Raw genomic sequence first — 115,343 nt, 5'->3', positions numbered from 1 at the left:
CTCGGTTGATAAGTGGTTTGGCCGGGGAAGAGAATATTCATTTTATGAACTGAAAGGCGCCCTGGAAACTCTGGCCGGGGGATGCCGTTGCGGAGAAATCGCGTTTGTCGGTTGTGATCAGAAACCGTTTATCAAAGGTCTGGCATTTAAGGTGAATATCGGAAGCGTGACAATAGGTCGGGCGGGTCAGATCGATCCTGAGATTGCCCGCGAATTCGATATTAAGCAACCTGTATTCGCGGCTGAGATTGATTTTGACGGATTATTGGGAAGCAGGCAGGATACGGCGGTATTCAAGCCGCTTCCTCGCTACCCGGCCGCCCCACGCGATATAGCCATAGTGGTCGATGAATCGGTCCGGGCCGGGGATATACTGGAGGAGATAAAAAAGGCCGGTGGAAAATTGCTGGAATCGGTTGAGATTTTCGATCTTTATCGCGGCAAACAGATCGGATCGGGTAAAAAGTCACTGGCCTTCGCCATGATCTTTCGATCCGCGGAAGGTAGTCTTGAAAATGCGGAAGTTGTTGATTTGCAGAGAAAAATAGCTGAACATTTAAAGCGTTGCTTTAAAGCAGAAGTCAGAGAAGGTTGATATGGATACGCTGGAAAAGCTGGAAGAAAAAATAAACAAGGCGGTTGCCCTGATTGATAAATTGAATCAGGAAAATGGTCATCTGATTGACGAAAACAAGCGTTTAAAGACACAGCTAACTGAAACGGAATCCCGAATTACCCGGATGGAAAAGGAAGAAAACGAGAAATCGGAAACGGTTAAACGGCGTTTGAGTAGTATTCTTGATCGTCTGGGAAACCTGGAACAATTATAAGTATTTTATATTTGACAAGAAGAGTTTGGATTTATAGGTTATTTTTTATAAATAGATTAACGTAATAATTTAAGTGATAAAAGAGGATAGTCCAAAATTATTTGAGGATAATAGTTCATAATAATATGCCTGGAATTTCTGACAAAGACAAGGTGGTTAGGGTAGCCATATTCGGCGAAGAATATTCGATTCGGGGTAATGCGAATGGGGATTATATGCTTCGTGTTGCCGACTGTGTCGATAAAAAAATGCGCGATATTGCGCTTCGATCCAAAAATAGGTCACCTCATAAGATTGCCGTATTGGCGGCGTTAAATTTGGCCGATGAACTTTTGGATCTTAAGGACAATTTAGAGGCGAATAACAGCATCACAGAAAATAAGGCAAGAAATCTTCTGGAATTACTCGACAGCAAACTCGAGGGTTCCGGGGATAAATGAATTATTGGCTTCAATCAATTCATATCCTCTTTTTTCATAGACATTATTTTTAATAGATGGTCCCGATAAAGAGTCGGGACAAGGAGGACAGATGGACAATGTCTTGGTGGTTGTCCTTTTAGCGGTCCTGGCGGCTATTGTTGGTTTTGGCCTGGCCTGGCTGATTTTGAGACGAATCGGCGATCGTAAAATCAGCGGGGCGGAAGAAGCGGCCAAAAAGATAATTGCCGAAGGCCAAAAAGAGGCTGAAATAAAGAAAAAAGAAGCCCTGCTTGAGGCAAAAGAAGAATGGTACAAAACAAAAACCAATTTCGAGCGCGAATATCAGAATAAAAGAAACGAAATTCAGAAGACCGAGAGGAGGCTGGCCGATAAGGAAACGGCTGTCGATCGCAAACTGGAAAGTTTACAGAAGCGGGAAAAAGAAATTGTCAACCGTGAAAAGACCCTGGCCGGCCGCGATAAAGGAATAACCCTCCGCGAGCAGGAGCTGGAAAAATTAGTGCACATCCAGAATGAAAAACTGGAACGCATCGCCCAGATGACATCCGACGAGGCCAAAGAAGAGCTGAAAGTCAATTTGATCAACGAGGCCAAAATCGAGGCGGCCGCCATGATGAAGGAAATAAGGGACAAGGCCGAGCAGAATGCCGAAAAGGAAGCGCGGGAAATTATTATATCGGCCATTTATCGTTGCGCCGCCGATCACACGGTGGAATCAACAGTATCGGTGGTAAATCTACCGAACGAGGAAATGAAAGGGCGTATTATCGGACGGGAAGGACGTAATATCCGATCATTCGAGACCGCTACCGGGATTGATGTGATTGTCGATGATACTCCCGAGGCGGTGATTCTTTCCGGCTATGATCCGATCCGCCGGGAAATCGCCCGGATGTCTCTGGAGAAATTGATCACCGACGGACGGATACATCCGACCCGAATCGAAGAAATCGTGGCCAAGACGGAAAAAGAGATGGAGATGATAGTTCGGGAAATAGGCGAACAGGCCTGTTTCGATCTGGGTATTCAGGGACTTCATCTGGATGTAATCAAGCTTCTTGGCAAATTGAACTACCGCAGTTCGTACGGACAGAATGTCTTGCAGCATTCCAAAGAAGTGGCCATTCTGGCGGGATTGATGGCCGCCGAGTTGGAGCTTGATCCGAATCTGGGCAAGCGAGCCGGGCTGTTGCATGATATCGGTAAGGCCATCGACCGGGAGACGGAAGGAACCCACACCGAGATCGGGGGGAATTTCCTGATCCGTTACAATGAACATCCAGCGGTAGTCAACGCGGTATTGTCGCATCACGGGGACATCCCCCAGGAGACGCCATATGCTATTTTAGTCCAGGCGGCCGATGCTATTTCGGGAGCCCGCCCGGGAGCGCGGCGGGAACCGCTGGAGGCGTATATCAAGCGTTTGGAGACCCTTGAAGAACTGGCGGATTCCTTCCGCGGAGTGGCCAAGGCATTTGCGATCCAGGCTGGCCGCGAAGTTCGGGTGATTGTCGAATGTGAGCTTATAGATGATCTGGCCACGCATATTCTGGCCGGTGATATCGCCCGCAAGATTGAACAGGAAATGGAATATCCGGGACAGATTAAGGTCTCGGTGATTCGTGAATCGAGAGCGACGGAATATGCCAAGTAGGAGTCATGAAGCCACAGATTAAGATTCTTTTTTTCGCCGATGCCTGCGGTCAGCCGGGGCGGTTTGTTTTATCGCAGATGTGCAAGCCGCTCAAGGAAAAGTACCAGGCGGATTATGTGATCGCCAATACTGAAAACGCCGCCGGGGGATTCGGTATCACACCGGAAATGGCCCGAAAAATGTTTACCTACGGGATTGACTGCCAGACCTCGGGAAACCATATCTGGGATCGTCTGGATATCCTCAAATATATCGATGAGCAGCCGCGACTTTTGCGGCCGTCGAATTTTCCTCCGGGATGTCCCGGAGCGGGTTACCTGATAGACGAAGTTGACGGAGTCAAAATCGGGGTATTGAATCTCCAGGGGCGGACATATATGAAGGATATCGACTGCCCGTTTCGGACGGCCGATCGCGATTTGCGGATTATCCGGGAGAGGGCCGATATTGTCATCGTCGATTTTCATGCCGAAGTTACCTCGGAGAAGCAGGCGCTGGCTTATTATCTCGACGGTCGGGTGTCAGCCATAATCGGGACCCACACCCATGTCCAGACGGCCGATGAATCGGTGTCGGAACGGGGAACGGCCTATATCACCGATGCCGGAATGACCGGGGCCTATGATTCGATTATCGGGATGGCCAAAGGGCCGTCGCTGGACCGGTTTTTAACCGGCATGCCGAAGCGTTTTACATGCGCCAAGAAGGATATTAAAATCAGCGGAGTGGTGGTAACGGTCAGCACCGAAGACGGCGGGGCGGAGGCAATCGAAAGATTTAGAATCGACTATGGCGGGGATATGGGACCCGAGGAGAAGGAATGAAGGACGTTATGGAGGCGACAATAATCGACGGCAAAAAGATATCCGGTGAGATCAAGGAAGAGCTTCAACGGAAAGTCGCAGAGCTTAAAAAGAAAGGCGTTACTCCGGGACTGGCGGCGGTGCTGGTGGGCGATGATCCGGCCTCCCAGAGTTATGTCCGCGGCAAAGCGAAGGCGTGTGAGAAAATCGGTATCTTTTCCGAAGTCATTCGCAAGCCGGCCGATATCACCCAGGAAGAATTGGAGAAAATTGTCCTGGAGTTGAACGGGCGGAAAGATATCGATGGAATTTTGGTGCAGTTGCCGCTTCCGGGACATCTTAAAGAAAAGGATGTGATTCTTCGTATTGATCCGGCCAAGGATGTCGATGGGTTGCATCCATTCAATTTCGGAATGCTTCTTCAGGGGCACCCGACCTTCCTGCCCTGCACCCCGTACGGAATCGTGGAATTGATGCGTCGCTATGATATCGATCCGGCCGGTAAGGAAGTAGTGGTACTGGGGCGGTCCAATATTGTCGGCAAACCGATCGGGGTGATACTCCTGCAGAAAGCCAGGACAGCCAATGCCACAGTAACTTTTTGCCATTCCCGGACCACTAATATAAGGGATGTCTGTCGTCGGGCGGATATTCTTATTGCCGCTATCGGGCAACCTCGTTTTGTTACAGCCGATATGGTCAAAGAAGGGGTGGTGATAATTGATGTCGGGATTAACCGTATCGAGGATCAATCAAATGATAAAGGATACCGGATTATCGGCGATGTCGATTACGAAGGTTGTCTGGAGAAGGCCTCGTTTATTACCCCTGTTCCCGGGGGAGTGGGGCTGATGACGATTGCCATGTTGCTGGCCAACACGGTTCAATCGGCCGAAAAACGTGTTAGATAAAAGAGCGGCAAAACCGCATTGACATGCACATATTGCGCATCATTATGCGCATTATTCTCTCTCAAAACTGATTTTTCACATCCTTCTTTCGGGCATTTCATTATTGAATTTAATGAATGAAATGTCAACCTGTTATTATGCTGACATCCAGTCGGATACTACAATTACATAAAGTATTTATTTAAGTATAAAGTTATTTGGAATCGGTCAATTTTTGTTTGTAGAAAGGTACTGTCTTTGCTTTTTCACGGGTGAATGACCGCTATAATTATGGCTAGCCAATTGAGAATATTGATTTTTGCCCCACTTTTTATCCTTCTCATCCTGTCATACGGTTATGCTCAGGAAATCGTATATGAGTTACCCGATTCATTGCAGGAATTGCAATCATGGGAAGGCAATGGAGAAACGGTAATCCTTGCGGCCGGAGTCGGTTGCCCGCCGGCCGGTCAGATAGTGGTAACGCCGTCATCGGGAATAGCCGGCAACTCTGATATCTACACTATCGATATAACTTTGCCCCAAACCGGAATTCCTTATAAGGGCGGATTGATGTTCACATTCCCGCCGAATTTCGATTTGTCGGGGATTGTAAGCATAAATATTGATGATAATCATGAAGGCGGGAATCTGGAGATATACAGGACTTTCATATTCGGCCGGTCGATCGCCTTTACCTTTAAGGCCGGACAATCGCCTCCTCCCGGAACGGTAATGACCTTTACGCTTAATTCGGTGGGGAATACCCCGGTGGCCAGGCAATACCGGCTTTATGGGATTATTTTTAATCGCTATCTGCAGATCGTCTCCGGGCCGACCGCCTCGCAATATTTCGATATAATTCCGGATGTCCCGGTTTCTTTATCGATAAGGCCGGATCAACCGCTGTGGTTGAAAGCCGGGCAGAGCCAGCTGTTCCGGGCCATTGCCCGGGATCGGCTGGGCAATGAGATTCGAAATATTGAATATGAATGGTCCCTGACGGCCGATTCGGATCCGATTGGATTGATATCCGGGGGGAACCTGTTTGTCACCAAAGTCGGGACCGGGCGGATTCAGGCGGAGTACATGGGATTGACGGCCCGATCAGGGCTAATAGCGGTCCGGCCGGGGGAAATCAATCATTTTGAAATTACCGAGTATCCTCCGTATGTTCCGTCGGGGCAGGTTTTCCCATCGCCGGTGGTGGTCGAAGTGTATGACGCCTTTGATAATCTGAAAACCGATTATGATGGTCCGGCCTATTTTACGGCCGTGGATCCCCTGGCGGTTTTTTACTATGATGCAGGTAATCCTTATTATTTCACTGTTGCCGATTCCGGTGTTCATTCCTTTGAAGGAAGTCTGTTTCAACTGGGGGCGGCCGGGTATCAGCGACTTACTGTAACGGATGGTTTCCGGACCGGTTCCACCGGGTATATCACGGTTTCGGGGGAAGTCGGGCCGATTGTCTCCTTTGAACTCGAATATTCATCAACAATTATGGCCGGGAAAACCGCTCTTATATCTATAACCGGGGCAGTCGATGAAAATGGGCAACCGGCGGAAGGCATAATTTCGCTGACCCTTTTGAATGATGGAATTTCACCGGGCGGTTTTGAACCGGTGATCAATGATATCTATGTTCAGCATGGGACCGGTTCAGCGGTTATTTATCTGTATCGGGCCGGTATTGCGGAACTGACGGCCGCAACGGAGCAATTCAGCCGGAATCTCAATATTGAGGTTTATCCCGGTGAGGCCGCGGAACTGGTCATGGAATTGGCCGAGTCGCAGTTTGTAGGTCAACCGCTTCTGGGTCCGGCAACTCTTACGGCTATGGATAAATTCGGAAATATCAAAACTGATTTCGATGCTTCACAGACGCCGGTCGAACTGAATACAGATCGGGGGACTCTCTCACCATCGATTCTCGATAATGTTTTCGATTTTACCGATGGGGTGGCTGATCTGGCGTCTGAATATATTATATTTGAGGGAGAAGCGGGAGAGGTCCGGCTGAGCGCGATAGCCGGAGAAGTGCTGTCGTATCCGATTAAAATTACTTTCAATAACATGGAATTCGATATGGCCGGGGAAGTTTCCGGCTATGCCTATATCGGTCGGGATTATATAATCAATCTGACGGTATTCAATAACGGGAACCTGACTCCCGAGGCAATGACAATCCGGGCTTATTTCAAATCCTGTCCCGTCCAGTGTCTGGCAATATATAAGCCGGATCAGATGCCCGAGCCGGGTAAATTTCTGACGTTTCAAACTGCCATTCCCACCGGGGAGCTTTTGCCCGCAGAAGAGGACTCGGTGGTAATCGGGATTGAATCGGAATATTTCGCTTATAGCGCCATAATAACCGCTGATTATATCGAATCATACCGGGTTGAACCGATCGCACCATCACGGCTCGAATTTGTTGCCGGATCCTTATCGTGCGATACACTTTTGACTCCATCGACTCTGGCGATGCTGGAGATGAGATTCAATTTAATCGGATCTGGTTTGCCGGAGGTCGCGTATATTTCGAATCTGCAACTTGATCTGGAAATCCCCCAATCTGACCCGATACCACTGGCGGCGGAAACCAAGTCGGTTGAAATTCTTGATAACGTCATGTCGGTCAGGTTCGAAAACGTGGACATCCCCGATTTAAAAGAATACGGTCTTTCGGATCCATTGTCTGCCGGGCTGATGCTGTCGGGTTATATTTATCCGGCTGTCGAACCGTTAATTTATTTTGAACAACTGGAGAATTTCGGTTCGGTTCGTGTCGAATATCGTTCCAATCCGGAATACGTTTCAAATACCCTGTCGCCTTTGACTCTGTTGTATGATACGGCTCAGTCTTTTGAATTCGATCTGGTTCTTGATGGTTCCGCCGATATTTTACTTGATCCGGTGTTATCCCGATTCGAATTGCAGCATCAGGGGGGGATTCTTTCGGCCTTCCCGGTCGATCCGACAAAATTGCATCCCGGTATCAACCGTATCCGAACCGGGGCGATATATATACCCGAAAGCCTGGTGGGTGAGGAACTTTATCCGGGAATGATCTTAAACGGTGCCGAGCTTTATTCCCGCCGGCTCGATACGATTCTATTCGGTGATGAAACGATAGTGGTTTCGGACCAGACGGTTGTTCCATCATGGCTGCAAATTATCTCCACCGACCTGAATACGTACAATCCTCCATTTGTCAATTACAATCAGCCGTTTTCGATTTCCGTCAGCGTGGAAAATCTGTCCGATGCCACGATTGATTCGATTTCGATCTATATCCAGTCCGAAAACGGATTGGTCACTTATGCCGAAAAGCATGGAATTTCCATTCCGTCCAGTTCCGTGGTGGGTAATTCATTCAATATAACCGCGCCGGATTATTCAACCCCGTTGTTGATTTATCGGTCGGTAATCGAGGCTTCGGGGGCGGTGATTCTTTCACCGCTGGATAATACGGTGGCGGTATCAGTGCAATCCCCGGCCGAAATAGACCTGCGCTATGCACTCAGGAATACCAGCGGGTCCTATGTCGATTACTATCAGACCTTTTCGGTCGAAGCCGAACTGCATAATCTGGGCGAAGCGGCGGCCGGTGACGGGGAAATAACGCTCTTGACCGGCGGCTATGATTTCGGCGTAACCGATTCGGTGAGCGAGGATGTGGAGACCGGCAGTACCCTGGTTTTCGAACTTACCGCCCCGGCCCAATCATTATCGACTGAATTCATTTTGAAAGTCAGCCGAATGCCGCTTGATCGCAATACCGGTCAGCCGGCCCTGGTGAATACCGATTCTATTTCTTTCCCGATTGTGGTCGAGCCCGGCGACGCGGAACTGGTTGTCGATGCCGTGGCGGGTGCGACGTCGCTGATTCGAGAAGGAACCACCGGTGAGTTGCTGGTGCTGAAACTGAAAAATGATACCGAAAACCAGTTGAATGTGGTCGAGTTGATTACTATCACCATAGAATTTACTGACAAGAACGGTCTTCATATTGCACCGGATGATATTCTCGTCCTGGCCGAATCCGGTTTTATGCAGGATGATGTGCTTCTTACATCGGCGGTTATAGACAGCGGACGGCTGGTATTGGCCTTCGATGATTATGTCCTTGATCCGGGAATATCGGATACCATCAGTCTGATGGCGAAGTTCCGGGAGAATATTCCGTTTGCAAGTTTCAAACTGTACATCGACCGGCGGGACATACGAGCCATCTTTGCCGCCGGGCCGAGGATTAATCAACTGGTTCCAATCCGCGGTGAAAGCGGTGACAGCTATTTGATCAGCGAAAGCTATGTGGTCGTCAAACCGGGGTTGGAGAACTCTCTGCTGATTCGCAATAATCCTTTCAATCCGCTGGAAGGTCCGGCTGAAATCGGATATATTCTTGATGCGGACAGCGAGGTTACCATGACCCTCTATACCCTGATAGGGGAAAAGGTCTATGAGATTTCTTACCCGGCCGGCAGTGAAGGGGGGCGGCAGGGGCAGAACCGGGTTTTCTGGGATGGTTACAATTCCGAGGGGCGGATGGTTTTGAACGGGGTGTACGTAGTGGTAATCAAACTGGCTGAATGTGATGAAACATACAGATTGAAGCTGGCGGTGATGAAATGACGGGCCGTTCGATAGCGATATTGATTCTAACCGGCCTGATAATTATCGGGTCGGGTCCGGCGCTGGGCGATGACGGCGGCCGGGAGTCGCAGTTTTCTATCGGATCGGGAGCCCGATCGGTAGGCATGGGCGGTGGGATGGTCGGTCTGGTCGATGATGCGACAGCTATTTTCTGGAATCAGGCGGTGCTGGCCACGCTGGAGGAGCAGGAATTCGGTTTCATGCACGCCACCCTTTTTGAAGGGTCGATGTTCGATGCCGCATCATTCGCCTACCCTCATCCCAGGCTGGGCGGTTTCGGGTTATCGTTTATGCGGCTTGGAACGGATGATATTGTCCGGCGGGTGGAATGGAGTGAAGAAGGCACTTTCGGGTACCATATTGTCCAGTTAATTCTGGGGTACGGACGGCGTCTGGAGGGCGGTTTTTATGTGGGCTCGGCCCTGAAAATAGTCAATCAGTCGCTGGACAATAATTCCAGCTACGGGGTCGGGCTGGATGTTTCCTTTTACCGGCCGTTGACAAGGAAAATTTCGGCCGGGATTATTTTCCAGGATATTATTCCTCCGCGGCTTCGGCTGAATGAAAAACTGGAGACTCAACCGCATACGATCATGTTCGGGATCGGGATAAAAGATATCAGGATATTCCGGAATCTATATCATAATTTCAACCTGGCTCTGGAAAAACCGGAGGAAAGATCGGTTAAACTTCATACCGGACTGGAAACGAATTACCGCGATGTGGTCGATTTCCGGATCGGTTATGATCGTGATAATATGGCCTTCGGACTGGGTTTGCACTATCATCGGGTGCGGTTCGATTATGCTTATCGCATTATGGACGGAATCACCGATTCTCATCGCTTCGGTTTTTCTTTCCGATTCGGAGTTTCGGTATCGGAGAAATTGAGACGTGAGACTGAGCTGGCGGATGCCCACGGCAGTTATTTGATTTTGAATGATCGTCAGGAGCAATTCAAATATTACAATTACCTGGCCGACCGCTTTTATAACAATGATGAATTCGATTCGGCCTATGTATATTACCATCGGGCCCTGGCCTACCGCGAAGACAGCCCGGAAGTCCTGGAGAAGATCGCGGCTATCGATGCCCATCGGCGCCAGTTGATTCAGGAGCAACAGGCCGAAATTTCAGACGAAGAATTGCAGAATATCCTGCTTGACAATTACTATCAGCAGGCCGCCGCCTTTTTCAACCAGGGACGCTATGTCGCCGCCCGGGCGATTATCGGGCTGGCGCAAAAGATGGAGCCTGAATCATCGCGGCTCAACGATTTTAAATTAATGCTGAATCGGGCGGTTGAAGAACGGCTGATTGAATTGCTCGACCGGGCCGATCGGGCCGAGAAAGAGGGACGTCTTTCGGATGCCATCACGGCTTACGACCTGATTCTGGAGCTGTCTCCGGATGATTTGACCATCAAGAAGCTTAAGGGTCGAGTCGGGACCAAAATAGATGTGGCCCGGATGATCAGCAAGGGCGTGGAATCATTCTATCTGGGACGGTTGTCATCGGCCGAAGGCCAGTTTAACGAAGTGATCCGGATTTCCCCGGATAACCTGGTGGCCCAGGAGTACTTGCGCAAGATAGTTTCGTTGCGGCAGCAGCCCAGTGTCCAGGAGGATCTGGAGAAAGATGAATCAGTCTGGAAAATATATTTGAACGCCCTGGAGTACTACCGCAACGGCGAATATGAAAGGGCCATCGAACTCTGGGAAGAGGTATTGAAATTCTATCCCGGCAATGAACAGACGCTGAATAATATTAAGCAGGCCCGGTTAAGGTTACAGTCAAAAGAATAAGTTTATTCGAGATACTTCGCCAATGGGGCTTTTTATATTGAACATCCGGCCCCGGCAAATGATATTCATTTTATGTTATCAAGGCCCGTCAGAGAGATCAACGCCGAATACGAGGCTGAGGAAAACTCGTTGCCGGCGATATTGAGTTTTGTGCGGGAAAGCTGTATCAATGGCGGCCTGTCGCGAAAGGATGTCGGAGCGGTGACCCTGGCGATCGAGGAAGGTGTTACCAATATAATCCGTCATGCCTATCTTTATGAAAAAGGGCGGGTCAGGATCCGCATTGTCGTTTTCAAGAAACGGATTATTTTTTCCCTGATGGATAACGGCCGGTCGTTTCATCCCGAAAGCGGCGGGAAACTGGATTTACAGAAGCTGGTCGAATCGGGCCGCAAAGGGGGGCTGGGTTTTTACATGATAAAAAAGATCATGGACTCAGTGGAATATCTTTCGACGCCCGGTTTCAACGAATTGCGGATGACCAAACTGATTTCCATGCAACCGGAGAAAGCCCGGTTGTTCATGGGACGGATGTTCACCCTGCGGGTCAAATTTTCGCTTTATACGTTTTTGGTCATGCTGGTGATCATCGGTTCGGCTTATTATATCATCGACTCCCGGACCACCGGCAATATTTACAGCCATCTGCATGATACGGTCGGTTCGCTATCGAAAACGATTGCCGACCAGGCCTCGGGTTATATTTTAAACCGCCGTTCGGACGTGGAGTTCGATGAACTGGTGGCCAGTTATCAGCGGGCGAACCGGGAATTCCAGATGGTTGTCCTGACCGACAACGGCGGCAGTATCCTGGCCGATTCCCGGGATATCCGCAATTTACACCGGTCATATGAACCTCCGCCGGGCGTAAATCCGGAAATTATCGGTCTGCCTCAGGCATTCGAGAGCAATGGGGACAGGTTTCACTATTTAGTCAACGATATTAAAAGCGGAAACAGGGTGATCGGCAAGGTTCATATTGCCTATACCGATCGCTGGGTGGCCGATCTGGTCAATAATGAGCGCCGGAAAATTATCGCTCTGACGATTATCGGGCTGGCTTTCGGCATCGGGGGAATTTATCTGCTGTCCAGTTATTTTGTAAGTCCCATCGTCCGGATCGTGCAACGGGTCAGGAAATTCAGTTCCGGGGATATCGAAACGGAGCTTCCGCTGGAGGGAGTCGAGGAATATTTCGAAATATCCAAGGCCTTGAACGAAATGATGAGTCGTTTAAGGCGCGATCGGGCCAATATTGTCGAACGGGAACGGGTGGCCAAGGAGATCGAGGTGGCGGGGCAGATTCAGAAGACATTGCTTCCGGAAAAATTACCCGAAATTCCCGGTCTGGCGCTGGATACCTTTTATCGGGCGGCTTCGCGAATCAGCGGTGACCTGTATGATGTTTTTAAAATCGATGAGGACAATTTTTGCCTGCTGGTAGCCGATGTCTCCGGCAAGGGTATTCCGGCCTCGTTGATTATGTCGGTCTTGAGAACGGTGATTCGGATTTATGCCAAAGGCAAAACTTCCTCGCATGATATCCTGGTGACGGTTGATAATTACATCAAAGGTGATATTCCGCCGGGGATCTTTATCACTATTTTTCTGGCCGTGTACAACGCCCGGACAAAGAAACTCAACTTTGTATCGGCCGGGCACAATCCTCTCATTTATCTCAATGGTAATAAACGGGAGGCCGGGTTTATCAATCCGCCCGGGGTTCCGCTGGGTTTGCCTCTTGAAGGCAGGAACGCTTTTTCGGAAAAACTCAAGCAACAGTTTATTCATCTCAATGCCGGCGACCGGCTGTTCATATATTCCGATGGGGTAACCGAGGCAATGAACCGGGCCAACGAAAAATATGGTCTTGAGAGACTTCTTAATATCTTCAAGGAACAGGTCCGGAACGGTTCCACCGCCGATCCCAAACAGATTTCGGAAATTATTCTGGCCGATCTGGACAACCATTGCGGTCTGGCGACCCAAGCCGATGATATCACCTTTATCACTGTTTCGGTTGAGGATGGGAAAAAGCCGAAGGATACCGCTCTCGAAACAAAAACCGTCGAATAGCATAAATAAAAAGATCCGGGGCTAAAAAGGGCTTGCCAGAAGGGCATTTATTGTTCATTTTTCCGTTAGTTCCGAATTTATAAGAACTAAGTTATGGAAAATATAAAAATATCTGTTTCCGAAAGCGGCCGCGACGAAAATATTTCAGTGATCCGGGTCGACGGTGTCATTGACACCTTGACCGCGACTCAACTGGAAGAGGTTCTGGACCGGCTTCTAAACCGTAATCGCTATAAAATAGTCCTCGATCTGGCAGGGGTGGACTATATTTCATCGGCGGGCTGGGGCATTTTTATTTCCCGGATCAAGGAAATCCGGGGCCATGAAGGGGATATCAAGCTGGCCAATATGGTGGCCAATGTCATGGAGATTTACGAATTACTGGAGTTCGACAATATCCTCGAAGCCTTCGATAATGCCAATTCCGCCAGGGCGGCTTTCGGAAATAGCAGCGGGCCTCAGGGCCCAAAAAAAAAAGCCCCATTAACCGGCGTCCGAACAACGATTGAGCAACTTCCGTCGTTTTCGCAGGCGGCTCCGACCGCCCGGACAGCCGAATTCCATGCCGAAAGCAGAGGGGGAAAATCTCTCACCAGGGCCGAGCAGATTGTTCTTGATTCGGTTCGAGAGGACCCCTTTTATACGATTTCGGAGTTGAAGCTGGTTTTGCAGGAATCACTGCTTGATTCCGGGATTGGCTGGTGGGGAGTTTTTAAAATTCTCTGGGGAAATAACCTGCTTTCGCGGCGGGCCAGATTTCGTTATGCCCGCCAGCATCGGAATCGTAATTAATATTTTAATTGACACAGACCTTTGTTTGGGGTAAGATGATTTCGAAACCGCCTATTTAAGTATATGATAGAGATAATCTTAATATTGGTTCTGGCTGTTTCGGTGGTAGCCCTTTCCGCGATTTTACTGCTGAAGGGCCGTCGAATCCCGGGCGGGGCCATTCTGGATGATGATACTGTCAATGATCTTATTGCTTCGATCAGAAGCAATGTGGCCAGCGGCCGAATTCAGGATGTGGCCGGCAGTGTTTCGGATATTCTGAGGAAACATCTTGGATGCACAAAAATAGTCTTTCTCAAGTATTACCGTTCCAACCTGGAACTTAATTATTTTGCCGGAATCGATAATATCGAGCGCAACAGCATGCGTCTGAGGTTTAAACAGGAACTTCATCAAAAACTCAAAGAGAGTGCCGGGATTAGGCCGCTGACCGAACTGGCCGAAATTCTCTCTCCGGAATATTTGGCGGGATTGAACAGATTCGGCCTGAGGTATTTTTTCCCGGTTTTTTTAAGAGATAAACTATACGGGTTATATTTAATAGCGACCGAGTTGTCGGTCAACAATGCATCTTTGAATTTACTGGCGGCCACGCTGGCTTTCAATCTTTCAGCGGCATATCATATCGGTCTCCAGGAACAAAAAATAAATCGTTATGCCGACCGGATTAAAAGCCTGACAAAATCACAAAATCGTCCCCAGCGCCAGGGCCCATCGGGTGAAATGTTGAAATTTCTAAGATTGCGTAATTGCCAGCAACTGGTTCCCGAGCTTTTCAAGGCGCTGAAAAGGGATGGCAATTTTTCCAAGCTGGGTTTTTATATAAGGACCGATTCGGGCGACGATCACTGGATGGCTATAAGCTGGAATATCCCCGAGGCGGCGGATAGCCGAATTAAGGAGCATTTTGACTGTCTGGTCGAGAGAATCGAACCCGATCGCTTGTTCCGACTTGATGATGTTTCCAGTCTGGAGCAAAATATGATGGAAGACCTCCGGCCGATCATAGACAGCGAGGTTAAATATCTCCTGGCAATACCATGGGCGGACCGCAAGAAGGCGCTTCTGGCCTGGAGCAGTGACGAAGAAACCGAGATAACCATCCAGACCATCGACCGATTTCGCCGGGAGGCAAAACCGCTGGTGGATAATATATCCCGATTCGAGAAGGCGGAGGAGATGTCGTATACCGACGGCCTGACGGGGATGTATAATTTTCGGTATTTTAAAAAGCGAATTCATGAAGAAATCCAGCGGGCCCGGCGGTATAAGAGGGAGTTGTCGCTGTTGCTTTTTGATCTGGATGATTTGAAACAGGTTAATGACAATTACGGCCATTTGGCCGGAGATTCTTTAATTATATCATTCGGGACAGCCCTGCGGGAAACGGTTCGCTCCAATGACGTAGCCTCACGATACGGAGGGGATGAGTTTTGCCTGATAATGCCGGAAACCGGTCATAAGGATACGGAACTATTCATGGAGCGTTTTCGGCGGCGAGTTTCATCGAGCAGTGCCATTATCGACCGAGTCAATACAAGCATGAGTTTTACGGTTTCGATCGGGGGGGCGGTTTTCCCGGAGGATGCCGATACTGCCGATGCGCTGATTCATGCCGCCGATATGGCGCTCCTCCAAGCCAAGGAAGAGGGCGGCAATCGGGCCCGGATGTATCGGCCGGAATTCGATCGGAAGGAAAATGCCGGTCAGTCGGATTCCTGAAAAGGAAATTGCGGCGGCAGGATTTATCATCTAAATGTATTGAAATACATGTCGATTTTATAAATGAGAATAACCATGGAAGGTCACGACCTCCGTCTCGGAAGGAGATTGATAAATATGAAGATTATATTCTGTTTATTGCGCCCTCTGGCAATCTTGTTGATATTGACGGCGGGCCTGTATGGCCAGTCGTATGTCATTGGTCCGGAAGATGTTCTGGAGATTCAATTCTGGCAGGATCCCCAGTTGGATGCCACTCCCAAGGTCAATCAGGAAGGGAAAATATCGCTGGATATTATCGGTGAAGTGGAGGCTTCCGGTCTGACGACTTCAGAATTGGAGCGGGAAATCGTGAGAAGGATGTCCCGCTATAATAAGGCCATTTCACAGGCGGTGGTTCGGATAAGCGCCTATGGCAGTCAGAAAGTATATATTTCCGGGCAGGTGTTAAATCCCGGTAAATACACTTATGAAAAAATCCCCGGTCTATGGGATTTGATTAACGAAGCCGGGGGGATATCGGAATATGGAGATTTGACCCGGGTCATGATTGTCCGGGGCGGCGATCAGGCCGGCCAGGTTGAAATCGTCAACGTTTCCGCCATGGTGGCGGCCGGACGGATTAATGAATTGCCGATAATCCGCGCGGGAGATACGATCGAAGTCCCCCGGACCCCGGCGGGTCTTCCGGCCCGAACCTTGAGCGACCGGCCCGAGTCAAGGAATATTTTTTATGTGACGGGAGCGGTGGAGAATCCCGGTCCGATGACTCTGGAAAACAATACTGATATCCTGGATGCTATTGCCCAGGTGGGTGGAGCGACCGGTGACGCGGATTTGAGTGAGGTCAGGGTGGTTTCCAAGGACGGGCAGTATACTCAGGTAACGATGGTCAATCTCAAAGAATATCATGAAACCGGGATATCGGGCCGGCTGATGATCCGGCCGGAGGACAACATAATAGTCCCGCGCCGATCGGGCGGTTTTCTGGGGATGAATTCTATTGGCAGTATTGTGACTTTATTGGGCGGGATTTCGGCGGCGCTCCTGATTTATGATCGCATTAGTTCAAACAACGATTAGTAATATATTGGTTAGGTCAAGGAAAACAGATTGACCGGGTGGGCCGGTTTAAAACCATTTAATAAGAACGAGAGTCGGATAATGGAATCGTACCGTCTTAACAGCCGGATTGTCGATGACAAGAAAGAGTATTTGATCCAGACGATGAATGATACCTCGGATGGGGTTATCAAGACAACCCTGTTTGTCAACGGTGAGATACTCGATGCCATGGTATTTCCTCATGCCGACGAGATCGGAGAAGAAGAAATACTCAATCTTGTCAAATGCGAACACGGCGAGAAAAAATCGGAGCTTGAGTATCTCCTGAAAAGTTATAAAGAGGTCCTCCGGAATGGTCGTCCGGAGATGATGTATCATCTTGGAACCGCCCTGTATTATAAACGGATGTATAGCGAGGCGAGGCATTTATTCCAGACCGCCCTGGAGCTCAAGCATGATTATCATGAATGTTTTTTCTTCCTTTCGCGGACGGAGCTGGCACTGGGACACGCCGAGGAAGCAGTTAAGGCCGGCAGTCGGGCGGTCGAGCTCCGGCAGAATTATGCCGATTACCGGAATGCCCTGGGCGAGGCGCTGCTCGAATCGAGTTCCTGCAAGCGGGCGGTTATCGAATTCGAGGAAGCCATTCGTAAGAATGTGTACTATGCCGATGCCTATTTCAACTTGGCCATGACCTATATTCAAAACGCGGTCAAAAAGGAAGATTATCATCTGGTTTCGGACCTGAAGACCAAATGCATGGATATGCTCAAGAAAGCCGTTTTGATTTATCCAGCCTATGAATCATCCGATTTCGACCGGGCCACGGCGGCTTTGAAGGCCGGGGATTTAAAAGGGGCGTATAATCTTTTAATGACGGTTCGGGAATCCAAGAAAGAAAAACAGCGCCTGGAACAGGCCGTCTATTTCCATCGTTTTCTGATTTATACCGATTGGCTTTCGGAAAATCATATCGCCGACCGGATTGCTTATCTGGAGCGGGAGATAAACAAGAATCCGGATTATGTCGATCTTTATTACGAGCTGGCGGTCTGTCATCTGCATCAGGCGCGGTTCCAGTGGCAAAAAGGTATCAATAATTTTCAAAAAGCTTTGGCGATTAATCCGGATTTGAAAAAAGCCAACCGGGCCTATGAAATGGCCCGCGATCATTCCTTGAAACTTAATGATGCCATTACCGGTATATCGGATAAAAATACAATTTTGGAGTAATCTTTGGCCAAGAAGAACCTGTCCATAATAGAGTTTTTTGATCTTGAATCCCCGGAAAGTACCGAGTTTCGCCGGGTTTTACACAGTCTCAACGGTACCCGGATAAAGGGCGAGAGGCGGGCCATTCTGGTGACCTCGGCCATGCTGTCGGAGGGGAAGTCCATCGTTTCGTCCTTTCTGGCGATGACCTCGGCGCGAGATAAAAAAAGGAAAACACTTCTTATCGATTTCGATCTGCGCCGCCCGATGGTACACAAGCTTTTTTCCGTGCCGCTGAATAAGGGTATTGCCGATATAGTCGTTGACGGTGTTCCGGCCCGAAATGTTATAAAGAAGACCTCCATCGAGACACTTGACCTGGTGACGGCCGGGCGGATTATAAGTAATCCTTCGGATTTCCTGACCGGGGCCGCGGTTCACAAGATTATCGAGGAAATGAAATTCTATTATGAGTTGATCCTGGTCGATTGTCCCCCGGTGTTACCGGTTATCGATCCGATGCTGCTCCTGGATGAAATGGACGGAGCCATCCTGGTGGTCAAGGCCGGTTCCACTCAGCGCGATATTGTCCTCAGGGCCCGCGATCTTCTGGCCTCCCAGAAAAATAAAATCATCGGCGTTATTGTCAACAACATAAACGAAACCCTTCCGTATCATTATAATTACAGCTACTATGGCTATCATTACCGGCCGGCCAAAAAATAGACGGCTCAAAGGCGGTGATAGCGGAGAATTTTCCGGCCGATGGTTAAGAATATTCTGACAGTTGATCTGGAAGACTGGTTTGTTGTTGAGAATCTTAAACAGAATCTCGATTACCGCCAATGGCAGGAGCTTCCTTCGCGGGTGGTCAAGAATACCAATCTTTTGCTGGAGATGTTCGATAATGCAGGAGTTCGGGCGACTTTCTTTGTCCTGGGGTGGATTGCCGAGCGGCATCCCCGGCTGATTTATGACATTGCCTCGCATGGTCATGAGATCGCTTGCCACAGCTATCATCATCGAAGAATCGACAGTTTTGACAAGGAGGAATTTCGCCGGGATACCGAGATGGCGGTAAAGACCATTCGTGAATCCTGCGGAGTTCATCCGGTGGGATACCGGGCTCCAAGCTGGTCGATCAACGCCCGGATTCCCTGGGCTTTTGAAATCCTGGAGGAAATGGGTTTTATATATGATTCGTCGATATACCCGATCAAACATGATATTTATGGGGAGCCCGGGGCGCCCAAGAAAATATTCAAGATGCAATTGGAAAACGGGCGATATCTTTATGAAATTCCGGCTTCGACCGTAAATATTTTGGGGAAGAGTTTTCCCGTGGGAGGGGGCGGATATTTGCGTCATTCCCCGTTCTGGTTCACAAGGAGGATGATATCCCGGCTGAATCGGGCCAATAGACCGGCGGTGATTTATATCCATCCCTGGGAGTTGGATGAGGATCCACCGCGGCTGAAGGGGCTTTCGTATTTCCAGAAGTTTCGGCAATACGGTTCCATAAAAACCCTTCGGCACAAGATGGAATTGTTGCTTCGGGCATTTGATTTTTGTTCGGCAAAGGATTATACTAAAAGTTTAATTCGCAAACCGATAGGATTTGAAAGATAATGAATAGAAGCAAAGTTGCCGTGATAAAAACCGGGAGTCAAACGGTTCTTCAGGATTACCGGACTCTGCTGGAGTTAATAGACTATAAATCAATTATTGATTTCAACCTTGATACCCTGTTGAAACTCAATCTGTCATGGACCAAATATTTCCCGGCCTGTTCCTCGCAACCGTGGCAGGTCGAAGGGGTTGTGAAAACCCTGATCGAGGATGGGTTTCCCAGGGAAAGGCTACTGCCGATCGAAAATAAAACGGTTGTGACCAATCCGGTTAAGGGGGCGCGGAATAATCTCTGGATGCCGGTCCTGGACCGGTATGACGTGGGATTCACGCCATTGCCAGAAGTGGAATGGGTTGTTCACCAGTTCCGGGAACCGTTATTGAAGCTGGATCAGATTTTCCCGGAAGGAATCGAAATTCCGAAGATGTATATCGGCAAGCAAATCATTCATTTGCCAACGGTGAAAACTCACGGTCATTCCACTACCACGGGGGCCATAAAGAACGCCTTTGGCGGGCTTTTAAAGGAAGTCCGGCACTACGCCCACAAGTATATTCATGAGGTGCTGGTGGATCTGGTGATCATGCAGAAGGAATTGCATCCCAATCTCCTGGCGGTTATGGATGGAACGGTGGCGGGCGACGGGGCCGGTCCCCGAACCATGATTCCGCATTCGAAAAATATCCTGCTGGCATCGTCGGATTCGGTGGCGATCGATGCTGTGGCGGCCCGGCTGATGGGTTTTGACCCGCTGAAAATCCCCTATTTGAGAATGTGCCATGAGCGGGGTCTGGGTGTCGCCGATCCTGGTGAAATTGAAATACTGGGTATTGATATTTCGGATATAAATTTCGGTTTTAGAACCAAGAAATCATTTGTCATCTGGGGCGATCAGATGCTTCGCATAGGCAGTTTACGATTTCTGGAGAAAATCGCGCTTCATTCCCCGCTGGTGGTCTGGGCTCCGGCGGCCTCCAATATATATCATGATTGGTTTTGGTATCCGATTGTGGGTAAGTCAATTATCAGGAAATTTTCAAAAACCGAATGGGGCCGATTGTTCGAGGAATATAAAAAGTACTGATTGGTCATCCGACGCTCGGACCCTTCTTTTTTTGTTTTAAGTCCATAAAATTTAATAAATTACAGCACTTTTTTTAATATTCTATTGACTAAATCGGGTATAATTCATTAATAATGTAACTAAGCCGACAGGAATTAATTCTTAATGGAGGAAGACTCATGAAAAGGCTATTGATATCGCTATTTTTGGTTATCTTCATATTCAATATCTGTGCGGCCCGGAAAAAAGACAAGGCGGGCGAAATCGAAAACGGCATTTTTTATGACAAGGATTACAATTATTCCCTGGTAATCCCGGAAGGGTGGAGCACCTCCGTCAAGAAGGGTGATAGTGATATCCGGTTGATTTTGACCAAGGACCAGTATGATATCCCGATTCATTTCCAGCATGCCCCGAATTATACGCAGGTCCCCAAGGTGACGGTTTATGCGGGACCGTCGATGATGAATTTGGATTGGTTTGTCGATTCGCTGTTGAGCGATGTTTACAAATCCGATCAAAAGAAAGACATTCTCAATGCCTGCGAGATACTGTACGGGAACTATATCAGTAAGAGACGTTCCAAAATTTCGCTGGGAAAGATCGACGGTTATCTCCTGGCCGGGGAACGGAAGTATACCATTCAGGTCCAACGGGCCGGTTACGAGTCGGATAAGGCCGATGTGGTGACCGAGTTTTTTGCCGGGGATATGTTCTTAACCGAGCATAACGGCCAGCTTATTATATTTCATTTCATTTGTGAACGTCTTTATTACAAAATGCTGGAAAAGGAATTTCTGGATTTACTGAACGGTTTCCAGTTCACGGATGTTGAACCGGCTGAAGAGGAATAGGTGATAAAAAGGAGGGGGCGGTCAGGGAATGAGCCTATATCTATTGACGGGACCGTTTATCTTTGTTATTTTCTTCGGGTTAAATCTATCATAGTATCTTCCAAGGAGGAAGTATGTGGGTGCTTAGGTCGATCCTGATACTTATAATAATTGCAGTTATCGTCGGATTTGCGCTGTACAACAGCGGTCCGGATCAATCCATCGATATCCACCTGATCTGGACACAGCGGTTCGATGTTCCGGTAATAACGGTGGTTTTCTGGGCCTTCATGCTGGGCGCTCTGGTCTCGTGGTTGCTTTTTATAAGTGTATATCTGAAGCAGTCCAACCAGATTCGGGAATCGAACAAGGCTATCAGGGGTTTGCAGACCGAGGTGACCGCGCTGAGAAACCGGCCCATCGAAGAGTCCAAAGATTTGCTGGATAATAAAGGCAACCTGCGGGAGTAAGGAATGGATACCATTATTATTGTATTTTTGCTGGCCGTCATCGCCTTGATCTTGGTCTATTTCTTTTACGATCGTTATCGCAAGGAAAAAAAAGGCAAACTGGATCCGAGTGTCTATATCGATGGATTGAAAGCGATGCTGGACGGACGTGAGGAACTGGCTTTCACCAAGTTCCGTGATGTCGTTTCGGCGGACAGTGAAAATATCGATGCTTATATCAGGATCGGCGATATTCTAAGAAAATACGGCAAACCGGAGAAAGCCCTGCAGGTTCATAAGGATTTAACTCTGAGGCATGGTTTGAGTACCGGGGATAAGCGGCGGGTTTTAAGATCTCTGGCCCAGGATTTTATCAACTTGAAGGATACCGAATCGGCTTCCACGGCCCTCCGGGAGATTATTACCCTTGATCATCATGATCGCTGGGCGAAGGAGAGATTACTGGATGTATACTGCCAGGCGGAGGATTGGACGGCCGCTTTTGAAACCAAGGAGTCTCTCCTCAAGCTGGAGGGGGCCAAGTCCCGGGCCGGGTTGGCCATATTTAAATTCTTCCAGGGTGAAAAATTGTATCAGGACAAGGAATATCATAAAGCCCGCGTTATTTTCAAAGAAGCCATTAACCTGAGTAACGCCTGCACCCCGGCCTATCTTTATATCGGGGATTCTTATGTAGCCGAAAATCGTCTTGAAGATGCCGTTCAAATCTGGCGGAAAATGATCAAGGCGATACCTGATGAGGCCCATCTTGTACTGGGCCGGCTTAAAAAGGCCCTTTTTGACCTTGGAGAATTCGGGGAAATATCAAATATATGCAATGAGATTCTGGAATCCTCACCCAAAAATCTTCAGGCCCAGTTGACTCTGGCGGATTATCACTATAAGAAAGGTGAATTCGACCTGGCTTTGGAATATTATAATGCGGCCATGGAGGAGAATCCCGATTCTTATATTCCCATTCTGGATCTTGCCAAGCTATACCTGGCCTCCGGTGATAAGAAAAAACTGGGAGCGCTGATCAGGAAGCTGGAGGAGCGGCGGGAAGTCAGCGAGCAGGAGTATCATTGCTCCCGGTGCGGCCAAAAAGTTACATCAAGGAAATGGCTTTGTCCTTCCTGTAAAGCTGTTGACAGTTTCGTGATGAAATGAAGTTTCGCCTTATTTTTATTTTAATTCTGGCCGGCGGCCTGTACTGGCCGGCGCGGGCGGATATATATGGTTTGATCCGTCAGGGAAAAATAGAAGAAGCCCGCCGCGAGATCGAAGCCTCATCGACGGTGGTCCGCCGTGACGGGTCATTACTGTTCTATCAGGCCCTGCTCGAGAAAAGCGGGGAGGAGTCCTTTAAGTTTCTTGAAGCGGCCTTCAAAGCGGAGCTGTCGCCCCAATACCTCGAAGAAGATATTTATCTGATGGCGCAGTATTACCTGGCCCGGAATGACTGGGGGAAGGTGGTTTCGATGGCCGATGCCTACTTGCAACACTGGGAATCGGGGAAATACCGCAACGAAGTTCTTCGTCTGGCCGGTCTGGCTCATGAGAAACTGGATGAGAACGAGCGGGCGGAATCGTACCGCACCAGGCTGATCAAAGAAAACCAGAACGGGCACTATGCCCTGCTGGGGGATATCGATCGGGCGCGGATTCTATACGGGGCACGCGATTACAGCCGGGCTCAAAAAATCTGCCGGCAGATACGCAATTCCGATAATGCCGAGGCGGCCGTTCCGGCGCTCTATATGTTGTCCCATTATGCCATTGAACAGAAACGGGTCGATGATGCCATTCTCTATTACAATATCCTGAAAGAGGGGTATCCGCATGCCATCGGTCTGGATGATTTGATCGACCGGTTCAGCCAGTTCGAGAGAACGACCGATGATCACCGCGCCGAGCGGATAACCGGGACGGTTTATTCGGTGCAGGTGGGTGTGTTTTCAATCGAGAAAAACGCCCGGGAAATGGCCGAGCGCATGAAGCAGTACGGGCAGAAGGTGGAGATAAAGGATAAAATAATCTCAGATAAGAAATACCATGTTGTCTATGTCGGGCGCTTCGTTTCCGCCGAGGAGGCGATGGCGTTCAAAACCCGCCTGGAACTATCCGAAAAAGAGGTGTTTCAGGTTATTGCAAGATGAATTCGGCTTCATCCTCAAAAAACAGCCTGACGCCACTGATGCGCCAGTATAATCTCATAAAATCCCGCTATCCCGACAAAATTCTGTTTTTCCGCATGGGTGATTTTTACGAGATGTTCGGCGATGATGCCGTGAAGGCGGCACCCATTTTGAATATTGCCCTGACCTCGCGAGGGCATGGCAACGGTGAAAGAATTCCGCTGGCCGGAGTTCCGCACCACAGCGCCGAAAAATACCTGGCCCGTCTGCTGGCGGCCGGGGAAAAAGTGGTGATTGTCGAGCAGACCGAGGATCCCCGTCAGGCCAAAGGGGTGGTCAAGCGGGAAGTGATTGAAGTCCTTACGCCCGGAACGGCTACGGTTGAAGGAGTTGTCGAGGAAACCGAGACGCTGTACCTGGCGGCCGTTACTGAAGATGCCGGGGATATGGCAGGGCTGGCTTATGTGGACCTGTTAAGCGGCCGGTTTTATCTGGAGGAGGACCGTCAGGACAGGATCCTGGAGAAAATCCGGATTCTGGCGCCCCGGGAGATACTCTATCCTCTGACCGGGCAGGAAAGCCTTCTGATTACGCGGTTGAAAAAAGATGGTTTGGTCCGCTTATCGGGCTACGATGAATGGAATTTTGATTATCAGAACGGCGTCAGGGAATTATGCGAATTTTTTTCAGTCGGGACGCTGGATGGTTTCGGATTGGGCAAAATGCGGGCCGGATTGGTATCGGCCGGGGCTATCCTCAGGTATCTTAAGGAAAACCATCGCACCCGCCTGGATCATATCACCCGGATTACGCCTTCATATTCCGATGAGTACATGGTTCTTGATTATAACACCATCCGCAATCTTGAACTGGTCAAAAACCTGTCCGAAAATACCGAAAACGATTCGCTTTTTCATGCCATCAATAGAACCGTCACCAGCGGCGGCGCCCGCCATCTGAAGCAGAACCTTCTGCATCCATACAAGACTCTCGAACCGATTCTGTACCGCCGGACGGGTGTAAAGGAACTCCACGAAAACCGGGATTTGTCGCTGGAATTGCCGGGTTATTTAAAGCGGCTGCCCGACCTGGAACGCCTGGCCGGGCGGCTGGGGATGCGCAAAATCAATCCCCGCCAGCTGGCTTCCATTCGGGACGGGCTGGTGGTCGGGAAAGAAATAATGGAGCGAGTGAGGGATTTAAAGGCCCCTATATTCAAAGATATGACCGGGAAATATCCCGATCTGGGCAGTTTGGTGAAAACCATCTCAGCCGCTCTGGTCGAGGAACCACCATTGACCGCCAACAAAGGCGGTTTGTTTCGCCGCGGCTATGCCGCCGAACTGGACGGGTTGAAGGATTCGATCCGGGAGGCCAAGAATTATATCGCTTCGCTACAAAGTACCGAGCGGGAGAGAACCGGAATACCGTCATTGAAAGTCGGTTTCAACAAGGTTTTCGGTTATTATCTCGAGGTTACCAAAACACATAGCGCCAGAGTTCCGGAAGATTATATCCGAAAACAGACCCTGGTCAACGCCGAGCGGTATGTAACCGAGGAACTCAAGAGCAAAGAAGAATTGATCCTGGCGGCCGAAGAGAAAATTTTCGCTTTCGAGGAACGTCTGTATGGCGAGTTGATTGACCGGGCGGCCGGGTCGCTGAAAGAGCTGGTTTTGGCGTCGGAATATCTTTCGGAGATTGATCTGATTGCGGCGCTGGCCAATCTGGCCGCGGAAAAAATGTATTGCTGTCCGGAGCTCGATGACGGCGGTGATCTGGAAATCACCGGCGGGCGACATCCGGTTATCGCCGATCTTCTTCCGCCGGGGAGTTTTATTGATAATGATCTGTCGCTGGCCTCGGACGGCAAGCGTATTATGATTTTGACCGGGCCGAATATGTCGGGCAAATCGACCTATCTGCGACAGACCGGGTTGATAGTTATTCTGGCCCAGATGGGTTCTTTCGTTCCGGCCGAATCAGCCCGGATCGGACTGGTGGACCGGGTTTTTACCCGGGTGGGAGCAATCGATAACCTGGCGCGAGGGCAATCGACTTTTCTGGTGGAGATGATCGAGACTTCGAATATTCTGCACAATGCCGGAGCCCGGTCGCTGATATTGCTGGATGAGGTTGGGCGCGGGACCTCGACTTTCGATGGTCTTTCGATTGCCTGGTCAGTGGTGGAATATATCAACGAGAATATCGGAGCGCGGACCATTTTCGCGACGCATTACCATGAACTGACCGGGATGGCCGAGTTGTACGAGAAAATTTTCAACTGTCAGGTGGCGGTCAAACGATGGGAGGATCAGATTATCTTCATGCATAAAATAATCCCCGGCGGGTGCGATGATTCGTATGGTATTGAAGTGGCGCGATTGGCCGGCGTACCCAAAAAGACGGTGACCCGTTCCCGGGAACTGCTTCGTTTACTGGAGTCGGGGAAATTTTCGCAATCGCAAATGGCCCGGGGAATACAGAAAACAGTGAATCAGCGGTCGCTTTTCGATACTGTTCCATCGGCGGTAGAAGAGGAAATGAAAAAAATTGACCTGGAACAAACGACACCGCTGGAAGCGTTACGTATTCTGAATCGCTTGAAAGAGATGACCGATGAGAAGTGATCGGGAACAAATGGATAAAAGATGGATCCGACCGCTACCGGAGAGGTTGATAAATAAAATCGCCGCCGGTGAAGTGATTGAACGCCCGGCGGCCGTTCTCAAAGAATTGGTCGAAAACTCCTTTGATGCTCTCGCCGAAATGGTCGAGGTTATTATTGAGAAGTCCGGAACCAAACTGATAACGGTAATTGATAACGGATGCGGTATCGATGCCGACCAGGTCGAAATCGCTTTTGCCCGTCATGCGACCAGTAAGATATCCAATTTCGATGATCTTGAAAGACTGGGCAGTTTCGGTTTTCGCGGCGAGGCCCTGCCGTCGATCGGTTCGGTATCAAAACTGCGCATGGTGACCCGGACCAGGGACAGCGAACTGGGGACGGAGATAATCATCGAGGGCGGGGTGATCCAGAGCCGGAAGCCGACAGCGGCTCCCTTCGGAACCAAAATCGAGGTGCATGACCTGTTTTTCAACACCCCGGCGAGGCGGAAGTTTTTAAAAACGGAAACGACCGAAGCCCGCTATTTAACACGTAATGCCGTTGCCCTGGCTTTATGTGAACCCAAAGTCAGTTTCAGTTATACTTTAAATGGCCGAAAAATCTTTCAACTGGATGAAACCTATGACCGGTTGGAAACGCGGGTTCGACATGTGCTCCTGGGATCGAACCGGGACAAGCTGGTGGATATCGGGAGCGAAACAGAGTTGATGGCAATTCGCGGTTTTCTAAGTTACCCGGATAACGTTCGGCAAAATCAGTACAGCCTTTATTTCTTCGTGAACAATCGCTATATCCGGTCGCAGACATTACTTCATGCCGTCACCGCTGGCTACAAAGAGCTTCTTCCGCGCGGTAATTATCCGATCGGGGCAGTATTTCTGGATGTCGATCCGGTCATGGTGGATGTCAATGTGCACCCGACCAAGGCCGAAGTGCGGCTGTCGGACGAGCGGCGGGTCCATGATTTGTTGTACCAGGCGGTCAAACGGGCGGTTTTTAAATCCACCGGTATCAATATGCCACGGGTCGAGGTGGGCGGGTTACCGGCGGACGGAACCATGACAGCTGTCGAAGCCATCCGGAAGGCACGGGCTTTTGTCCCGAATACGAGCGGGACCATTGATCGGTCAATGATGAGAGAGCTGTACGCTCACCGGGAGATTAGAACAGACATAGAGGAAAGGGCGGATGAAGCTCCTGATATTTCCGATAGAGAACTATCGGACCAAAGCGAAATCTCCGGCAAGGATGAGGATTTTGATTTCGGAGGAGTTCTTTATCTGGGGAGTCTTTCGAATCTGTATTTAATTTTCCGAGACGGGCCGAGGTTGTTAATCATGGATCAGCATACCGCCCATGAGCGCGTTTTATACGAAGAGAATTTGAGGTTCATGGGAGCCGGTAAGGCCGTTTCGCAGAATCTTCTGTTTCCCATCAATGTGGAGTTATCTCCGGACCGGGTAGCCCTTTACGAGGAAGCCCGAGAGATCCTCGAAGCCGCCGGTTTTACGGCGGAGCCGTTTGGAGCAGGAACGGTCTTGCTATCGGGGGTACCGATTTCGCTTTCACGCAAATCGCCCGAGATAGTATTCCATGCCATACTGGATGATGTCGATAACATGCAGAAAGAGGGGGCGGATCTAAAAAAAGCGGTGGCCCAATCCATGGCCTGCCGGGCGGCGGTGATGGCCGGGGATCGGCTGACGTCCGAGGAGGCGGTGGCTTTGTACAAGCAGTTGATGAAGTGCGATAATCGCCATTCCTGTCCGCATGGCCGACCCATTATACTGGAGATTGCCAAAGAAGAACTCGATGCCAAATTCGGTCGCAAATAGATGGATTTTGCCGATTCTGACCGGCCCCACCGGGGCGGGAAAGACCTCGGTGGTGGTGAAATTTCTGGAGAAACATCCCGAGATTCCGGTTATCTCGGCCGATTCAAGGCAGATTTACAAATTCCTGAATATCGGGACGGATAAGCCGTCGGCAGATATCCTCGGCCGGTATGATTTCCACTTGGTTGATTTTGTCGAGCCCGGCCATAGATACACAGCCTTCGATTTTGTGGAGGATGCCGAGAGAATTATAGAAGAGCAGTTGGCAGAAGGTCGGACTCCGATTATCTGCGGCGGTACGGGGTTGTATATCAAATCTCTTATTGAGGGTATCGTGGAGATACCCGAGGATGATTTTATCATCAGGGAGCGCCTGGAGAATGAAGCGGTGGAGAAAGGACCAAAGTATCTTTTTGAGGAACTGGAAAGAATCGATCCAATTGAGGCCCAAAAGACTCATCCGCATAACATCAAGAGGATAATCAGGGCGTTGGAAATCTTTCATATCACGGGCAAGTCGAAATCCGAGATAATTTCTATTGCGGCACAAAAAAAACGCCAATATGATTTTGAGGTAATTTGTCTGATGCCGGCCCGTGATAGACTGTATGATAAAATCAACAGACGGGTGGATACGATGATGGAGGCGGGTTTACCGAAAGAGGTTAAGAACCTGTATGAAACCGGTTTAAAGGAAGCCGTTGAGAAGGTAAATATTATCGGGTACAGTGAGTTATTCCGTTATTTCGATGGGGAAATACCACTGGAAACAGCGGTGAATCTAATCAAACAGAACACACGCAGGTTTGCCAAACGGCAGATAACCTGGTTTACGGGAATGGATAATATTAAACTGGTAACGTCATTATCAGAGACATACAGGCAATTGGAAGAAATATGGAAAGGCAGAAATTAAACACTTGACAGACATTTCCGGCATTTCTTATATATGCCAATAGGTTAGACGAATTGTCCTTCAGGTCGCAATAAAAAAGGTCGATAATAAATGTCGAGGATTGGTAACATCTATTTCGGGTGGAAGTGATGAAAAAATTGTTTTGGACAACGGGGTTTATCGGCGGGGTGGCTGTTTTTCTAATATCCTGTACAAATCCTGCTCTTAAAAACAGGGATGAAGAGCAGAAATCGAAACAGGATGTTTTTACCGTCCATCATTCGCAGGGAAGTGATTCCACGGGATTTGACGGCGAGATAACCCTCGATAAGGTGAACCAATCGGTTGAGTCCGATTTTGCCGAGGCGACCGATTCGTCAGAGGATATGTCGGTTGCCGTCGACGATTATATCTGGCGGGAATTGAGTATTGCCGGTGAATATTATAATATGGGCATCACGGCCAACCGGGAGACGGCCTGGGAAGAGGCCCAGTATTATTTTGAAAAGAGCCTGGAAATTCTGGGTAATCTCGATATCGACACCGAGGCCGATTCTCTGGAATTGACACCCGAGGCGGTCAAATACAACCGATTATTGTCCGACATTGTCACCAACTACCGGGTAACCCTGCTTTCCCTGGGGCATTTACCGGGCGACGTTTCGGCCGATGCCCTGATTGCACGATTCTCTGAAATCAACCATCTCAAAATCGACTCGACTGAGTTTAAACGGCTTGAGGAATATGCTCAGGAGCAGATCTCGTACAATGTGCCGGTAATCATGAACGAACGGGTCAAGAATTGCATATTGTACTATCAGACTGTAGCCCGTGATGCCGTTCTTCGCTATTTGACACGCTCAAGAGTTTATGAAACAATGATCGACAGCGTTTTCACCGAATACGGAATCCCCACCGACATGAAATATCTGGCCCTGGTCGAATCGGGATATAATCCTCATGCTTATTCCTGGGCGAGGGCCATGGGGTTGTGGCAGTTTATTGCCTCGACCGGGAGGCTGTATAATCTTAATCGGAGCTGGTGGTACGATGAGCGGAAAGATCCGGTTAAAGCCACAGCCGCGGCGGCCAGGTTTTTAAAGGACCTGTATGAACAATTCGGCAGCTGGGAATTGGCCATGGCGGCCTATAATGGCGGGCCGGGGCGGGTTAATCGTCAGATCAGGAAACAAAATACCAATGATTTCTGGAAACTGAACCTGCGAAAACAGACTATGGATTATGTGCCATTTTTTATGGCGGCGGCGATTATCAGTAAGAATCCGGCCAAGTTCGGTTTCGATGATTTTGAATATTTGCCCCAATGGGAATACGATATCGTGACTATTGAAAAATGCCTGGATTTAAAAACGGTCGCCAGAGCGGTCGGTTGTTCGATCGAGGATATTCAGGAATTGAATCCGGAATTACTTCGCCGGTTCACACCCCCGAATAAAGACAAATATGCATTGCGACTGCCAAAAGGCACCCGGGAGAAATTTCTGGCCGCCTATGATGATATGCCGGCCTCACAGGAGACCAGTTTTGTCCGGCATGAAATTCGGCGGGGGGAAACGGTATCGACCATTGCCAGAAAATACGGAGTATCGCAGTATGCCATTCTGGAAGCCAATAATCTCAGCCGTAAATCAAAAATTTATGCCGGGAAGAGCCTGATCGTTCCGGTTCCCAATGACCGCAATTATCAGCCTCAGATTACCCGGGAATACAGCGCCGATGATAATGTCTATATTGTTCGTTCCGGTGATACGGTTTGGGATATCGCCCGGGCTTTTGGTACCACTCCGGAAACTCTCCGCCGGCTGAATAATCTTGATCGCAGTGCCCGGATTTATGTCGGTCAGAAACTTCTTATCAGCAATCAGGGCGGTTCGGGGAGCGCAAGCTCGGCGGGTGGAGGATCAAAGACTCATCCCGATAGCGAGTATGTGGTTAAAAAGGGAGACACTCTCTGGGATATTGCCCGCCGTTACGGGACTTCTACCGAGGCCCTCCGCAGAATAAATAATCTGGGCAGTAAGGGCCGAATCTATCCCGGACAAAAACTGAGAATCCCCGGTTATTCTTCATCGAATGATCCCGGTTTCCGGATTTATACCGTTAAAAAGGGCGACACGCTTGGAGAAATAGCGGCACTTTTCAATACCACCGTATCCCGTCTCAAAGCCTGGAACGGGGTGTCGGATCCGCGTCGAATCCAGGTCGGCGACAAATTGAAAATTTACACCAATTAATAGAGGTAATGATGGCAAGAAAGAGAGATATAGTAATCGGTGTAATTATCGGTCTTTCCTTTCTTGTCGCCATTGTTTTTTTCGGTCTGATTTTTCTGGCCGCCATGTTTCCCGGCGATGATGTGACGCTGGCCGGATTCGGAGAAAAAGTGGCCGTTATTGATGTTTACGGGACCATTTATAATTCCGAGAATGTTGTCCGGCAATTGAAAAAATACGGGCGTGCGGGGAATATCGATGCGGTGGTACTGCATATCAATTCGCCCGGGGGCGGGGTGGCGCCATCCCAGGAAATATATAATGAAATTCTTCGGGTCCGGGATGAAGAGGGTAAAATCGTGGTGGTATCGATGGGTTCAATGGCCGCTTCGGGGGGCTATCTTATTGCCTGCGCCGCGGATAAAATCGTGGCCAATCCCGGAACCATGACCGGCTCGATCGGTGTTATCATAAGTTTTCCGACAGCCGGGAAGCTGTTCGAAAAAATCGGGATTGCCTATGAGACGGTTAAATCGGGGGAACTAAAAGATGTCGGGACGATGGATCGCCGCATGACCGAAAATGAGAGAAAAATGTTAACCTCAGTTATTATGGATACCTATGAGCAGTTTGTTGATATCGTCTGCGAAGGGCGGGGACTGGAGCGGGAAGAGGTTTATCGATTGGCCAATGGGTCAATTTTTACGGGCCGACAGGCCTATACCATGAATCTGGTGGATACGCTTGGAGGGTTTGAGGATGCGATCAGAATAGCGGCGGATATGGCGGGAATAAGCGGCGAGCCGGGAATTATTAAAGAGCGGGACCCGCAACCGTCAATCTGGGATCTGATGGGTTCTTTTATGGGTAAGGTTGAGAATCTGGCCGGCAGCGAGGTCGGCGGCCCGAGTGTCATGTATTTGTATTAAATTAATAAAAACTATTGACTTACGCTAAAACTTTTCTTAGTTTCCGGTTCAGATTCACGCAATAAAGTGTGGATTATTTTTAAGATAAAATTGACAGACTTTGACTGACAATGGAAATGAAGTAAATGTTTAATACAAACCAGCAAAATCTTGAGGGAGGATGAAAATGACCAAGGCAGATCTGGTGGAGAAAGTGGCCGAAAAGACCGGCTTGACCAGAACAGATGTTGCCGTTGTGGTTGACGCATTCTTGGACACGGTCAAGAAGTCAATGGAGGCTGGTAACAACATTGAGATCCGGGGTTTTGGAACGTTTAAAGTCAAAATCCGGAAAGAACGCAAAGCGCGTAATCCACGGACAGGAGATGTCGTTCCCGTTCCCGGCAGGAAGGTTCCGGTTTTTAAGCCCTCGAACGAATTCAAAAACATGATTACCAAATTGCCCATCTAGTATGGTCGTGCGATTTCTTATGGAGGATTAATGCCTAGCGGTAAAAAGAGAAAGCGTCAGAAAATCAAAACGCACAAACGGAAAAAACGCAGAAGAGCCGATCGCCACAAAAAGAAAAAGAGATAGCTGATTGTTGGGCGTATGCCCGGCGACTTATATGTTGGGAAAGCAGTTCTTCCTGATGGTGGAACTGTTTTCCTTGTTTTAATTTTCGCCATTGTTATCATTTTCCACCAACTTTCACCATTCATTATTATCATATTGGAAAACATCGACTTGGGGATATTTGGAATTTTTTTACCGGGACCTTGGTCAGGGGCATTATAATTGCTTTTTCTCAGAAAATGATGAGAAGGCGATTGCTATGGCAGGCCGTTATTATTTCCGGCCTTTTGATTATTACCGGCGCGGACACGATTTTTGCGGATATTCACGATATCCGTGTCAATACTGATAATACCACCACCGACCAGAATTTCCCCCGGGTCGCCTTTGGCGGCAATGGATGTTTTGTCGTGATCTGGAGTGATAAACGAAACGGTCAGAATGACATCTATTGCCAGATGTTTGATACGTCGGGAAACAGACCGGGCGGCAACATCATGGTCAATGATGATGGCTCCGGGGCGGTGCAATCGGAATCGGCGATCGAAAGTGACGGTTTCGGCCATTACCCGGCGGTCTGGAGAGATTATCGCAACGATACTTATCCTTTTTACCCCGATATCTATGCCTCCTGCCTCGATTCCCTTGAGGTCGGGACGAATTTCAATATAACCACCCAGATTCAAGACCTGACCTGTGAGGCTCCGGATGCCGGGGTATTTTCCAATGGATCTTTTGTGGTGGTCTGGGCGGATTACCGCAACAGCCAATGGGATATATACGGTCAACGGGTTTTGGCGGGCGGTTCTCTGGTCGGAGGCAATTTTAAAATCAACAGCGATGGCGGAACCAATCAGCAACATGCCCCCCGGGTGGCGGCTTTTTCCGATGGCGGATTTGTCGTGACCTGGTACGATAACCGAGGCGGTGACGATGATATTTACGCCCAGATATTCGATTCAAGCGCAACGATGGTCGGGAGTAATTTCAGGGTTAATGATGATGTCTCGAAAACGCGGCAGGCCTTTCCGGCCATCGCCGCCGACGGCAACAATCGTTTCTTTATTGCCTGGGTTGACTGGCGCAACGGATCCTATCCGATCAATCCGGATATTTACCTGAGGCGATTCAAAGCCGATGGAACGGCCTTTACGGCTTCAAGGAGACTAAATACGGGTGATCCGGGATTTACCCAGAAAGAGGTATCTCTCTGTTCCGACCGGATGGGAAATATCGGGGCGGTCTGGGCCGACTCCGCCTCGGGGCAATTCGATGTCATGGCCCAAATAATAGACTACAATGGCCAGATTTCGGGCGGTAATTTCGCCGTTCATGAATCCAGCAGTGGGCGCCAGCTTCAGCCCGATGTCGACAGTGATGGATATAAATTCTTTTTTGTCTGGGCCGACAATCGTTCCGGTAATTTCGATATCTATGCCACCATCGAGCAATACAATAACCCGACCCTGATACCCGATCCGGCGTGCCTGACCTTCACTATGGAAGAGGGCGGCAATCTGCCCTCAGGCCAGAGCGTAACCGTGTCCAATGCCGGTTTCGGAGAGCTTGAATGGACGGCCCGGCCCGAGGTCGACTGGCTGTCGGTCAGTCCCGACTCCGGATCGACGCCGGCGAGTTTCACCATTACGCCAACGGCCGACACCTTTTCGTACGGAACATACTATGGATATGTTCATTTAATCGATCTTGAGCACCATGATTCCTCGGAGGTTGTCTCGGTTACGCTGATTGTTACCGCGCCGCTTCTGGAGGCCGATCCCGATACGCTGGAATTTTCGGTACTGGCTGAACTGGGGAATCCTGAAAGACAGTATATCAGAGTGAATAATACGGGGACGGGAAATCTCGAATGGACAGTGGAAGAGAATATTGCCTGGTTCAGTACGGATATCAATTACGGTGAGCAGGGTGATTCGGTCGGAATCGACGTCGATATCGCCGGTTTGCCTCCGGGTGATTATTACGGTTCTCTGGCTCTCAGGTCCGATCAGGCGGCCAATTCCCCCGAGACCGCCTGGGTGCATCTTGACCTGGCCGGGAATATGGCCTGTATCGAGCCGGATCCGGATTCGATCGAGCGGCATGGAATTGCAGGAGATACCCTGACAGCGCAAATTATTATCCGCAATCCGGGCACGGGAAGCCTGGATTGGAATGCAACCTGTGAAGCCGGCTGGTTAGAACTGGATAAGACTTCCGGGTCTGATAATGACACAATCAATTTAACCATCATGACGGAGACAATGTCGACCGGGTATCATGAGGGGGCTTTGATAATTTACGACAGCGCTTCATTCAATCAGGCGGTATCGATTCCGGTTCTGCTGTATCTCTCATCCGGGGACAGCGTTCAATTTTACAATGCCAGTGCCGAACCGGGGGGGATCGGGGTGATGCCGCTGTATATTACCCTGATTAATGCCTCCTCAGGCGGTTATATTCCCTTCACTTACGATACCACCACAGCGGTCCTCGATTCGATAGTAATCAGAGAAAGTAATTTCCCTGATTTCGTGACCGGCTATAGGAATGTCGAGGCCGGCCGAGGTGAAATCGGATTCCGGGTGATTGATTCATTGATTGGCGATAGTCTTATACTTACCGGAGAATATTACCTGGCCGATCTTTTTTTCACGGCCGGAGAAGTCGATGTCTTCAATACGATTGACACCCTTTCCTCGGACAGTTCGGGGATGTATTTCTTGGCCGTGGACCTGACCAAACAGGTGGGGGTGGTTATCCCGGGTCAGTTAATAATCGGCGAACCAACTGCGGTCGATGATGAGCCGGAAACACTTTTGCCGGATCAATACCGCCTGGAACAAAACTACCCCAATCCTTTCAACTCCCAAACGATAATCGAGTTGACTCTGCCGCAGGCATCGTCGGTTTCGATTGTCATTTATAATATCCTGGGTCAGGAAGTTTGCCGCCTGTATAATGGCTTCATGTCATCGGGAACACACCGGTTGGTCTGGAATTCCATTCTTGATAATGGCTATCCGGCCCCGAGCGGACTGTATTTTTATCGGCTGGATACTTCCAATCGGAATTTGATAAAGAAGATGCTTTTACTGAAATAGCTTTTTATCCCTGTCAGGCACTCCTGACCGATTGCCAATCCAAAAAATTATCATCTTCGAAACATTTGCCGCTCTGATTCGTCAAATCAGGTAAGCAAAAGAGAAACTATATAATAATGGAGATGAGGCCATGAAAGCGTTATTTCCCGCAATGGTTTTAATTTTCGGTATACTGCTGATTGCACCCGACGCATCAGCCGACCAAAGCCAGTTGTACGGCAGGATTTATACGGTCGACAATGAGGTATTCGAGGGATTTATCCGCTGGGATAAAAACGAGGCGGCCTGGTTCGATATTATTGACGGCAATAAGGAACTGGATCGCGTCAATCGGCGGCATTATCGTGATCGTGATCGTGATCGCCGCCATAAGGAAATAAGTATTTTCGGTCTGACCATATACAGCGAGGGTGAAGGCTCCTCCTGGGGCTGGGGTAATGAGGCTCAATCGGGGATTATGATGGGGCATATCAAGACCCTGACACCGGTGGGTGATAATGAAGTCCTTCTGGAATTGAAATCGGGCGAGGAAATTGAACTGAGTGGGGGATCGGGCGATATCGGCAATGATAATCGGGAGATATTGATCGATGACCAAAAAGAGGGGATAATCGAAATTTACTGGGATGACATTGATCGGATCGAATTCATGCCAGCAGAGAAACGCAAATCGCCCTTTGGCCAGAGACTCTACGGGACGCTGACGACCCGCCGCGGAGAGGAATTTACCGGTTATGTCTGCTGGGATATGGATGAGGTGTTCAGCGATGATATTCTGGACGGAAATGAGGGGCGGCGCAAACGAAAAATCGAGTTCGGCAATATCGCCTCGATTGAACGCCGGTCATCGAATTCCGCCATAGTCACGCTGAAAAGCGGCAGTGATATGAAACTGGATGAATCCAATGATATCAACAGCGGTAATCGGGGAATAGTGATTTCGGATCTCGGGCTTGGTGCGGTTAAGATAGATTGGGATGATTTCGACCGTCTGGAATTCAAGGATGCCCCCGAAGGCCCGGAATACAAGCGCTTCGATGGCGGTCGAAAACTCCATGGCACGGTAATCACCGAGGACGGCGAAAAATACAGCGGGGATATCAAATGGGATGATGACGAAGAGTACACCTGGGAGCTTCTCAACGGCAACATTAAGGATATCGAACTGGAAATAGAATTCTCTAATATAAAATCGATTGAAAAGTCGTCCTCCCGGAGCAGTCTGGTTACGCTGAAGGATGGGCGGACGTATCGTCTCCGGGGCTCGAACGATGTGGACAATGACAATAAAGGAATAATTATTTCCGATCAGCGCGATGAGACAATCATTGACTGGGATGATTTTGATTCAGTGGAGTTTTCCGACTGAAAGACTGAAATAGGCGGATATTGAGCCTGAAAAAATATAAGAGAGCTTTCTTTGACCGGATTTAGAGGGGACTTTTACAAACCCGGGGATTTCAAAGAAGAACTCTCTTATTTTTTACCTGTAAAAATATATATGGATATGTTCGATTTTGTCAAGTTAAAGTGACCACCCGTAACTGATTTCCTATTAGCTTTCAATAATCGGGTTCGACATGGACCACCACCCCCAGGACTTCCAGATACTGTTCCCTGACAGCCATCTGGATTTGCGAGGCGATATTATGGCCCTCGTAAACCGTTATATTGCCATCGGTTTGTATGGCAACATCAATGTAAAAGCCGGATCCGACTCTTTTGCCTCGAAGCCAGACCACCTTGACGACACCCTTCTGGCGGCCGATAAAATCTTTTAATTCCGCCTCATATTCAATCCCTGGTGAGGCCACCATCAGGGTCTGAATATTGTCGCGAATTATTCTGGTCCCCTGCTTGAAAATAAAGAAAGCCACCCACAGCCCGGCAATCGGGTCCATGACGGGATAACCAGCCTGCGCCAGGATAATACCGGTCAGAGTACCCAGGGACACGATAACATCGGAACGGTGGTCATAGGCATTGGCGATCACGGCAGAGGATTTGTGTTTACGACCTATTTTTATCGTGTATCGGTAAAGAATCTCTTTGACAATAACCGTTCCAAGAGCGACCGCGGTGGCCAGGTACGCCGGTTTGACGGTTCGGTTGCCAAAAATGGCCTGAATCGATTCCAGGCCGATATAGGCGCCGGTGACAAAGAGAATCAGGGCCACAAAGACAGCGGCCAGGTTATCGGCATTGCCATGACCGAAAGGGTGATCCTGATCGGCCGGACGACCGGCTACCCTGATTCCCAGCCAGACAATAACATTGGCGACAATATCCAGAAGAGAATTAAGAGCATCGGCCACCAGTGCCTGGGAACGCCCGGCGATTCCGGCCACCAGTTTCAGGATAAATAAAATAACATTAACAACCAGTGACAACCTGGTACTGGCTATGGGTGTCTGCAAACGTTCCAGCAAAGTATTATCCGCCGAGAAAATGGTTTATTATCAGAATTAAAAAACCGGCCTATTGGGCCGGTTTGTCAACATAATATTTTAATTTCTCGCCGAATTTAGTATTTACCGGCGGCTTCTTCTTCATAGTGAGTCTTGAGTTCCTTAAGCTGGGTGAGATGTTCCTCGGCACCATCAACCATGGATTTGGCGCGGGAATTACTTTTGGCCACTTTCAGGAATTTCGACCAGTAATCGATAATCTGGTCGATTTTGGCCTTATCTTCCTGATAAACGGTTTCATAAGATATGGCCAGGTTATAATAGGCCTTATAGTTACCGGGATCGGCATCGACCGCCTTCTGGTACATCTGGTAGGCTTCTTTATTCTTGTCCTGGTCCTGATAAATCTGGCCAAGGCTATTGTATGCGTTGAAATAATCCTTCTTGAGGGCAATCGTTTTATTGAAAGCCTCGATTGCCTCGGGATATTTTTTCATTTTCTGATAGCCTTTTCCGATCAGGTAGAAGGCGAGGTAATCATCGGTAACCCGGCTGGTATAGACCTGCATATTCTCGATCAGGGCAGGCCAGTTGGACGGCTGGCTGTTGTAATACAGCAATCCCAAATCCTTGTAGATCTCATTATAATTCGGATTTTTCTGGATCACGGTTTTATAGGCCTGTTCGGCTTCGATATTTTTCTTCTGTTTGTAGTAGGTTCGACCCAGGTTAGCCCAGCCATCGGCATTATCAGGCGCAATTTCGGTTACCTTCTTGAACATCTTTTCCGCTTCACCGAGATTTTCACCGGCAAAATAGATCGATCCCAGGTTGATATAGGCATCGACGAAGTTAGGGTCTTCCTTGATGGCCTGATTGTATTCCATGACAGCCAGTGAATCATTGCCATCCTTGGAAAGCGTCAAGCCGGTGTTGAAATGTTCCTTGGCTTTTTCCGTATCAGCTCTGGCGATTGAAGTTGCGACCACCATGCCCAGCACAAGCATCAGGGCAATAAAGATGGACATTTTTCCGCGAAGTAGCTTAGAGATCATTAACACACTCCTTTCATTCTTATTATATTTTACAATCATATCACTCGAAAACACAAAAAAAATAGGCCCGGTTTTACAAGCCGGCGGCGATTTCGGGATATTTCAGGGCCAGAATTCTAGCCGCCAGATTGGCCGCGTTTTTGGCGCCTGCTTTTCCGATGCCCATGGTGGCCACCGGTACCCCGGAAGGCATCTGGGCGATCGAAAGAAGTGAATCCAAACCGTTTAAGGAGGCGGGCAAGGGCACCCCGATAACCGGTAATCCGGTCCGGGCCGCAACCACTCCCGGCAGAGCCGCCGCCATCCCGGCCATACAGATGACCGTTTCGAAACCATTGTCGGAAGCGCATCGAGCCAATTCATCGGTTCTCTCCGGCTGGCGATGGGCTGACGATATTTCTATAACGCTTTCAATTCCCAGTTCGTTCAGCCTTTTTCGGCACTCTTCGGCGTATTCGGAGTCCGAGGTCGATCCGATCATAATCAAGACTTTGGGCATAATACTAAATCCTCGATATTTTAACCGGAATATTGGCGCGGGAACCAATATCGGTCCGGTAATACATCCCGTCAAACTTAATCGCGTTTATGACATCATAGGCTTTCGCCAGTGACGACTTCAAATCCGTATCTACCGAAGTGACCCCGATCACCCGCCCTCCGGCGGTAAACCAGTTTTTGCCGTTACGCCGGGTTCCGGCATGAAAAAGCTGGCAATTTCGATCGCTGTAATTCCTTAAACCGAAAATCCGTTTGCCGGTTTCAGCTTTTTGCGGGTAGCCTTTGGAGGCCAGAACAACACATGAGGCGGCGCCTTCTTCCCATTTGAGATCATCAATTGAATTGAGATGGCCTTCGATAACGGCGATCATGATATCGGCCAGATCCGATTTCAAAAGCGGCAGAACCGCCTGGGTTTCCGGGTCGCCGAAGCGGCAGTTGAATTCGACCACCTTGGGGCCATTGTCGGTCAACATCAATCCGGCATAAAGGACACCCTTGTAGAGCCGCCCTTCCTTGGCCATTCCCAGGACAGCGCGGTCAATGATATGGTCCCTGATCAGGGCCATGGTGGCTTCGTCGACAAAAGTCGCCGGGCAATAGGCCCCCATACCACCGGTGTTGGGGCCGGTATCGCCCTCGCCGATCGGTTTATGATCCTGCGAAGGGAGCATCATCTTGATATTGGCGCCGTCACAGAAGGCCATGACTGAAAGCTCCTGGCCCTCGAGGAAATTTTCAATAACAATGGTATCTCCGGCCTCACCGAATATTTTTTTAACCATCATTTCTTCGATAACATGGTTGGCTTCCTCATAACTACGGACCACGACCGCGCCTTTGCCGGCCGCCAGACCGCTGGCTTTGATGACAATCGGCATCACGGTAGTTTTAACAAACGAGGCGGCATCGGTCGGCTGGGTGAATTTCTGAAACGGGGCGGTGGGGATATGGTGTTTTCTCATGAATTCCTTGGCGAAAGCCTTCGATCCCTCGAGTTCCGCGGCGGCCCGGGTGGGGCCAAAAATCTTGAGATTACGGCGGTTGAATTCATCGACAACCCCGATGGTCAGGGGTAATTCGGGACCGACCACGGTCAGGTCGATATGATGTCTTTCGGCGAAATTGGCCAGTTCTTTGATATCATCGATTTTGATATTGATGCAATTGGCGATCAGGTTTATCCCCGCATTTCCGGGCGCCACATAGATTTTACCGACCATGGGGGACTGTTTCAATTTCCAGGCGAGAGCATGTTCCCGTCCGCCTGAGCCTACAATAAGTACTTTCATCATATTGCCCTCAAAAGTATAAACAATTATTATAAGCAAATTTCCGTTTTTTTCAACAGTTTTTTATCCTGACTGAGATCGAGCGGGAATTACCGGTTCTCACTTTCCCGGAATCACTTATTAAGCCCATACCGGCCCTCTCCGATAAAAAAATATTGACATCTGAACATATGTGCAGTATAGTTTATGGGGAAGGGATAAGGGGAGATAAATCGGCCGGGCAGGGTTGAAGTAAGAGAAGGTGAATATAGGGTTGGATTTAGATATAAGGAGGTTCGGTGGTCAGGAAAATTTTGACCGGTCGCCAGCGGGAGATTCTCGAATATATTGAGGGAATGATAACCGAGCGCGGGAAGTCGCCGACTATCCGTGAGATCGGCGAAAAGTTCGGGATCAGTTCCACCAACGGAGTCCGGACGCATCTTCAGGCACTGATGAAGAAGGGTTATATCCGGCGGCAGGAATTGATTTCGCGCGGGATCGAGCTGGTGCGGGATTTGTCCGGGGCGATCCGGCGGGTGCCGCTGGTCGGTTCGGTGCCGGCCGGTAACCCGATCGATGCTATTGAAAATATCGACGGCGAGATTGCGGTCGATGCCAGTTTTTTGCCGAGCGGCGAAACATTCACACTCAGGGTGACCGGCGATTCGATGATCAAGGCCGGGATATTCGATGGTGACCTGGTGCTGGTCAAAAAACAGAAGACGGCCGACCCGGGCGATATTGTGGTGGCGATTATCGGTGAGGAGGCGACGGTGAAACGGTATTATCCCGAAAACGGGCGGATCCGTCTGCAACCCGAGAATGATTCCTACGAGCCGATCCGGGTGGATAAGAACTCGCCGGAATTTTCGCTGGCCGGCAAGGTGGTGGGGTTGATGCGGAGGTTCAAATGAGACGGGTGGCGGGCTGGATACTGGTTTTGATTCTCATGCCGGTCAGTTTTGAGCCGCTGGTGCGGTTGATAGGGGGAATGATGTAGGCTTGGAAGTCCCCTCTTGAGAGGGGATTTAGGGGTGTGTAGAGCAGATTGGATAACACACCCCGTCTTCGCCTGCGGCGAATCCACCCCTCTTGAGAGGGGATTAAAAAGGAGGTCGGGTTTGAGTGGCGCGAAGCGTAACGAGAAATCCGAACGTGACCCAATAGTGTGATTATTTTGCCTGCGACGGTTCGGAGCGCCGACCTGCGAGATTATATGATGGGGCAAGTTCAAAGTCCCCTCTTGAGAGGGGATTTGGGGGTATGTAATCAAAGCTTAAGTATTATGAAACGTGAGATTATTAAATACAATCCTGACTTGAAAAAAAAGGCACGGCAATTAAGAAATAATAGTACTGCTTCTGAGAAGATTCTCTGGCATTACTTGAAGGGTAAACAAAGACGAGGATATGACTTCCATAGACAAAAACCGGTTGATCAATTTATTATTGATTTTTTTTGTAATGAGTTATTGTTGGCAATTGAAATTGATGGAAGTAGTCACGAAGGCAAAAAAATAGAAGATAAGATAAGGCAGGCAAAACTGGAATCCCTGGGAATTGAATTTTTGAGGTTTTATGATAGCGATGTGAAGACGAACATTGAGGGTGTTGTAGTAACTATTGATAATTGGATTTTGGTACACACCCCGTCTTCGCCTGCGGCGAATCCACCCCTCTCGAGAGGGGATTAAAAAGGAGATCGGGTTTGAGTGGCGCGAAGCGTAACGAGGAATCCGAACGTAACCCAATAGTGTGATTATTTTGCCTGCGACGGTTCGGAGCGCCGACCAGCGAGATTATATGATAGGGCAAGTTCAAAGTCCCCTCTTGAGAGGGGATTTGGGGGTGTGTAGAGCAGATTGGATAACACACCCCGTCTTCGCCTGCGGCGAATCCACCCCTCTCGAGAGGGGATTAAGATAGATTCCCGATCAGGTCGGGAATGACAGACTTTTTTGGGGAATGACAGGATTTTTTGGGGAATGACGGACTTTTGGGGGGAATGACGGACTTTTTGGGGGAATGACAGGCTTTTTGGAGGAATGACAGGCTATTATCGGGAATGACAGGATTTTAGTGGATTATTATTCTATATCCGGATGACCCGGCAATGAAAATGTTATACGACGAAGAATTTGAAGAATAAACAGGTGAGTTTGTGTACCAGGATATGGATGAGCCGATCGAGGTGATCGCTCTTTTCGAGAATCACAAGATGAAACCGGTCCGGTTTCGCTGGAATGACCGCGTTTACAAGGTCAGCGAGGTTACCGGGGACTGGAAAACGGATATCGGCGCTTATAAAATTCATCATTACGCCGTGGTCGACAGCTCATCGAATTTTTTCCAGTTGACTTTCGATGAACGTCAGACCAGCTGGATTATCAGCAAGATATGGGTGGAATAGACCGGACAAAAGATTGGGACAGGGTGATTATGCATGTCGATATGGATGCCTTTTTCGCGGCGGTCGAGGTCCGCAACTGTCCCTGGCTGAAGGGCAAACCGGTGATTGTCGGCGGTGATCCCCGGTGGCGATCGGTGGTTTCGACCTGTTCGTACGAGGCCCGCCGCTACGGGGTCCATTCGGGGATGCCGATTACCCGGGCCAGGCAACTTTGTCCCGATGGTGTTTTTATTTCGGGGACACTCAACGGTTATATTTATACCTCGGCCATGCTGCAACTTATCTTCCAGAAATATTCGCCGGTGGTCGAGCCGTTTTCGGTCGATGAGGCTTTTCTGGAATTGACCGGCTGCCACCGGGTATTCGGTACGGTCGAAAACGTGGTGGCTCAGATGAAAGAAGAAATCAGGGAAAAACTGTCGCTGACCTGTTCGGTGGGTATTTCGCCGACCAAGCTGATGGCCAAGATGGGTTCGGGGGAGAACAAACCGGACGGAATGACAATTATGGATCGCGACGATTTCCGGAGAATCTTTTATCCCCGGCCGGTGGACGCTCTCTGGGGAATCGGGGAAGCGACCAGGAAAATACTCAACAAAATCGGGATTTTTACGGTTGGCGACCTGGCTGAAAGAAAAGAGAAAGAATTGAAGGCTCATTTCGGTAAAAACGGGGAGTCCCTGTCGATTCTGGCCCGGGGGATGGATACCAACGAGGTTTACAATTACGAAAACCGTCCGATGGATAAATCCATGTCTCATGAAACAACCCTGATGAATGATCTGACGGAGATAGATAAAGTATATTCAACCCTGCTCTGGCTATCGGACCGGGTGGCCAGGCGTCTGCGGAAGGATAATTATGTGGGGCGGACGGTATCGGTCAAAGTCCGTTCATCAGATTTCAATACCATCACCCGTGACCATACTCTCGATCATCCGACCGACCAGACGAGGGTTATTTATGAAGCAGCCCGGAATCTTGTCCCCCGTGAGTACGGCATGAAAATCAAAATTCGTCTTCTGGGGGTACGGGTGTCGAATCTTGAGAAAAAAGAAGTGAGCCGTCAGATGGAATTGATTGAAGATACTGCGGTGAAAAAACTACAGGCAACCAGTGCGGCAATCGATAGAGTTCGTAATCGGTTCGGTGATTCGGCTATCAAACTGGCCGGGACCAAGATTTGATCGTCCTTTTTCTCGATTCCTGAAATATATTTAAATTTCTGCCTTTGAGAGAAGGCGATCGAGGCAGTATCTTTAATCCATCATTTAATCTCCTTTTGGCAGTTGACTTATTTGGACATTTTGTTATCTTTTCTTATGGTTAAGTTTACATTGCCGGAAACCTGTAGATATGAGTTAATAATATGAATGAAAAATCGACTTTTGAAGAGGCTCTCAAAGCCAATCCCGACAAGTGGCCGTTTACCGACCATGTCCGGGGTCTTTCGACGTCCATCATTCGTGAAATATTGAAGATTTCATCTCAGCCGGGGGTTATTTCTCTGGCCGGAGGGTACCCGTCGCCCGATATGTTTCCTATCGAGGATTTAAAAGAGTCGGCTGTTGCCATTATTGATGAGTTCAAATCGGTGGCCCTGCAGTATTCTTTTTCAATGGGAATCCCTCAATTCCGCGAGGTGATTGCCGAGCGGGAAACGAACCTCGGGGCCAAATCCAGGATGGAAAACATTCTGATCACTTCCGGTTCCCAGCAGGGTATTGAACTCCTGGCCCGGGCCTTTGTCAATCCCGGTGATTATATCGTAACCGAGAACCCGACTTATGTCGGGGCCCTGCAGGCTTTCAATTATTACAAACCGCGATATGCTCCGGTGGAGATGGATCATGACGGTATGCTGGTCGATCAGGTCGAGGATGCCATCAGGAAGTACAAACCGAAATTCATCTACACCGTATCGACCTTCCAGAATCCGACCGGTATCACCATGACCACCGAGCGCAAAAAAGCCCTGATCGATATTGCTGTTCGCAATAATATTCCCATTGTCGATGATAATCCGTACGGGGAACTGCGTTTTTACGGCGAAAATTTGCCGACCATGAAATCTCTTGGCGGTGATGCCGTAATTTCGCTGGGGACTTTTTCCAAGATTGTCGCCCCGGGATTTAGAATCGGGTGGATGAATGCGCCGGTGAGTATTCTTTCTATGTTCGAAAAAATTAAACAGGGTTGCGACCTGCATACCAGCACTTTCTCGCAGTTTGTCCTGTATCATTTTATTAAATCCGGCAAACTTTCGGCCCATATACCCAAGATTATCAAGAGCTACCGGGCCAAGCGGGATTTAATGATTCATGCGCTGGAAAAGCATTTCCCGCCGGGAATAACCTGGACCAAACCCGAGGGCGGGCTGTTTTTGTGGTGCGAACTGCCATTGTCAATGTCGGCTTCGGAGCTTCTGCAGGAGGCAATTAAAGAGAAGGTCACCTATGTCTATGGCCGTCCGTTTTTTCCCGATGGCAAGAAGGGCGACAACACCTTCAGGCTGAATTTCTCCAATGCCTCGCACGAAATGCTGTCATCCGCCATCGAACGGTTAGGCCGGGTTTTCAAAGCCAATATGCCGTAATTCAAGTCATAGGATTGATAATTATCAAGCCCCGCCCGGCGGGGCTTTTTTTATTTACAACCGGATTTAAAGCGATATCTTGGCCTTTATGAAAAAGCTGGAATTCTATAAATATCACGCGCTCGGAAATGATTTTCTGGTTATCGATTTGATTAATCGGCGTCCCGGAAAAATTGATTATAACCGGATGGCTCTCGATATGTGCAGTCGTAATTCCGGGGTCGGGGCCGATGGTATTCTGGTTTTATCCCGGAGTAATCGGGCTGATTGTTGTATCGACCTGTTTAACTCCGATGGCAGTTGGGCGGAAAAATCGGGTAACGGCTTGAGAATTGCGGCCGCCTATTACCATCGGAAGTACGCCCGGCGGAAAAAGCTGATTTTTGAAATCGGGGGTGATTCGGTCGAGGCCCGGATTATCCGGGTCTCGCTTGCCGAGACTATGGTCAGGGTGTCTTTGGGCCGACCGGAATTCGAAACGCGGCGGGTACCCATGAAGTCGAAGGCGCAGTATCATATCAATGCTCCTCTGAAAATTGAGGGTGTCAAAATTCCGGCGACGATATTATCGGTCGGTAATCCGCATACCGTCATTTTTGTCGATCGTTTCGATTTCGACTGGAAATTGCTGGGCGAAATAATCGAAAACAGCCGGTATTTTCCGCATCGCACCAATGTGGAATTCGTAAGGATTGTCAATCGCAAAAAAATTGTTCTAAATGATTGGGAACGGGGGGCAGGAGCCACCGGGTCATCGGGAACCGGAGCTTCGGCCGCGGTTGCAGCCGGAGTGGTTAATGGTTATCTGGAACGGGCGGTTGAGGTGGTTTTCCCGACCGGGTCACTTCGGGTAGAATGGCCAGTTGAGAGTGATAACATTATTTTGACCGGGCCGGCCGTATTTGTCTGCCGTGGGGAATATGTTTTCGATCCCGACCGGCGTTAGGCCGAACGCATACTCATTTGAAATAAATCCAGCAGGTTTTCATGTCGGATAAAAAGCTCAATAGAATCCATTCGGCAATAAATGATTATCTCTATCACCTGGGGTTGTTTTCACGCAATGTCAGGTTGTATCTGGCGGCTGCCTTTCTGATCGGTTTGACCTATTCCGGGTATATGTTGCTGCTGAATCTTTATCTCCGGGAACAGGGGTCGACGGAATCCTTCATCGGCACCATTCTTTCGGCCGGGGCGATCGGAATGACTATAACGTCGATCCCGGCCTCATTCATTCTACGACGAATCCGGCTGAAAAAAATACTCCTGAGCACGACCGTTCTTTATGGCGGTTCGATTTTATTCTTAACATGGCTGCCGGTCAGTCAACTACTGGTGGTGATTTCATTTCTGGCCGGAATCGCCCTGACATTTTACCGGGTGGCCGCGGCGCCGTTTTTTATGCGAAATTCGACACCAAAAGAACGCACCTATATATTTTCATTGTCATTCGGGGTCTCGCTTCTGGCCAGCGTTCTGGGGTCGATGGTTTTCGGCTGGATGGTGACGGCCTTGACTACCATGGCCGGGGGGGTGATCCCGGCCTACCGCTGGACTTTCGCATTGAGTGTCGGCCTGGGTCTTCTGGCCCTGATCCCCTTTTCCATGATCCGCGCCGCCGATCCGGGTTTTGAGGAGAAAAGATCAGAATTTTCGCTGGCTCTGATAAAAAAACGATCCGGGCTTTATTTCCGGTTATTTCTGCCCTATTTCGTGGTCGGAACCGGGGCGGGATTGATAATTCCCTTTTTAAATCTCTATTTCCGCGACCGGTTCAGACAGCCACCGGATATGATTGGCTTCTTTTTTATGGTGGTTAATATCACCATGTTTGTCGGAATTCTGCTTGGTCCCATTCTAGCCCGAAAAATCGGTATGGTCCGAACCCTGGTTTCGACCCAACTGCTATCCATACCCTTCATGGTTATTCTGGCTTATACATATTCGCTGGAACTGGCCTTTGTTTGTTTTCTGATACGCGGCGGATTAATGAATATGGGCAGTCCGATCGGGACCAATTTCGGGATGGAGATGGTGACCCAAAAGGAACATGCCCTGGTCAATGCCCTTTTTATGTTCGGCTGGAATTCCTCATGGATGATTTCCACGGCCGTAGGCGGCCGGCTGATCGAAAAACACGGTTATACTTTGCCTCTGATGATAACGGTTGGGCTTTACATGCTTTCCTCAATTTTGTATTATATGTTTTTCAGAGATTCGGAGAAACATACCAGGGACGGTTACCTGGTGGAATCACAGCCGTTATAAGGATCGGTCGTGATATTGAGCAAAAGTGAACTGGCCCGTCAGATCCATTATGTTTTGAAAGAGACATATCCCGGGCTGGAATTCGACCCGGAGATTATTATTGGTCTGATTACGGAATCGGGAACGGGTGAGGGTGAAGAGCTTCAATTCGGGGCGGGGGAACTGGCCCGGATAATGAATATGGATTTGGGGAAAGTGATAGAACAGGTTTATCGCGGATTGGGAATCGACTTCGAAAAGAACTGGCATGACAAAGTCCTGTTTAAGATGACGCTGAAAAATGATATGCTGATTTTTAAACCGATTACAGAGCACGGATGAAAGTATGATTAAGGATAAATTCAGAGAACAGGTTGCCGAATTAACTGCCCTTTCTTCGGCCCGGGCCTTTCCCGAGGCGAAAGAAGCGCATCCCGAACTGTTCATATTCGATGCCGCTCAAATATACAACCGTCTGGAGACTCCCAAGAATCCGGAGATGGGCAATTTTGCCCTGCCATTGTTTGAAGCGGCCAAAATAATCCATAAAAATCCAGCGGAAATAAACAGGCAACTGGTGCAGGTGCAGAATGACTATGTGCAAGAACATCCCGAATCAGGTCATTTCATTTTTTCGGCGGTGGGAGGTTTCAATAATTGTCGGATTGACCTGCCCCATCTGGCCGGAACCACTCTGCCGGGAATCCTTAAAGAAAAAAAACGCTATGGATCATCGGATGTCGGCGCCGAAAAGAGAATTGTCATTGATTTTTCATCGCCCAATATAGCTAAACCATTCGGAATCGGGCACCTTCGGACAACCGCCATCGGCCACTCGCTTTATCGGATTTTCGAGAAATTGGGTTATCAATCAATTGGGATAAACCATCTGGGCGACTGGGGGACGCAATTCGGCAAAATGATCGTAGCCTACAGGAAATGGGGACAACAGGAGGATCTCGGCGAGGAGCCGGTGATGAAGCTGTTGAATCTTTATGTCCGTTTTCACCGGGAGGAGAAGGATAACCCGTCACTTGGCGATGAAGCCCGGGAAGCATTCAAAAATCTTGAATCGGGTTCTCCCGAGGAAATCGAGCTCTGGAAGAAATTCAAGAACCTGTCGCTGGAGGCCTTTGAAAAAACCTATCAACGGCTCGGGATCCGGTTTGATTATTACACCGGGGAATCGTTTTACAATGAGCAGATGCCGGGTGTTCTTGAAGCGATTAAAAGTCTGGGGCTGACCAAAATCTCACAGGGAGCTCTGATTGTTGATCTGGAACCATATGGATTGCCACCCTGTCTTCTGACCCGGGCCGATGGAGCAACCCTTTACGCTACCCGGGATATTACGGGGATATTTTACCGCTGGCAGACTTTCAAATTCGAGAAGGCTTTATACGTGGTCGGTTCCGCCCAGCGGGATCATTTTCGGCAGGTATTTAAGGTTGTCGAGTTGATTGAGGAGGCGGAGAAGACTCCTTTGAAAAGACGGGTTTCGCCGCGGCTGGAGCATGTCGAGTTTGGCTGGATTAAATTCCAGGATAAGATGATGTCCACCCGGGAGGGCAATATTATCCTGCTTGATGATGTTCTGGACAAAGCGGTCGAGCTGGCCCGGAAGAAAATAGAAGAAAAGAATCCTGATTTGAAAGAAATCGAAAAGACAGCGCAACAGATCGGGATTGGGGCGGTCCTTTTTGCCGACATGTCGGCCCGGCGACAGAAAGATGTTAATTTCGACTGGGATGAAGTTCTCAATTTCGAAGGCGAAACCGGTCCGTATCTGCAGTACACTCATGCCCGGTTGTCATCGCTGGTGCGCCATTATGGAAAGGTTTTACCGGAGGCGGTTGATTATTCGCTTCTGGATCAGCCTGAGGAGTACCGGGTGGTTGATTTGCTCTACAGGTTTCCGCAGAAAATAGATGGGGCGGCGGCAACCTATGAACCGTACGTAATCAGTTCGTACCTGCTGGAACTGGCGGCCGCTTTCAACAAAGTCTATCAGCGAAAAGATTCCGAGGGACGAATCGATAAAATAATTTCCGAGAATGAGAAATTGTCCGAGGCCCGCATGATGCTGGTCGAGGCGGTTAGAATAGTGATCAAAGAAGGATTGTATTTACTGGGGATTGAATCTCCTGAAGAAATGTAGAAAACAGGTCAGAATGATGAGTATTACCATTTATCCCATAAAACAAATGCCCGGCGATATCATAATCGGGGGTGATTACGATACCACCCAGATGGCGCTGATTCTCGGCGCCCTGGCCTCTGGCGAGACGATTATCAATATCTACAATAAATCACTTAATACCGGGCGGACCGTTGATTTTTTAAAAAATATCGGGAGTCGGGTGATTGTCGATGGAGGAACTCTCCGGGTTGGCCGGGGAGATGGACCGACCATACCCGAAGACCGGCATTTGACTTATGGCGGTGATATTTCCCCGCTGTCGTTGATTATCGGGCTGCTGGCAGGGATGAATGAATCATGCATTCTTGACTACGGCGAAGCTGTCAATTCCGATATTATCGACAGCCTGACCGAGGTCCTCAATAAAAAGGGTATTGATATATTTCATGAGGCCAATTCCCGACAGGTCGTTTTCCGCGCCTCGGCAGAGCATCCCATCGAGATAAAGATATCGTCTTCATTGTCATATTCAAAGAACTGTCTGCTGGCTTTTGGTCTGGTTTCGGGATGCTCGGTTAATATCCGAGAGTTTCGAATCACTTCGGGGGTTTTCCAGAAGGGGATCAAAAGATTCGATGGGGATATAAATATAATGACCCCGAAGCCGGAGTTCAAGCCGGACCCGCACGACCCGCGTAAGAGAATTAGGACCACAAGCGTCGATTACAAGCGGGAAATAATCCTCGGTCCGTCGGTTCGTCTTCAGGGGCAGACGATTAATATCCCGGTTGATTTCGATATGGCGGCGGCTCTGATAACCCTGGCAGTTATAAAGAAAAAAAGTATCACCCTGCCGGGTATCAGTATGGATAATAACGCCACCGGCTTTTTAAATCACCTGAAGGCGTCCGGGATGGATGTTAAGACGGGGGAGAGAAAAAACGTCGACGGTTTCCAGATTGGCGAGGTGACGGTGACGGGGAAAGAAATCAAAGTTCGAAGGACAGCCGGATCGCTGGCCACTTCGCTTATCGATGAAATTCCTTTTCTGGCCATAATAGCAGCTGCCGGGAAGGGGACCTCGGTAATCAGGGGCGTTCGGGAGATGAGCGAGTCAGGATTGAATCCTTTTGAGGAGATCACGGCCAATCTGCAGAAAATGGGGGTCAAGAGCGGAATAATGGAAGATGGTCTGGTGATCGAGGGAACCGGGGTTCTGGCCGGGGCGGATTTCGGCCGTTTCGAAAATCCCAGGGTTGGTCTGGCCTTTCTGATAGCCGCTATGGCGGCTCAGGAACGATGCACTTTCGATGATTTCTCGAATGTCGTGCAACATTATCCGGATACGGGCATAATATGGCCGGTTGAATTGATGGGACAGAAAACGGTAACGGAAGAAGATGATATCCGAGCCTGAAGTTTGTTAAATATGATGAGATCGGCTTTTATAACATAAGACCGCGGTTTAAAATAGATAAGACACTTCGTTTGCATTCAAGGATAAATCCCGGATTTGAAAAATGGCCCGCGTGCAGAATATAACCGATGGCCCGATACTGCCGACGGTAATTCGGCTGGCATGGCCGGTGGTGGCCTCAACAGCCCTCGAATTCGCCCTGCAAATAACAGACTATTTCTGGGTCGGATTTTTGGGGACGCCGGAACAGGATGCTATCACCACCTCAATGATCGTCACCTGGACACTATTTGCGGTCGGGGCGGTGATAGTTATTGGGCTGACAGCTCTGGTATCGCGGGCGATCGGTGCCGGCAAACCCGATGAGGCTTCTTTTTTCGCACGGCAGGGAGTCTTAATGGCCGTCGGGATTGGGGCCGCTCTTTCGATTCTGGGTTTATGTCTTACACCTAAAATACTGATGTTTATGAAGGCCGGGGACCGGGTGGTTGCTCTGGGAATTCCCTATCTGCGGATATTTTTCGGCGGGATGGTTTTCCTATTTATCAATGAATCGCTTGGTTCCATATTCAGGGCCTCGGGCGATACCAAAGCGCCAATGATTGCTCTTTCCACCGGCACGCTGTTGAATCTGGTTCTGGATCCGCTTCTAATTTTCGGATGGGGACCGTTTCCGGCTATGGGTGTGGCAGGGGCGGCCACCGCCACAATTTTATCGGTTATGGTCAGTTTTTCGATTTATGTGATCATGATCGTTCGGGGCCGTCTGGAATTTCCCTTGGGGAAATGGTATCGAACAAGGCCAGTGCCGAAAGCCATGCTTAAGATTATAAATATCGGACTGCCGATATCCACCCAGAATATTGTTTTTGTAACGGTGTACTGGTTTATAATCCAGATTGTTCATCACTATGGTACGACGGCCGGGGCGGCGATGGGGATCGGCAACCGGATGGAATCGCTGTCGTACCTGACGACATTCGCCTTTTCCATAGCGGCTTCGACTATGGTCGGGCAGAATCTGGGGGCCGGGAAGCCGGATCGGGCCAGTCGCGCGGCCTGGACCACAGTCGGTTTGGTGGTGGCGGAGACGTTTGTTATCTCAATTTGCTTTCTAACCATTCCCCATCTGATTGCCCGGGTTTTTTCATCGGACCCGGAAGCCATTGCCATAGCGGTCGATTATTTGAAAATACTCGGTTTATCACAGATTTTCATGGGCATTGAGATTGTTCTCGAAGGGGCTTTTTCAGGGGCCGGGAACACCCTGCCGCCCATGTCGGTATCGATTCCCGGTTCAATTGCGCGTTTACCATTGGCCTATTTTCTCTGTTTCACCCTGGATATCGGTGTCAATGGAGTCTGGTGGACGCTGACCATTACCTCGCTTTTCAAAGCCCTGATTCTGGCCGCCTGGTTTAAAAAGGGCAATTGGAAAAAGAAGAAATTATAACCCGTTTAATAACTTGACATGGTTTAACATCTCCGTTTATTTGGGGTGACGTGGCCGGAAAAAATACTGATTCCCGCAAGCGGCAACGGTAAATAATGGGGCAGAGATGAATCCGGTCGTTGCTGATGGAAATTATAACAAAGAATCGATATGGAAAGATTTGTAAGATTTGAAGCAACCGAAGGGAAAGAATGGGGCATCCTTGAGGAAGGGAAAATTCTGAAGATTTCGGATAATCCCGTTTATCCGTATGAATCGGAAGGGAAGTACTACGAACCATCGCAGGTAAAACTGCTGGCGCCGGTCGAACCTGGCAAGATTGTCTGTGTCGGTCTGAATTATAAGGAACATGTCAAGGAGTCGCAATCGGCAGATAAGGTGCCCGAAGAGCCGGTTCTGTTTTTAAAGCCGCCATCAGCTCTGATCGGCCCCGGAGCCAGGATATATTATCCTGACATGGCCGGCCGGGTTGATTACGAGGCTGAGCTGGGAGTGGTGATCGGCCGGGAATGCCGTAATGTGGCGGCGATTGAGGCCGAGGATTATATTTTCGGATTCACCTGTGTCAACGATGTTACGGCTCGTGATTTGCAGAAAAAAGACGTACAATGGACGCGGGCCAAAGGTTTTGATACCTTCTGTCCGGTCGGGCCATGGATTGTCGATAAGCTGAAGTTCGAGGATGTCGAGGTAGAATCATTTCTTAATGGTGAATTGAAGCAGTCGGCGCGGACCTCGATGATGATTTTTCCGATCGTTAAACTGGTGAGCTTTATATCGCAGGTGATGACCCTTTATCCCGGTGATCTGATTTCCACCGGAACTCCATCGGGGATCGGTCCGATGCAACCCGGAGACCGGATCGAGGTCAGAATCGAGGGAATAGGTTCTCTGGTCAATGATGTTATCTAAGTTCTTCCGAGCATTACCGATTTTCTGCCTTTTTGTCGGCGTTGCCGATGCGGCGACGATCGATACCCTTTGGATCAAGGCCAACCTGAATGCCGAGCGTAAAATTATCGAGGGATCGCTGACCTGGATTTTGCCCGATCGCCCCGACCTGACTTCCTTTGAATTCCAGCTTTTCCCCAATGTATATTCTTCGGAACAGACTCTCTACCTGGAGAAGAATCATGGTCTGAGAAGTCATCTGAAAGAAACCGGAGTCTGGGGATCAATGTCAATCGATTCGATTATGATGAATGGCCACGATATCAGTTCATTTTTGAAAATCGAGGAAACCGGGGGGCATTGTGTACCGGAGCCGCCAGAGTCTATTGGGGGAGAGCGGATACAGATATTTTTCAGGACATTTTTACCGGACGTTGGTGACCGCCTGATGAATTTCGAAAACGACTATTTTCTTGATGGGTGGTATCCGCGACCGGCTCTATTGACCGAAGATGGTCGCTGGGTACAGCCGGAATACGGATCATTTGCCGAACTGGTCGGCGATTATTATTTCTACGATATTCAATTTACCTCTCCGTTCATACAAAAGGTTGCCGCTGGAGTCCGGGCTGTTGACAGCACTGAAGATAACATGCTTATGACTCGCCATTATTCATTCGGGCCGATTCATGATTTTGCCCTGGCCATCTCACCGGATTTTATTCTCGATTCCCTGGTGCATGATTCGATAACCATCATGATATTCTGCCGGGATTTCGAACGCCCGGTTCTGCCGAGAATTAAAAGGGCGGCTGAAGTAGTCTTTGATTATATGTCAGATCGGGTAGGTCGGTATCCTTATGATTATTGCAGTATTGTCTTGATGGACAGGTTATTCGCCGGGGGCGTTGAATTACCGGGGATGGTGGTTTTATCGTCCCCAGGGGGAGGGGTATTAATAACCAGATTATATGAATCATTGGTTATCCATGAGTTGATCCATCAGTGGTTTTATGGCGTTATCGGTTCCAACCAGATCGAGAATCCCTGGCTGGATGAATCGATAACCTGTCTGTTTACCCGGAAAATAATGGAAGAACAATGGGGCGTCGATGGAAACCTGCTTAATCTGGCCGGATTTAAGGTGAGCGAGCGGGATCAATTGCGGGCCGGGTCAAACCTGCTGATGGGATCATATCCATTATCTCTTTCGGCCAATGAGTTCCCATCGCCGGAAGAATACTATAAAATGATTTATTCGCGCGGTCCTTTGATTGTCGAGACAATCGAAAATATAATGGGCGATTCTTTGACGGCGGTTTTCTGGAAGACCTATTTTGAACGATTTCGCTTTGGACATCCGGATACCGATGATTTTCTGGCGCTGGTCGATGAGACAGCCGGACCAGATATTGAAAAGGCCGCCGGACAATTAATCTACCAACCGATGACAATCGATTACTCGATTTTCGGCCTTGAAAACCGAATGATTGATTCGGTCAATTACAAAATTGCGTTGGTACTCATGAAAAAGGGCGGGCTTGATCTTCCGATCGAATATCACCTGTTTCTGGATAACGGCGACACGTTGACAGAGTCCTGGAATCCGATTAAAGAAACCGAGGAATTCAGTTTCATTTACCCCTCACCAGCCATCGGGGTAGTGATCGACCCGGATGGAATTATAGCGATCGATGGCAACCTGTTTAATAATTCGCTTACTCTCAAGACCGACAACCGGCCGGGATTCCGGATGACCTCGGGGATGATGTTCCTGATGGAATCATTGCTTAGTTTTCTGGGCGGAATGTGATGTTCGAGATTTTTAGACAATTTTCGAAGGTTATAATTATTCGTCGGCTATGGCTGTACCTGTATCTTTTTAAAGCAATTTTCGCGGCCCTTCTGGTTCTGCCATTTTTCATGACCGTCAATGCCATCGCGGCGCCATCGCCGTTTTCGCTGACACTTCTCGATCACTGGGATATGTCGGTTATTATGGAATTAATGACGATGACCTATACGGCGGCCCCGGCCCTTCTGATGATACCGGTTGTCGGCGCCATTATTTATGTCGTTATAATGCAATTTTTGAATGGCGGCATTTATTTTTTAATGATATCCCGCGGGTTTGAAAAAGTTGACTGGAAGGAGTTTTACGGCGAATGCGGGATTAATTTCGGTGCCCATATAAAGATTACGCTTGTCATGCTGATTATCTACTCTCTCCTGATACCATCGGGGATGTTTTTTATAAACATGGCAGGGTTGGCCGGGGGGAATTTGATAGGTTTACCGGCTGTGCTGTTTGCGCTGTTTAAATTATTGATCATGATATTGATTTTAACGGCCGCTTCGATCTTCTCGGATTCGGTTCGCGCCGCGTGCGCGGCTTATCCCGAGAAAAGCATCAGGGAGAAGTTAAAGCTGGGTTCGGGCTTTTTAAAACTGCGATTGTGGAGATTGCTTGGAATATATATTGTTACATATGTTCCTTTTTTAATTATCTGGGGTATATCAGAGTGGTCGGCACTTAGGGTTATTATTCTTTTCCCGGCCGCATTGGCTATCCTTTTTGAATTCGTTTTATATCAGTTGTCTTCCATTCTCAGAACGGGTCAGAAACTCTGGTACCTGGTAATTATGGGAGGAATATTCAGGGATTCATATCCCGGACGTTTTCTGCCAAATCAAATAGAATTGCCATTGGGTGATTGAGCCGGTTATATAATTGAAATGATTGTTTTCGGGTCGCTAACGGGGGAGATTCGGGAAATGTGAATCGTCATATTGCCAATTTGCGTTATCATGGTCATGACAAAATTAAGATCAATGTTTATATTCCGGGCGACCGGATAAATGTATAATCAATGGATGACCGGTCATTTGGTGCCTGATACCTGAAAAGGATGGAGACGGATCCTTTCATGACGGAAAAACTTTATCTTAATGATGGTGAAATGCTGGATTTTACGGCACGGGTAATATCCGCCGATCAGGTTGACGGCGGCTGGGAAATTATACTCGACCGGACGGCCTTTTATCCCCAATCCGGGGGGCAGTTATTTGATACCGGCCTTCTGGATAATAAAACCGTCATCAACGTATTGAAGAGAGACGATGAAGTAGTGCATGTTGTCGCTGATTGGGAGACGGATATCGGCACCCTGGTTGAAGGCAAAATTGATAGGGAGCGGCGTCTGGATAACCGACGCAAACACACCGGCCAGCATATTCTTTCCCAATCCTTTATCAGGACGGCCGGGGCGAAAACCGTCAGTGCTCACCTGGGGGAGATAGAATCGACAATTGAATTATCCGTCGCGGAAATCGATGAAAATCAGTTGGAAGCCGCCGAGGATCTGGCCAACCGGATTGTCATGGAAAATCATCCGATCGAAATCGGCTATTATGACCGGGAAGAACTGGGCAATATGCCGATCAGGAAAATCCCGGAATTGGGGGGCGGGGAGTACCGCATTATCGGAATCGGCGATTTCGATTACACCGCCTGCGGCGGAACGCACTGCCGCCGAACCGGGGAAATCGGATCGATAAAAATTATCGGACAGGAAAAAATACGGGGGCATGTTCGGATAATATTTTTAACCGGGCGACAGGCGGTCACTGATTATCGTGAAAAACATAAGGTGCTGACCAGTCTGGTCGGCCGTCTCACCTGCCATTTCACCGATCTTGATGGATCGGTCGGGAAAATTCTGGAACAGAATGTTTCACTTCGGAGGGATCTTACAGATTTAAACAGGCAGATGATGTCATTTAGGGCCGAGAGCCTGATTAAGAATGCCGTCCCGATAGCCGGCGGATACCTGGTAGTCGATCGTTTTGACGGAATTGATATAAAAAACCTTCGGGAATTGGCTCAAGTGCTGGTGCAAAAAGGTCAGGTTGCGGTGGTCCTTTTAGCCGATGATAAGGTATTAATGGCGGCGAGTGAGGACAGCGGGTTTGATGCCTCGCATATGGCGCGGATATTTATGGAGAATTTCGGCGGTCGTGGCGGGGGCAACCGGGCTTTCGCCCAGGTGGGCGGTATTCCTCTTGATAAAAGATCAGAAATTTCGGATAATCTGATAAACATTCTTAAACAGGAACTGGGCGGATAGAGATTGCGCAGGCTGATTTTAATATGGCTGTTTCTGACAGTTATCGGATCGGTATCATTTGGGGCCACCGGAAAATCGCCGCTTTATCTTGATTATTCAGGGACTTATGAGTTTATTCGGGGATTAGACCGGGATACCATTTTTATCACCGATTCGGTCGTTTTCCGCCGCGATGATGGTATTCTTATGGCCGATACCGCCATCTGGATCAAAGGGGAGAGTATAATTCTGGTCGGCCATGTTTTTGTGCAGGATACAGTTTACCAGCTTTCCGCTCATCGGGTAATTTATGATATCAATGCCAACAGCGCCAGGGCTTCGGGTGATACCGTAATTATCATATCGCAATCGGATTCGGTGATGGCGGTCGGCAATAATGCCTATTATAGCCGCGATTCATCGCTCTTCCGCATGGCCGATCGCCCTGCTGTTTATCTCAGTTACCAGGACAGCAGTCGAATGGTTCAAATCGATGCCGATCGGGTGGCCATAGATGCCCTCGGGAAAATCGGCTATGCCGATGGTGAAGTGGTTATCAGTCAGGGAGAGACCGAGTCACGTTCAGGGCGGGCCATTATGTATATGGATGACAATATTCTTCTCCTGCTTGAGGAACCATCGGCCAGAATCCGGCAATCGGAAGTACGGGGGGACACGCTGATACTGTACGGCGAGCATGCGGCCCTGGAGAAAATCCATGTCTGGGGACGGGCCGAAGGGGATTTCCGGGAACCTGCCCGTAAGGATACGACTGTCTTTGACCTGTCGGAACTTCGGGCGTCAGAAATCAGATTCAATCTTGAAAAAGGCGAGCTGAACAATATCGTGGCCTCGGGTCAGGCTTATTCTTTTTATTTCCCGGGATCGGCCGACAGCTCCGAAGTCGTTAAAAACACCGTGTCGGGCGACATTATCAAGCTCTTTATGGAAGACCGGAATATGCGGGCGGTCGAGGTTCTGGGCGGGGCCGAGGGGGAGTATCTTTCCGGGAAATATAAAACCGGTGATTCCGGCCGTACTTTTATCGAGGATTCGGTTCAATATTCCTCGGATAAAATAGATTATTCCATTGTCGATTCCACTATCGTCCTGACGGGAAACGCCTTTGTAAAAAATAAAACCGTTTCCCTGACGGCCCATCAGATTAAATACGGAACCTCGGAAGAAATGGTGACGGCGTACGATGATACCATGATGGTCAATGATTCCGAGTTGGTATATATTCCCGTCATTTTGAAGGACGGGACCGAGGAAATTCTCGGATCTTATATGGAATATTCGATGGACACCGAGAAAGGTTTAATATTGCAGTCGAAATCCGATTACCAGGAGGCTTATTATCGCGGCCGGGAATTATTCCGCGAGGAGAAGGAAGTGTATTATGTCGAGGATGGCACCTACACAACCTGCAATCTGGACTGCCCGCATTTTCATTTCCGCTCGCATAATATGAAAATGATTCAGGGGGATAAGGTGATTGCGCGGCCGGTGGTTTTTTATATTGAGAAGTTGCCGCTGATGATTATCCCTTATTATGTCTTTCCCCTGAAAGCCGGGCGTCATTCGGGATTTTTGTCTTTTCAAATTGGCAACTTCGAGCGGACCGACGGCTATATCCATAATGTGGGATATTACTGGGCGGCTTCGGAGTACTGGGATATTCTGGCCGCCCTTGATTACAATGAGAATTACGGCATGAATTACCGCAGCACCTTCCGCTACAATATCCGTTATATCATGTCCGGTTCCGTTTCCGGATCATATGCCGATGAGACCCAGTATGTCGGCGTTGATGAAAAGAAAACCAAACGCTGGCAGTTCAATTTCGATCATTCCCATACCATCAGTCCGACCTTTTCCATCAAGGCCAGCGGGACCTTTCTTTCTGATAAAAGTTATTATACTGATTTTTCCACCGACCTTGATGATCGTCTGAATAAGAATTTAAGAAGTCAGGTGTCGATATCGAAACGCTGGGGCAATACCTCTCTTTCGGTCCAGTTTATTCATAATGTCGATCTCGATGCCGAAAAACGGACCGATCAGTTTCCCACCGCCGCTCTCAGTTTGCCTCCCTGGCAGATATTCGGGGCCGCCGCCAAAGATGATGAGGGACGGGAAATTCGCCGCTGGTATAACAATATTATTCTCAATTATCGGAACAATCTTAATAATTACAGCCAGAGGACAACCGATACAGCCGGAGTCAGGAGCCGGAGAGAATATATGACCCTTGATCACAGCGCCTCATTATCGGCGCCGTTTGATTTATTCCAATATCTCAAGTTGAATCCATCGGTGTCATACCGGGAGACCTGGTACAAAATTTATGAAACCGATCAGAGTCTCGATAAGGGAATCGATGCTTCGCAATTTTACCGCCGTTATGCCTACAGTACATCATTAAGGGCCTCGACCGACCTGTACGGGACAATAAATCCGAAGCTGTGCAGACTGGAAAGTATCCGTCATGTCATATCACCAAGCGTGACCTTCTCCTGGTCGCCTGAGATAACCAGTCATAATGATATAAAATCTTATACCGGGGTCGGCGGAGGCGGATCGGAATCGAAAAGTATGAGTTTCTCTCTCGGTCAGACCTTCCAGGCCAAGGTTAAATCGGGCGAGGAATATAAAAAGCTGGATATCCTGACGATCAGTAATTCCCTGAGTTATGATTTCAAGGCTGAAGGCCGCAAGTTTTCCTATCTCACCACGACCGTCCGCACTCCGCTTTTAAAGGACTATAATATCTCGGTCGATGCCAGTTTCACTCATGACCTCTATAATCCCGAGACCGATAAGCTGGAGTGGTGGTCGCCGTATTTACTGAGTATGCGTTTTTCCACGACCTTCAGCGCCAGAGGAATACTCTGGGAATACATGGAACCGGATACGACTTCCGGGGGGCTGCTCGGCGGCGGTTCGGGTGCCAACCAGAACTGGAATGTCTCGGTGAGTCATCATTATGAGGAATACGGCCGGGGTTCGTCGTTTACAAAAACCCATACTGTCAGCCTGAGCGGGACGATTAATCTAAGCCCGAGTATCAGGGTCACTTATTCCCAATCCTACGACATCAGGAACGATAAAACGGTCAGCCGGCGAATTGAAATAACCAAGAATTTACATTGCTGGCAGGGGCAATTTTACTGGGTTCCCGATGGTTCCAACCGCGGTTACTATTTTAAGTTGAATATCATTTCCATACCGGATATAAAATTCGAAAAATCCGAATCTGGGATAAGGGCACCTTATCTGTAATTGAATGGTTCAACAGGCATCTGCCAGGCCGCAAAAATAAGGCATTTTTTGAGTATGAAGAATTTTTTTTGTTGACAGGCCCGGGGCGGGCCCTGTTTTTTTATATCAAGTGCCATTAAACCTTTAACTTAAAGCATAAAGGATTGTGCTATGACCAAAGAAGAAATGATTGCCAAAATCGCCACCGACGCCGGTATCAATAAGCGTCAGGCATCGGATGCATTGCACAGTTTCTTCCAGAATGTTCAGACGAATCTGAAGAAAGGCAAGAAAGTAAGCTTTGTCGGCTTTGGCACGTTCTCTGTTTCAAGGAGAAAGGCGCGTATGGGACGCAATCCTCAGACCGGTGAAAAGATAAATATCCCGGCCAGCAAAGTCCCGCATTTCCGCGCCGGTAAAGCCCTCAAGGAGGCTGTTAAGAAATAGCCGCCATACTGTTTCAAAGCGATAAGGCAGAGAACAACTCTCTCTGCCTTTTTTTATTTTGGTTGACCTGTCATGCGGCATAGTATAACTTGATATTCTAAACACAGGTTTTTGATTTATGGCAAGACGGAGTAAAAAAGAGACAACCAACGGCAAAAAAAGAAAAATTCTCGGGATTCTTCTGATTTTATTGTCGGTGTTGATCCTGACTTCACTGGTGACTCACTCGGGCTGGGATGACCGACGGATAACTGATTTCGATAATCCCTGGGAAATCGATTATCAAAACCAGGTGGGAATAATCGGGGCTCTTTCCTCATACCTCTTTTTTATCTTTTTCGGCTGGTTATCCATATTCATACCGCCTTTTCTGGTCATGCTGGCTTTTCGGCTACTTGATTTTGGATGGCGGGCTCGGATAAAGCCGGCCTTGATTTTCGTGACGGCCGCCTGCGCCCTGATCACTATGATTGCCAACGTTTATATCATTACCGAGGTCGATTATACCGCCGGTTATACCGGGGTCAATGGTGGGTGTTTGTTTTATTATCTGACAGTTCTGATTGTGAAGATTTTCGGCCGGATCGGATCGATTCTGATTATGGGGGCGGCGATTATGGCCGGACTGGTAATTATGGGTTTTGCCTATCCCGGTTTAAGAGCCAGGTTGAAACTTCCGACCCTTATGACACCTTCGGGAATAGTTCATTTGACCTGGGCCGGGATAAGAAAGGTCCCCGGAGGGCTTTTATCCATATTTCGGTTCAAATTACCGGAAAAATCCCCGGGAGCTGATTATACAACGGATGATAATATTGGTGATGAGCTGGTCGATCCTGATATGAGTGAAATCGAAGAGGAAATCGAATTATCGGGAGATGTTGGTACGGCCACCGGGAAGCGCAAGCAGGAACGAACCGGGAAAAAAGACTCGGCCCGCAGGCTCAAACTTAAAACACCGACCGTTCCGGTCGGTCGGGAAACCAAAGATTATGTCTTCCCGGGACTCGATTTGCTGAGTGATAATCCGGTCAATGGTCCATCGGTCAGTCCCGATGAACTGGCTTTCACGGCCCGATCGCTCAAGGATACTCTGGAAACATTTCATGTCTCGATTCAGGGGAATATCGAGAAATATCCCGGTCCGGTAATTACCCGTTTTGAATTCAAGCCGGCCGCGGGCATCAAGGTTAATCAGATTGTCAACCTGTCGGACGACCTGGCCTTGGCCCTGCAGGCCAAACGGGTTCGGATTGTCGCTCCGATACCGGGCAAGGCGGCGGTTGGAATAGAAATTCCCAATCGGAAAGCCCGGATGGTCTATTTAAAAGAGATTATTGCCTCAGAGATCTATTCCGACAAACGGGTGCAGTTGCCGCTGGCCTTGGGGAAGACGATATCGGGACGGCCCTTTGTCACCGACCTGGCCAGAATGCCGCACCTGTTGATCGCGGGGGCGACCGGCTCGGGAAAATCGGTATGCATCAATGCCCTGATAACATCACTTATATATCGCCTGCATCCCCGAGAATTGAAATTCATTTTTATCGATCCCAAGATGCTGGAATTGTCGGTTTATGCCGGGATTCCTCACCTGGGCCGGCCGGTAGTGACCAATGCCAAGCGCGCCGAAAAGGTCCTCTCGGATGCAGTGGTGGAGATGGAAAACCGGTACAAAAAACTGGCGGCGGTGGCAGTAAGAAATATAACTGATTTCAACGCCCGCCAGAAAAACCCGGAGGAGCGCATCCCCTATATTGTCATTATTGTCGATGAACTGGCGGATATGATGATGGCCGCGTCATCATCGCGGATAGAAATGCTGATTACCCGCCTGGCCCAGATGGCCCGGGCGGTTGGGATACACCTGGTGCTGGCCACCCAGCGGCCCTCGGTCGATGTTATCACCGGCCTAATCAAGGCCAATTTCTCGGCGCGAATCGGTTTCCAGGTGGCGACCAAAGTCGATTCCCGAACCATTCTCGATGGTAATGGAGCCGAAAAACTGCTCGGAAACGGCGATATGTTGTTTCTGCAGACCGGTCAGCCGGAACCGATCCGGCTTCACGGGGCCTATATCTCCAGCGAAGAGACAGCCGGGTTGGTCAAATTTATCACCGACCAGTTCCCCAAAGTGGAGAAGACCGAGGGCCGGGCGGAGCCCGATGATGATGATGAAATGCAGGATGTGGATATGAGTGATCCGGTGTTTATTGAGGCCGCTCAAACGGTTATTCGCCATAAACAGGGCTCAGTCTCGCTGTTACAGAGAAAACTGGGAATCGGTTATCAGCGGGCGGCCCGGCTGATCGATCAACTGGAGGAGGCCGGGGTGGTCTCCAAATATGACGGCAGTAAGGCCCGAGAGGTGCTGGTGGACAGCTCGTATCTTGAGAAATTGATGTCTTCGAGATCCTTAACCGATTCGAACTCCTGATTCCCCACGGCGTATAAATCAATATGATCAAAACCATAATAAGGATATTCGGACTGATACTCCTGCCGCTATTATCGCTGGTGGATGCGGAAACCGGGGATCCTCTGGAGATGAAGAAACAGGAATATTCCAGGGCGGCGATGATCCAACTTGAGGTCGAAATTGTGGTGGTTTCAGATGTTTTCGATGAAATTGATACCTCCAGGGGAGAAATCACTATCGCCTCGGATGACCGATATCGGGCCGATATCAATGATGATTTTTACCTTTTTGACGGCACCTGTATCCGGGAATATTCGGCCGAGAATGCCCAGGTCACGCTGGATTGCCTTAAGGAAGGCGAATATTTCGAAAATCAGCTGTCTTTTATAAAGGATTTCGATCACTGCTATAAAACCGAAAAATCAAACATCCCCGGTAAGTATCGTTTGACGAAAATCCCGGAGTGCGGGATGCAACCGCCGGATTCCCTGACCATTTCAATTGATAAGAAATCTCCGGCCTCTATCGAATACTTCGATCTCAACGGTGATTTGAACCGGATCAATATTTTGAAAGAAACATTCTACGATTCCATCGATGACGATATTTTCAATTTGCGTCTGCCTGATTCAGTAGAAGTCATCGAACTGCTCTGATTCCATGAAATTCTATATAAAAAAGCTGGGTTGTCCCAAGAATGATGTCGATGGCGATTATCTGGCTGGACGCCTGGTACAACTGGGCCATGAACTGGTAGCTGATTCTGAAGGAGCCGAAGCGATTATTGTCAACACCTGCGGTTTTATTCTTCCGGCCAAGGAGGAATCAATCGCTGAGATTTTGCAATTTGAGGAGCAGAAAAAGCGGGGGAGGATCAAGAAGCTTTTTGTTACCGGGTGTTTGTCGCAACGCTACGGAGAGGATTTACAAAGGGATATTCCCGGTGTCGATGGATTTTTCGGATTGGGTAAGATCGAGGCCCTGATTGAGCGGCTTGACAGCAATTTGACCGGAGGTTATCTGGTAAGAGACCCTGCTTCCGAATTAACATACACTTCCGGGGATATTCGATATGTCGAGGAAAGCTACCCCTATGCCTATCTGAAAATCGCCGAGGGTTGCGATCGTTATTGCGCCTATTGCGCCATTCCGTATATCCGGGGACGTTACCGAAGTCGGCCAATCAGAGAAATAATTGATGAGGCACAACTGCTGGCTTCACGGGGCAAGAAAGAGCTGATCCTTGTCTCTCAGGAAGGTTCGGGATATGGTCGCGATTCAAAGGACGGCACTGATATTATAGATCTTCTCAAAGCTCTGGAGAAAGTGGCGGGGGTGGAATGGATCAGGCTGATGTACCTTCATCCCGAGGCCGTTACCAAGCAATTAATTGATTACCTGACAGGTTCGGCTAAGGTCCTGGGCTATTTCGATATCCCGTTGCAACATGTCAGTGACAAAATTCTGAAAAAGATGAATCGCAGGGTGACCCGTCGGGAGATTGAAAACCTGCTTGAGAAAATCAGGCAGGCCTCGGCGGAGAATATTATTCGGACTACCTTCATAACCGGATTTCCCGGAGAAACAGAACGGGATTTTGAAGAATTGCATGAATTCATGGAATCTTTCAAATTCAATCGGTTGGGAGTCTTTGCCTATTCTCCCGAAGAGGGAACCGCGGCGGTTAAAATGGGCCGGCGGCCTTCCGCGCGAATGGCGGCCGAACGCCAGGACATTCTCATGTCACTCCAGCAGGGGATTGCCTTCGAGAAAAATATTAGCTTGATTGACAAAATACAAAAGGTTATAATTGACGAAATCCGGCAGGGTGCCCCGGCGGTGGGTCGGTCGATGGGGGATTGCCCTGAGATCGATCAACAGGTATATGTTAAAGGCGAGGGTCTGGTGGTCGGGGATATTGTCAAGGCCAGGATAGTCATGGCCGAAGGCTATGATCTAATCGCCGAAAAGGCAGGTGGGTAATTATGGTAGAATATAATCGCCTGGGAATTTTTCTGTCCAAACCGGTGGCCGTGCTTTTTGTTCTGATTTACCTGTCGCAATCCATCCTGATTATTTACCTGGTTAAAGTCCGTTTCGACCTGGAAAAACAGATTGATTTCCAGCAATCCCGGATCAGCGAACTGGAAGAGAAACTGCAGATTCTCCAGGTAATCGAGGATTTTCAAATCGGATTCAATGATGAGGAGAAAAAACAACTGACCGAGGTCATTTTTTCGGAATGCCGCAAATATGATTATGATCCTCTTTTCCTGATGGCCATGATTTACACCGAGTCATCCTTCAAGAGAGGCCAGGTATCATCCAAGGGTGCCCGGGGGCTGATGCAGATCAAGCCGTTTGTGGGCCGATCTCTGGCCGGCAAGATGGGAATCGAGTGGGAGGATCAGAAAACTCTGTTTCAGCCGGAATTGAATATTCAGATGGGCTCGCTGCATTTTTTCGAGATGATTCTGAAATTCAAAGATGTCCGTAAAGCCCTGATTTCTTATAATATGGGAGAAACCGCCCTGCGCAGCCGGGTTCGTCTGAACGAACCGTTACCGAGATCGTATCTGGATAAAGTCATGGAAAACTACAAAATGCTGAAGGAGAAATACCAAAGCTGATGAATAAGTCAATTCATATAATTACGGGATTAGTGTTGCTGGCTTTTATTATCGGGTGCAGTCCCCGGGTGGTTCGAATGGCGGCTACCCCGGAGGAACAACTCGATCTGGCGCGGGCTGAATTCAATAAAAAACACTGGCTGACCGCGGTTGAGGGATTTCAGAAAGTAATCTTTAATTTCCCGGGATCGATGGTGGTGGATACGGCTCAGTATTTACTGGGAATGTCGTATTTCGAAAACGAGGATTATGAACTGGCGGCGGTAGAATTCCGCCGGTTGATGTCAAATTACCCTCAGTCTGATTATGTCGATGAAGCGCAGTACATGGAGGCGGTAAGTTATTTAAGAAATTCGCCAAAACATTACGCCCTGGATCAGGAAGATCTGAAGAAAGCGATCCAGATGCTTCGCGATTTTATTATGGATAATCCCGATTCGCCCCTGGCGGAAAATGCCCGGGCCTCGATTCTCGAGGGAGAAGAAATCCTGGCCCGCAAATCGTATGAGAACGGCATGACTTATTTCAAAATGTATGATTACAGGGCGGCGTCCATATATTTCCAGGAAGTCATCGATAATTATACCGGGACATCATATGCTCCGCCGGCCTTGTTCAAGCTGGGCGAATCACAATATAGAAACGGCAAATATCCCGAAGCCCTTCAGAAATTCAACAGCTTTATTACCATTTATCCCACCCATGAACTGATTTCCAGGGCGGAGGAGTATGTCGCCAAAATCAACCGAACCCTGGAGACGGTAAATGCCGCGGGCGAATCCCGATAAGGGCGGCCGCTGGGGTATTATGGGTGGGATTTTCGATCCCATTCATTACGGGCACCTGGCCCTGGCAGAAAATGCCGCGCGCGCTTTCGACATGGATGGGGTTCTTTTTCTCGTCAGTTTCAATCCCCCGCACCGGGAGAAAAAGCCTCAGGCTTCATTTGAAGAACGCCTGGAAATGGTCAGTTTGGCCATCGCCGACAATGAACGGTTTTTGGCCAGTGATCTGGAAAAGGATTTATCTCTCCCGGCGTATACTGTGAATATTGTAGATTTATTGAAATCGAAATATCCCCGGATCACCGATTGGTATTTGGTTCTCGGAGCCGACAATATTGATCTATTCGATTCGTGGCATCAGCCGGAAAGATTAATCGAAGAAGTGAACATTGTGGTCGGCAAACGCCCCGGATTCGGACCCGACGGCAAAGATTCGCTATGGTACAAACAGGTTAAAATATTCGATATGCCTCTTCTGGAGTTGTCTTCGACCATGATCCGGGAACGGATAAAATCCGGGAAGTCGATTCGGTATTTTGTGCCGGAAGTGGTTTACCATTATATCGAAAACAAGAGGCTTTATCAATGAATGGCAAAAGCCTTTATCTGGTGGATGGTTCGGCCATATTCTATCGGGCCTATTTTGCCTTTATCCGGAATCCCCTGATAAATTCCAAAGGTGAAAACACTTCGGCCACATATGGGTTTCTCAATTCCATCTTGAAAGTTATCAAGGATGAGAAGCCCGATTATTTCGCGGTGGTATTCGATACCAAGGCGCCGACTTTCCGGCACCAAATGTATCCTGATTATAAATCGACCCGGGCCAAGATGCCCGATGATTTGGTGTTGCAATTGCCGCGTATCCGCGAGGCGACAGAGGCCCTGGAACTTCCATCCCTGGAGATGGAGGGTTATGAGGCCGACGATATTATCGGAACGCTGGCCCGCGCCGCCGAGAAAAAGGGGATGGATGTTTGGATTGTCTCCGGGGATAAGGATATGTTTCAGTTGGTCAATGACCGGGTGAAAATCTACAATCCCCAGCGCGGTTCATCTCCACCGGAAAAACTGAATTCTGAGGGTGTAAAGGAGAAGTTCGGGGTACCGCCTGAAAAAGTAATTGATATGCTGGCCCTGATGGGCGATTCCTCGGATAATGTCCCCGGTGTGGCGGGAATCGGTCCCAAAACAGCCATATCACTTCTGGAGGAATTCGACAGTCTCGATCAGATTCTTGATTCCATAGATAAAATTAAGGCCAAAGGGGTCCGGAAGAAGATTTCGGATCATATTGAAGAAGCGCATCTATCACGCCGTCTGGTGACGATTGATACCGCCGTGCCGATTGAATTCGACCTTAAGAATCTTAAAAGGGGAGAGATCGATTTCGAAAAGGCCAAAAAATTTTTCATGGAGATGGAATTTGTCGGTTTACTTAATGAACTGGCCAAGCAGACCGGACGGCTGGATTTATTCTACCAGGCATCACAGACGTCAGACGGCCAATCCAGAAGAGAAGCAGATTACAGGTGTATCGATAATCCGGATGAATTAAAGCGGGTAATCGATGAATTATCGAAGAAAAAGGAAATTGCGGTTGATACGGAAACAAGTTCGCTTAATTCTCTTGACGCCGATCTGGTCGGCGTATCACTCTGCGGCGCGGCCGGCAAGGCTTATTATATTCCCGTTGGCCATGATGATATAAAGCGGAATCTGCCTCGGGAAAAAGCTTTTGAATTACTCAAGAAGTTACTCACTGACCGGAAAGTGCAAAAGATCGGTCAAAATATTAAATACGATCTGGAGGTTTTTCACCGGGCCGGACTGGAGATTGATCCGATTTCATTCGATACTATGCTGGCTTCCTATGTTGTCAATCCAACCGGCCGCCAGAACAGCCTTGATGCCCTGGCTTTCGAACATTTCAATTATACCATGCAGCCAATCACGGAATTAATCGGGAGCGGTAAAAAACAAAAATCGTTTGCGACGGTGGATGTTGACAAAGCCACTTTCTACTCCGCCGAGGATGCCGATTATACTTATCGTCTGCGGGGAGTTCTGGCTCCGAAAATCGACGAACTAAAACTTCATGATCTATATTATAATATTGAATTGCCGCTAATCAGGGTTCTGGCCGCAATGGAAGAAGAAGGAGTCCGGGTTGAAGCCGATTATCTCAGGGATTTTTCCAAAGAACTCGAGGGGCAGCTGGAAAAATTGACGGCTGATATTTATACCGAGGCCGGAGGGGAATTCAATATTAATTCCACTCAGCAACTATCCCACATTCTTTTTGAGAAACTCAATCTACCTACAAAGGGTAAAACGGCCAAGAAAACGGGTTATTCGACCGATGTAAAGGTTCTTGAGGAATTGGCTCAAATACATGATTTACCTCGATTGATCCTTGATTACAGGCAATTGACCAAGCTGAAAAACACCTATGTCGATGCCATCCCGCTGTTGATCCGAAAGAAAACAGGCCGGGTTCATACCTCGTTCAATCAGACCATCGCCGCGACCGGAAGATTATCATCGACCGACCCCAATCTCCAGAACATCCCGGTGCGGACGGAAATCGGCCGCCGAATCAGGAAAGCCTTTATTCCCCGCGATGAAAATCATCGCCTGATGGTGGCCGATTATTCACAGATAGAGTTGCGTATTCTGGCCCATTTTTCCGAGGATAAAAAGCTGATAGAGGCCTTTAAAAACCGGGAAGATATTCATGCCCGCACGGCGGCCGAAGTGTTTAGTGTCGCGCTGGATAAAATTACGCCGGAGATGCGTCGGGCCGCCAAAACGGCCAATTTCGCAGTCATTTACGGAGTCAGCGCCTATGGCCTGTCGATGCAGACGGAGCTGGATATTACCCAGTCGAAGGAATTTATCGAGACCTATTTTTCGCGCTATCCCGGGATCAAGAAATATATGGATGAGACTATTGAAAGGGCCCGCCGTGATGGCTTTGTAACGACCTTGTTTAACCGGATTCGTTATTTACCTGAGATAAATGCCAAAAATTTCCAGGTTCGGCAATTCGCCGAGCGAACGGCCATAAATACGCCGATTCAGGGGACGGCCGCGGATATGATCAAGGTGGCTATGATTCGGATTCATAATAAACTGGCCAAAATGAAATCGAGGATGATTCTTCAGGTTCACGATGAATTAATTTTCGATGCGCCCGTTGATGAAATAGATGAACTCAAGGAAATTGTCCGCCGTGGTATGGAACAGGCCGTCGAATTGAAAGTGCCGGTGGTGGCGGATATAGGGGTGGGTCAAAACTGGCTCGAGGCCAAGTAATTCCATGCTGATCGGTATCACAGGTCAAATCGGTTCCGGGAAATCAACCGTGGCCTCGTTGTTCAAAAAGCACGGGGCGTTTATTATCTCGGCTGATCGCATTGGCAAAGATGTGGTCGAGAAAAGCCCAGCTCTTAAAAAAAAGCTGGCCGTCATATTCGGCCGGGAAATCCTCACTCCCGGAGGTCGTCTCAGGCGGCGTCGGCTGGGAGATCTGGTCTTTTCATCAAAAAAGAGCAGGGATCGTTTGAACGCCCTGATCCACCCCCATCTTTTAAGGCAGATGGACTTGGAAACCAAACAGGCTTTGCAAAAATTTGAGATGGTTGTCATCGATGCCGCCCTTTTACTGGACTGGAACTGGGATCGGCGATTGGATGTCACCATTTTGGTCAATGCACCCAGGGCAGTCAAAATAAAGCGTCTGATGGATAAAGGGTTTACTCTCAAAGAGGCTCGCCAGCGGCTGAATGCCCAAATACCTTATCGTGCTGTGCGCGCCCGGGCCGATCTGGTTATCGTGAACAGCAGCTCCTTGAGTGACCTTGAAAGTAAAGTACTCCGTATTATCCGCAAGTTATCCTGAAAAAGATTGACTTTATCTGTTGCCGCCTCTAATTTTCAATCCTGACATAAAACCGTGTGATATAATAATCGCGGAGGATCCATGCCCCTGATCAATTCGAAATCCGGCAAAACCATTAGAAAATATACTCAAGACGAACTCAAAACCATGGCTAATTATATGCGCGGTCTGGATATGCTATCACTCTGTTCGGCCGGTTCCGGTCATTCTGGGGGGACGCTTTCGATGATGGACGTCCTGGCAGTGTTGTATCTCAGGACGGCGCGGCATGATCCGTCCAATCCCGGCTGGACGGATCGGGATAGGATAATCTGGTCAGCCGGGCACAAGGCACCGGCGCTATATATCGCGCTGGCGGTTTCGGGGTATTTCCCGGAAAATGAACTGGCAAAACTACGGATGTTGCATTCTCCCTTCCAGGGACATCCGCATCATAAAGAACTTCCGGGGGTCGAGATTTCATCCGGTTCACTGGGACAGGGTTTATCGGTCGGAGTGGGGGTGGCACTGGCGGCCCGTCTTGACGGCCGCGATTACCGGGTTTTTACGATTACTTCGGATGGAGAACATCAGGAAGGCTCAATCTGGGAGGCTGTTATGGAAGCCGGTAATTTCGGGCTGAGTAATCTGGTGAATATTCTCGATAAAAACCGGCTGCAAATAGACGGATATACCCGCAATGTTCAGTGTATCGATCCCATAGCCGATAAATATCGCGCCTTCAAATGGGATGTGCTGGAAGTTGATGGTCATGATATTCCGGCCCTGATTGTTACGCTCGATCAGGCGCGATCATCAAAGACCCGGCCGACTCTCGTTGTTGCCCACACGGTAAAAGGGAAGGGAGTAAGTTTCATGGAAGATGCGGTCGGCTGGCACGGCAGACCGCCTGATCGGGAACAGATGAAACAGGCGCTGGCCGAACTTGGCCTTGATAAACAGTTCGACCAGGATACCTTTTTCCGGATAGGGAAGACGCATCTGGAAAGGGTGGAAAAAGACCTGGGGGAGAAACTCCCTCGATTCTCAAAGAATTACTGGTGGAATGAACAAACCAATATGCGGGTAGAAATGGATCCGACCCGGAAGGGATTCGGGCGGGCCCTGGATAAATACGGGGACGATGAACGAATTGTCTGTATCGGGGCCGATATATCAGATTCAATTGCCATCTCGGATTTTTATAAAAACCACCCGGAACGGCGAAAACGCTGGATATCAGTCGGAGTGGCCGAACAGAGTGGTACCACCGTTGCGGCGGGATTGGCCAAAGAGGGCAAAATTCCGGTTTTTGGCACCTACGGAGTGTTTTCCTCGGCCAGGAATCTCGATCAGATTCGGGTTTCGGTTTGTTATGGCGATTACAACGTTCTGATTGTCGGGGCGCATGGCGGTATTTCAGTCGGCCCCGACGGAGCGACCCATCAGGAACTGGAGTCTTTTTTCGCCATGGGTGGAATGCCCAACATGAGGCTGGGGGTGCCGATCGATTCTGTGGAAACGGAAAAGATGACCAGATGCATGCTGTTTGATATTACCGGGCCGAAATATCTCCGATTTGCACGGGAGGCGACACCAATTGTCAGCGATGAAAAAACTCCTTTTGAATTCGGGATCGCCAATATTTATCGTTACCGAGGCGAGAAGGATATGTTTCTGGATGCTTTTGATATTTGTCTATCCATGGATTATAAGAATGAAAATGAAGACCTGGCGATTGTTTCCTGCGGTCCGGAGTGCGCCGAGGTCATGAGGGCGGCCTGGATTTTGAAAGAAGAATATGATCTTGAGACCCGCATAATCAATATGCATACTCTTAAACCCCTTGATAAAAAAGCGGTCATCCGGGCCTCTGTGGAAACCGGTGCGATCCTGACGGCCGAGGAGCATCAGGTCGGAGGGCTGGGAAATCTTATCGCGGCGGCTCTGATGCAGAATCGTCCTGTCTCCGGGGATCGGGTACCATTCGATATGATCGGAATTCCCGATCGTTTCGGGGAGTCCGGTCAACCCTGGCAGTTAATCAAGGAATTCGAGCTGGCGGCGGAATTTATTGCCATGCGGGCCCTGCGGCTGTTGGGGGAAATCGAATAAAAATCCGCTTATTTCTTAAAATATAAATTTTAATTATATCAGCCGGGGGGAGTAATATTCAACGGCATATATAAATCGATGAAAATATTTATTCGTACTGACATCCCCGTAAATGGGCGAAAATAAGGTAAAAATCCTTTCAAGGGACTATAAATGCTTAATTTTTTTGATTCGAAGCCGATTTTAATAATGAGGATGTGCGAAATTACTGCAAAAAAGCGGAAGAAACCGGTGGTTTTTTTTGTTGACAAGAAACTGGCATAAATCTAATATGAATCAGCCGTAAACATATATGGATATTACCCTTTTCAACAGGCGGCTGGTGAGTTATGGCCGAGAATGTGGACAATAGGCTCCTTGATAGTTTATTTTTGATCATATACAGCTAAACTTTTGGGATCAGTTAACACAAGGAGGTGAGAGGAAGAGGGAAATTTTCTTTTCATTATTCCCCGGAAAATTCTAATTTAAACTTAAGGAGGTTATAGAATTGGTTAAAAAAATCATTTCTATGGCGATCGTGCTTGGTCTGGCACTAATATTGATATTGCCGCAGGACCTTCTCGCAGGCACCACCGGTAAAATATCCGGTAAGATTATCAATGAGGAAACCGGTGAAGTCTTACCGGGTGTGGCGGTATCTATCGTCGGGACCAAGATGGGAGCGTTGACCGATGAAAACGGTGAATTTTATATCATCAACGTTCCGCCGGGAAATTACACTCTCAAGGCGGAACTTATCGGTTATGCTCCGGTCGAAGTGACCAACGTCGATGTTTCGGTTGACCTGACATCGTATATTGATTATTCCCTTTCCAGGAAAGCTCTGGAATTGGGGAAAACAATTGTGGTGACAGCCGAACGTCCACTGGTTATTAAAGACAAAACGGCATCCCTCAAGGTTGTCGAAGCCGAGGAAATTCAGAATCTGCCGACCCGCGGTTACGAAGATATCGTGGGGCTACAGGCGGGTGTCGTGCGTTTCCGTGATAACGCCAATACGCGGCAACGGGGCGGCCATCAGACCGCGGCCAATTCAATGCAATTGAATATCCGCGGCGGTCGTTCTTCGGAAGTTGCTTACTATGTCGACGGCTTCTCGCAGCAGGATCCGCTTTCCGGTGTTTCGACGACCAACATTAACAACAACGCTCTGGCTGAGGTCGAGATTTCGACCGGCGGTTTCCCGGCCGAGTATGGCTGGGCGGCTTCCGGCGTTATCAATGCCACGACCAAGGAAGGAACGGCGGAATTTGCCGGATCGGTCGAGGCTATTACCGATAATGTCCTATCGGACAATTATGATTACAATAACTATTCGGTCGATATCGGCGGCCCGATTCCGTTTCTCGAGGAAGCCATGTCCGGTTCGTCGTTCTTCCTGTCCGGCGAACGACGCTGGCAGGGTGACCGTCAACCTTCCTCCATTATTGATGATCCGCTTCCCCACAACAGCCTTGGGGGCTGGAGTGGCCAAGGGAAGCTGTCTCTTAAGTTCAACGACAACATGAATCTTAAAATCGGCGGAATGTATTCGTTCGATAATTGGAAAGAATATCGTCACAATTACTATTTCGATATCGAACATTCTCCGAAGTACGAAGATGAAAACTATTCCATGTATGCCAAGTGGACGCATACTCTCAACCCGGAGACATTCTATTCGACATCTGTCAGCTATTTTGTAACGAAGCGTATCCGTGGAGATGGTGTTCATTTCGACGATCTGGAAATGTACAAGAGACCCAACGGACAGCCATCGTTCGACGCCACCGGTCTTTTCTACAGCTGGGATGATATCAACGGCGAAACCGAGACGATTTTCGATTATGTCATCGATACCACCCTGATTGATTCAATTGAGACTGAACCGGATGAGTGGGAGTATATTTACGATTATGATACTACTACTGACCGGATGTATATTCTGGCCGGGGATGAAGGGCATGTCTGGGATGACCTGTACAAGAGGAAATCCAGTTATATCGGAATCGACGCCGATATAACCAGTCAGATTACACCCAACCACCTGATGAAACTCGGTCTCGATTTCCAGAGACATACTTTGCGGTATTACCGCCACCTTTTCCCGACCAATCCGACTTCACAGGATATTGACCGCTATGGTTATGATGAATACGGGAATGAAACGGATGATCTGGATTGGAGAAATGAAGCTAAACACCCGATTACCCTGGCATTCTACGGTCAGGATAAATTCGAGTGGCAGGATCTGGTGGTTAATGCCGGTTTACGCTGGGATTATTTCGACAGCAAGGCTCTACGGGTAAAGAACCTGCAATATCCGTTCGACCCCGAGGGCGGGACCAATATTGTCCTTGATCGAACCGATCTGGAAGACAGTAAGGCCGAGACTCGACTTTCGCCGCGTCTGGGAGTTGCTTTCCCGATATCCGACAAGACCGTATTTCATGTCAGCTATGGCCTGTTTTTCCAGCGTCCCGATCTGCAGAACCTGTATGTCGGGTACGATTACTATGAGTACAAGGTCAATTCCGGCGGATATTTCTATCCCTTCGGGAATCCCAATCTGGAGCCTGAAAAAACAACGGCCTACGAATTCGGAATCGACCACCAGCTCGGCGATAATACGGCTTTCCAGGTTACGGCTTTTTACAAGGATGTCCAGAACCTGACCCAGGTGGCCACTTTCCCGGCTCAGCCAAAAGCCTATTCGATCTATTTCAATCAGGATTTCGGAACCATCAAGGGAATGGATTTCTCCTTGAAAATGCGCCGGATGCACAATATTTCTCTTGATCTGGCCTATACGCTCTCCTGGGCCAATGGAACCGGTTCTTTTGCCGGCACCCAGCAGAATATTGCCTGGGTATCATCGGAGGTTCCGGTACAGACGGCTCCGCTGGTATTTGATATGCGGCACAAGTTTACCGGTATTGTCGATATAAGAACCGGACGGGGTGAAGGCCCAATGCTTGGAAACATCTATCCTCTGGAAAACGCCGGCGTGAACTTCGTTTTCGATCTTTCCTCCGGAACGCCTTATTCGCCGGTTCGACTTGACGCCGACCCGATTACTCTTTATTCGGTGTCATACACTCCGGCGGCCCCGGTAAATTCCAGGTACTCCGATTGGAAATTCCGGATCGATATGAAAGCCAGCAAAACCTTCCACATCGGTCGAGCTAATCTCGATGTTTATGTCTGGGTATTGAACCTTCTCGATGGGGATAATGTCCTGGCAGTGTATGAATCGTCGGGAAGTGCCGAGTCGACTTATTGGTTGACGACCGAATCCGGGGAAAACTGGATGGATACGTATAATACGGCTTCTGATGCTTCCGGATTGACTGGTTACGAAAAATACGTATTGAAAGAGAAGGATCCGGGTAACTACGATATACCGCGACAGGTTCGCTTTGGAATCAGGATGAGCTTTTAGCCAGGGAGGTAATGAAGGATGAAAATAAAACACATTATATTTACTTTGGCGGTGTTGATTTCCCTGTCTTCGCTGGCCGTGGCATTGCCTCCGGGAATGACTGCGAAACCGGCCGGGCCCGGTTCCGCGATGGGAGTCGACACTCGAACCATGATAGACGTCAACAACCTGCAGATGTTTGTCACCAACCAGGGCGGGTATGCCGAGGACTGGTCCTTGTTGCTGGAAACAGCCAAGAATGACGGTCTGTATTTTCCTGCCGGAACCGATAAGACCGTCCTTTTCTCGGCCGGCATCTGGGTCGGTGGTCTGGTTGATGGGGATATTCGTCTGGCGGTTGGTGCCTTTGATACGCCCGAATATATCCAGGGACCAATGGATATAACTGGTCATGCTCAGGCCGACCAGACGAGGTATAAAGTTTACAAAATAAACGGTGACAGTTCGGTCTGGTTAAATCCGAATAAAACCGGATTGAATACCAATGATGGTATTCCCTATACCCGTCTGGATTCGACTCTGCATTTCAATGATTATACGGAATGGCAGGATCCGGACGTGATAGCCGATGGGGCGCCGATTGATACATTAACCGATCTTCCACTTCTGATCGGCGATCAGATGCTCTGGACTGTCTTCAACGACGATGCCGTTAATGATGGCGGTCTCCATATGTATAATGCCTATGGCGGGGGGACCGAACCGCTCGGTGTGGAATTACAGGCTTCATTTTTCGGCTTCGATTTGCCGGGCGCCCTGGGGAATACCATTTTTGCTAAATGGATTATTATCAATAAGGGCGACAATTTGATCGAGTCGACTTTTGTTTCTCTGTGGGCGGATCCCGATCTGGGTGGTGCCTCGGATGACTTTGTTGGTTGCGACACGACTCTTTCGCTCGGTTATTGTTATAATGCCACTAATAATGACAATGCATATGGTGCCACTCCGCCGGCAGTCGGATTCGACTTTTTACAGGGTCCGCTGGTTCCTTCGGTGGGTGACACAGCTATCCTGAATGACAGCACTGTTTATCCGGACATGAAGATTCTGGGGATGAGTTCTTTTAATAAGTATATTAATGGAACCGACCCGGATATTCCGCAACAGTCATATGATTACATGAAGGGACTTGATGCTGTCGAAACAGGTGGACCCTATATCGATCCGGAAACCGGCGATACTACCACGTATTTCGGGGCCGGAGATCCGGTAGCCGGAACAGGCTGGGTTGATTCCAACCCGGCCGATCGGCGATTTATGCTCAGCACCGGTCCGTTCACTTTCAATCCGGGCGATACCCAGGTGGTTGTGGCCGCGATTCTGGTCGGTCAGGGTAAGGATAGAATATCCTCTGTGGCGGCTTTGAAGTTCTATGATATCCTGGCTCAGTATGCCTATGATGTTAATTTCAATATTCCACAACCTCCTTCGCGGCCGATTGTGACGGCCCAGGCCTATAATCGCGAAGTAACACTGACCTGGACCAACCGTTCAGAGGTTGAATATGACGAGCCGACTCATGAATTCGAGGGTTATGTGGTGTACCAGGGCGAAACAAGTGTCGGTCCCTGGACGGTAATTAAAACTTTCGATATCAAGAATGGGTATGGGATGCTTAAGGATTTCGTCCTTAATGCAGACCTTGGCGACGTCATTTACCAGCCGGTGGTTTATGGCCTTGATGAGGGTAAAGGGTACGGTCTTGAAATCACCGAGGACTTTATCAATGGCGGGAGATTGCATAACGGCAAAACATATTATTATGCCGTAACCGCATACTCATATGACTATACCGACTGGCAGGATTATGAGAGCGACCCGGCCAAGCCCGATGATGAGTTTATCATTCCTAAGGGGCTTTGGTTCCTTGAGAATCGTATCCAGGCTATCGAAATTACACCGCAGGATGATAATCCCGGCTCCGACTGGGGTTCGGCCCTGGCACCGGTAGTCCAGGAACGGTATGATTCTCTTCTATCTCCTTCAAGCGATGTTATTCAACCGATTATTATCGATCCCAATAAAGTGAACGGCCATACCTACCAGGTACGGTTCCGTCCTCTTTATGATGATACTCTGGTAGATACCACCATGATTCCCTGGGATACCACCATTGTACCTTATGATACTCTTGGTTATCAGGACGGGGAATGGGTTCGGATTTACCAGTTCTGGGAATTGTGGGATCTCACCACCGATAACAGATTGCTTAAACGGCAGTTCAATAAATCGGGCGATGAAAACTACGAGATTTTCGACGGTATCCAGTTCAAGGTGATTGGTGCCCATGAACCCGGCTTCCAGGGTGTCTATTACGATAATGATAATACGGCTCATAGCAAGGCTCTTTCCGGTGTCAACTGGGGTGGGGCATTCTTCGATGGCGGTTGCGATTTCGGATATTATTTCTGGGGTGGCTATCTTGATCCTGAAACCATGATAGATTCATTTACCACGGTAGAGGTAAGGTTTACCGATGATATCCCGATAACTCGCGATCCTTCGGGGCAGAGAGCCTATAATTACTGCCGCGGTTGTGATCCCAATTATGGTTACCAGGGTTATTTCCAGGTACCGTTTATTGCCTGGGATGTTATCAATGACTATCAGGTTAATGCGGCCTTTGTCGAAATGGCCGGTTCTAGTGTTTATGATTCCACCTGGGATCCAAGCTTTGAGGATAATGGCAGTCGTGAATACCTGTTCCCGCTTAAATCCGCCTATGACGGAGACAACGAGTCCGACGCCGGAACCGGTGATATCGATTATACCACCGAAGATTTCTATGACGGCTCCAACTTTGATTTCCTTTATGGGGCCTGGATCCAGTTGAGTGCCGCTTCATCCGTGATCGACAGCGGCGATGTTCTCAGATTCCAGTGGGCCAATCCGGCTGACGCCAATGATATTTATACCATATCGACAACTGAGGCTGTGACGGGTAATGTGGCACTGGGGAAATCGGCCATGGATAATGTCAGGGTGGTCCCGAATCCGTACTATGCCTATTCAGCCTATGAACGCGATCAATTCGATCGTCAGGTGCGATTCCTGGGCGTGCCCGAGGATTTCACTATCCGGATTTTTAATCTGGCTGGCGATAAGGTGCGGACAATGGAATCCGATGACCTGCAAATCAAACAACCGGGTCAGAGCTGGGCGATATGGGATCTGGCCACCGATCAGGGTCTTCCTGTAGCGGCGGGAATATACATCTGGTATCTGGAAGCTCCCGGAATCGGGAGTACCTATGGCAAGATGGCGGTATTCCCTGAAGTCGAACAGCTTAATACTTATTAACAGGAGGCAGGAGCAGATAATATGAATAGTAAAACAATTATCATTTGTGTTATAATTGTCCTGACCTTCGCCGCAGTAAGTATGGCTGGGTCAGACAGGAAAATCGGTACGGCCGGGGCACAGGAGCTCCGCATCCCGATCGGTTCCCGTGGAACCGCTCTCGGTGGTGCAATAGGAGCCGATGTGGTCGGGGCCGAGGCGATTTTTTATAATCCGGCCGGCGTGGCTCTGATTGACGGAACAGAAGCGATGTTCTGCAATCTGCAGTATTTCGCCGACATGGATCTCAACTTTTTCGGCGTAACCAAAGCCTTTGAGGATTTCGGTTCGATCGGCGTTTCCGCCAAGGTGCTTTCAATCGGCGATATCGTCAAAACTACCGAAACCGCCTCAACGGTCGATGGAACCGGGGATGTTTACAGCCCGGCCCTTTCGGTAATCGGGTTGACTTATTCCCGGATTCTGACCGATCGAGTTACCTTCGGGGTCACCGGTATGTATATCAACGAATCGATCGATCTGGTTTCGGCCAGCGGTTTGGCCTTCGATTTCGGTATCAATTATGATACCAAATGGCGGGGGCTGAGCCTGGGTATTGTCCTTAAGAATATCGGTCCCGGGATGACATTCGAGGGTGCCGGCTTTGACAGGGATGTCCCCGCACCGGGCCAGAATTCGGTTGTTTCGCCGAATAAGACTTTCCGCGCGCAATCGGTTCAATTTGAACTTCCGTCGTATATCCAGCTCAGCGGAGCGATGGATTTCCTCAATGTCGAGCAAAGTCGCGCGACTTTTTACGGAACATTCGAATCGAACAGCTTCTCCAAGGACCTCTATCGTCTTGGAGCCGAATACGCCTTCGATGAGAAATATTTCCTCCGGGCCGGTTATACGGTCGACCAGGATCAGGAAGATTATCTCTATGGAATGGCTTTCGGCGCCGGGGTAGTGTTGAAACTCGGAGAGACCAATGTAACATTCGAATACTCCTGGAATGAAACGGAATTTTTCGACAACAACCAGTATTTCACCGGTAAGATCAATTTCTAACTCCCTTTGTGTTAACAACGGCCGGGCGGTTTTTTTGAACCGTCCGGCTTTTTTTTATTGTTTCATGTTGCGGCAGTGTACATAATTTAATGGTATGAAGTACGGTATCGTTATCAGGAGTATTACCGATTTAAGAGCCGAACCGCGATTCCAATCGGAAAGAAAAAGCCAGTTGTTATACAATGAATCGTTGGAAATCGGCCGTATAAGAGATGGCTATGCCAGGGTTTATCAGCGCGACGGTTACAATGGCTGGGTCGATGAAAAGGCGCTGATGATCCTTGATCGCCGAATATTTAATCGTTTTGAACGGGAGTTGACCCACCGGGTGGTTTCGCTGACGGCGAATTTGAAACCCCTAAAGAATAATATGCCTGCTCAGCCACCATTTTTATTTTACGGGACTCGTTTAAGGGTTGAAAGCGTGGCAAAAGGCCACGCCCAGACCAAATTACTCGGTAATAACGTATCCCGATTAGTAAAATCGTACCTGACTTCCTTATCTGTAAAACCGGATGGCTCTTCGATGCCGTCATTCATAATCAGGGAAGCCCGCAAATTTATCGGGACGCCCTACCTCTGGGGCGGGATCAGTCCTTACGGTATAGACTGCTCCGGCCTGGTGCAGACATTATTCAAAGCCGCCGGGTTGGCGTTACCCCGCGACAGCCGGGATCAACGCCGGATGGGAGTAAAAGTCGCCCGGGATCATATCCGGCCGGGGGACTTGCTTTTTTTTGAAGGACATGTGGCCATAGCTCTGGATAAATATCGGATAATCCATGCCTCGCTCGGTGAAGGAGGGGTCGCTGAAAATTCGCTCAAACCGGGTGATGTCGATTTCCGCGAAGATTTATTTCGGACCTATATTGTGGCGAGGAGGTTGAGAATATAGATACCTCCGTTTTTTCACTGGAACTTGCCCTCAAGCGTCCATTCCGAATAGCGACCGGGATGGCCGATATTAAAAGGAATCATTTTATTTGTCTTGATGGTCAGTATTATGGCGAGGCGGCCGGTTCGGTGGCCTATGGTCCCGATTCTTCGATTATTAAAGGCGATCTGGAGAGCGGATGCGAATTTCTTCGAAGCAGGGATGCCATTACTTTTCCGATACTTGAAGAACTTGAAGTGATGTCTTTAAATTCGGTTTCCAGGGCGGCTTTGATAGCCGCGGCTGTACACACCCTGTCGGCCCGGAACAGACGCTTTCCATGGGAGATTTTTGATCTTGAGCCGCCTCGGATGATATCCACGTCTTTCACTGTCAGCCTCGATGATCCTGAGAATATGGTACGCGAGATTGCCGCTTCGCCCTACCCGATTATTAAAATAAAGCTGGGAAACGAGAATGATGAAAATCTTTTAAAGGCATTGGACATAATAAGCGGCAAAAGATTTCGTATTGATGTCAATGAGGCCTGGACAGCGGAGAAGACGGAACGGATGATGCATTACCTGAACAGGCTCGAGGTCGATATTGTCGAGCAGCCGACCGGACCGGAATCAATCCGGGAATGGAAATATCTTCGGAAACGATCTTCGGTGAAATTCATAATGGATGAGGGGCTAAATCGGCTGGAAGATTACGAGAAATATTGTGATTTTATTGATGGCGTGAATATCAAGATGGCCAAATCCGGGGGGATTCTGGAAGCGATCAGGATTGCCCGCCGGGCTAAAAAAGATAAACTGGCGGTTATGTTCGGATGTATGGTTGAGTCTCAGGTTGGGATCGCTCCGGCATTATATTGTGGGTCGCTGGGAGATTATTTTGACTTCGATGGGCCATTGCTTCTGGCCGATGATATGGCCACCGGAATCAAATTTAATGTTGAAAAAGTTTCGGTCGATGAAGATATTATCGGGGGACCCCGGTTAAAAGATAAGTACAGGAAAGATGATTAGAATATTCAGGCTACCAGTTATTTTTGCAATACTGCTGATTTCGGCTGTCGTGGTATCGGCACAACCCATTATAAAGGTGATTTACCCCAAAAAGGGAAGTCCCATCGGGGCGGTGGATTCAACTTTTATCCTGGGATCGGTGACACCCGGATCGACGCTCGAAATTAACGGAGTCAATATCAATGTACACAGGGATGGCGGTTTTATAGCCTTCCTTCCCCTTAACCCGGGACCATTCGATTTTGAATTGGAAGCGGTAAATGGTTATGATACAACTTTTCTTGGCTGGCCGGTGTTAGTTCCCCAACCCATGAAATCACTGCCCTACGATAGCCTGGTTATAATCGATAAAACCAGAACCAGCGGAAACATGATTCTTGGAAGGGGAGATCAACTTCGAGTCGAAATACAGGCTACCCCCGGGTGTTTCGCCTATTTTTCGATTCCGGGGTATATCGAATCGGTTCCGATGGCCGAAGGGCCACCGCGGATTCAACCATTCTGGGGTGAAGCTGTTTTCGGATCGGGAGCAGTCCCGGAATCATTAAAAATAAAAGGGTATTACAGCGGGTACCTCGATATCGATGACAAATGCCTGGTCGATTCCAGCCGAGTGATTTATCATCTCCGGGCTCCGAGTTTTCTGGAAATGTGGGGCAGGACCATGTCGCGCTCGCTTGAGGATCTCGATTTTGGCTCACTGGAATTGCTTAAATTCAAAAATGATCGGACAATCGACAGTTCGCGATTTTTTGTCATTATCAATCCCGACAATTATCCATGTTTGGTAGAATTCACCGATTCGGTCCAAATTATGCGGATCGGACCGCGTCAGGGATATCTGGCAATATTTCAGCCAAAAGGGGTTAAAGCTATGGCTGTCGGGCGGGAAGGGGATTGGGTGAAATTGAAACTATCGGAAACGCAATTCGGATGGGTTAATATCAATTCTATTAAATTTCTAAAAAAAGGTCTGCCGTCTCCGAAATCCCTCCTGAAATCAATCCGGGCTTTTGCAGGTAAAGATTGCCTGACCGTGGAGATGCCCCTTTCGGAGAGGCATCCCTTTCGGGTCGAGGAAACGGACGATCATCATTTGGTTATCAGTCTTTATGGCGTTGCCTCGGATACTGATTGGATCAGGTATGATTTCAGAGATAAAGACCTTGAGCTGGTGACCTGGAGCCAGGAGGAGCCGGGATTATATAACCTGAAGTTCGCCTTCAGAAAGGCGGTATGGGGTTATGATATTTATTATGATGGAAACACATTAAAGTTAAATATTAATAAACCGCCACAAGATATTGATAGATTGAAGGATAAAATAATTGTAATTGACCCAGGTCATTCCCTTGATCCGGGTGCTATAGGACCCACAGGATTGACAGAAGCTACGGCCAATTTGAATATTGCCCTGGCTTTAAAGAAGGAACTGGTCAAACGGGGAGCCCGGGTAGTGATGACCAGGGAAGATATGTCCGATTTGCCCCTGTCCATGCGGCCGGAAATCGCGGTGGCATATGATGCCGACCTGTTTATTTCAATTCACAATAATGCGCTTCCTGACGGGGTGAATCCACTGGTAAATCACGGCGTTTCGACATACTATTATCATCCCCATTCAATAGGCCTGGCCAGGTGTATTCAAAAGGAATTGATCAGAGAATCCAAACTCGAGGATTACGGGCTATATCACGGCAATCTGGCAGTCAACAGGCCGACGCAGTATCCGGCAGTATTGGTTGAATGCGCCTTTATAATTTTGCCGGAGCATGAGGCCATGCTTCGATCAACCAAATTTCAAAATCGACTAGCCCGGGCTATCAGAAAAGGAATAGAAAAATTTCTGGAGGAATACGACCATGACTGATCAGGCTCAAAACGGTGGCCAGGGAAAACTCCTCTGGCTGATTTACACCTCGTTACTTCTATCAGGGATTATTCTACTCGCGGATGCGCTGAATATAAATTTTCTAGCCAGGCTTTCAATGCGTTTGGGGCTGGGTCTGGTATTTTCAGCTATGGCCCTGATTATCGGCAAGAATAAGCCATCGGGAATAATAGCCACCGCCATAATATGGGTCGCCATCCTGATAACTGTCTTCAGTTGAAACAGGCGCGCATCATATGGTATGATGGCTCCTTTCGGTGGCTGGCATCCTTGATTTTAAGAAGTCCCGCAGACATCCAAGATATTTACATGCCGCGATAAAATTCGCAACCACCCCTTTATAAATGCAGTATATTATAATATTTAATTGCCGGATTATATAATGGCTGACGTATTGAGAAAGAAACCGGTCGATCATACTGAAGGTTCCATTATTCAATCCATTTTTAAAATGGGGATTCCTTCCATGATCGGTTTTCTGGCCAATCATATATATTATATGGTCGATATGTGGTGGCTGGCACACCTTCCCGAACGGGAAACGGCCGTTGCCGCGGTAACCATTTATTCCAATATTTCCTGGGTTTTCTTTTCGTTCAATGGTCTGGTCGGACCCGGCTCGGTGGCGATTATTTCACGACGGTATGGAGAGAAAAATTATGATGCCACCGAAACGGCTATCAAGGAGACTTTTATTCTCAAATGGTGCACCGGAATGCTCCTGGGATTGATCGGATTTTTCCTGACCGATCAACTGGTATACTGGGGCGGCGCCAGGGGAGAAACCATCGCCCTAAGTGCCGAATACGGCAAGATAATATTTTTGGGGATGGGATTTTCTCTCAGCGTTTATTCCGTTTACACGGCCCTCAGGAGTGTTGCCAATCCCAATATGGCGATGGGTCTGATGATTGGCTCTACGCTATTAAACCTGGTTCTCGATCCGCTTTTTATTTATGGATACTGGATTTTCCCGGAACTGGGAGTGACCGGGGCCGCGGTGGCATCGGTCACGTCATACACCATCACCTTCCTGGTCGGTGTCGGGTTGTTCTATTCCAGGGCTACCAATGTCCGGCTCAGTCTGAAGGGCAAGATTCCGATGTCGATTAAGACCATGATAAAGATTGTCAGGATCGGTGTCCCGCACTGGATCGGGGAACTGTCTTATTCCGGGGCCAGGTTATTGGTGATGCCCATGATTGCGGTATTCGGCAATTCGGTTATAGCCGCATATGGAGTCGGGATGCAGATTTCGGCAATCGGGATTTCGGTGCTGGTCGGAATCGGTCTTGGTCTGGCCTCGCTGATCGGACATAATCTGGGTGCCGGCAAGAAAGAGCGGGCCCTGAAAACGGCCAATCAGGCTCTGCTTATGTCAGTCGGAATTATGATCCTGATGGGGTTGGCTGTTTTTATTTTTGCGCCTCTAATCCTGTCACTGTACTTTCATGACCCCGAAACCATCGGGCACGGTGTTCATTTGCTTCGTATTCTCTCCATCAGTTTCCCGTTTATCGGGGTCTTTATCATGCTGGAGCAAATCTATTCCGGGGTGGGCATGAATACCCCCGCCATGATTATCAACGCTGGTAATGCCTGGTTGATACAAATCCCGACCATTTATATTCTGACTCAGGTTTTCAATTTCGATCAGAACGCTGTTTGGTGGTCCATAAGTGCCGCCGCCCTGATTTCCGTATCCGCATTTTATTGGTATTATCGCCGCGGGCAATGGCTTAATGTCAAGGTTTGACCTGATTGTCGCGCCGGACTTAACGCGGTTGTTTTTTTGAATCGTTTATTCTATATTTTTATCCAATGAATGAAAAGGAACTTGTAAAACTGGCCCGGGGCGGCGATTTCGATGCTTTCAACCGCCTTATCATGGACCAGCAGGATAAAATATACCGGTTGGCAATCAAAGTTACCGGCAACCGGGAAGATGCGGAAGATATTGTGCAGGAAACTTTCATTAAGGCGGTGGATAAAATAGACCGGTTTCGAATGGAATCATCATTCGGAACCTGGCTTTATGCCATTGCCTTAAACTCGATTCGAGCTCATATGGGCAGTCGAAGGCAACATACTTTAAAACCTTTGGAGGATTATTTGCCGGGTTCTCATCAGAATGGAAGTGAGGCTTTGTTTGATTGGGGCGATCCGCACAAGATTCTGGAAGAAAAACAATTGCAGGCCATAATAGAGGATGCCCTGGCCGATATGCCTTATAAGTACAGCATGCCCTTTATTCTTCGCTATATGGAAGATATGCCAATCAAAGAGGTGGCCCGGATGAGCGGGCTTTCGTTGCCGGCCGCAAAATCTCGAATTCTCAGGGCCCGGCTGGCTCTTAGAGATAAAATAACCCGGATCCTCAAGGAGAGGAAAGTTGAAAAGCTGTAAGAAGCATATCCAGCATATATGCGACTATATTGACGGCGAGATCGATGAGTCGCTCTGTTTTGAGCTGGAACAACATCTCAAAGAATGCAAAGACTGCCGGATTATGGTCGATACCCTGCGTCAAACCGTAATTCTATGCCGGGAAGGCCGGAAAAAGCCTCTTCCCAGGGAGCTTGAAGAGCGGCTATCCGATGCCATTCGGCAACGCTGGGAAAAGAAATTCAAGAAAAAAAGATAGCTTTTAGGCTATCTCAAATCCACCGCGCAGTCGGTATTTCTCCAAACCCAATTTATTATTTTATATATTAAAAAATATTCCACCAGGGCCGGAATACTTGGTTGCCGACCCCGGTCGTATTATAATCCATTTAAATACAACACCTTATAAAACAAAACAAAATTTGTATAAATTTTGAATCGTTTCCTTTGAAATCCTATCTAATGGACTAAATGCCAAAAATCGGAAAGGATTTGAAAGTGAGAAAAATTTTTACGGAATTTTCAATTAACAACCCGTGGGTCGTTATTTTCGGGGTTTTGATTATCACCGTATTCTTTGCGGCTCAACTGCCCAATATTAAAATCGACACCGATCCGGAAAATATGCTTGAAGCGCACGAGCCGGCGCGGGTTTTCGATCATCAGGTCAAAGAGGAATTCGCCATTCATGATTTCATAGCGGTCGGTGTTGTTGATGAGAAGGGTGCCTTTAACAAACAGATCCTGACCAATGTGTACCATATTATGCAGGAGGTCGCCAATATCGACGGAGTCATTGCCGACGATATTCTGGCTCCTTCATTTGTCGATGATATCATTCAGAGAGACGGGATTATGACTGTCAGGCCGCTCCTGGAAAAAGAACCGGAAAGTGATGCCCAGGCGCAATTCATTTTAAGCCGGATTAAGGATAATCCGATTTTGCGCGGTAAACTGGCCTCGGATGACGGTGAAGCGATTGCCATGTTCGTGCCTATCGAGGCCAAGAATATGTCGCATCGTATCGCCGGGGAAATTCAAACCATTATAGATAAATATTCCACCGGGGAGAAATATTTCATTGCCGGTTTACCGTTAGCCGAGGACAGTTTCGGGGCTGAGATGTTCCGGCAGATGGCGGTCAGCGCCCCGCTGGCCGGTTTAATCATATTCCTGCTGATGCTGGCTTTCTTTAAAAATTTCAAGATTGTCCTGGCTCCGATGATTGTGGCGGTGTCTTCGGTCATCTGGGCTATGGGGCTTTTGATTATGACCGGCAACACGGTTCATATAATGAGTTCCATGATCCCGATCTTTCTGATTCCCATTGCCGTTCTCAGCTCCATTCATATCATTTCGGAATTTCATGACCGGTACCAGAAATACAAACACAAAAAGACGACTATCCGCAACACTATTGAAGAGCTTTTTATCCCTATTCTTTTTACTACGGCGACGACCATTGTGGGATTCCTGTCACTGGCTATGACACCAATACCGCCGGTCCGGGTTTTCGGTATATTCGTAGCCTTCGGAATCGCCGTGGCATGGTTTTTATCAATCACCTTCAATCCGGCCTTTGCGGTTTTAATATCCGATAAAACCCTCAGGAATTTCGGCAAGATTAAAGAGGATGGCCATGGCCTGCTGGCCAGGATCATGCACCTTTTCCGGGGCTTCGATCGCCGTTATTATAAGGCTATTCTGCTGGGGACATCGGTGATTATTGTGGTCGCCGCTATCGGACTGAAGATGATAATAGTCAATGATAACCCCGTCAAATGGTTCAAAGAAAACCATCCTTTGCGGGTGGCCGATGCGACTTTAAATAAACATCTGGCCGGGACTTATATGAATTACCTGGTTCTGGATGGCGGTGAAGATGATGCCATGAAGAATCCGGAGACCCTGCGATATATCGAGAGAATGCAGCGGTCTCTGGAAAAGAATGGGGTGATCGGCTCGACCACCGGATTGACCGATGTCGTCAAGAAAGTCAGTTATGAATTGTTCGATGGCGACAGCTCCAGATTTGCCATTCCCGGTAACCAGGACGAGGTGGCCCAGGATTTATTCCTGTTCGAGATTTCGGGCGGAAACCCGGAGGACTTATTCAAATTCGTTACTCAGGATTATCGCAAGGCCAATATCTGGGTCCAGATGCGGGAAGGGGATAACCAGTCGGTTAAGTCAGTAGTTGACAGCCTGGATCGGTTTCTTGCCGCAAATCCGCTTCCGGAAGGAATGAATATTAACTGGGCCGGACTGCCCTATGTCAACATAGTCTGGCAGGAGAAAATGGTAGGGGGGATGCGCTCGGCCTTGCTGAGTTCGTTTGTCGTGGTTTTTGTCATGATGATTTTCCTTTTCCGCTCCGTCCTGCTCGGGTTCCTGTCGATGTTGCCGCTCAGCATCACCATCATGGCCATTTATGCGGCCATCGGATTTATCGGCAAACCGTACGATATGCCGGTGGCGGTACTGTCATCGCTGACCCTTGGATTGTCGATTGACTTTGCCATTCATTTTATCAAACGCTCGAAATACATCCATGAACGAACCGGTGATTTCAGGAAAACCTACCCGGAGATGTTCGAAGGGTTGGCACGGGCCATTGCCCGTAATGTTCTGGTAATCGCCATCGGTTTTGTGCCCATGTTTTTTTCCTCGCTGGTGCCGTATATCACGGTCGGATCATTCTTCTTCGCCATCATGATGGTCTCCGGGGCGGTGACGATGATTCTTTTGCCGGCGCTGTTTATTGTTTTCCGGAAACGGCTGTTTCCCTTTAAAGAGATCGAACAGCCTGAAGTCCATGAAAAAGTTGTAAATAATTAGTAATAATGGAGGTTATGATGAAACTGCATCATATTATTCTGACTCTGATGGTTCTATTCCTGACCTGGACGGTTAAATCTGCGGCTCAGGACAATGCTGAAGATTTGATGAAAAAGGCTCACCTGGTGATGTTCTATTCCGGTGATGATGGCCTGACCGATGTCACCATGAAGATCGTCAATTCCGGGGGCAAGGAACGCGTTCGGGAATTTACCATGCTTCGCAAAGACCTGGTTGAAGGCGGGAAGCAGGATTACTATACATATTTTCGCCAGCCCCATGATGTCTCCCGTTTATCATTCATGGTTCATAAAATCCCCGATGCCTCGGATAATCGCTGGTTGTATGTTCCGGCGGTCGATCTGATCAAACGTATTTCAGCCGATGATAAAAACTCCAGTTTTGTCGGCTCCGATTTCACTTATGAGGATGTTTCCGGGCGGCACTGGACCGAGGATAATCATAAGCTTCTCCGCGAGGATACTTATAACGGCCGGGCCGTTCATGTGGTAGAATCGATTCCCAAAGAAGCTTATAAAGGTTTCTCCAGGAAAATTACTTTTATCGATAAAGAATATTTGCTTCCGGTCCTGGAGGAATATTACGACAAGAAGGATGAACTGGAACGTGTTTTTACAGCCGGGAATATCACCGCGATCGACGGTATTATGACTCCGACCTTGCGGAAGATGGAAAATGTCAAAAAAGGCCAGTATTCTACGGTGGAATTCAATAATATCAAGTACAACGTCGGAATCGAGGAAGACATTTTCAGCGAACGTTATCTTAAGAATCCGCCGCGCCAGTTTATCAAGTAGGGAGGGGTAGAGATAATGCTTAATAAAGTTGCCAGAGGTTTTGCGGCTTTACTGCTGTTCCTCTTAGCGATACCCATGACCGGGGCCGGTGAGACATATTTCACCGGTTTCCTGCAGGGGCTTTACGGGGGCGGCCTGGACAGCAATAATCCGACGTCGTCGGAGATGACGGCCTCGGAAACAAGGCTGCAATTGCGAATGGAATCGTTTTCAAATTCCGCCGAATTTTTCGGGCGGCTGGATTTCACCTATGATGATTATTACGAACCGGCCACCGATTTGGAATTACGGGAAGGATTCGTTAAGTTCAAATTGGGCGGCAAGTTCGATTTTCAAATTGGCCGCCAGATTATCACCTGGGGAACCGGTGATTTGATATTCATCAACGATGTTTTTGCCAAGGATTATCAGTCGTTTTTCAACGGCCGTGATGATCAGTATCTCAAGGCCCCGCAAAACGCTCTGCGGGCATCCTTTTATTCAGCGCCGGGGACATTCAATATCGTTTTCACGCCCCGATTCACTCCCAACCGAATCCCGACCGGGGAGCGGTTAAGTTATTATAACCCGATGGCAGGTGAGATCGTCGGGGGATCGGACTATTATTTCGAAGGACGAATGCCCGAGGCCGAATTCAAAAACAGTGAAATCGCGGCTCGTTTCAGCCGCTATATCGGAACCGCCGATCTGGCCCTTTATTTCTATCATGGATTTTATAAAAATCCAACGGGGATAGATATGATGGCAATGGAGGCTTTTTACCCGCGTTTGAATGTATATGGCACCTCGGTCCGGATGCCGATCCTGGGCGGGATTGCCTGGCTGGAATCCGGCTATTTTGATTCCCGTGACGACAACAGCGGCGATGATCCCACCGTACCCAATTCCCAGTTGAGCAGTTTGATAGGCTTTGAGCGGCAACTGACATCCACCCTGACAGCCAACCTGCAGTACCAGAATAAATACATGATCGACCATGATAAGTATGTCAATTCCCTGGTTCCGGGGATGATCAGGGTCGACGAAATGTATCACCTGATTACCGCCAGAATAACACAACTTCTTCTTATGGAAACCGTCACTATTTCGGCCTTCGGGTTCTATTCGCCATCGGATGAGGATTTTTACGGGCGCTTTTCTGTCAGTTACAAATATACCGATGCCCTGACTCTGGCGGCCGGGGCCAATATTTTTGATGGTACCGAAGATTATACCGATTTTGGGGCTTTCAAGCAAAACGATAATGTTTATATCAAAATTACCTACGGGTACTGACAGGAGAAAAGAAGATGACTTTGGAAGGCAGTATCAGACTTCTGGCCGGAACGCTGGTGCTAATCTCGGTAGCAATGGGATATTATATTTCTCCCTATTGGTTTATATTGACCGCCTTTGTCGGACTCAACCTGGTACAATCGTCCATTACCGGATTTTGTCCGGCCGAGATGGTGTTTTCCAGGTTGTTTTTCAACGAGAAAAAGTAATTCGGGTTCCATTTCGCGGCGTTTTTTTTTCGAGTATTATAAAGCCTGCCTGGAGTAAACGGGCGGGCCTTTTTTTGTTTTTTTCCGTGATCGATTGCCGGTCACATGGTCCAAAAAGCTCCTTGCTTCTCATGGAGGAATAATGTAAATTGACGCCGTCCAATTCAAGCCGGAGTGGTGGAATTGGTAGACACCAGGGACTTAAAATCCCTTGCACCGCAAGGTGCGTGCCGGTTCAAGTCCGGCCTCCGGCATTCAATAAAATGGTTTTTATTTTCCCATTGATTCTTTGATAATCCTGATTCGTTCCAGAAGAGCCGAATCGGAGCCGGTTTTAAGATACCGGTCAAAGAAAAGCATGGCCCGATCCCGGTCCTCCAGCAACAAACCAAGACACCCCAGTTCATAATTGGCCGTTTCGGGAAAGATTTCTACCGAATCCGGCAGGGCCAGATAATACTGCCGGGCCGTATCCGGTTGATTCTGATTGAGGTATATATTGGTAAGAAGCATATAGGGGAGGGGATTAAGGCGATCGTAAGCCAGGCTTTTTTGGAAGTACGAAAGGGCTTTCAGAGTATCCTCCAGTTGAAGATAGGCCTGACCGGTATAGTAGGCATTATCCGAGCTGTACGGATTGAGCGCATCGGCGATTTCCAGAAGCGCAACAGCTTCGCGGTTTTGGCCCTCCAGCAGACGAATTCGCGCCCTGGTCTGATAAGACCGGAAAAAACCGGGATTATTCTGAATGGCCAAATCAAGATAACTTTCAGCCTTGCGTAAGTCTCCGTTTATCAGGCAACGCTCGCCATTTTTATGCATCTCGATTTCAGGGAAATTAATAGCGCAGTATCGGCGCAATCGCTCGGCCTCGATTCGGCTTCCCTGGTTTTCTATTATAGGTATGATGGAATAAAGTCCGCTCCGGCCGTGTTTGGGATCCAGCGACATCATGCGGACGCTGTAGGTGTACATGCCGGTTTGGGATAGGTTCACCGCCAGCCAGGGAATAAAAACTGCCAGACTCAGAATAATCAGCATAAGGGACGCGGGTTGAAAGCAGGGGTGCTTTTCAAACCATCTGACCCAAAGACATATTCCGGCCGCCTGAATCCCGATAAACATGACCGACATCAGATCCCAGTCGCGGGCCATGCCCAGCTTGGGCTCGATCAGAATGGCGACCATAAGTCCGGACACGCAGGCCGACATCAGAAACAGGGCCGCTCCGGTTTTCCAGGGTCCGGTTGTTATCCGGCTTTTGACGAAAAAGGCCAAAAAGGAGACGGGCGCGAGAAATAGACCAATATTCAACAGATCGACAATATGCTTGATGGAAAAAAGAAAATAACCATCGGTCGTGAAACGACCGGACAGCGGTGGCAGGAATATGGTTTTCAATGACAGTGAACCAAACACCACTATGGCGGCGTAAACTACAAGAATAATTATCGCCAAGTATGCCATAAGCGGTTTGATTTTTCGGGAAAGTCTCAGCCCGAATTCCGGCCGCGAGATAATAAAAAAAAGATATATGACATAAGCCGGAAAATAGATCAGGCTGATTTTATGCATGATTACCGCAATCGGAAAAGCGAAAAGAGGAATAATCGAGCGCCGGCCGCGATAAAGGGCCGCGGCCGCTGATATCAGAAACAGAAATAAAAAGCCACTTGCAATCGAATAGGTCTCTACATAGCCAAAAAAGAGGATAGTCGAGGCCAGGAATAAATTTAATAGAATGAAAGTATAATAGCCGAATCGAGTGGTGGTTATCTTTTGCCCGTATATCAGCAGGGTTGCAATAAATAAGATTCCCGATATGATCGAGAGATATTTGAAGGAATAATAAACATCCAGCTTATCTCCGGAACCAAGTAATCCTGCGAGGAACTGATGCAGTTTCATATCGCCGATGGATTCGCTTTTAAGAATCAGGTTAGGCTGGGCCAGATTGGATATCAACTGGTATCCATCTCCAAGGAAGTGAGTCCTCACTGAAAGAAAATAAAACCCGGCTGTGGCGGCGACTGCAATCAGGATGGGATAAAGGTAATCCCGGGGCGACCTTATCGGTTTGATATCACCCCCGGCTTTAAATATGAGAGGCGTCCTGTTACCCCGGCGGTAGAGCCAGTATGCGGCAATTAAAAGAACGGGGTAAAGAGCAAACATCCCGGTAACATAACCGGCCTGATTAACACCCCATAGTCTTGATTCAGTGAAGAACGAACCGATCAGGCGGATACATATGATAGCAACAACGGCGGGAAAGACAATCTTAAGGAGAATATCCGTTTGCTTCTTTTTTCGTGCCACTGGCCAACCGTTTACCTTTTGTTAAGAGTTTTCATAAACGGGTGAGAATTATCGGAAAGCCCGAGCGGCGTGGCATTGCGAATAGCGTGAACAAGCTCGATTGACGGCCGGGCATCATCCAGACCGAAACCCCGACCGGCCAGGGTTTCCTGATATACCATGGTATGCAGATCGGTAAATCCGCCGGAGAATTCGATTTCTTCGCCATCGATGGTAATGGAGCGGAAAGTCCGCTGTCCCCCGGCCTGGATTCCTTGCGGGAGATCGTTTTTATCGATAGAAAGAAACCATTGTACCCTGGCTCGCTCCAATTCGATAAAACCGCCCGTTTTTTGCGGGGTGGATACATGGACTTCGCTGTGCTCCACGGTGCCGAACAACCAGATAAGCATATCGAAAAAGTGGATGCCAATATTGGTGGCCAACCCGCCGGATCGTTCCAGCTGACCTTTCCATGAAGCCAGATACCAGGGGCCCCGGGAGGTGAAGTAGGTCAGGCAAATATCCCTTTTGGAGGCGGGCGGATTTTCATCGAGTTTTTTCTTGAGCGCCACAATCGAGGGATGAACCCGCAACTGGAGGATGGTGAATATTTTCTGTTTATGCTCAATCTCCAATTCCTGCAGGGCATCTATATTCCACGGGTTCAGTACCAGGGGCTTTTCACAGATGGCATCAGCGCCGATCCGAAGAGCGAAGCGGGCATGAGCATCATGAAGATAATTTGGTGAACAGATACTGACATAATGTATTCGGGATTGATCCCCCTTGCGACGAAGCATTTCGATATGACGATCGAATCGTTCGAATTCGGTAAAGAAGCGGACGCCCTCAAAATACGAATCGATTATACCGGCCGAATCATGGGGGTCAACGGCGGCCACCAGGACATTGCCCGTATCCTTGATGGCTTTCAGATGACGCGGGGCAATATATCCGGAGACACCGGTCAGGGCGAAATTTTTAGGCATTTATAATCCTCATGGTTATTAATTACAATTCGGTTAAACTAACCTGTCCCAATAAGATTTTCGACCTATTATACACTAATTTAAGCCAACAGCAAGTAAATTGGGAAGATATGAATAATTAAAATATTAGGTTATTAAAACCAGAGGAATTATTATTCAAAATGAAATTGCAAAAATGTTAAAAAAATGAATCCTCAAATAATATCGGACCGTCTAAGATTATATGAGAGGACTGCTTTCCAACAACCACACAAATACGCCTTTTAAATATTCCAAATAGGAGATAATGTAATGTCGGGAATGACGCGAAGGAAATTTATCGAAACAGGTGCCAAAGGAATCGCCTTGGCCAGCATCCCGCTGGTTTTCCGAGCCAATCCATTGGCGGCCTTCACCGGGCCGGATGAAGTCACGGGCGGCTTGAGTGACTACTACGGGCACTTTGGAGTTGATGAAGCGATAATCCGCAAGGTTATGGGGGCGGCTCTGGAGCGAGGCGGCGATTACTGCGATATCTTCTTTCAACACACCATCAGTAACGATATCGGCCTTGAGGATAACATTGTCAACCGAGCCTATTCCAGTATTGATTACGGGGTCGGTATTAGGGTGATCGAGGGCGATCAAACCGGATATTCATTTACTGAGGAAATAACCCCTGAGGCAATGATCAAGGCCGCCAAAACCGCTGCCAATATTGCCAACGAATCGAAGAATATCCCCCCGGTTTCAATGAAGTTGCGGGAAAGCGCCGATTATTATCCGATCAAAACCCGCTGGGAAGATGTTATCATTGACCGCAAGATACCCTATTTGAGGAAAATCAATGATCTGGTACTGGCCAAAGACAGCCGCATAATCAAATCCCGGATCTGGTTTTCCGATGAGGCATCATATATCCTGGTGGCCACCTCCGATGGCGTAATCGCCTATGATTATCAGCCGATGACGATGCTTTATGCGACGTGTAATGCCGAGGAAAATGGTAATCGGGAACAAAGTGGTTACAGCCTTGGCGGGCGTTATGGGATTGAGCATTTTACTGAAGAAAATATAGGGCGTTTGGCCGATATGGCGGTCAAGCGAACGGTTGGACTTTTTAAGGCCATAAAACCGGCAGCGGGGGAGATGGAAGTGGTTCTTGCCCCCGGAAGTTCGGGAATCCTGCTCCATGAGGCCATCGGCCACGGCATGGAAGCGGATTTCAACCGCAAGGAGATTTCGATTTTCTCCGATAAAATCGACAAGCCGGTGGCCGAAAACTTTGTCACCATTATCGACAACGGTACCAATCTCAATACTCGCGGGTCAATCAATATCGATGACGAGGGTAATCCTTCACAACTAACCTATCTGGTGAAAGACGGAATCCTGCGGAGTTATCTTCATGACCGCATTTCCTCACGCCATTATGGAGTTAAGCCGACCGGCAACGGACGCCGGCAGTCATTTCGCTATCCGCCCATTCCACGGATGCGCAACACTTATATGGCCAACGGACCGCATAGCCGTGAAGAAATTATTAAAAGCGTTAAGAAAGGGCTTTATGCCGAATCTTTTACCAATGGCGAGGTTCGGATCGGTCCCGGTGATTTTACATTCTATGTAAAATCCGGCTACATGATTGAAAATGGCGAATTAACCTACCCGGTCAAGGATATCAATATCATTGGTAATGGCCCGGACGTCTTGAAAAAAATCGTTATGGTGGCCGATGACCTGAAACTTGACGAAGGAGGCTGGACCTGCGGCAAAAACGGTCAGATGGTGCCGGTTTCACAAGGACTTCCGACGGTCAAGGTCTCATCCATAACAGTCGGAGGAGTCAATGCCTGACCTGATATGGCAGGAGTGGTGATTTGTAAGTCAATGATAATATGGGACATATATTATGAATAATAAAGAAATACTTGAGCTGGCCCACTGGGTGATCGCGCAGGCCAAAAAAGCCGGGGCCGACGATACGGCGGTCAATCTGACCAAACAAAGATCAATTGAAATCGGTTTCCGTGACCGAAAACTTGAAGAATTGACCGAATCGACCCAGAACTCACTGAGTCTGGATATTTATTCCGGGGGGAAATATTCAAGTCATTCCACCAACGACTTAAGACGCGGGGAACTGGAAAAATTTATCAATGAAGCGGTCTCGATGACCAAATATCTCAATGAAGATCCATTTCGGACTTTGCCTGATCCCAAATATTATACGGGGCAGGAGAATATTGATCTGAAGCTGATGGATGCCGAATATGAGAAGATTGAATCCAATCAGAGGGTGGATATCGCCCGGGAAATCGAGGATACCGCTCTTGGTCAAAGCGACCGGATAATATCGGTTAATTCGGGTTACAGCGACGGGCATTTCATGACCGCCAAGGTACACAGCAACGGTTTTGAAGGATGGCGGGAGGAAAGCTCTTATTCGGCCGGGGTTTCGGTTACGATTCATGATGATGGCGATGGCCGTCCCCAGGATTATGAATGGGTTGTGGTCAGATTTTTAAGGGATCTGCCGCCGCCGAGTAAACTTGGAGAAAAGGCCGTAGAAAGATCACTGGAAAAAATAGGCCAGACTAAAATGCCATCCGGGGTTTATGATATGGTCGTGGAAAACCGGGCGGCGAGTCGATTGCTGGGCAATCTTGGTGATCCTCTTCGCGGCCGTTCTCTGCAACAAAAAAGCTCCTTTCTTGAGGGTAAGCTGGGGAGTAAAATCGCTTCAGAGAAATTCACCGTGATTGACGATCCCCTTATAATCGGCGGTTTAGGATCCCGTCTGTTCGATGGCGAAGGTATGGCCACCAGACGGAGGCTGATTATAGACCACGGGATTTTAAAAGAGTATTTTATTGATACTTACTATGGCAAGAAGCTGGGTATGGAGCCGACTATCGGATCGCCCACCAATGTGGTTTTCGAATATGGCGATAAATCCGCGGAAGAAATTATCAAGGATATCAAGAAGGGCATTTATGTCACCTCTTTCATAGGTGGCAATTCGAACTCAACTACAGGAGATTTTTCGACCGGGATAATCGGGATGTATATCGAAGACGGAAAAATTATCAAACCGGTCAATGAAATGAATATTTCAGGCAACCAGATCGATTTCTGGAATCAACTGGTCGAGGTTGGTAACGATCCGTATATTTATTCTTCCATGCGTCGGCCGACCCTGCATTTTCGGGATGTTCAATTCAGCGGCATTTAGTTTGGTTCTGATGGCAGAAAAAAAGGGAGCGGAATTCTGCTCCCTTTTTATTTTAAAGCATCCCCGTCTTAACAGGGGGCCGGACCACTCTTGTAGAGGTAATTTATCAGATAGGTCGCATCCAGAATGTTGGTGGCGCCGTTGCAATTGGCGTCCCCGGCTCTGGCCGGTATCGGGGCCGGGCCGCTTTTATATAGGTAATTTATCAAATAGGTTGCATCCAGGATATTTACCGATCCGCTTCCATTAGCATCACCATAAACAAAGCTGTCGATAAAGACGCTCAGGGCATCAGACCAATTCGATTCAAAACCCCAGCTGTCTTTGGCCTGGGCCTTGACATTGTATGTCCCCTCATCGGCCCATTGATGGCTCTGAATACAATCGGTTCCGGAATCGTAAGGTCCAAACCAGCCCGTAGTATCGCCTTCTTCCCAGCAGAAGCGGTAATAGCACTGGTTTTCCTCGACATCGGTCGTATTGGCGGCATAATTGTAATTGACTCCAAAATAACCGTCGGTTTCACCGGTCGGAATAGCGGGATCGGCAGGGGGGGAATTCTGGGCCAGTCTAACTTCAAGATTGAGACTCCCTTTGCTCATGGAAGTTATTTCTACCGACATCCCAAAAGTCTGGACCTCCCTGGCGCCACAGGCGGTAATTTTGTTGCCGAGATTCCAATAATAATCGCTGCCAACTTGAACCTCATCGCCGCCGTCGAAATAGGTCGATGGAACCCAGTGAAGATTATAATCATCCATCCGAATATTGGCTTCAGCATTCATGTCAATAACCATTGCCGTATAGAAAAAGGGATGATCGAGAATGGTGTAGGCCTGATACATGGAGGTATTCATGCCCGGGCAACTGGGACACCAGGTGGCCGTACCTTCCTCAGCAAAAACAGTGTGAGTAAAATTGGCATTGTAGACATTAAACCACTGGGTGTCGGGTTTTGCAGCGGCGGCGGCATCAGAATAATAGGCATCAAATGGCCAGGCACTTCCGCCCAGAGTATCGGACTGGCCCGGATGTGATTCGGATATATTGAACAGGGCGGCAATGATCATAATGTTGTCCGATTCGAATGTCCCGGTCCATGAAGCCGTTTTGGTGTATTCCTCGGTGCCGGTCAGATTAATTTCTTCGTTTACCGCAAAACCGAGAAATCCGAAATGGTATTCATTCCCGTTATAATCATCCCATCGGGAATGCGGTTCCACCACATAGACTCTAAGCCGGCCCGCATAGCCTTTACTATCAGCGGTAGTAGCGGCCGGTGTGGTGATGGGCTGGTATTCGGTGTTCCTCTCGACTTTGCAGACACTAATCGAATTGGCAAAGGCGATAGATACCACCAGAGCGATACAGGCAAGAAAAACAGCCAGAACCTTTAACGCAGGGCCTCTCATAACACACTCCTGTAAGTTAAATAAACATTGAAATTTTATAATTTCCTTTATTCAAAATAACCGACCAGATAACTGGTCACATCTCGGGAAAGACCATAGTGGATTTTCGCCAGTTATAAGTAATATGTTGCGGGCTATAGGTTTCCAATAAGCCGGCAGGTGTGGTTAATATATACAAAATATATCTTTTTTTTACCAATTGTCAAGGATTATGAAGGCATCAGGGTCGATTCTTATGATGATTTTTTAACCATGGAATTTCATTAAAAGGCATGCTAAAAATATAGTTTACTTCAAAGTATGTATTAACCGTTGAACTATTGCCTTTCTATTGATATGATCACGCTATCAAAAATGATAACAAAAAATAAGGCCGATTAGTCATGACGACTGAAAATCGGCCCAAAAGAAAAACAGGATTTTCTTTTATACTCCGGGAATCGCTATTTTCTCATGGTCAGGCCCAGCGAAAGGGCAAAATTGTCGTAATCATAAAGATCGTTGGAAGAATTATTATGTGAGATATTGATCTCGAATGAAGGTTCGATAAATAGCCCGGATCGAAAAACGAGAGGTTTTCGGATACTGCAGAAGAATTTATTCTGTTCGTCATGCCGATCACGAATCATCCGTGGAGGGGGCGGGATGGAATTATCCGATTTGCGCTCCTCCTCACCCTTGAGATAGTCCTTTTTCCAGTATCCGGCCCCGGCGGTGATAATGAAATTGGGCAAAATATAAGATTTGATGGTTCCGGTTACGGATTCACCCTCATAGACCGAGGTCCACGGTGATAGAAACTGGTTGGACAATCCGGCGATAATAATATCGTCAGGGCTTTCGAATGAGCGATAGATATAGGTTATATTGATTCCGAATTTGGAACCGATTGGCCGCGAAAGGCGCGGTGAAAAATAGTACGATTTCAGGCTCCCGTCGATCAGGGTGTCTTTATTGGGGTTGAGATAATCGCGCGGGATCCAGGTAAAATCATCCCAGTATTTCAATATGGAATCTTTAGGAGGACGGGCATAGGTCAGATTCATTTTGGAATAACCGCCCTCAAAATCAATGACATTTGACCAGGGAAGAGTGATATTACCTCCGAAAAAGATTTCATAGGTATCGTTATCACCGGAAATATCGAAGGTCTGTTTGACCGTGGCGGTATCGTCATCCTCCTCATTGGTGTAATCGGTGGAATTGAATGAAAAACCGGAACGAAGCATTATCCGGCCGCACAACCGATAACCAAGTGAGAAATCCGCAGTCAGGTTATCATTGTTGAACTTTTCATAGCCTTCCATATACGACTGAGTATTGAAACCGGCCCTGATAAACATGATAAAATTTTCATCCTGACAAACCGGCACTAAGTGAATATTGACGCTGGTTTTATTATTACTCAGATCAATGGCGTTGTATCGGATAACCGTCGAATCGCCTTCGGTGGTGGTATCGGCATCGATTACAGCCCCGTCGTATTTCATATAATCATTGATCAACTCAATTTTCATAAAAGAATAGGGAATGAGGTTTAGGGTCAGTTTGGCTTTGCCGAAGGTATCGTCTATTGCCGAAGTATCGAATCGAAGGTTATCGGTATATCCGCCGGCTGTCTGAAACTCGGCTGTGATATCGGCTGATACTCTCATTCCGGCAAGGGATATCAGTACCATTATTAAGATTATCCCGCCCTTCACGATTCCAAAAAAATTGTTCAGTGACATACACCTCCCACACATCCGCCCCCGCCGCTGATATCATTAATCCCGACTCCGGTTCCCGATCCAAAGCCCTCTTCGGAAGTGAAACCGCATCGATTTTCCGAAAGGCCCCGGGCATTGAACTGGTTGGTGTTGAATAAATCCGATGTTTTCAATATTCCCTCAGGAATCTCGGCCGGGTCAAGTCCCCTGGAAAAATCAATCAGGCCGTTCGACTTATCGGTCGGTCGAGGAGCGACTTCGGCGGCGTTTGGATCGGCGCCGTTGGGAATACCGTCGCCATCATCATCGGCGGCAATATCATCGAAGCCATCGCCATCCCGATCAATAAAAACAGCTTTTCCGGAATTTTCTGCGGCATAGATGTTTGATCCATGACAGAATATCAAACCGAATAAACAAAGGAGGACAAAAAGCAGAGTGGTTAGTTGCTTCATACAAGATTTCCTTTCACAGTCACGGCATTGGCATAATCAAGACCAAATATATCACAAAAGACGGATGGCGTCAATAATAGATATAAGCGAGTAATTATTGCGGCCATGATCATCATGCAAAAGGGACGGTTTGAAACCGTCCCCGATAATGTTCATGATAAACGACCTCACATCAAATCAATCGGAATTGGTAAACCATTCCGGGGCCATCCGCTCGGTGGTCTCGACAATTTCGAGATTTCTTTCCTTGAGCGCATCCCGTTCGATCAGTCCCCGGACGGCTTTATGCAGGAGAACCATTTTATCCCGGACGGGAATCAGGGCCGGATAATATTCGTTATTGAAAAAGATTCGGAATCTTTTGCGCGCCACCGGGTCTTCCAGCATCCGACCAATAGCCTTCTCGAGTTCCTTGCCTTTCAGATCAATCAGTGCTTCTTTGGGGCTCTTTAATAGATCGGCCGTATGTTCCAGACTGTTTTTGGTTTTAAATACAAACTGCCATAGCGACACAGTGCCCAACGAATTGATAACCAAAACATGGACTTTGATACGATTATTTTCGCGGTCAATTTCGACCCCTTTCATGAAGGGGATGAAATAGTTGTCAGTAATGGCGCCGAAAGCGCCTATCCCGCCGGCATATGGATCCTCGACAATATCGAAGATGGTAAAGTAGGGTTTTCTTTCGAAGCGGGCATCCTGAATCATAATAAATTCATCTTCGGTGAAATGGAACCGTTCTTTCCACTGATCATCGGGTGAGAGATTTTTATTAGTCAGCGATGATTGGCTGGTCAGCATCCCAAGCGCCTGTCCACCTCGCCAAACCAGCGGTAGAACCCCAATAGCCCATTCGGCCGAGCCGCCGATTTCCCCAATCATGGAATTCAGGCCGCGGCCATCGGGAAACTTGACGCCATCCAGACCGAGAATCATCCCGGGCATAAGATCACCATCTTTATCGAATGGAGTTGCCACTCCGGCCGCATTGAGCATCTCCATTGCCGGATAATGGCGCGGTCGATCAAGAAAGAAAGAACTTAAATCCTCAATCCGGGAATGGCCATACGACCGGGCAATAACCTCGGCCGCCTCGACCAGATTTAATTCGCGGGGGTTGAATTCATGAAAATGAGCGCCGCTCATCCAGCGCTGAACATAAATATCGGGCAAATGACGTTTGACATGGGATTCGGTGACAAAGAGAGCGGTCATACTGGAATGTGTCCCCATAATTGATTTGGTCGTTCCCTCGACAACATCCGACCCCATCGATAATAAAGTGACATCGCGCGGCATCATCAGACCGTACTGCATGCGATGCTGCTTTTTCCCGAAAACCGCGCCGACGGCAATGGTTGGATTGCCGCCGGGTTCTTTGCCCGGTTTTACCCGAACACCCTCGGTAATGGTTGATTCTATCAGGATTTCCTCGCCGGGCGGGAAAGTCTCGGTTGTCAGTTGAAGAACCTCGGCCATGATCTGAGCCGCAGTGCGGTCATTGGTCCGTTTGAGATCGTTCTTTATATCCGAGGTCAGTTCCTTTTCCGAATAGCGCTTGACGCTGGCCCGTCCATGAATCCCGACGGCCATGGCAGGAAGAGCCGCCGAAAGGATTACCGACTGACGTAATTGCCGGTTTCTCAGGGCGCCCAGGTTCGATTTATAATTCACCTGTCCGCCGAGAGTAGTTATTTCACATGATTCCAGGATGATATCATAGAAGGCCAAAACCGCTTTGTGTCGCTGGTTGAATTCGACCAGCTGGTCGGCAGTAAAGGGCTCCCGATCCTGTCTGCCATTGTAAACAATCCGCTGATCAGCGATATTATATCTCAGACTGCTATCCATTATACCCTCATCACTTAGGATCAATCAGAAAACGGCCCGATACAGGCGGTCGATTTTTGGTTTTGCTCCTGGCCGCATATTGAATCCAGGCCCGTCTCCAATGGTCTATTCTAACAGGTTTCTACTCAAGATTATTATATCCGGTAAAAAAAAGCAACTTTTTAAATGGGGCATGGTAATAATAAATATGGGAATTTCTAATCAACCGTCTGGACTTTTTATGTTACGGACGGTATTTTTGTAACTTTGGTGAAAGAAATAAGGCAACAGGAATTGAGATGAAAAAAATACTATATCCGGTGATTCTGGCAGTCATAATAATTGGCGGCTACATGAGTGTCAGCGCCATTTTTTCCACATCCACGGAGATCCCAACGGCCCTGGTGGAACGCGGTGAATTTGTGATTTCGCTCAACGCCAACGGCAGTGTCGATGCCAAGCGGGCTTTTACCATAACCACGCCCCGAATTCGGGGATTGCAAATTACCTGGCTGGCTCCCGAGGGGTCGATGGTTTCAAAGGGCAATCCGGTGGTTAAATTCGATGCCTCGGAACAACTGGCCGAGCTGGCCGATTATGAATCGAGCCTTAAAATCGCCCAGACCACGCTGGAGCGAACCAACCAGGAATTTACCATTCAGGAAAAGCAACTGACCCTGGAATTGAAGAAAGCCGAGCGTAATTATGATGAAAAGAAACATGACGCTCCCAAGCTAGCCGAGGAGGCCAAAATTGAGCTTGATCTGGCCGAATTAAATTTCAAGGCGAAGCTCGACCAGATAAAGTCCGATGTTGCCAAAGCGGAGCTTGAAGTTCAGCGTGCCCAGGATCGGGTCGACCGAGCCCAAAAAGAGGTGGATCAAACTCAGATAAATGCCCCTCTTCCGGGTATGATTGTTTATCTGGATATCTGGAAGGGAAGTTCGATGAGCAAAGTCCAGGAGGGAGATTCACCGTGGCCCGGCCAGGGACTTATAAATATCCCGGATTTATCGGAAATGGTGGTCAATGCCGCTGTATCAGAGGTCGATGCGGCCAAAGTCGATTCGGGACAGGCTGTTAAAATCGTTCTCGATGCCTTTCCTGAAATAGTATATGACGGCGCCGTCATTAACAAAGGGACACTGGCGAGGCGCAAGGAGCCGGGATCGAAAATCAATGTATTCGATGTCGAAATCGCCATCAATTCTCAGGATAAGCAAATCAAGCCGGGGATGTCGGCTTCCTGCCGGATAATAATGGATCGTCTTCCTGATGTGGTCTCGGCGCCGTTGGAAGCAGTGTTTGAAAAAGAGGGGGAGATTCTGGTTTATCTCGATAACAAGAAGAAAAGAAAGGTCGAGGTCGGCAGGCGTAACGATAAGGTTATAGAAATCATATCCGGTCTTGAAGGCGGCGAACGGGTCTGCCTGGTCGATCCGACTCTGGAAGAGCAGGGACTTCCGGGAGATAAAGCCACCGAACCGGAACTTAATAAGGGACGGCAGCTGAACGGCGGCCAGACCGGGACACCTCCTCGGGGTCGCACCCCTCGGGGGAGATAGGCCGATGGAATCGAGTTTTCTTTTCCGGATTTCTTTCGAATCTCTGGGCATCCACAAGTTGCGTACTTTCCTGACCATGCTGGGTGTTATTATCGGGGTTGCGGCGGTGGTAGCGATGCTGTCGATCGGGGAAGGGGCCAAACAGGAGGCGATGGAGCAGATTTCCATACTGGGGATCAATAATGTCATTATCAATGCCAAAGCTCCCAAGACTGATGGCAGCAGTGATGTGGGATTACAGCGTTCCCCCGGATTATCGCTTGAAGACGGCGATAATATTTCTCGATTTTCGGAACTGGTCAAGAATGTTGTGCCCCAGCGCTATGAAATGATAAAAAAAATATCGTATTTTTCCAGTGAAGCGGCGGTTCGGGTAGTAGCCACAATACCGCTGTTCATATATTCCTCATCCATCGAAGTCGAATACGGGCGGTTTATCAGCGATCTGGATATGCAGGATTTCAGCCAGGTCTGTGTGTTGGGATCCAAGGCCAAGCGGGAATTGTTCGCTTTCGACGATCCTATCGGTCAGACGGTTCGTATCGGCGACCTCGATTTTATGGTCATCGGTGTTATGGCTGACAAGTACATCGGCCGCGGAAAAGTCGAAGGCCTGGAATTGAAGAATTTCAACGAAGATGTCTATATTCCGCTGACCACCGCCCAGAAGAAAATAGAGCGGTCGGCGCCGAGTATGGCCGAGGCTTCCATAGGGTACTTTGTCAGTATTACCAGCGAGACCGAACAGGCCTACAATACACCCGAAATCGATCAGTTAACTATCACCGTGACAGACCTGAAATTCGTTCCGGCCGTGAGCAAATTGGTGGAGCGGATTTTAAGCCGCCGCCATGCCGGAATCGATGATTATGAAATCGTTGTTCCGGAGTCGCTCCTGCGCCAATCGCAAAAAACCCAGCAGATTTTTAATATCGTTATGGGTGCCATTGCCGGATTATCTCTTCTGGTGGGAGGGATCGGAATCATGAATATCATGCTTGCCTCGGTTCTGGAACGGACCCGTGAAATCGGTATCCGGCGGGCAATGGGAGCCCGGCGGACTGACATTCTGCGGCAATTTCTGATCGAAGCAATAACCATCTGTTTGCTGGGATGTGTCATCGGTATTGCGCTGGGACTGGTTATTTCGAAAGCGATTGCCTTTTATGCCGGTTGGCCGACGATTGTGTCGATTTTCTCCATAATCCTGGCCATCGGTGTTTCCACGGCAGTGGGTGTGATTTTCGGCAGTTTTCCGGCGCATAAAGCCTCCAAACTTGATGTTATCGAGGCCCTGCGCTATGAATAAATATTTCCATTCTCGGGGATTTCTTATGTCTAACAGAGTACAGTATTCGATAAGAGGGATATTCTATATTTCTATTTTTTCAGTATTTCTGATATCCAGCCAAATATCATCCGCAACCGTGATTACGCTGAACGAGGCGGTGGATATTGCTCTCAATCAGACCGCCCGCGGAAGTATGGTTCGGGGAAATCTGGAAGTGGCCGAGCAGAATTATTACGCCCGGCGAGTGAATTTTTACCTTCCCGAAATATCCATCAACGGCTCGGTTCCGGCTTATTCGGTCGATGAATCGTACCGCTTTTTCGGGGGAGCTACCGAAAAAAGGCTGTACAAAACAAAAGATCTGGGTTTCAATTCTTTCATTGAACTGAATCAGAACCTGTTGACAGGGGGCGATTTGACAATCACGGCCAATTTACTGGCCTCCGATAACCGTTATCCCAATACCCGTCTGGATATCCCCGAGGGTACTTTTATCCAGGAAGAAACCCGAAGGGGGTATTTTACGGTCAGTTATACGCAACCCCTGTTAAAGCCGTCGGATTCCAAAAACAACCTGAAAAACACCCGCGATGATTTCGAAATCGCCCGGTTTGTTAAAGTGGAAGAAGAGGCCGCTCTTAAAAAGGAAGTGGTTGAAAGCTATATGGGTGTTTTGCAATTAAACGTCAAATCCGAATATTATAAGAGCATGTATGAAGCGGCCCGTCTGACGGCTGAAATCGATTCGCTTAAATTCCTGGATGGTGTTATATCCGAGGAAGACTGGTTGCTGTCGGCCTCGGCCCGCCTTGATGCCGAATTGAATCTGCATGATATCAATAACCAGGCCGAGGAAATGAAGCGGCAACTGGCGATTCATCTTGACCGTGATGTCACTCAACCCCTGGATCCTGTAGAACCGGATATTATCGCACATATCAAACCTGAAATCAGGGAGCAGATGCTCAATTCATGGGATGAAAGTATTCCGGTCCAGAAGGCCGGGCTGGAATACCGCCGGGCGAAACGAGAGGCCGATTATAAGGCCTCAGGGCATGGACTGACCGGCGACCTGACGGCCGATTATTCAACCGGACAGGGCAATGTGAAGGTCGATGGGGTTAAAGATGATATAAATACCCGGGGATGGGGGGTATCGTTGAACTTTTCGTACCCGATCTGGGACGGCGGTTCATCGGGGGCCGAGGTCAAAGCCGCCCGGCTTCAGGCCGATCAGGCCCGGCTGGAATACAACCGCGCTCGACAAAGCAGCCGCGCCGAGATTATCAATTTGATCAATCAGCTCGATGTCAGTTATCGCCGCCTTGATATTATGAAAAAGCAAATTGAATTGGCCAAAAGCCGCCTTGATATCGCCGAATCTCGTTTCAAGGATGGTCAGATTTCGGAAATTACCTATCAGGAGAGCAAGGCCTTTTATCTGGAATCGAGGGACAAATATCTCGAGGAATATAAAGCGTACCTGGTTGAACGGGCCGAGATTGAGGGCAAGTTTCTTTTTAAATAACGATTAAGATTATAAAGTCGTTTTACTATAAAAAAGGGGCACCTGATAACCGGTGTCCCTTTGTTGTCCATACTTGCCCTTTACGGACAGATCGGTGCCGGTCCGGACTTATATAGATAGCTTATCAGATAGGTGGCATCGAGAATGTTGGTGGCGCCATTGCCGTTGGCGTCACCTTCCTCAGGACACGGCGGCGGCGGTCCGGATTTATACAGGTATGAGATCAAGTAAGTGACATCGAGGATATTGACCGCCCCGTTGTTGTTGGCATCTCCCGGTAAATCGCAACATCCCGGTTCGCCGAAATACTGCCAGAAACCATGACTGAGGCTGTAATCAGTGGAAAATCCACTGCCGATGGCGGTTTGTCCGACCGTGGCGCTTAACCGGTAACCGGTCGAAGCGGCATCGATAACGCCGCCGGAAGAAACGACCTGCCAGTCAATATCCTGAGCGTTCACTCCTGATACCGGCAGAAGCATCATAAATATTATAACCAGCGGGATTATGGCCGCGTGATTTATTATTTTATAATTCATCGATTCCTCCTTATGGTTTGGTTGTGGAAACCATAAGAACGGTTCCGGTCGGATCGGGATATATATAGCACTTGGTTCCATTGGCGTTTCTGAGAGATAAAAAGGTAATGCTGGTATTAGTAGTCCCGCGGCCGACCTCGGCATCGACATTATTGGCCCAAAATACTTGCACTTTTTCCGCCGGGGCCGCCGTTCCGACTCCCAGATCACCCCGAACATAGAATGCATCGGTTCCGGCATCGACGATTGCGCCGCATGAACCATGAACCCTGCGAATGGCGTTATCCTTGGTATCCCCGCCGAATATCAGTGTTGCCAGGGACATATCGTCCGGTGTGACTCTGCCGTCGCCATCGACATCGGCGTGCGCATAAGCCTCTTTGGTAAGTGATCCACCCATATATAGATAATTGACATAAACCGTCAAATCGGCAATATCGAGGGTGGTACTCAGGTCAATATCGCCATCACCGCCGAGAGTGTAAATGTCACCATTGACATGCAATGATGCCTTTGGAGAACTGGTGGCTATACCGGCTTTGGGTTGAATGAAAAAGGCATCTCCGGTGGTTGAACCGGTATATACCGTACCATATATTCTGTGGGTTTGTCTCATTGATTCGGTTTTGGAAAGGGCGCCATATTGGATACCCATTAAAATTGCCATATCATCATAGGTGACCCGTCCATCGCCATCCATATCGCCATTGGCATATTGCTCCTCGGTAAGAACGGCAGCATGTTCCAGATAATCAACATACCTGATCAGGTCCAGAGCGTTAATGTTTCCGTCACTCGTAATATCACCATTACCTCCCAGAGTATATATATCACCATTGACATGAAGATTGGCGGCGGGAAGAGGAAGGCCGATTCCGATGGTGGTATCCTGGCCGTCGATGTCAATGGCGATATTGGAATTAATGTCAAGCAAATGCAATGAACCGGGCCGGCCATTGGTGGCATCAACCGTAAAATTGGGACCGATTTCGACAAGCGGTGTCCCCGTATGCAGGGGAGCCATCATATCACTTTTGGTCCCCGGGGTTATCTTAAAAGTCCCGGTGATTGATCCGGCCTGAGCACCCTCGATAGTGGCCACCTTTTGGGCATAGGGCATTGAGGTCAATTTGACCCGGGGATTGATTGGTTGACCATCAACGATTACCTCCAGCCAGCGGTCGGATGAGTTGAAAACGTCGGGTTCGATCGGGTCGCCATCACCCAATATAACCGTAAACCCGCCCTCGACGACATTGACAGCCGGAAAAGATTGTGTCCAGATCTGAGTGCCGCCACTGGCCTCGTCATAAATCGAGAAGGTCATGGCAACCGAGCCGCTGACAGGACTCCCCAGGTCATCGAGTAAATGTCCCTGATAGTTGATGGTCTGGGGTACCTGCGCAAATGCAGATAGGCCATAGAGAGCTATGGCAAGGACCAGAAAACCGATAATTCCCTTTGACTGACACATAGAATTACTCCCTGTTAGAGATTAATGATTTTATCATATGACTTTCTGACAGCAAGCGGCAAACATGTAATGAGTCTTCGGGATAAAACCCGGTATAGGCGAACCTTCAAATGATAATGGAATATAATCCGAAAGACAGATTTCGTCAAAGGAAATAATATTTTAAGCTTGTCAGGATTGAGTTAATTTAAAAATGCTTGACACCACAACCGGATGAACTCCGGCAATATATATTCCAATATCCCCGATCAGGGACATACCGGCGCCGGCCCGGATTTGTAAAGATAATTAATTAAATAAGTGGCATCGAGAATGTTGATGGCGCCATTCCCGTTGGCATCACCGGCCTCAGGGGGAAGCGGTGCCGGTCCGGCCTTATACAGATAATTAATGAGATAGGTGACATCGAGAATATTAACCGACCCACTGGCATTGGCATCGCCGCAGACATATCCTTCACAGGCATCGCCGATTCCATCGCCATCGCTATCGGTCTGATCGGGATTATAGATATCCGGGCAATTATCGGTAGCGCAGGCATTTTCAGGATGTCCGGGATCGCCATATCCATCGAAATCCGAATCATAGCATGGGGGATCAACCCAGCCATCAAGAAAAAGCAATATCCTGGTCATCACTTCCTTCCGGGAATTGTACTGAGGCAAATCGTTCTCGATGGCTTCATAACCAAAAGTAAAAAAGACAACTTTATAATCTCCCTCAAAACTGAGGGCCGAATATCCTCCGCCAGTCTTATTGAAACGGAAGGCCGGAAGCGCACCGTCGGCCGCCAGAATCTGCTGCGACAATGAAAAAACCTGATTGGAGCCGCTGGAGTAACGAATGGACATACCATCTCCGATGGGCGAACCATCTATCCCAATGTGTTTATACCAGAACAGGATTCCATCGTAATCGGCATGGAGATAGTCATGCATAAAAGCGGAATCCTCGGCATGTAATTCTTCCGGTAAGCCCTGCCCGGTGAGAAACAAATTCCCGCCGCTATCAAGGTACCCCATCATGGCGGTGATATCTTCCGATTGAAGAAAATCTTCGGTGCTGTCACCGGTATACCAGATAACCATGCTGTACTGGTCCAAGGTCGACAGAGAAGGAGAACCCGAGACAATGCTTTCCCAGCGATGATAGGGAACATCTTTCTCATACAAGTCGCTCTGATAGAAATCCTCATACAGGTCACCACGATCATCATCCACAATAAGTATTCTTGTCCGGCCGGTGATATTCTCACGGCCGAAGGTTTTACTGTATGATCCGTTGTCGGACTCGATGGTGATAAAAATCGAATCAAAAGTGGGATTGGTTATTTCGGGGATAATGTAAGTTAATGGCTGTCCGAGATTATTTGTTTGCGCCCCGGAACCATTCAATATCGGATAGAATACGGACTGGGTACCATAGGTAATATTGGGATTATCGCTGGTGAGCGTAACTGTCGGATTTTCCGCATCCTTGCCGTAATTCTTTATAAAGAAATAGACCTCGAGAGTGTCGCCGGGATCATTGAATCCATCGAGAGAGGTGTTTATTATCAGGATCGAATCATCAATACAGTATGGGCGGGCCCAGTCGATATTCCCGAAAGTCGTGACACCATAAATTCCCCAGGTTATCCCGGAACCAAGGCCGCGCCAGGCATACCAGTGAAGGCCCTGATCCCAGGTATCGCGAACGCCGTAAAGCATATTCTCGTCGTCGTAACCGATTCCAGTCACGAAATGATCGGTTTCACCATCGCCATCGGTATCGACCAGCAAGACGACCGGGCGAAGATTGTCTATTTCGGTTTTATAATCTTCGAAAGAAAAGGAGGTGAAAACATGGTCCTGGGCGTCGGGATCAAGTCCGGGAGCGACCTGATTGATATAGCCCAGAAAACCAGCGGAAATGTCGGTAAACCAGCTCCAGCCATAACGATTCCAGTAGGCACTCTGCGATGTTTTCATATGGTCGGCGAGACAATTATCCTGATGGGCCCCTCCTGTTTCCGAGCGATCGGTATAAAGGTCGGGGGAGTAGTCGATCGGGCAGGCATAATCCTGGTAATGATCCAAAGATGACCCTCCGCATATGGGGCTGTTGCCGTCATCGGCAATCATGGCATTGACCGCGGCAGTCTGAGTCGAGGCGTCGCCAGGGATAAGATCGGGACCGACCATATCCCAGAATCCGATAACCATTCCGGTTGCCGTCGGACCGCAACCGTGGTGCCAGATATAGGCGGGGAAATCCGGGATAACCATCTGTGATCGTTTTTCGGGGACCAGGCCGCGATCGGTGCCGGGGGGAGGAATCGGTCCGGAAGTGCTTTGCTGGGCATAAGCGAATTGAAGGGGCAGGGATAATATTAAAAGGAGCGTTATTAACGAAAAATTTAACCTCGTCATGGCCTCTCCAGTCCTGTTGCGGCAGGACTCGATGCGTTGTGGAAGTATGTAATTAAAATAATTAATAATATAAATCTGTCAACAGTATAAGTTGGCGGGTAATATTCGATAAAAACAAAAGCGCGGCCGGAAGGCCGCTCTTTACCACATACATCACTGCCATTTAGAGGCAGATCGGGGCCGGTCCGGATTTGTACAGGCAACTTATAAGATAAGTGGCATCAAGAATGTTGATGCCCCCGTTACCGTTAGCGTCTCCGGTTTCTTCAGGGTCAGGATCTGAACCTCCTTTATATAAGCAATTAAATACGTAATATCGAGGATATTAATTGAGCCATTTCCATTGGCGTCACCGCACATGAAAGGCATTTGAATTCCTATACCGAAGGGCGACAACGAAGTGGCTTGCCCGCAAATAAAATTGTTTATGGCATCTAATGAAGTAGATATATCGGCTCAATCGTCCGCATTGTAATGTAATAGCAACAGAGATTCCTCGCTTATAGTATCTAAAATTTCCTCGTTATAATTTATACATGTTTGAATTAATCCGCGCAATGTGGCGGTTGATGTTATATAATATTAAGCTGGATTATCAACCGGCGTTATTATGAAATCTGCAGATGAAGGGCCAGTATCAGATATTAATACTTCTGTATTTCCATCCTGCAAAACACTATCAAAATCACTTCAACTAATCCACCTGGTGGTACATACGCACCTTCTCCGGCGCCCGTCGTGGTTGAATATGAGCAATCTCCCAAATGTGTCGGTTCAGCAGAAAGCGGACACGAATGGTTTTAGTTAAGACCTAGTTTTGGTAATTTGGTCTTAACAAAAGGAGTGTCCGAATTGTATGACGACATACAGCCTACCAGCCTTTTTTCTTCAGGATCCCGGATATTTTTTCATCGAGCTGGTTTTCAAAAAGCGACACCCGCTTGGATTGCGCCTCCTCGATTTTGGCCACCAGGGTGGCCAGGTCCGCCGGTTTTTCAAGGAAATCAACAGCGCCCAGTTTGACCGCTCGAACACCGTCCTGAACGGTGGCATGACCCGTCAGCACAATAACCTGGAGGGATGGCTGTTTCATAAGCATTCTTTTAAGGGTTTCGATACCATCCATTTCGGGCATGACGAGATCAAGAATAACGGCGTCATAATTTTGTCTTTCTATTCGTTCAAGAGCCTCGGGGCCGTTAGCGGCGGTTTCAACCTCCAATCCACGGGTT

Annotated in this window: 87 protein-coding genes and 1 tRNA gene (2 of these 88 running past the window's edge); 74 read left to right on the top strand and 14 right to left on the bottom strand. The window is 48.5% G+C overall.

Going from position 1 to position 115,343, the window contains the following annotated elements; genetic code table 11:
- The 28 genes from JXQ28_09910 to JXQ28_09775 form a co-directional block, all read left to right on the top strand.
- Positions 1-595, top strand: the 3' end of a protein-coding gene (locus JXQ28_09910) for a phenylalanine--tRNA ligase subunit beta (protein ID MBN2278049.1). It extends 1,781 nt beyond the left edge of the window; 595 of the gene's 2,376 nt are visible here — the last part of the coding sequence; its start codon lies beyond the left edge, outside the window; it ends in the stop codon at positions 593-595.
- 1 nt (position 596) lies between these two features.
- Positions 597-830, top strand: a complete 234-nt coding sequence (gene zapB / locus JXQ28_09905) for a cell division protein ZapB (GenBank protein ID MBN2278048.1) — start codon at positions 597-599, stop codon at positions 828-830.
- A 134-nt stretch (positions 831-964) separates the two neighbouring features.
- On the top strand, positions 965-1,270 hold the full coding sequence (locus tag JXQ28_09900; protein ID MBN2278047.1) for a cell division protein ZapA: 306 nt from the start codon (positions 965-967) through the stop codon (positions 1,268-1,270).
- A gap of 91 nt (positions 1,271-1,361) precedes the next feature.
- Positions 1,362-2,927 (top strand): ribonuclease Y, encoded by a 1,566-nt coding sequence (rny, locus tag JXQ28_09895; GenBank protein MBN2278046.1) that lies wholly within the window; start codon positions 1,362-1,364, stop codon positions 2,925-2,927.
- Positions 2,928-2,932: 5 nt separating this feature from the next.
- Complete coding sequence (locus JXQ28_09890; protein MBN2278045.1) at positions 2,933-3,751, top strand: TIGR00282 family metallophosphoesterase; 819 nt, start codon at positions 2,933-2,935, stop codon at positions 3,749-3,751.
- An 8-nt stretch (positions 3,752-3,759) separates the two neighbouring features.
- Positions 3,760-4,641 carry a bifunctional methylenetetrahydrofolate dehydrogenase/methenyltetrahydrofolate cyclohydrolase FolD gene (gene folD / locus JXQ28_09885; protein MBN2278044.1) on the top strand — a complete coding sequence of 294 codons (882 nt, stop codon included), beginning with the start codon at positions 3,760-3,762 and terminating at the stop codon, positions 4,639-4,641.
- 270 nt (positions 4,642-4,911) lie between these two features.
- Positions 4,912-9,258 carry a hypothetical protein gene (locus JXQ28_09880; GenBank protein MBN2278043.1) on the top strand — a complete coding sequence of 1,449 codons (4,347 nt, stop codon included), beginning with the start codon at positions 4,912-4,914 and terminating at the stop codon, positions 9,256-9,258.
- Positions 9,255-11,084: a PorV/PorQ family protein gene (locus tag JXQ28_09875; GenBank protein MBN2278042.1), complete on the top strand. Its 1,830-nt coding sequence runs from the start codon at positions 9,255-9,257 to the stop codon at positions 11,082-11,084. Before JXQ28_09880 ends, JXQ28_09875 begins: the two co-directional genes overlap by 4 nt.
- Positions 11,085-11,156: 72 nt before the next feature.
- Positions 11,157-13,160 carry a SpoIIE family protein phosphatase gene (locus JXQ28_09870; protein MBN2278041.1) on the top strand — a complete coding sequence of 668 codons (2,004 nt, stop codon included), beginning with the start codon at positions 11,157-11,159 and terminating at the stop codon, positions 13,158-13,160.
- Between the two features lie 93 nt (positions 13,161-13,253).
- On the top strand, positions 13,254-13,952 hold the full coding sequence (locus JXQ28_09865; protein ID MBN2278040.1) for an STAS domain-containing protein: 699 nt from the start codon (positions 13,254-13,256) through the stop codon (positions 13,950-13,952).
- Between the two features lie 63 nt (positions 13,953-14,015).
- Positions 14,016-15,674, top strand: a complete 1,659-nt coding sequence (locus JXQ28_09860; protein MBN2278039.1) for a GGDEF domain-containing protein — start codon at positions 14,016-14,018, stop codon at positions 15,672-15,674.
- A gap of 117 nt (positions 15,675-15,791) precedes the next feature.
- On the top strand, positions 15,792-16,757 hold the full coding sequence (locus JXQ28_09855; protein ID MBN2278038.1) for an SLBB domain-containing protein: 966 nt from the start codon (positions 15,792-15,794) through the stop codon (positions 16,755-16,757).
- Between the two features lie 81 nt (positions 16,758-16,838).
- Entirely contained in the window at positions 16,839-17,972 is a 1,134-nt protein-coding gene (locus JXQ28_09850) for a tetratricopeptide repeat protein (GenBank protein MBN2278037.1), read from the top strand.
- 3 nt (positions 17,973-17,975) lie between these two features.
- A complete protein-coding gene (locus tag JXQ28_09845; protein ID MBN2278036.1) occupies positions 17,976-18,677 on the top strand; it encodes a CpsD/CapB family tyrosine-protein kinase in 702 nt (233 codons plus the stop codon).
- 39 nt (positions 18,678-18,716) lie between these two features.
- Positions 18,717-19,580 (top strand): DUF3473 domain-containing protein, encoded by an 864-nt coding sequence (locus JXQ28_09840; protein ID MBN2278035.1) that lies wholly within the window; start codon positions 18,717-18,719, stop codon positions 19,578-19,580.
- Complete coding sequence (locus JXQ28_09835; protein MBN2278034.1) at positions 19,580-20,665, top strand: DUF362 domain-containing protein; 1,086 nt, start codon at positions 19,580-19,582, stop codon at positions 20,663-20,665. The genes JXQ28_09840 and JXQ28_09835 overlap by 1 nt, the downstream gene beginning before the upstream one ends.
- A gap of 158 nt (positions 20,666-20,823) precedes the next feature.
- Complete coding sequence (locus tag JXQ28_09830; protein MBN2278033.1) at positions 20,824-21,498, top strand: hypothetical protein; 675 nt, start codon at positions 20,824-20,826, stop codon at positions 21,496-21,498.
- Positions 21,499-21,611: 113 nt separating this feature from the next.
- Entirely contained in the window at positions 21,612-21,947 is a 336-nt protein-coding gene (locus JXQ28_09825) for a LapA family protein (GenBank protein MBN2278032.1), read from the top strand.
- Positions 21,948-21,950: 3 nt separating this feature from the next.
- Positions 21,951-23,096 carry a tetratricopeptide repeat protein gene (locus JXQ28_09820; protein ID MBN2278031.1) on the top strand — a complete coding sequence of 382 codons (1,146 nt, stop codon included), beginning with the start codon at positions 21,951-21,953 and terminating at the stop codon, positions 23,094-23,096.
- Positions 23,093-24,085 carry an SPOR domain-containing protein gene (locus JXQ28_09815; GenBank protein MBN2278030.1) on the top strand — a complete coding sequence of 331 codons (993 nt, stop codon included), beginning with the start codon at positions 23,093-23,095 and terminating at the stop codon, positions 24,083-24,085. Before JXQ28_09820 ends, JXQ28_09815 begins: the two co-directional genes overlap by 4 nt.
- The gene (gene mutS, locus JXQ28_09810; GenBank protein ID MBN2278029.1) at positions 24,082-26,694 is read left to right on the top strand and encodes a DNA mismatch repair protein MutS; all 2,613 of its coding nucleotides are present in this window, start codon (positions 24,082-24,084) and stop codon (positions 26,692-26,694) included. The genes JXQ28_09815 and mutS overlap by 4 nt, the downstream gene beginning before the upstream one ends.
- Positions 26,684-28,531: a DNA mismatch repair endonuclease MutL gene (mutL, locus tag JXQ28_09805; GenBank protein ID MBN2278028.1), complete on the top strand. Its 1,848-nt coding sequence runs from the start codon at positions 26,684-26,686 to the stop codon at positions 28,529-28,531. Before mutS ends, mutL begins: the two co-directional genes overlap by 11 nt.
- Positions 28,509-29,447 carry a tRNA (adenosine(37)-N6)-dimethylallyltransferase MiaA gene (gene miaA, locus JXQ28_09800; GenBank protein ID MBN2278027.1) on the top strand — a complete coding sequence of 313 codons (939 nt, stop codon included), beginning with the start codon at positions 28,509-28,511 and terminating at the stop codon, positions 29,445-29,447. The genes mutL and miaA overlap by 23 nt, the downstream gene beginning before the upstream one ends.
- Before the next feature lie 128 nt (positions 29,448-29,575).
- Positions 29,576-31,681, top strand: a complete 2,106-nt coding sequence (locus tag JXQ28_09795) for a LysM peptidoglycan-binding domain-containing protein (protein ID MBN2278026.1) — start codon at positions 29,576-29,578, stop codon at positions 31,679-31,681.
- Positions 31,682-31,692: 11 nt separating this feature from the next.
- Positions 31,693-32,589 (top strand): signal peptide peptidase SppA, encoded by an 897-nt coding sequence (gene sppA / locus JXQ28_09790; GenBank protein MBN2278025.1) that lies wholly within the window; start codon positions 31,693-31,695, stop codon positions 32,587-32,589.
- 166 nt (positions 32,590-32,755) lie between these two features.
- Positions 32,756-33,040 carry an integration host factor subunit beta gene (locus JXQ28_09785; GenBank protein ID MBN2278024.1) on the top strand — a complete coding sequence of 95 codons (285 nt, stop codon included), beginning with the start codon at positions 32,756-32,758 and terminating at the stop codon, positions 33,038-33,040.
- Between the two features lie 344 nt (positions 33,041-33,384).
- A complete protein-coding gene (locus JXQ28_09780; protein MBN2278023.1) occupies positions 33,385-36,249 on the top strand; it encodes a T9SS type A sorting domain-containing protein in 2,865 nt (954 codons plus the stop codon).
- 130 nt (positions 36,250-36,379) lie between these two features.
- Complete coding sequence (locus JXQ28_09775; protein MBN2278022.1) at positions 36,380-37,618, top strand: hypothetical protein; 1,239 nt, start codon at positions 36,380-36,382, stop codon at positions 37,616-37,618.
- A 193-nt stretch (positions 37,619-37,811) separates the two neighbouring features.
- On the opposite strand, the gene JXQ28_09770 is transcribed toward JXQ28_09775, so the two are convergent.
- The 4 genes from JXQ28_09770 to purD form a co-directional block, all read right to left on the bottom strand.
- Positions 37,812-38,678 (bottom strand): cation transporter, encoded by an 867-nt coding sequence (locus JXQ28_09770; GenBank protein MBN2278021.1) that lies wholly within the window; start codon positions 38,676-38,678, stop codon positions 37,812-37,814.
- Positions 38,679-38,773: 95 nt separating this feature from the next.
- Positions 38,774-39,712 carry a tetratricopeptide repeat protein gene (locus JXQ28_09765; protein MBN2278020.1) on the bottom strand — a complete coding sequence of 313 codons (939 nt, stop codon included), beginning with the start codon at positions 39,710-39,712 and terminating at the stop codon, positions 38,774-38,776.
- A gap of 73 nt (positions 39,713-39,785) precedes the next feature.
- Positions 39,786-40,211, bottom strand: coding sequence for a 5-(carboxyamino)imidazole ribonucleotide mutase (gene purE, locus JXQ28_09760; GenBank protein ID MBN2278019.1), 426 nt, complete (start codon positions 40,209-40,211; stop codon positions 39,786-39,788).
- Between the two features lie 4 nt (positions 40,212-40,215).
- A complete protein-coding gene (purD, locus tag JXQ28_09755) occupies positions 40,216-41,505 on the bottom strand; it encodes a phosphoribosylamine--glycine ligase (protein ID MBN2278018.1) in 1,290 nt (429 codons plus the stop codon).
- A gap of 335 nt (positions 41,506-41,840) precedes the next feature.
- On the opposite strand from purD, the gene lexA reads away from it, so the two are divergent.
- The 41 genes from lexA (at position 41,841) to JXQ28_09550 (ending at position 93,644) form a co-directional block, all read left to right on the top strand.
- Entirely contained in the window at positions 41,841-42,401 is a 561-nt protein-coding gene (gene lexA / locus JXQ28_09750; protein MBN2278017.1) for a transcriptional repressor LexA, read from the top strand.
- A 368-nt stretch (positions 42,402-42,769) separates the two neighbouring features.
- Entirely contained in the window at positions 42,770-43,180 is a 411-nt protein-coding gene (locus tag JXQ28_09745; protein ID MBN2278016.1) for an endonuclease domain-containing protein, read from the top strand.
- Positions 43,181-43,647: 467 nt separating this feature from the next.
- Positions 43,648-43,896, top strand: a complete 249-nt coding sequence (locus JXQ28_09740) for a hypothetical protein (protein ID MBN2278015.1) — start codon at positions 43,648-43,650, stop codon at positions 43,894-43,896.
- On the top strand, positions 43,884-45,083 hold the full coding sequence (gene dinB, locus JXQ28_09735; protein MBN2278014.1) for a DNA polymerase IV: 1,200 nt from the start codon (positions 43,884-43,886) through the stop codon (positions 45,081-45,083). Before JXQ28_09740 ends, dinB begins: the two co-directional genes overlap by 13 nt.
- A gap of 182 nt (positions 45,084-45,265) precedes the next feature.
- The gene (locus JXQ28_09730; protein ID MBN2278013.1) at positions 45,266-46,492 is read left to right on the top strand and encodes a PLP-dependent aminotransferase family protein; all 1,227 of its coding nucleotides are present in this window, start codon (positions 45,266-45,268) and stop codon (positions 46,490-46,492) included.
- Between the two features lie 88 nt (positions 46,493-46,580).
- On the top strand, positions 46,581-47,438 hold the full coding sequence (dapF, locus tag JXQ28_09725) for a diaminopimelate epimerase (GenBank protein ID MBN2278012.1): 858 nt from the start codon (positions 46,581-46,583) through the stop codon (positions 47,436-47,438).
- Between the two features lie 41 nt (positions 47,439-47,479).
- On the top strand, positions 47,480-48,760 hold the full coding sequence (locus JXQ28_09720; GenBank protein ID MBN2278011.1) for an MFS transporter: 1,281 nt from the start codon (positions 47,480-47,482) through the stop codon (positions 48,758-48,760).
- Between the two features lie 9 nt (positions 48,761-48,769).
- Positions 48,770-49,081 (top strand): hypothetical protein, encoded by a 312-nt coding sequence (locus tag JXQ28_09715; protein MBN2278010.1) that lies wholly within the window; start codon positions 48,770-48,772, stop codon positions 49,079-49,081.
- A gap of 4 nt (positions 49,082-49,085) precedes the next feature.
- Positions 49,086-50,897: an arginine--tRNA ligase gene (gene argS / locus JXQ28_09710; protein MBN2278009.1), complete on the top strand. Its 1,812-nt coding sequence runs from the start codon at positions 49,086-49,088 to the stop codon at positions 50,895-50,897.
- Between the two features lie 13 nt (positions 50,898-50,910).
- Complete coding sequence (locus JXQ28_09705) at positions 50,911-52,296, top strand: hypothetical protein (protein MBN2278008.1); 1,386 nt, start codon at positions 50,911-50,913, stop codon at positions 52,294-52,296.
- A 103-nt stretch (positions 52,297-52,399) separates the two neighbouring features.
- Complete coding sequence (locus tag JXQ28_09700) at positions 52,400-53,749, top strand: MATE family efflux transporter (protein ID MBN2278007.1); 1,350 nt, start codon at positions 52,400-52,402, stop codon at positions 53,747-53,749.
- A 150-nt stretch (positions 53,750-53,899) separates the two neighbouring features.
- Complete coding sequence (locus tag JXQ28_09695; GenBank protein ID MBN2278006.1) at positions 53,900-54,661, top strand: fumarylacetoacetate hydrolase family protein; 762 nt, start codon at positions 53,900-53,902, stop codon at positions 54,659-54,661.
- A complete protein-coding gene (locus JXQ28_09690) occupies positions 54,648-56,453 on the top strand; it encodes a hypothetical protein (protein ID MBN2278005.1) in 1,806 nt (601 codons plus the stop codon). The genes JXQ28_09695 and JXQ28_09690 overlap by 14 nt, the downstream gene beginning before the upstream one ends.
- A complete protein-coding gene (locus JXQ28_09685) occupies positions 56,453-57,358 on the top strand; it encodes a hypothetical protein (protein MBN2278004.1) in 906 nt (301 codons plus the stop codon). The genes JXQ28_09690 and JXQ28_09685 overlap by 1 nt, the downstream gene beginning before the upstream one ends.
- A 209-nt stretch (positions 57,359-57,567) precedes the next feature.
- Positions 57,568-58,767: a hypothetical protein gene (locus tag JXQ28_09680; protein ID MBN2278003.1), complete on the top strand. Its 1,200-nt coding sequence runs from the start codon at positions 57,568-57,570 to the stop codon at positions 58,765-58,767.
- A gap of 3 nt (positions 58,768-58,770) precedes the next feature.
- Positions 58,771-62,031 (top strand): LPS assembly protein LptD, encoded by a 3,261-nt coding sequence (gene lptD / locus JXQ28_09675; GenBank protein ID MBN2278002.1) that lies wholly within the window; start codon positions 58,771-58,773, stop codon positions 62,029-62,031.
- 150 nt (positions 62,032-62,181) lie between these two features.
- A complete protein-coding gene (locus tag JXQ28_09670; protein MBN2278001.1) occupies positions 62,182-62,457 on the top strand; it encodes an HU family DNA-binding protein in 276 nt (91 codons plus the stop codon).
- A gap of 118 nt (positions 62,458-62,575) precedes the next feature.
- Complete coding sequence (locus JXQ28_09665) at positions 62,576-64,894, top strand: DNA translocase FtsK 4TM domain-containing protein (protein MBN2278000.1); 2,319 nt, start codon at positions 62,576-62,578, stop codon at positions 64,892-64,894.
- A 23-nt stretch (positions 64,895-64,917) separates the two neighbouring features.
- Complete coding sequence (locus tag JXQ28_09660; protein ID MBN2277999.1) at positions 64,918-65,532, top strand: hypothetical protein; 615 nt, start codon at positions 64,918-64,920, stop codon at positions 65,530-65,532.
- A 4-nt stretch (positions 65,533-65,536) separates the two neighbouring features.
- Positions 65,537-66,859, top strand: coding sequence for a 30S ribosomal protein S12 methylthiotransferase RimO (gene rimO / locus JXQ28_09655; GenBank protein ID MBN2277998.1), 1,323 nt, complete (start codon positions 65,537-65,539; stop codon positions 66,857-66,859).
- 2 nt (positions 66,860-66,861) lie between these two features.
- Positions 66,862-67,506, top strand: a complete 645-nt coding sequence (locus tag JXQ28_09650) for a lytic transglycosylase domain-containing protein (GenBank protein ID MBN2277997.1) — start codon at positions 66,862-66,864, stop codon at positions 67,504-67,506.
- Complete coding sequence (gene bamD / locus JXQ28_09645) at positions 67,506-68,294, top strand: outer membrane protein assembly factor BamD (GenBank protein ID MBN2277996.1); 789 nt, start codon at positions 67,506-67,508, stop codon at positions 68,292-68,294. Before JXQ28_09650 ends, bamD begins: the two co-directional genes overlap by 1 nt.
- A complete protein-coding gene (gene nadD / locus JXQ28_09640; GenBank protein ID MBN2277995.1) occupies positions 68,272-68,880 on the top strand; it encodes a nicotinate (nicotinamide) nucleotide adenylyltransferase in 609 nt (202 codons plus the stop codon). The genes bamD and nadD overlap by 23 nt, the downstream gene beginning before the upstream one ends.
- Positions 68,877-71,609, top strand: a complete 2,733-nt coding sequence (polA, locus tag JXQ28_09635) for a DNA polymerase I (protein ID MBN2277994.1) — start codon at positions 68,877-68,879, stop codon at positions 71,607-71,609. Before nadD ends, polA begins: the two co-directional genes overlap by 4 nt.
- A gap of 4 nt (positions 71,610-71,613) precedes the next feature.
- A complete protein-coding gene (locus tag JXQ28_09630) occupies positions 71,614-72,195 on the top strand; it encodes a dephospho-CoA kinase (GenBank protein ID MBN2277993.1) in 582 nt (193 codons plus the stop codon).
- An 81-nt stretch (positions 72,196-72,276) separates the two neighbouring features.
- Complete coding sequence (locus JXQ28_09625; GenBank protein MBN2277992.1) at positions 72,277-74,289, top strand: transketolase; 2,013 nt, start codon at positions 72,277-72,279, stop codon at positions 74,287-74,289.
- A 490-nt stretch (positions 74,290-74,779) separates the two neighbouring features.
- Complete coding sequence (locus JXQ28_09620) at positions 74,780-77,713, top strand: TonB-dependent receptor (GenBank protein ID MBN2277991.1); 2,934 nt, start codon at positions 74,780-74,782, stop codon at positions 77,711-77,713.
- An 18-nt stretch (positions 77,714-77,731) separates the two neighbouring features.
- Complete coding sequence (locus tag JXQ28_09615; protein MBN2277990.1) at positions 77,732-81,016, top strand: hypothetical protein; 3,285 nt, start codon at positions 77,732-77,734, stop codon at positions 81,014-81,016.
- 21 nt (positions 81,017-81,037) lie between these two features.
- A complete protein-coding gene (locus JXQ28_09610) occupies positions 81,038-82,066 on the top strand; it encodes a PorV/PorQ family protein (protein MBN2277989.1) in 1,029 nt (342 codons plus the stop codon).
- Positions 82,067-82,160: 94 nt separating this feature from the next.
- Complete coding sequence (locus JXQ28_09605) at positions 82,161-82,961, top strand: C40 family peptidase (GenBank protein ID MBN2277988.1); 801 nt, start codon at positions 82,161-82,163, stop codon at positions 82,959-82,961.
- Between the two features lie 59 nt (positions 82,962-83,020).
- Positions 83,021-83,974: a hypothetical protein gene (locus JXQ28_09600; protein ID MBN2277987.1), complete on the top strand. Its 954-nt coding sequence runs from the start codon at positions 83,021-83,023 to the stop codon at positions 83,972-83,974.
- A complete protein-coding gene (locus JXQ28_09595; GenBank protein ID MBN2277986.1) occupies positions 83,967-85,844 on the top strand; it encodes an N-acetylmuramoyl-L-alanine amidase in 1,878 nt (625 codons plus the stop codon). Before JXQ28_09600 ends, JXQ28_09595 begins: the two co-directional genes overlap by 8 nt.
- Positions 85,837-86,085: a hypothetical protein gene (locus tag JXQ28_09590; protein MBN2277985.1), complete on the top strand. Its 249-nt coding sequence runs from the start codon at positions 85,837-85,839 to the stop codon at positions 86,083-86,085. The genes JXQ28_09595 and JXQ28_09590 overlap by 8 nt, the downstream gene beginning before the upstream one ends.
- A gap of 162 nt (positions 86,086-86,247) precedes the next feature.
- On the top strand, positions 86,248-87,621 hold the full coding sequence (locus JXQ28_09585; protein MBN2277984.1) for an MATE family efflux transporter: 1,374 nt from the start codon (positions 86,248-86,250) through the stop codon (positions 87,619-87,621).
- Positions 87,622-87,686: 65 nt separating this feature from the next.
- Positions 87,687-88,271, top strand: a complete 585-nt coding sequence (locus tag JXQ28_09580) for a sigma-70 family RNA polymerase sigma factor (protein MBN2277983.1) — start codon at positions 87,687-87,689, stop codon at positions 88,269-88,271.
- Positions 88,258-88,509, top strand: coding sequence for a zf-HC2 domain-containing protein (locus tag JXQ28_09575; protein MBN2277982.1), 252 nt, complete (start codon positions 88,258-88,260; stop codon positions 88,507-88,509). The genes JXQ28_09580 and JXQ28_09575 overlap by 14 nt, the downstream gene beginning before the upstream one ends.
- A 233-nt stretch (positions 88,510-88,742) precedes the next feature.
- Complete coding sequence (locus JXQ28_09570) at positions 88,743-91,088, top strand: MMPL family transporter (GenBank protein ID MBN2277981.1); 2,346 nt, start codon at positions 88,743-88,745, stop codon at positions 91,086-91,088.
- 14 nt (positions 91,089-91,102) lie between these two features.
- The gene (locus JXQ28_09565; GenBank protein ID MBN2277980.1) at positions 91,103-91,906 is read left to right on the top strand and encodes an outer membrane lipoprotein-sorting protein; all 804 of its coding nucleotides are present in this window, start codon (positions 91,103-91,105) and stop codon (positions 91,904-91,906) included.
- A 15-nt stretch (positions 91,907-91,921) separates the two neighbouring features.
- Complete coding sequence (locus tag JXQ28_09560) at positions 91,922-93,181, top strand: hypothetical protein (GenBank protein ID MBN2277979.1); 1,260 nt, start codon at positions 91,922-91,924, stop codon at positions 93,179-93,181.
- A gap of 14 nt (positions 93,182-93,195) precedes the next feature.
- Positions 93,196-93,390: a DUF2892 domain-containing protein gene (locus JXQ28_09555; protein ID MBN2277978.1), complete on the top strand. Its 195-nt coding sequence runs from the start codon at positions 93,196-93,198 to the stop codon at positions 93,388-93,390.
- Between the two features lie 168 nt (positions 93,391-93,558).
- Positions 93,559-93,644: transfer RNA gene (locus tag JXQ28_09550), tRNA-Leu, on the top strand.
- A 16-nt stretch (positions 93,645-93,660) separates the two neighbouring features.
- On the opposite strand, the gene JXQ28_09545 is transcribed toward JXQ28_09550, so the two are convergent.
- Together JXQ28_09545 and JXQ28_09540 are read right to left on the bottom strand one after the other, a co-directional pair.
- Positions 93,661-95,709 (bottom strand): hypothetical protein, encoded by a 2,049-nt coding sequence (locus JXQ28_09545; protein ID MBN2277977.1) that lies wholly within the window; start codon positions 95,707-95,709, stop codon positions 93,661-93,663.
- Positions 95,710-95,720: 11 nt separating this feature from the next.
- Positions 95,721-96,680 carry a Gfo/Idh/MocA family oxidoreductase gene (locus tag JXQ28_09540; GenBank protein ID MBN2277976.1) on the bottom strand — a complete coding sequence of 320 codons (960 nt, stop codon included), beginning with the start codon at positions 96,678-96,680 and terminating at the stop codon, positions 95,721-95,723.
- Between the two features lie 300 nt (positions 96,681-96,980).
- Here JXQ28_09540 and JXQ28_09535 point away from each other — a divergent pair, with 300 nt between their 5' ends.
- Both JXQ28_09535 and JXQ28_09530 read left to right on the top strand, forming a co-directional pair.
- A complete protein-coding gene (locus JXQ28_09535) occupies positions 96,981-98,516 on the top strand; it encodes a TldD/PmbA family protein (protein MBN2277975.1) in 1,536 nt (511 codons plus the stop codon).
- Positions 98,517-98,571: 55 nt separating this feature from the next.
- Positions 98,572-99,894 carry a TldD/PmbA family protein gene (locus JXQ28_09530; GenBank protein MBN2277974.1) on the top strand — a complete coding sequence of 441 codons (1,323 nt, stop codon included), beginning with the start codon at positions 98,572-98,574 and terminating at the stop codon, positions 99,892-99,894.
- Between the two features lie 68 nt (positions 99,895-99,962).
- Here the strand turns inward: JXQ28_09530 and JXQ28_09525 are convergent, their stop codons facing one another.
- The 4 genes from JXQ28_09525 to JXQ28_09510 all read right to left on the bottom strand — a co-directional run bounded on the left by JXQ28_09525 (position 99,963) and on the right by JXQ28_09510 (position 105,324).
- A complete protein-coding gene (locus JXQ28_09525; GenBank protein ID MBN2277973.1) occupies positions 99,963-101,306 on the bottom strand; it encodes a hypothetical protein in 1,344 nt (447 codons plus the stop codon).
- A gap of 443 nt (positions 101,307-101,749) precedes the next feature.
- Entirely contained in the window at positions 101,750-103,036 is a 1,287-nt protein-coding gene (locus tag JXQ28_09520) for a hypothetical protein (protein ID MBN2277972.1), read from the bottom strand.
- Positions 103,027-103,470 carry a hypothetical protein gene (locus tag JXQ28_09515; protein ID MBN2277971.1) on the bottom strand — a complete coding sequence of 148 codons (444 nt, stop codon included), beginning with the start codon at positions 103,468-103,470 and terminating at the stop codon, positions 103,027-103,029. The genes JXQ28_09520 and JXQ28_09515 overlap by 10 nt, the downstream gene beginning before the upstream one ends.
- A 177-nt stretch (positions 103,471-103,647) precedes the next feature.
- Positions 103,648-105,324, bottom strand: a complete 1,677-nt coding sequence (locus JXQ28_09510) for a fructose-bisphosphatase class II (GenBank protein MBN2277970.1) — start codon at positions 105,322-105,324, stop codon at positions 103,648-103,650.
- Between the two features lie 278 nt (positions 105,325-105,602).
- Here JXQ28_09510 and JXQ28_09505 point away from each other — a divergent pair, with 278 nt between their 5' ends.
- From JXQ28_09505 to JXQ28_09495, 3 genes are read left to right on the top strand one after another with little or no spacing between them, the layout of a single operon-like run.
- Entirely contained in the window at positions 105,603-106,868 is a 1,266-nt protein-coding gene (locus tag JXQ28_09505; protein MBN2277969.1) for an efflux RND transporter periplasmic adaptor subunit, read from the top strand.
- Between the two features lie 4 nt (positions 106,869-106,872).
- A complete protein-coding gene (locus JXQ28_09500; protein ID MBN2277968.1) occupies positions 106,873-108,177 on the top strand; it encodes an ABC transporter permease in 1,305 nt (434 codons plus the stop codon).
- Positions 108,178-108,202: 25 nt separating this feature from the next.
- On the top strand, positions 108,203-109,687 hold the full coding sequence (locus JXQ28_09495; protein MBN2277967.1) for a TolC family protein: 1,485 nt from the start codon (positions 108,203-108,205) through the stop codon (positions 109,685-109,687).
- A gap of 80 nt (positions 109,688-109,767) precedes the next feature.
- Here the strand turns inward: JXQ28_09495 and JXQ28_09490 are convergent, their stop codons facing one another.
- The 4 genes from JXQ28_09490 to JXQ28_09475 all read right to left on the bottom strand — a co-directional run.
- Positions 109,768-110,226, bottom strand: coding sequence for a dockerin type I repeat-containing protein (locus JXQ28_09490; GenBank protein MBN2277966.1), 459 nt, complete (start codon positions 110,224-110,226; stop codon positions 109,768-109,770).
- Positions 110,227-110,236: 10 nt separating this feature from the next.
- Positions 110,237-111,700: a hypothetical protein gene (locus JXQ28_09485; GenBank protein ID MBN2277965.1), complete on the bottom strand. Its 1,464-nt coding sequence runs from the start codon at positions 111,698-111,700 to the stop codon at positions 110,237-110,239.
- Between the two features lie 248 nt (positions 111,701-111,948).
- Positions 111,949-114,111, bottom strand: a complete 2,163-nt coding sequence (locus JXQ28_09480) for a hypothetical protein (GenBank protein MBN2277964.1) — start codon at positions 114,109-114,111, stop codon at positions 111,949-111,951.
- 871 nt (positions 114,112-114,982) lie between these two features.
- Positions 114,983-115,343 carry the 3' portion of a response regulator gene (locus JXQ28_09475; protein ID MBN2277963.1) on the bottom strand. 71 nt of this gene lie beyond the right edge of the window, so only the last 361 of its 432 coding nucleotides appear in the window; its start codon lies beyond the right edge, outside the window — the gene reads right to left on this strand; its stop codon occupies positions 114,983-114,985.

The organism is Candidatus Zixiibacteriota bacterium (assembly GCA_016933955.1).
Taxonomy (GTDB): Bacteria; Zixibacteria; MSB-5A5; order GN15; family PGXB01; genus JAFGTT01.
This window is presented reverse-complemented; position numbering and strand designations above follow the sequence as displayed.

Bases quoted from the DNA above. Each gene is read 5' to 3' on its own strand.
- JXQ28_09610 (MBN2277989.1), top strand. From the start codon at position 81,038: ATGAATAGTAAAACAATTATCATTTGTGTTATAATTGTCCTGACCTTC.
- JXQ28_09525 (MBN2277973.1), bottom strand. From the start codon at position 101,306: ATGAGAGGCCCTGCGTTAAAGGTTCTGGCTGTTTTTCTTGCCTGTATC.
- JXQ28_09765 (MBN2278020.1), bottom strand. From the start codon at position 39,712: ATGATCTCTAAGCTACTTCGCGGAAAAATGTCCATCTTTATTGCCCTG.
- JXQ28_09490 (MBN2277966.1), bottom strand. From the start codon at position 110,226: ATGAATTATAAAATAATAAATCACGCGGCCATAATCCCGCTGGTTATA.
- JXQ28_09615 (MBN2277990.1), top strand. From the start codon at position 77,732: ATGAAAATAAAACACATTATATTTACTTTGGCGGTGTTGATTTCCCTG.
- JXQ28_09815 (MBN2278030.1), top strand. From the start codon at position 23,093: ATGAAGTTTCGCCTTATTTTTATTTTAATTCTGGCCGGCGGCCTGTAC.
- JXQ28_09500 (MBN2277968.1), top strand. From the start codon at position 106,873: ATGGAATCGAGTTTTCTTTTCCGGATTTCTTTCGAATCTCTGGGCATC.
- JXQ28_09660 (MBN2277999.1), top strand. From the start codon at position 64,918: ATGATCAAAACCATAATAAGGATATTCGGACTGATACTCCTGCCGCTA.
- JXQ28_09590 (MBN2277985.1), top strand. From the start codon at position 85,837: ATGACTGATCAGGCTCAAAACGGTGGCCAGGGAAAACTCCTCTGGCTG.
- JXQ28_09670 (MBN2278001.1), top strand. From the start codon at position 62,182: ATGACCAAAGAAGAAATGATTGCCAAAATCGCCACCGACGCCGGTATC.
- dapF (MBN2278012.1), top strand. From the start codon at position 46,581: ATGAAAAAGCTGGAATTCTATAAATATCACGCGCTCGGAAATGATTTT.
- JXQ28_09505 (MBN2277969.1), top strand. From the start codon at position 105,603: ATGAAAAAAATACTATATCCGGTGATTCTGGCAGTCATAATAATTGGC.
- JXQ28_09595 (MBN2277986.1), top strand. From the start codon at position 83,967: ATGATTAGAATATTCAGGCTACCAGTTATTTTTGCAATACTGCTGATT.
- JXQ28_09870 (MBN2278041.1), top strand. From the start codon at position 11,157: ATGTTATCAAGGCCCGTCAGAGAGATCAACGCCGAATACGAGGCTGAG.
- JXQ28_09625 (MBN2277992.1), top strand. From the start codon at position 72,277: ATGCCCCTGATCAATTCGAAATCCGGCAAAACCATTAGAAAATATACT.
- dinB (MBN2278014.1), top strand. From the start codon at position 43,884: ATGGGTGGAATAGACCGGACAAAAGATTGGGACAGGGTGATTATGCAT.
- lexA (MBN2278017.1), top strand. From the start codon at position 41,841: ATGATAACCGAGCGCGGGAAGTCGCCGACTATCCGTGAGATCGGCGAA.
- JXQ28_09555 (MBN2277978.1), top strand. From the start codon at position 93,196: ATGACTTTGGAAGGCAGTATCAGACTTCTGGCCGGAACGCTGGTGCTA.
- mutS (MBN2278029.1), top strand. From the start codon at position 24,082: ATGAATTCGGCTTCATCCTCAAAAAACAGCCTGACGCCACTGATGCGC.
- JXQ28_09780 (MBN2278023.1), top strand. From the start codon at position 33,385: ATGATGAGAAGGCGATTGCTATGGCAGGCCGTTATTATTTCCGGCCTT.
- rny (MBN2278046.1), top strand. From the start codon at position 1,362: ATGGACAATGTCTTGGTGGTTGTCCTTTTAGCGGTCCTGGCGGCTATT.
- JXQ28_09775 (MBN2278022.1), top strand. From the start codon at position 36,380: ATGAAAGCGTTATTTCCCGCAATGGTTTTAATTTTCGGTATACTGCTG.
- sppA (MBN2278025.1), top strand. From the start codon at position 31,693: ATGGCAAGAAAGAGAGATATAGTAATCGGTGTAATTATCGGTCTTTCC.
- nadD (MBN2277995.1), top strand. From the start codon at position 68,272: ATGCCGCGGGCGAATCCCGATAAGGGCGGCCGCTGGGGTATTATGGGT.
- JXQ28_09515 (MBN2277971.1), bottom strand. From the start codon at position 103,470: ATGAAGCAACTAACCACTCTGCTTTTTGTCCTCCTTTGTTTATTCGGT.
- folD (MBN2278044.1), top strand. From the start codon at position 3,760: ATGGAGGCGACAATAATCGACGGCAAAAAGATATCCGGTGAGATCAAG.
- JXQ28_09700 (MBN2278007.1), top strand. From the start codon at position 52,400: ATGGCCCGCGTGCAGAATATAACCGATGGCCCGATACTGCCGACGGTA.
- zapB (MBN2278048.1), top strand. From the start codon at position 597: ATGGATACGCTGGAAAAGCTGGAAGAAAAAATAAACAAGGCGGTTGCC.
- purD (MBN2278018.1), bottom strand. From the start codon at position 41,505: ATGAAAGTACTTATTGTAGGCTCAGGCGGACGGGAACATGCTCTCGCC.
- bamD (MBN2277996.1), top strand. From the start codon at position 67,506: ATGAATAAGTCAATTCATATAATTACGGGATTAGTGTTGCTGGCTTTT.
- JXQ28_09580 (MBN2277983.1), top strand. From the start codon at position 87,687: ATGAATGAAAAGGAACTTGTAAAACTGGCCCGGGGCGGCGATTTCGAT.
- JXQ28_09495 (MBN2277967.1), top strand. From the start codon at position 108,203: ATGTCTAACAGAGTACAGTATTCGATAAGAGGGATATTCTATATTTCT.
- mutL (MBN2278028.1), top strand. From the start codon at position 26,684: ATGAGAAGTGATCGGGAACAAATGGATAAAAGATGGATCCGACCGCTA.
- JXQ28_09560 (MBN2277979.1), top strand. From the start codon at position 91,922: ATGCTTAATAAAGTTGCCAGAGGTTTTGCGGCTTTACTGCTGTTCCTC.
- JXQ28_09520 (MBN2277972.1), bottom strand. From the start codon at position 103,036: ATGTCACTGAACAATTTTTTTGGAATCGTGAAGGGCGGGATAATCTTA.
- JXQ28_09665 (MBN2278000.1), top strand. From the start codon at position 62,576: ATGGCAAGACGGAGTAAAAAAGAGACAACCAACGGCAAAAAAAGAAAA.
- JXQ28_09795 (MBN2278026.1), top strand. From the start codon at position 29,576: ATGAAAAAATTGTTTTGGACAACGGGGTTTATCGGCGGGGTGGCTGTT.
- JXQ28_09850 (MBN2278037.1), top strand. From the start codon at position 16,839: ATGGAATCGTACCGTCTTAACAGCCGGATTGTCGATGACAAGAAAGAG.
- JXQ28_09650 (MBN2277997.1), top strand. From the start codon at position 66,862: ATGGTAGAATATAATCGCCTGGGAATTTTTCTGTCCAAACCGGTGGCC.
- JXQ28_09855 (MBN2278038.1), top strand. From the start codon at position 15,792: ATGAAGATTATATTCTGTTTATTGCGCCCTCTGGCAATCTTGTTGATA.
- purE (MBN2278019.1), bottom strand. From the start codon at position 40,211: ATGCCCAAAGTCTTGATTATGATCGGATCGACCTCGGACTCCGAATAC.
- JXQ28_09840 (MBN2278035.1), top strand. From the start codon at position 18,717: ATGGTTAAGAATATTCTGACAGTTGATCTGGAAGACTGGTTTGTTGTT.
- JXQ28_09530 (MBN2277974.1), top strand. From the start codon at position 98,572: ATGAATAATAAAGAAATACTTGAGCTGGCCCACTGGGTGATCGCGCAG.
- JXQ28_09830 (MBN2278033.1), top strand. From the start codon at position 20,824: ATGAAAAGGCTATTGATATCGCTATTTTTGGTTATCTTCATATTCAAT.
- JXQ28_09785 (MBN2278024.1), top strand. From the start codon at position 32,756: ATGACCAAGGCAGATCTGGTGGAGAAAGTGGCCGAAAAGACCGGCTTG.
- JXQ28_09825 (MBN2278032.1), top strand. From the start codon at position 21,612: ATGTGGGTGCTTAGGTCGATCCTGATACTTATAATAATTGCAGTTATC.
- JXQ28_09875 (MBN2278042.1), top strand. From the start codon at position 9,255: ATGACGGGCCGTTCGATAGCGATATTGATTCTAACCGGCCTGATAATT.
- JXQ28_09890 (MBN2278045.1), top strand. From the start codon at position 2,933: ATGAAGCCACAGATTAAGATTCTTTTTTTCGCCGATGCCTGCGGTCAG.
- JXQ28_09860 (MBN2278039.1), top strand. From the start codon at position 14,016: ATGATAGAGATAATCTTAATATTGGTTCTGGCTGTTTCGGTGGTAGCC.
- argS (MBN2278009.1), top strand. From the start codon at position 49,086: ATGATTAAGGATAAATTCAGAGAACAGGTTGCCGAATTAACTGCCCTT.
- polA (MBN2277994.1), top strand. From the start codon at position 68,877: ATGAATGGCAAAAGCCTTTATCTGGTGGATGGTTCGGCCATATTCTAT.
- JXQ28_09695 (MBN2278006.1), top strand. From the start codon at position 53,900: ATGGAAAGATTTGTAAGATTTGAAGCAACCGAAGGGAAAGAATGGGGC.
- JXQ28_09585 (MBN2277984.1), top strand. From the start codon at position 86,248: ATGGCTGACGTATTGAGAAAGAAACCGGTCGATCATACTGAAGGTTCC.
- JXQ28_09835 (MBN2278034.1), top strand. From the start codon at position 19,580: ATGAATAGAAGCAAAGTTGCCGTGATAAAAACCGGGAGTCAAACGGTT.
- JXQ28_09600 (MBN2277987.1), top strand. From the start codon at position 83,021: ATGGCCGATATTAAAAGGAATCATTTTATTTGTCTTGATGGTCAGTAT.
- JXQ28_09630 (MBN2277993.1), top strand. From the start codon at position 71,614: ATGCTGATCGGTATCACAGGTCAAATCGGTTCCGGGAAATCAACCGTG.
- JXQ28_09605 (MBN2277988.1), top strand. From the start codon at position 82,161: ATGAAGTACGGTATCGTTATCAGGAGTATTACCGATTTAAGAGCCGAA.
- JXQ28_09690 (MBN2278005.1), top strand. From the start codon at position 54,648: ATGATGTTATCTAAGTTCTTCCGAGCATTACCGATTTTCTGCCTTTTT.
- JXQ28_09720 (MBN2278011.1), top strand. From the start codon at position 47,480: ATGTCGGATAAAAAGCTCAATAGAATCCATTCGGCAATAAATGATTAT.
- JXQ28_09705 (MBN2278008.1), top strand. From the start codon at position 50,911: ATGATGAGTATTACCATTTATCCCATAAAACAAATGCCCGGCGATATC.
- JXQ28_09485 (MBN2277965.1), bottom strand. From the start codon at position 111,700: ATGTGTCAGTCAAAGGGAATTATCGGTTTTCTGGTCCTTGCCATAGCT.
- JXQ28_09730 (MBN2278013.1), top strand. From the start codon at position 45,266: ATGAATGAAAAATCGACTTTTGAAGAGGCTCTCAAAGCCAATCCCGAC.
- JXQ28_09510 (MBN2277970.1), bottom strand. From the start codon at position 105,324: ATGGATAGCAGTCTGAGATATAATATCGCTGATCAGCGGATTGTTTAC.
- JXQ28_09680 (MBN2278003.1), top strand. From the start codon at position 57,568: ATGACGGAAAAACTTTATCTTAATGATGGTGAAATGCTGGATTTTACG.
- JXQ28_09685 (MBN2278004.1), top strand. From the start codon at position 56,453: ATGTTCGAGATTTTTAGACAATTTTCGAAGGTTATAATTATTCGTCGG.
- JXQ28_09535 (MBN2277975.1), top strand. From the start codon at position 96,981: ATGACGCGAAGGAAATTTATCGAAACAGGTGCCAAAGGAATCGCCTTG.
- JXQ28_09865 (MBN2278040.1), top strand. From the start codon at position 13,254: ATGGAAAATATAAAAATATCTGTTTCCGAAAGCGGCCGCGACGAAAAT.
- JXQ28_09480 (MBN2277964.1), bottom strand. From the start codon at position 114,111: ATGACGAGGTTAAATTTTTCGTTAATAACGCTCCTTTTAATATTATCC.
- JXQ28_09565 (MBN2277980.1), top strand. From the start codon at position 91,103: ATGATGAAACTGCATCATATTATTCTGACTCTGATGGTTCTATTCCTG.
- rimO (MBN2277998.1), top strand. From the start codon at position 65,537: ATGAAATTCTATATAAAAAAGCTGGGTTGTCCCAAGAATGATGTCGAT.
- JXQ28_09880 (MBN2278043.1), top strand. From the start codon at position 4,912: ATGGCTAGCCAATTGAGAATATTGATTTTTGCCCCACTTTTTATCCTT.
- JXQ28_09820 (MBN2278031.1), top strand. From the start codon at position 21,951: ATGGATACCATTATTATTGTATTTTTGCTGGCCGTCATCGCCTTGATC.
- miaA (MBN2278027.1), top strand. From the start codon at position 28,509: ATGCCAAATTCGGTCGCAAATAGATGGATTTTGCCGATTCTGACCGGC.
- JXQ28_09540 (MBN2277976.1), bottom strand. From the start codon at position 96,680: ATGCCTAAAAATTTCGCCCTGACCGGTGTCTCCGGATATATTGCCCCG.